General features: G+C 59.7%; 91 protein-coding genes, 1 other RNA gene, 1 pseudogene and 1 riboswitch (2 of these 94 running past the window's edge). Of the genes and pseudogenes, 30 read left to right on the top strand and 63 right to left on the bottom strand.

What is annotated here, in order from left to right; all coding sequences use genetic code 11:
• From H3V09_RS01210 to H3V09_RS01180, 7 genes are all read right to left on the bottom strand, one after another.
• Positions 1-169, bottom strand: the 5' portion of a protein-coding gene (locus H3V09_RS01210) for a hypothetical protein (protein WP_198190675.1). It extends 128 nt beyond the left edge of the window; 169 of the gene's 297 nt are visible here — the first part of the coding sequence; the start codon lies at positions 167-169; the stop codon falls past the left edge of the window.
• A gap of 275 nt (positions 170-444) precedes the next feature.
• A complete protein-coding gene (recA, locus tag H3V09_RS01205) occupies positions 445-1,599 on the bottom strand; it encodes a recombinase RecA (RefSeq protein WP_198190674.1) in 1,155 nt (384 codons plus the stop codon).
• Positions 1,600-1,827: 228 nt separating this feature from the next.
• Entirely contained in the window at positions 1,828-2,061 is a 234-nt protein-coding gene (locus tag H3V09_RS01200) for a DUF3046 domain-containing protein (protein ID WP_024627845.1), read from the bottom strand.
• A gap of 145 nt (positions 2,062-2,206) precedes the next feature.
• Positions 2,207-2,725: a helix-turn-helix domain-containing protein gene (locus H3V09_RS01195; protein WP_110425112.1), complete on the bottom strand. Its 519-nt coding sequence runs from the start codon at positions 2,723-2,725 to the stop codon at positions 2,207-2,209.
• 256 nt (positions 2,726-2,981) lie between these two features.
• Positions 2,982-3,536: a CinA family protein gene (locus H3V09_RS01190; protein WP_046323724.1), complete on the bottom strand. Its 555-nt coding sequence runs from the start codon at positions 3,534-3,536 to the stop codon at positions 2,982-2,984.
• An 11-nt stretch (positions 3,537-3,547) separates the two neighbouring features.
• Complete coding sequence (pgsA, locus tag H3V09_RS01185) at positions 3,548-4,153, bottom strand: CDP-diacylglycerol--glycerol-3-phosphate 3-phosphatidyltransferase (RefSeq protein WP_046322772.1); 606 nt, start codon at positions 4,151-4,153, stop codon at positions 3,548-3,550.
• A gap of 107 nt (positions 4,154-4,260) precedes the next feature.
• On the bottom strand, positions 4,261-6,984 hold the full coding sequence (locus tag H3V09_RS01180) for an FtsK/SpoIIIE family DNA translocase (RefSeq protein ID WP_198190673.1): 2,724 nt from the start codon (positions 6,982-6,984) through the stop codon (positions 4,261-4,263).
• Between the two features lie 101 nt (positions 6,985-7,085).
• On the opposite strand from H3V09_RS01180, the gene H3V09_RS01175 reads away from it, so the two are divergent.
• Positions 7,086-7,796 (top strand): Fic family protein, encoded by a 711-nt coding sequence (locus H3V09_RS01175; RefSeq protein ID WP_198190672.1) that lies wholly within the window; start codon positions 7,086-7,088, stop codon positions 7,794-7,796.
• Between the two features lie 10 nt (positions 7,797-7,806).
• Here the strand turns inward: H3V09_RS01175 and H3V09_RS01170 are convergent, their stop codons facing one another.
• Genes H3V09_RS01170 through miaB form a run of 3 tightly spaced genes read right to left on the bottom strand, consistent with a single transcriptional unit; the run spans position 7,807 to position 10,778 of the window.
• Positions 7,807-8,328 (bottom strand): MerR family transcriptional regulator, encoded by a 522-nt coding sequence (locus tag H3V09_RS01170; RefSeq protein WP_198190671.1) that lies wholly within the window; start codon positions 8,326-8,328, stop codon positions 7,807-7,809.
• A 34-nt stretch (positions 8,329-8,362) separates the two neighbouring features.
• Positions 8,363-9,391, bottom strand: a complete 1,029-nt coding sequence (gene miaA, locus H3V09_RS01165; RefSeq protein WP_198190670.1) for a tRNA (adenosine(37)-N6)-dimethylallyltransferase MiaA — start codon at positions 9,389-9,391, stop codon at positions 8,363-8,365.
• Complete coding sequence (miaB, locus tag H3V09_RS01160) at positions 9,378-10,778, bottom strand: tRNA (N6-isopentenyl adenosine(37)-C2)-methylthiotransferase MiaB (protein ID WP_232342043.1); 1,401 nt, start codon at positions 10,776-10,778, stop codon at positions 9,378-9,380. Before miaB ends, miaA begins: the two co-directional genes overlap by 14 nt.
• Before the next feature lie 151 nt (positions 10,779-10,929).
• Between miaB and H3V09_RS01155 the strand changes: the two genes are divergently transcribed.
• Complete coding sequence (locus H3V09_RS01155; protein WP_232339392.1) at positions 10,930-11,640, top strand: GTP pyrophosphokinase; 711 nt, start codon at positions 10,930-10,932, stop codon at positions 11,638-11,640.
• A 120-nt stretch (positions 11,641-11,760) separates the two neighbouring features.
• On the opposite strand, the gene H3V09_RS01150 is transcribed toward H3V09_RS01155, so the two are convergent.
• On the bottom strand, positions 11,761-12,600 hold the full coding sequence (locus H3V09_RS01150) for an aldo/keto reductase (RefSeq protein WP_198190668.1): 840 nt from the start codon (positions 12,598-12,600) through the stop codon (positions 11,761-11,763).
• Between the two features lie 663 nt (positions 12,601-13,263).
• Here H3V09_RS01150 and H3V09_RS01145 point away from each other — a divergent pair.
• Together H3V09_RS01145 and H3V09_RS01140 are read left to right on the top strand one after the other, a co-directional pair.
• Positions 13,264-15,624, top strand: a complete 2,361-nt coding sequence (locus tag H3V09_RS01145; RefSeq protein ID WP_198190667.1) for an InlB B-repeat-containing protein — start codon at positions 13,264-13,266, stop codon at positions 15,622-15,624.
• Positions 15,625-15,948: 324 nt separating this feature from the next.
• Positions 15,949-16,752 carry a Bax inhibitor-1/YccA family protein gene (locus H3V09_RS01140; protein WP_198190666.1) on the top strand — a complete coding sequence of 268 codons (804 nt, stop codon included), beginning with the start codon at positions 15,949-15,951 and terminating at the stop codon, positions 16,750-16,752.
• 51 nt (positions 16,753-16,803) lie between these two features.
• Here H3V09_RS01140 and acnA read toward each other — a convergent pair whose 3' ends face one another.
• From acnA to H3V09_RS01075, 13 genes are all read right to left on the bottom strand, one after another.
• Positions 16,804-19,533: an aconitate hydratase AcnA gene (gene acnA, locus H3V09_RS01135; protein ID WP_198190665.1), complete on the bottom strand. Its 2,730-nt coding sequence runs from the start codon at positions 19,531-19,533 to the stop codon at positions 16,804-16,806.
• Between the two features lie 111 nt (positions 19,534-19,644).
• Positions 19,645-22,131: an HAD-IC family P-type ATPase gene (locus H3V09_RS01130; RefSeq protein ID WP_198190664.1), complete on the bottom strand. Its 2,487-nt coding sequence runs from the start codon at positions 22,129-22,131 to the stop codon at positions 19,645-19,647.
• Positions 22,132-22,144: 13 nt separating this feature from the next.
• Positions 22,145-22,759 (bottom strand): hypothetical protein, encoded by a 615-nt coding sequence (locus tag H3V09_RS01125; RefSeq protein ID WP_198190663.1) that lies wholly within the window; start codon positions 22,757-22,759, stop codon positions 22,145-22,147.
• 1 nt (position 22,760) lies between these two features.
• Complete coding sequence (locus tag H3V09_RS01120; protein WP_198191101.1) at positions 22,761-24,047, bottom strand: class I SAM-dependent RNA methyltransferase; 1,287 nt, start codon at positions 24,045-24,047, stop codon at positions 22,761-22,763.
• Complete coding sequence (locus H3V09_RS01115; RefSeq protein ID WP_198190662.1) at positions 24,040-24,726, bottom strand: DUF3159 domain-containing protein; 687 nt, start codon at positions 24,724-24,726, stop codon at positions 24,040-24,042. The genes H3V09_RS01120 and H3V09_RS01115 overlap by 8 nt, the downstream gene beginning before the upstream one ends.
• Positions 24,727-24,730: 4 nt before the next feature.
• A complete protein-coding gene (locus H3V09_RS01110) occupies positions 24,731-25,579 on the bottom strand; it encodes a DUF3710 domain-containing protein (RefSeq protein ID WP_198190661.1) in 849 nt (282 codons plus the stop codon).
• A 37-nt stretch (positions 25,580-25,616) separates the two neighbouring features.
• The gene (locus H3V09_RS01105; RefSeq protein ID WP_198190660.1) at positions 25,617-27,614 is read right to left on the bottom strand and encodes a dipeptide ABC transporter ATP-binding protein; all 1,998 of its coding nucleotides are present in this window, start codon (positions 27,612-27,614) and stop codon (positions 25,617-25,619) included.
• Between the two features lie 11 nt (positions 27,615-27,625).
• Positions 27,626-28,615, bottom strand: coding sequence for an ABC transporter permease (locus H3V09_RS01100; RefSeq protein WP_198191100.1), 990 nt, complete (start codon positions 28,613-28,615; stop codon positions 27,626-27,628).
• 31 nt (positions 28,616-28,646) lie between these two features.
• The gene (locus H3V09_RS01095; RefSeq protein WP_110412669.1) at positions 28,647-29,573 is read right to left on the bottom strand and encodes an ABC transporter permease; all 927 of its coding nucleotides are present in this window, start codon (positions 29,571-29,573) and stop codon (positions 28,647-28,649) included.
• Positions 29,574-29,763: 190 nt separating this feature from the next.
• The gene (locus H3V09_RS01090; protein WP_198190659.1) at positions 29,764-31,425 is read right to left on the bottom strand and encodes a peptide ABC transporter substrate-binding protein; all 1,662 of its coding nucleotides are present in this window, start codon (positions 31,423-31,425) and stop codon (positions 29,764-29,766) included.
• A 129-nt stretch (positions 31,426-31,554) separates the two neighbouring features.
• Positions 31,555-33,225 (bottom strand): peptide ABC transporter substrate-binding protein, encoded by a 1,671-nt coding sequence (locus tag H3V09_RS01085; protein ID WP_198190658.1) that lies wholly within the window; start codon positions 33,223-33,225, stop codon positions 31,555-31,557.
• 227 nt (positions 33,226-33,452) lie between these two features.
• On the bottom strand, positions 33,453-35,132 hold the full coding sequence (locus tag H3V09_RS01080; protein ID WP_198190657.1) for a peptide ABC transporter substrate-binding protein: 1,680 nt from the start codon (positions 35,130-35,132) through the stop codon (positions 33,453-33,455).
• A gap of 137 nt (positions 35,133-35,269) precedes the next feature.
• Complete coding sequence (locus H3V09_RS01075) at positions 35,270-36,235, bottom strand: tyrosine recombinase XerC (RefSeq protein WP_232342041.1); 966 nt, start codon at positions 36,233-36,235, stop codon at positions 35,270-35,272.
• An 84-nt stretch (positions 36,236-36,319) separates the two neighbouring features.
• Between H3V09_RS01075 and H3V09_RS01070 the strand changes: the two genes are divergently transcribed.
• Positions 36,320-36,592, top strand: coding sequence for a DUF6725 family protein (locus tag H3V09_RS01070; protein ID WP_198190656.1), 273 nt, complete (start codon positions 36,320-36,322; stop codon positions 36,590-36,592).
• Here H3V09_RS01070 and H3V09_RS01065 read toward each other — a convergent pair.
• The 13 genes from H3V09_RS01065 to msrB form a co-directional block, all read right to left on the bottom strand.
• The gene (locus H3V09_RS01065; protein ID WP_198191098.1) at positions 36,582-37,619 is read right to left on the bottom strand and encodes a prephenate dehydrogenase; all 1,038 of its coding nucleotides are present in this window, start codon (positions 37,617-37,619) and stop codon (positions 36,582-36,584) included. The two genes, H3V09_RS01070 and H3V09_RS01065, sit on opposite strands and share 11 nt — an antisense overlap.
• 65 nt (positions 37,620-37,684) lie before the next feature.
• Positions 37,685-38,671 (bottom strand): prephenate dehydratase domain-containing protein, encoded by a 987-nt coding sequence (locus H3V09_RS01060; protein ID WP_198190655.1) that lies wholly within the window; start codon positions 38,669-38,671, stop codon positions 37,685-37,687.
• A complete protein-coding gene (locus H3V09_RS01055; RefSeq protein WP_121913676.1) occupies positions 38,668-39,132 on the bottom strand; it encodes an alcohol dehydrogenase in 465 nt (154 codons plus the stop codon). The genes H3V09_RS01060 and H3V09_RS01055 overlap by 4 nt, the downstream gene beginning before the upstream one ends.
• A 71-nt stretch (positions 39,133-39,203) precedes the next feature.
• On the bottom strand, positions 39,204-41,123 hold the full coding sequence (gene typA, locus H3V09_RS01050; RefSeq protein ID WP_198191097.1) for a translational GTPase TypA: 1,920 nt from the start codon (positions 41,121-41,123) through the stop codon (positions 39,204-39,206).
• A gap of 114 nt (positions 41,124-41,237) precedes the next feature.
• Positions 41,238-41,900 (bottom strand): SMC-Scp complex subunit ScpB, encoded by a 663-nt coding sequence (gene scpB / locus H3V09_RS01045; RefSeq protein WP_198190654.1) that lies wholly within the window; start codon positions 41,898-41,900, stop codon positions 41,238-41,240.
• Complete coding sequence (locus H3V09_RS01040) at positions 41,897-42,700, bottom strand: segregation and condensation protein A (RefSeq protein ID WP_198190653.1); 804 nt, start codon at positions 42,698-42,700, stop codon at positions 41,897-41,899. Before H3V09_RS01040 ends, scpB begins: the two co-directional genes overlap by 4 nt.
• The gene (locus H3V09_RS01035; protein WP_046322744.1) at positions 42,697-43,536 is read right to left on the bottom strand and encodes a ParA family protein; all 840 of its coding nucleotides are present in this window, start codon (positions 43,534-43,536) and stop codon (positions 42,697-42,699) included. Before H3V09_RS01035 ends, H3V09_RS01040 begins: the two co-directional genes overlap by 4 nt.
• Before the next feature lie 45 nt (positions 43,537-43,581).
• Positions 43,582-44,511, bottom strand: coding sequence for a site-specific tyrosine recombinase XerD (gene xerD, locus H3V09_RS01030; RefSeq protein WP_198190652.1), 930 nt, complete (start codon positions 44,509-44,511; stop codon positions 43,582-43,584).
• A gap of 109 nt (positions 44,512-44,620) precedes the next feature.
• On the bottom strand, positions 44,621-46,216 hold the full coding sequence (locus tag H3V09_RS01025) for a spermidine synthase (protein ID WP_232339323.1): 1,596 nt from the start codon (positions 46,214-46,216) through the stop codon (positions 44,621-44,623).
• Positions 46,217-46,498: 282 nt separating this feature from the next.
• The gene (rplT, locus tag H3V09_RS01020) at positions 46,499-46,882 is read right to left on the bottom strand and encodes a 50S ribosomal protein L20 (RefSeq protein ID WP_110425086.1); all 384 of its coding nucleotides are present in this window, start codon (positions 46,880-46,882) and stop codon (positions 46,499-46,501) included.
• Between the two features lie 48 nt (positions 46,883-46,930).
• A complete protein-coding gene (gene rpmI, locus H3V09_RS01015; RefSeq protein WP_015021617.1) occupies positions 46,931-47,125 on the bottom strand; it encodes a 50S ribosomal protein L35 in 195 nt (64 codons plus the stop codon).
• Complete coding sequence (infC, locus tag H3V09_RS01010) at positions 47,106-47,798, bottom strand: translation initiation factor IF-3 (protein WP_110417009.1); 693 nt, start codon at positions 47,796-47,798, stop codon at positions 47,106-47,108. The genes rpmI and infC overlap by 20 nt, the downstream gene beginning before the upstream one ends.
• Before the next feature lie 238 nt (positions 47,799-48,036).
• Positions 48,037-49,014, bottom strand: coding sequence for a peptide-methionine (R)-S-oxide reductase MsrB (gene msrB / locus H3V09_RS01005; protein ID WP_198190651.1), 978 nt, complete (start codon positions 49,012-49,014; stop codon positions 48,037-48,039).
• A gap of 171 nt (positions 49,015-49,185) precedes the next feature.
• On the opposite strand from msrB, the gene H3V09_RS01000 reads away from it, so the two are divergent.
• From H3V09_RS01000 to gap, 5 genes are all read left to right on the top strand, one after another.
• Positions 49,186-49,923: an AzlC family ABC transporter permease gene (locus H3V09_RS01000; protein ID WP_198190650.1), complete on the top strand. Its 738-nt coding sequence runs from the start codon at positions 49,186-49,188 to the stop codon at positions 49,921-49,923.
• Positions 49,920-50,276 carry a branched-chain amino acid transporter permease gene (locus tag H3V09_RS00995; RefSeq protein ID WP_110425083.1) on the top strand — a complete coding sequence of 119 codons (357 nt, stop codon included), beginning with the start codon at positions 49,920-49,922 and terminating at the stop codon, positions 50,274-50,276. The genes H3V09_RS01000 and H3V09_RS00995 overlap by 4 nt, the downstream gene beginning before the upstream one ends.
• A 14-nt stretch (positions 50,277-50,290) precedes the next feature.
• Entirely contained in the window at positions 50,291-51,076 is a 786-nt protein-coding gene (locus H3V09_RS00990) for a thiamine diphosphokinase (protein ID WP_198190649.1), read from the top strand.
• Positions 51,077-51,118: 42 nt separating this feature from the next.
• Entirely contained in the window at positions 51,119-51,544 is a 426-nt protein-coding gene (locus tag H3V09_RS00985; RefSeq protein ID WP_121913685.1) for an arsenate reductase family protein, read from the top strand.
• Positions 51,545-51,733: 189 nt separating this feature from the next.
• Positions 51,734-52,789, top strand: coding sequence for a type I glyceraldehyde-3-phosphate dehydrogenase (gene gap, locus H3V09_RS00980; protein WP_029677985.1), 1,056 nt, complete (start codon positions 51,734-51,736; stop codon positions 52,787-52,789).
• A 73-nt stretch (positions 52,790-52,862) separates the two neighbouring features.
• Here gap and H3V09_RS00975 read toward each other — a convergent pair whose 3' ends face one another.
• Positions 52,863-53,459, bottom strand: a complete 597-nt coding sequence (locus tag H3V09_RS00975) for a DedA family protein (RefSeq protein WP_198190648.1) — start codon at positions 53,457-53,459, stop codon at positions 52,863-52,865.
• A 76-nt stretch (positions 53,460-53,535) separates the two neighbouring features.
• Between H3V09_RS00975 and ybaK the strand changes: the two genes are divergently transcribed.
• The gene (gene ybaK, locus H3V09_RS00970; protein WP_198190647.1) at positions 53,536-54,042 is read left to right on the top strand and encodes a Cys-tRNA(Pro) deacylase; all 507 of its coding nucleotides are present in this window, start codon (positions 53,536-53,538) and stop codon (positions 54,040-54,042) included.
• Between the two features lie 19 nt (positions 54,043-54,061).
• Here the strand turns inward: ybaK and H3V09_RS00965 are convergent, their stop codons facing one another.
• A complete protein-coding gene (locus H3V09_RS00965; RefSeq protein WP_198190646.1) occupies positions 54,062-55,129 on the bottom strand; it encodes a 4-hydroxy-3-methylbut-2-enyl diphosphate reductase in 1,068 nt (355 codons plus the stop codon).
• Positions 55,130-55,301: 172 nt separating this feature from the next.
• On the opposite strand from H3V09_RS00965, the gene H3V09_RS00960 reads away from it, so the two are divergent.
• On the top strand, positions 55,302-56,270 hold the full coding sequence (locus H3V09_RS00960) for an aldose 1-epimerase family protein (protein ID WP_198190645.1): 969 nt from the start codon (positions 55,302-55,304) through the stop codon (positions 56,268-56,270).
• 85 nt (positions 56,271-56,355) lie between these two features.
• Complete coding sequence (locus H3V09_RS09135; protein WP_099327425.1) at positions 56,356-56,430, top strand: 50S ribosomal protein bL37; 75 nt, start codon at positions 56,356-56,358, stop codon at positions 56,428-56,430.
• Positions 56,431-56,588: 158 nt separating this feature from the next.
• Here the strand turns inward: H3V09_RS09135 and H3V09_RS00955 are convergent, their stop codons facing one another.
• Both H3V09_RS00955 and H3V09_RS00950 read right to left on the bottom strand, forming a co-directional pair.
• The gene (locus tag H3V09_RS00955) at positions 56,589-56,876 is read right to left on the bottom strand and encodes a hypothetical protein (RefSeq protein WP_232342039.1); all 288 of its coding nucleotides are present in this window, start codon (positions 56,874-56,876) and stop codon (positions 56,589-56,591) included.
• A gap of 39 nt (positions 56,877-56,915) precedes the next feature.
• Positions 56,916-57,536, bottom strand: a complete 621-nt coding sequence (locus tag H3V09_RS00950) for a sigma-70 family RNA polymerase sigma factor (protein ID WP_121913754.1) — start codon at positions 57,534-57,536, stop codon at positions 56,916-56,918.
• 154 nt (positions 57,537-57,690) lie between these two features.
• On the opposite strand from H3V09_RS00950, the gene H3V09_RS00945 reads away from it, so the two are divergent.
• Positions 57,691-58,449, top strand: coding sequence for an exonuclease domain-containing protein (locus H3V09_RS00945; protein WP_198190644.1), 759 nt, complete (start codon positions 57,691-57,693; stop codon positions 58,447-58,449).
• A 205-nt stretch (positions 58,450-58,654) separates the two neighbouring features.
• On the top strand, positions 58,655-60,223 hold the full coding sequence (locus H3V09_RS00940; RefSeq protein WP_198190643.1) for a Mur ligase family protein: 1,569 nt from the start codon (positions 58,655-58,657) through the stop codon (positions 60,221-60,223).
• A 176-nt stretch (positions 60,224-60,399) separates the two neighbouring features.
• On the opposite strand, the gene smc is transcribed toward H3V09_RS00940, so the two are convergent.
• Both smc and H3V09_RS00930 read right to left on the bottom strand, forming a co-directional pair.
• Entirely contained in the window at positions 60,400-64,038 is a 3,639-nt protein-coding gene (gene smc, locus H3V09_RS00935; RefSeq protein ID WP_198190642.1) for a chromosome segregation protein SMC, read from the bottom strand.
• On the bottom strand, positions 64,038-65,459 hold the full coding sequence (locus H3V09_RS00930) for a bifunctional folylpolyglutamate synthase/dihydrofolate synthase (RefSeq protein WP_121913693.1): 1,422 nt from the start codon (positions 65,457-65,459) through the stop codon (positions 64,038-64,040). Before H3V09_RS00930 ends, smc begins: the two co-directional genes overlap by 1 nt.
• A 155-nt stretch (positions 65,460-65,614) precedes the next feature.
• Between H3V09_RS00930 and H3V09_RS00925 the strand changes: the two genes are divergently transcribed.
• Together H3V09_RS00925 and H3V09_RS00920 are read left to right on the top strand one after the other, a co-directional pair.
• Positions 65,615-67,216: an aminopeptidase P family protein gene (locus tag H3V09_RS00925; RefSeq protein ID WP_198190641.1), complete on the top strand. Its 1,602-nt coding sequence runs from the start codon at positions 65,615-65,617 to the stop codon at positions 67,214-67,216.
• Positions 67,217-67,219: 3 nt separating this feature from the next.
• Positions 67,220-67,762, top strand: coding sequence for an NUDIX hydrolase (locus H3V09_RS00920; protein WP_198190640.1), 543 nt, complete (start codon positions 67,220-67,222; stop codon positions 67,760-67,762).
• 40 nt (positions 67,763-67,802) lie between these two features.
• Here H3V09_RS00920 and H3V09_RS00915 read toward each other — a convergent pair whose 3' ends face one another.
• Entirely contained in the window at positions 67,803-69,038 is a 1,236-nt protein-coding gene (locus tag H3V09_RS00915) for an ROK family protein (RefSeq protein WP_198190639.1), read from the bottom strand.
• A 192-nt stretch (positions 69,039-69,230) separates the two neighbouring features.
• Here H3V09_RS00915 and H3V09_RS00910 point away from each other — a divergent pair, with 192 nt between their 5' ends.
• Complete coding sequence (locus tag H3V09_RS00910) at positions 69,231-70,772, top strand: xylulokinase (RefSeq protein WP_198190638.1); 1,542 nt, start codon at positions 69,231-69,233, stop codon at positions 70,770-70,772.
• A 19-nt stretch (positions 70,773-70,791) separates the two neighbouring features.
• Here the strand turns inward: H3V09_RS00910 and H3V09_RS00905 are convergent, their stop codons facing one another.
• The 15 genes from H3V09_RS00905 to H3V09_RS00835 form a co-directional block, all read right to left on the bottom strand.
• Entirely contained in the window at positions 70,792-74,115 is a 3,324-nt protein-coding gene (locus tag H3V09_RS00905; protein ID WP_415873490.1) for a glycoside hydrolase family 2 TIM barrel-domain containing protein, read from the bottom strand.
• Positions 74,116-74,170: 55 nt separating this feature from the next.
• Positions 74,171-75,265 carry a LacI family DNA-binding transcriptional regulator gene (locus tag H3V09_RS00900; protein ID WP_442859365.1) on the bottom strand — a complete coding sequence of 365 codons (1,095 nt, stop codon included), beginning with the start codon at positions 75,263-75,265 and terminating at the stop codon, positions 74,171-74,173.
• Positions 75,266-75,323: 58 nt separating this feature from the next.
• Entirely contained in the window at positions 75,324-77,879 is a 2,556-nt protein-coding gene (locus H3V09_RS00895) for a glycoside hydrolase family 31 protein (protein WP_198190636.1), read from the bottom strand.
• A gap of 87 nt (positions 77,880-77,966) precedes the next feature.
• A complete protein-coding gene (locus H3V09_RS00890; protein WP_198190635.1) occupies positions 77,967-79,235 on the bottom strand; it encodes a glycoside hydrolase 5 family protein in 1,269 nt (422 codons plus the stop codon).
• A 16-nt stretch (positions 79,236-79,251) separates the two neighbouring features.
• Positions 79,252-80,085 carry a carbohydrate ABC transporter permease gene (locus H3V09_RS00885; RefSeq protein WP_110425066.1) on the bottom strand — a complete coding sequence of 278 codons (834 nt, stop codon included), beginning with the start codon at positions 80,083-80,085 and terminating at the stop codon, positions 79,252-79,254.
• Positions 80,075-81,049: a carbohydrate ABC transporter permease gene (locus H3V09_RS00880; protein WP_198190634.1), complete on the bottom strand. Its 975-nt coding sequence runs from the start codon at positions 81,047-81,049 to the stop codon at positions 80,075-80,077. The genes H3V09_RS00885 and H3V09_RS00880 overlap by 11 nt, the downstream gene beginning before the upstream one ends.
• Entirely contained in the window at positions 81,049-82,323 is a 1,275-nt protein-coding gene (locus H3V09_RS00875; RefSeq protein ID WP_198190633.1) for an ABC transporter substrate-binding protein, read from the bottom strand. The genes H3V09_RS00880 and H3V09_RS00875 overlap by 1 nt, the downstream gene beginning before the upstream one ends.
• Positions 82,324-82,344: 21 nt before the next feature.
• Positions 82,345-85,491: an alpha-mannosidase gene (locus H3V09_RS00870; protein ID WP_198190632.1), complete on the bottom strand. Its 3,147-nt coding sequence runs from the start codon at positions 85,489-85,491 to the stop codon at positions 82,345-82,347.
• A gap of 30 nt (positions 85,492-85,521) precedes the next feature.
• The gene (locus H3V09_RS00865) at positions 85,522-88,680 is read right to left on the bottom strand and encodes an alpha-mannosidase (RefSeq protein WP_198190631.1); all 3,159 of its coding nucleotides are present in this window, start codon (positions 88,678-88,680) and stop codon (positions 85,522-85,524) included.
• A gap of 398 nt (positions 88,681-89,078) precedes the next feature.
• Positions 89,079-90,419: an ABC transporter substrate-binding protein gene (locus tag H3V09_RS00860; RefSeq protein WP_198190630.1), complete on the bottom strand. Its 1,341-nt coding sequence runs from the start codon at positions 90,417-90,419 to the stop codon at positions 89,079-89,081.
• A gap of 116 nt (positions 90,420-90,535) precedes the next feature.
• Complete coding sequence (locus H3V09_RS00855; protein WP_198190629.1) at positions 90,536-91,432, bottom strand: carbohydrate ABC transporter permease; 897 nt, start codon at positions 91,430-91,432, stop codon at positions 90,536-90,538.
• Entirely contained in the window at positions 91,429-92,427 is a 999-nt protein-coding gene (locus H3V09_RS00850; protein ID WP_198191094.1) for a carbohydrate ABC transporter permease, read from the bottom strand. Before H3V09_RS00850 ends, H3V09_RS00855 begins: the two co-directional genes overlap by 4 nt.
• A gap of 82 nt (positions 92,428-92,509) precedes the next feature.
• Entirely contained in the window at positions 92,510-95,398 is a 2,889-nt protein-coding gene (locus H3V09_RS00845) for an alpha-mannosidase (RefSeq protein WP_198190628.1), read from the bottom strand.
• A 407-nt stretch (positions 95,399-95,805) separates the two neighbouring features.
• Positions 95,806-97,167: a 6-phospho-beta-glucosidase gene (locus tag H3V09_RS00840; protein WP_121913706.1), complete on the bottom strand. Its 1,362-nt coding sequence runs from the start codon at positions 97,165-97,167 to the stop codon at positions 95,806-95,808.
• On the bottom strand, positions 97,164-97,937 hold the full coding sequence (locus H3V09_RS00835) for a DeoR/GlpR family DNA-binding transcription regulator (RefSeq protein WP_198190627.1): 774 nt from the start codon (positions 97,935-97,937) through the stop codon (positions 97,164-97,166). Before H3V09_RS00835 ends, H3V09_RS00840 begins: the two co-directional genes overlap by 4 nt.
• 76 nt (positions 97,938-98,013) lie before the next feature.
• On the opposite strand from H3V09_RS00835, the gene H3V09_RS00830 reads away from it, so the two are divergent.
• Positions 98,014-99,003 (top strand): carbohydrate kinase family protein, encoded by a 990-nt coding sequence (locus H3V09_RS00830; protein WP_198190626.1) that lies wholly within the window; start codon positions 98,014-98,016, stop codon positions 99,001-99,003.
• Between the two features lie 59 nt (positions 99,004-99,062).
• Here H3V09_RS00830 and xylA read toward each other — a convergent pair whose 3' ends face one another.
• Positions 99,063-100,406 carry a xylose isomerase gene (xylA, locus tag H3V09_RS00825; protein ID WP_198190625.1) on the bottom strand — a complete coding sequence of 448 codons (1,344 nt, stop codon included), beginning with the start codon at positions 100,404-100,406 and terminating at the stop codon, positions 99,063-99,065.
• A 450-nt stretch (positions 100,407-100,856) separates the two neighbouring features.
• Positions 100,857-102,863 carry a glycoside hydrolase family 20 zincin-like fold domain-containing protein gene (locus H3V09_RS00820; protein ID WP_198190624.1) on the bottom strand — a complete coding sequence of 669 codons (2,007 nt, stop codon included), beginning with the start codon at positions 102,861-102,863 and terminating at the stop codon, positions 100,857-100,859.
• 409 nt (positions 102,864-103,272) lie between these two features.
• Here H3V09_RS00820 and H3V09_RS00815 point away from each other — a divergent pair, with 409 nt between their 5' ends.
• The 5 genes from H3V09_RS00815 to H3V09_RS00795 all read left to right on the top strand — a co-directional run bounded on the left by H3V09_RS00815 (position 103,273) and on the right by H3V09_RS00795 (position 106,869).
• Positions 103,273-104,550, top strand: a complete 1,278-nt coding sequence (locus H3V09_RS00815) for an ROK family transcriptional regulator (RefSeq protein ID WP_198190623.1) — start codon at positions 103,273-103,275, stop codon at positions 104,548-104,550.
• Positions 104,540-105,439, top strand: a complete 900-nt coding sequence (locus tag H3V09_RS00810) for a carbohydrate kinase family protein (protein WP_198190622.1) — start codon at positions 104,540-104,542, stop codon at positions 105,437-105,439. The genes H3V09_RS00815 and H3V09_RS00810 overlap by 11 nt, the downstream gene beginning before the upstream one ends.
• A 265-nt stretch (positions 105,440-105,704) precedes the next feature.
• Positions 105,705-106,103, top strand: a transfer-messenger RNA (tmRNA) gene (gene ssrA, locus H3V09_RS00805).
• 240 nt (positions 106,104-106,343) lie between these two features.
• On the top strand, positions 106,344-106,598 hold the full coding sequence (locus H3V09_RS00800; protein WP_198190621.1) for a type II toxin-antitoxin system RelB/DinJ family antitoxin: 255 nt from the start codon (positions 106,344-106,346) through the stop codon (positions 106,596-106,598).
• On the top strand, positions 106,591-106,869 hold the full coding sequence (locus H3V09_RS00795) for a type II toxin-antitoxin system RelE/ParE family toxin (RefSeq protein ID WP_198190620.1): 279 nt from the start codon (positions 106,591-106,593) through the stop codon (positions 106,867-106,869). Before H3V09_RS00800 ends, H3V09_RS00795 begins: the two co-directional genes overlap by 8 nt.
• A gap of 323 nt (positions 106,870-107,192) precedes the next feature.
• Here the strand turns inward: H3V09_RS00795 and H3V09_RS00790 are convergent, their stop codons facing one another.
• A complete protein-coding gene (locus tag H3V09_RS00790) occupies positions 107,193-108,527 on the bottom strand; it encodes an FtsX-like permease family protein (RefSeq protein WP_198199019.1) in 1,335 nt (444 codons plus the stop codon).
• Positions 108,528-108,835: 308 nt separating this feature from the next.
• Positions 108,836-108,899: riboswitch (guanidine-III (ykkC-III) riboswitch) on the top strand.
• Between the two features lie 8 nt (positions 108,900-108,907).
• Here H3V09_RS00790 and H3V09_RS00785 point away from each other — a divergent pair.
• Complete coding sequence (locus H3V09_RS00785; RefSeq protein WP_198190618.1) at positions 108,908-109,225, top strand: DMT family transporter; 318 nt, start codon at positions 108,908-108,910, stop codon at positions 109,223-109,225.
• Between the two features lie 68 nt (positions 109,226-109,293).
• Complete coding sequence (locus tag H3V09_RS00780; RefSeq protein WP_198190617.1) at positions 109,294-109,812, top strand: GNAT family N-acetyltransferase; 519 nt, start codon at positions 109,294-109,296, stop codon at positions 109,810-109,812.
• A gap of 216 nt (positions 109,813-110,028) precedes the next feature.
• On the opposite strand, the gene H3V09_RS00775 is transcribed toward H3V09_RS00780, so the two are convergent.
• Entirely contained in the window at positions 110,029-111,594 is a 1,566-nt protein-coding gene (locus H3V09_RS00775) for an oligopeptide:H+ symporter (protein ID WP_198190616.1), read from the bottom strand.
• A 458-nt stretch (positions 111,595-112,052) separates the two neighbouring features.
• Between H3V09_RS00775 and H3V09_RS00770 the strand changes: the two genes are divergently transcribed.
• From H3V09_RS00770 to dtd, 4 genes and pseudogenes are all read left to right on the top strand, one after another.
• On the top strand, positions 112,053-114,371 hold the full coding sequence (locus H3V09_RS00770) for a beta-L-arabinofuranosidase domain-containing protein (protein ID WP_198199018.1): 2,319 nt from the start codon (positions 112,053-112,055) through the stop codon (positions 114,369-114,371).
• Between the two features lie 57 nt (positions 114,372-114,428).
• Positions 114,429-114,782: pseudogene (locus H3V09_RS09130) on the top strand (AraC family ligand binding domain-containing protein); the annotation flags it as partial.
• Positions 114,783-114,788: 6 nt separating this feature from the next.
• Positions 114,789-115,295: a helix-turn-helix domain-containing protein gene (locus H3V09_RS00760; RefSeq protein ID WP_198190613.1), complete on the top strand. Its 507-nt coding sequence runs from the start codon at positions 114,789-114,791 to the stop codon at positions 115,293-115,295.
• Positions 115,296-115,313: 18 nt separating this feature from the next.
• On the top strand, positions 115,314-115,343 hold the start of the coding sequence (gene dtd, locus H3V09_RS00755) for a D-aminoacyl-tRNA deacylase (RefSeq protein ID WP_198190612.1). Its footprint extends 471 nt past the window's final position; 30 of the gene's 501 nt are visible here — the first part of the coding sequence; its start codon is at positions 115,314-115,316; the stop codon falls past the right edge of the window.

The following is a 115,343-nucleotide window of genomic DNA, read 5'->3' as shown; positions in this document are numbered from 1 at the left end:
CGGCAAGAACGGTGCCCCCGGGAAGTATGGTGACCTGCCAGTGATTCGTCAGACATATCAGTATTGGCAGCACTGTCAATATCTTCCAGACTCCCTCCAAATCGAGCGCCATGCTCCAGCCCCAGGGCAGCGGCTTGCACTGGGCTGCTGTCTTCCTTGTAGCTGTCATTCTTCTGGCTAGCAAGGGGGCGAACATCCGCAGTGGGCAGGGAATTTACGGCATGCGGAAAGCCTGAGTCAGACCGCGAATCAGTAGCGAAATCTGGGACTGTTCCCATACCCGCCACACCTACTGAACCTGCCGAGCCAGGCGCACCTGCGGAGTCTGCTTGGAACCGGTCCGGTCGAGAATCCCGCGGCTCTGTGCTGGAGTCGGCAGAATCCTCGGCCTGAACCAGTCGGACAGGATTTTCCTTGAGGAAGTCCTCAGCCGAGATCATCGGGTCATGCAGCCTGGGCAGTAGGCACAGTGCCGTTGACGTCGACAGGAGCTGAGTCGTCTTCCTTGCTGCCTTGGTCGGCATCAGCCTGATCGTCGTTGTTATCCTCGGGGGGAGCAGGGATAAGGCCGAAGGCAACCTTGACCTTATCCTCAATCTCCTCAGTCAGGCCAGGGTTGTCCTTGAGGAACTGACGGACGTTCTCCCTGCCCTGACCAAGCTGATCGCCCTCATAAGTGAACCAGGACCCCGACTTCTTGACAATATTGGTCTGCAAGGCCATATCCAGAACCGAACCCTCCTTGGAGATGCCCTCTCCGTAGAGGATGTCGAATTCGGCCACCTTGAAAGGCGGAGCCATCTTGTTCTTGACCACCTTGACCTTGGTGCGGTTGCCCACCGCCTCGTCGCCGTTCTTCAGAGTCTGGATACGGCGGATGTCCAGGCGGACCGAGGCATAGAACTTCAGGGCCTTGCCGCCAGTGGTAGTCTCCGGGCTGCCGAAGAAGACGCCGATCTTCTCCCTGAGCTGGTTGATGAAAATGGCCGTAGTGTTGGCCTGAGACAGGGCGCCGGTCATCTTGCGCAGGGCCTGGCTCATCAGCCTGGCCTGCAAACCCACATGGCTGTCGCCCATGTCGCCCTCAATCTCGGCCTTGGGCACCAGGGCGGCTACCGAGTCAATGACGATAACGTCCAAGGCGCCCGAACGAATCAACATGTCGGCAATCTCCAGCGCCTGCTCGCCGTTGTCTGGCTGGGAGACGATCAAAGAGTCCGTGTCCACACCCAGCTTCTTGGCGTACTCGGGATCCAAAGCGTGCTCGGCATCGATGAAGGCAGCCACTCCACCGCCAGCCTGCGCATTGGCCACCGCATGCAGGGCCAGGGTGGTCTTGCCCGAGGACTCAGGACCGTAGATCTCGACGATGCGGCCGCGGGGCAGTCCACCGATGCCCAGGGCCATGTCCAAAGCCAGGGACCCTGTGGGGATGACCTCCACGTCCTGGGCAGGCTTATCACCCAGGCGCATGGCCGAACCCTTGCCGAAGCTCTTTTCCACCTGCGCGAGGGCCGTGTTCAAGGCTGCCTGGCGACGGGGGTCGATCCCGCTCTCCTCTTCCTTCTTCGCCTTGCCACTGTTGCTCTGACGTGCCATATGGCTCTCCTTCTTCGTAACCGACCTCACGATGACGACATCCTGATTGACAACCTCACGATTGACAGCCTATCCGTCGTCGGAACCCGTCTGCAGTCCCGGCGCCCGATGTGGTCGAACGTGCCGATGGTCACCGGACCATGGGTATCAGTATACCCGACCATGCGAACAAATGTTCGAAAATCGCCTGGGGCAGGAAATAAATTCGCGGAGGATAAAACCCGCTGATCAGGCTGCCGGCAAGGGCGGCGCATTGTGGTCCTTCCCCCAGCGGCGGGAGTCTGGGATCTCCATCTGATCGCAGAGCACGTTCCAAACTACGCGCGGCTCCACGCCTGCATCCAGGGCCTCTATAACGGTCATGGCATCCAAGGCGGTCAGCCTTTGGTCGCGGGCCAGACTGCGTCCGTAGACCCGGCCAAAGACCTCCTCCAGCAGTTGCCAGAATTCCCGTTCACGCACCCGACATCACCTTTCGTCCAAGGCCCACCTTGTCACACCCCTTCTACGGTAGCAACCGACAGTCAGCAGAAGAGGGCGCCTGGTTCATAAGAACCGGACGCCCTCAAGAACGGTCCGCCGGATCAACCAGCCGGATCGGACGTGCTTACTCCTGAGTGGACTCCAGATAGTCCGCCACCATCCGCAGTGTCTGAGGCACACCCAGGCCCAGCGCGTCGGCGATGGAGCTCAACAGTTCAGAGCTGGCCTCCTTCTGGCCACGTTCCACCTCGGACAGGTAGCCCAGAGAGACGCCTGCCTTCTCGCTGACCTCACGCAGGGTCTTGTGATCATTAGTTCTCAGCTCGCGCAGCACGTGGCCCAGGGCCTCGCGCAGAGAGACGGTGTGGGTGACGGCACGGCCGTCGTTGGCGGAGGCTGCCCGCTGACGGCTGGCCTCCATGCCGTCCTCCTCCATCCACATCTTGTTCAGGTTGGCCTGGCGCTCCTCCTTGGCCTTCTTAGCGGCCTTGGCACGAATCACCTGCTGCTGGGCGAAGACAACGGCACGACGCTGGGCGGGTGTCAGATCACGAACCCGCGCATTACGCTCCACTCCGGGTGCGGCTGGCTTGACATCATAGGTATTGTTGGTTCGAGTCATCACGGTCTCGGTGCTGGCCATAGCAGCCCCTTTCGCCATTATCGCGTTCAACTTCTTACGCAATGACCAACAGACGAGCACATAGATTATTCCAGGGGAGGAACCCGGAAGGCCCATTTTGTGACCAACGTCACGTATGTGAAAGACCAGAGCCAGGAGGGATGGCTCAATACAGCTAGCCTCTTTCCCTAGGCCTGCCAGCTACAGCAAATACTGCAGGCGCAAGACCCGGCGTCGGCTTGCAGAAGCTGTAAAAGCAACTTACCACATCATGCCCTCAGCCCCGCGAATGCAGGGCCCGATCCAGCTGGTCCAGAATCCTCATGACCGTGCCCCTGCGCACCTGCTCCCGGTCGCCATCCAAGTGCAACTCATAAGCATAGGTCCGGTAGGCATGGGACTGAAGGCCAGTCTCCATACGGCCACCCATCACCCGGACTGGTAAGGCCAGACCGATGTAGACCAGTCCGGCAGGATCATCCCCATCAGGACCCGGACCAGCTACACCTGTAGTGGCCATACCGATGACCGTGTCCTCGTGCCCTGGCCGGGTGTAGAGCCTGGCCGTTCCCTCGGCCATCTCCTGGGCAACGCGTGGATGAACTGCGCCTTGGGTGGCCAGCAGGTCCTGATCCACCTTTAGGATGGCAGCCTTGGCGGCGATGTCGTAAGTGACGGCTGACCCAAGGAAGACGTCTGATGCACCGGGGATCCTGACGAAAGCATCGGCCAGCAGCCCCCCGGTCAGCGATTCGGCAGCGGCCAGCAACAGGCCCGAATCACGGCAGGTGTCGATAATCCTTCCAGCCAGGTCATCGCAGCGGCCCTGCATGCTCTTGCCAATCATCGCCGCATCCCTATCACGTATTCCGCTCCCGAATAGAGGCAGAGGGCCAGGGCCACCAGAATTACCACGCGGGTGGTCACCAGGTACCAGGGCCAGACCGGCGACAGGGGCACCATGAGCATGCCCAGACCGATGCATTCAAACAAGGTCTTGTATTTGCCAGCCTGGGAAGCGGCGATGACCCGTCCCTGCCTATTGATGACCAGGACCCGCAGCAGGGTAATGCCCAGCTCCCGCACCAGGAAGAGCAGGGTGACCCACCACCAGAGTTCGCCGAAGACGGATGCCACAACTAGCGCCGAGCAGATCAGCAACTTGTCGGCGATGGGATCCATGAGCTTACCCAGCTCGGTCACCTGGTTGTACCGGCGGGCCAGCCACCCGTCCAGCTTGTCGGTCGAGGCGGCGAGGATGAAGAGCACTGCTGCGGTCCACCGCATACCAGGCCTGCGCTCCCCCCAGGGACCGGCCATCAGATCCAGGGCGATGAAGACCAGGACCAGGAGGATACGGGTGTAGGTGACCAGATTTGGGGGTGAATTCCATCCTTCGAGAAGCCTGCGCCTCTCACGACCGGTCTCTGACTCGGCATGCTCCTGCATTGCCACTCCTTATACGCGATACTGGTGCGCTCGGGCCGTCCAACAATACTTGCCGGGCGGCAGTTTCATCATAACGGTAGACCAGGCCTAGCTTTTTGGACCAATGTTCAGCCCTGCGCTTGCTCATCCGGGGCGGGATCCATGGAGGTGGCGTCACCGCGGATGAAGGCCAGAGCCTGCTGCAGCTGCGGCGGCTGAATGAGCACCTCGCGGGCCTTGGAACCCTCCGATGGCCCTACGATTCCCCTCGACTCCAGCAGGTCCATCAGCCTCCCTGCCCTGGCGAAGCCCACACGCAGCTTGCGCTGGAGCATGGAGGTGGATCCGAACTGTGTCGTCACCACCAGCTCGGCCGCCTGGAGCAGTTCGTCCATGTCGTCGCCGATCTCCTCCTGGATCTCATTCTTGTGGTCGGCCTTATCGGCCATCTGCTCAATGTCCTCGCGGTAGTGGGGCTTGCGCTGGGTGCGCACATAATCCACCGCCTTGCGAATCTCGGACTCAGAAACCCAGGCTCCCTGGACACGGGTGGGCTTGGCCTGGCCCATGGGCAAGAAGAGGGCATCGCCCTGGCCGATCAGGGTTTCAGCGCCAGTGGCATCCAGAATGACTCGGGAATCCGTGGAGGAAGATGTGGCGAAAGCTAGCCTGGAGGGAATGTTGGCCTTGATCAGGCCGGTGACCACATCCACTGAAGGCCGCTGGGTGGCCAGGACCAGGTGGACGCCGGCGGCACGCGCCAGCTGGGTGATCCGCTGAATGGAGCTTTCCACGTCGTTCTTGGCCACCATCATCAGATCAGCCATCTCGTCGACGACCACGACCAGGTAGGGATAAGGGGCTACTTTGCGATTGGAACCAGCCGGGGCGTGGACCTTGCCCTCGCGCACGGCCTTGTTGAAGTCCTTGATGTGCCGGAATCCGAAGAACTGCAGGTCGTCGTAGCGGGCATCCATCTCCTTGACCACCCACTCCAGGGCCTGGGCGGCCTTCTTGGGCTCGGTGATGATGGGCGTGAGCAGGTGGGGAATGCCGGCGTAGGCGCTCAGCTCCACGCGCTTGGGGTCCACCATAATCAGGCGGACCTGCTCCGGCGTGGCCCGCATGATCAGCGAAACCAGCATGGAGTTGATGAAGCTTGACTTGCCCGAACCCGTAGCACCGGCCACCAGCAGGTGAGGCATCTTGGTCAAGTCGGCGGTCACATAGTGGCCCTCCACGTCCTTGCCCACGGCGGTCATCATGGGGTTGTCGTCCTGCTGGGCCTTGTCGGAGCGCAGCACATCACCAAGGTGGACGATCTCGCGGTCCACGTTGGGAATTTCGATGCCGATGGCCGACTTGCCAGGAATAGGCGAGAGGATGCGCACGTCCGAGCTGGCCACCGCGTAAGCGATGTTGCGCTGAAGGTTGGTGACCTTCTCCACCTTGACGCCCGGGCCCAACTCCACCTCGTACTGGGTGACCGAGGGACCGCGCAGGAAGCCCACCACCTTGGCGTCCACGTCGAACTGCTGGAAGGTTGATTGCAGGGCCTTGATGACCGCATCGTTGGCCGAAGTCCTGACCGCGTGTGGCTTGCCCTTGACCAGGAGGTCCGTGCTGGGCAGCACGTAGGGTCGACTCTCGTCCACCTGGCGGTCATCGGAGGAACTCGACACGCCGACAGCCTGGGCTCCTGCACCCTGGGCTCCGGCCGGCTGATTCCCCGCTCCCGGAGCAGGCTGGGCATCCATCTGCACAGTGTCGGCTGCGGCAGCGGCAGCGGCCCAGGGGTCCGAGGCCCCCACGCCGGACAAGGCAGCCGGATCCACCTTGGGATGCCCTTGCTCCCTGGCATCCAAGAGGGCGGCGGTGGCCGGTGCCTCCACCGCGGGCATGTTCTGCGTGGACACCTGGTCAGATTCAGCATCCTGCGCCGACTGATCACCCTGGTCAGCCCCCTCCAGCGAGGCCGCCTGGGAGAAAGGCTCGTCAGCCTCGTAACGCTCCAGATGGGTGTCCGTGTCCTTGCCGATACGGCCATGCAGCAGTCGATCGAACCAACCGGCCACCCCACCCTTGCGGGAATCCTGGTCATCCTCCTGATCCGACTCCTGGTGAGTGGGCACGCCAGACGCTAGTGGCAGGGTGTCGTCCCCCAGCCTGACCTCGTTGGGAGCGGTCTGAGCCGAAGCCGGGCTGGAGGCACGGGTCCTCTTCCCGCGCAGCCAGGCCATGAGGTCGCTCATATGGAATCTAAAGGTGATGAAGAGGCCGAAAATGGCCACGAGGACGAAGATGATGACGGCGAAGACCTTGGAAAGCCCCCAGGCCAGGGGCGAACCCAGGAAGAACCCCAGAAGGCCGCCTGAGTCGCTTATGGCCTTCATGTCGAAGCCGCGATAATCCGAGGCCATGAGCACGTCCAGAATGGAACAGACCGACCAGAGCACCACCATGAGGCCTCCCACCACAGGCAGGTTGCCGGCCTCGCGCCCGGTGTAGCAGACCAAACGGAAGGCCGCGAAAAGCAGGACCACCGGCAGGATGATGCTGCAGAGTCCCAGAACGCCCGCAGCCAGAGCATGCAGTCCCCGTCCCAGGAAGCCATTCACGCGGAACCATTCGCTGGCACAGAAGAGCACAGCCAGAATGACCAGCACGAAGCAGAGCCCATCCTTGCGGTAGGCAGAGTTGTCGCCGTTCTTGCCGGCCACGGCACGCACCAGGGATCCCAAGCCCCGGGGCAGGGCCAGCAAGGCCTTGTGCCAGAAGGGTTCAGGATCTTGGCTGTCCTTGGATGCGGTCCGGCCGCGACCGCTTGCGTCTGCTCGCTGCTTACGTGTCATAACCCTTTCAGCCTACCTAGAACCCCGGTCCGCATCGGGCCTGCCGGGTCAGTGTGCACAACTCTTTCAGACGGGGGACCGCCAGGGCTAGCATCGTTGGCATGACACCAGCCGAACGTCAGAGCGCCGTGGCCTTCGCCCTGCGCAACCTGCTTCTGGATGACCGTCAACCCAGTTCTTCGGCCCTACAGGCGGCCAGCGACTTTATGGCGGGCAGGAAGCAGGCCGAAGCGCTGGTCGACCAGGCCCGGCGCTTGGAGGCCAAGGTGAACGCCAAGGCGGATGCCCTCTTTCTGCGGACCATCCTGGTCTGTCAGCGGCCTTGGGCGACTGAGGGCGACCTTCAAGAGCTGCGAGCCATCCACCGCCGGCTGCTGCCCAGCCTGCCGGAAGAGCGAGCGCTGCGCCGACCTCAACCAGACGACAACGCCAGCCTGTATCCAGCGACCATGCTGGAGCAGGGAGCCGCTGCCATCGGCCAGGAGCTGGCCGCCGAACGCAATCTGGCCAGCCTGGACCGTCCGGTCTTCGTGGAGCGCCTGGGCCACTACTACGACGAGCTCTCCTACCTGCATCCCTTCGCCGACTGCGACGGCATGACCCTGCGCATCTTCCTCTCGCGCCTGTCCCACGATGCCGGCTGGGACCTGGACTGGGGACGGGCCGATCCGACCGCCCACCGCCGGGCCATCCAGCGAGCGCTCCGGGGCAACACCGACGACCTGCAGACCCTGATTGCAGGCATGGTTCGCCCGGTCAACCCAACCAGAATATTTCTGATAGCCGGATGGGACCAGGGCCCAGCCCACTGAGCCGACAGCCTCAGCCTGCCAGCCGCTCGTTGCCGCTGCGCTTGGCGGCCTCGATAATCTGGGCACTCTGATTGATCAGTTCCGTCGCCCCGGCCTGGTCGTGGTCGCGCACGTGCCCCCAGTATTGTATTTTGAGCTCCACATACCGCTTCCGTGCGCGCAAATCGGCCATCCGCTGATCTAGCCGCCGCTCCTGCTCGGCCAGGAGCTCGATCTGCCGTCCGGCGGCCTCGGCTCCCGCCGCGCGGTTGCCCAGATACTCCCGCATGTGCTCCAGGGACATACCGGTGGCGCTCAGGCAGGAAATGGTTTCCAGCAGATCCAGATCCTCCTGGCTATAGCAGCGGTGGCCGCTCGAGGGATCCCTGGCGATGGGCGGAATGATGCCGATGGTCTCGTAATAGCGCAGGGTGGTCTCCGGCATCCCCGACATGAGCGAGGCCTGGCGGATGGTGTACCAGGGCCCTGATTCATGGTCGGGCTGGGTTTGGACGGTCTGGGTTTCAGCCTGGGGCTGCGTGATGGTGGTCATACCCGTCCAGCCTAGGAACTTCAAGTACTTGAAGTCAAAGCGCGCCCAGATGGTGTCTGGTCACCCTCCCCTGGTCCGATTGGTCGGCTTGGGCGTCCGCCTGGTCGAAGCAGCCTTGGTCGGCCTGGTCCACCAGGTCCAGGGCCTGCTGGGCCAGGTCCGGGGCCAGGGCATTCAGCCAGTGGATGCGCGGATCGCGGCCGAACCAGCCCATCTGCTTGCGGGCCAGGCGCTTGGTCTTCTGCGCTATCAGCTCGAAGGCGGCATCCAGGTCAGTGCGGCCGTCCAAATAGTCCAGAATCTGCTGATAGCCCAGGGCGCGTGAGGCCGTGGCCCCCAGACGGTTCCGAAGCTCGCCCACCTCATCGACCAGCCCCTGGTCGCGCATGGCCTGGGTGCGCTGGTCGATTCTGCGATCCAGCTCCTCCCGGGGCAGGTCCAGCCCCAGCTGCAGGGCGGGCAAGAGGTAGCGGTACCGGGGAAGGCTGGCCGAATAGGGCCGTCCGGTGATCTCCATGACCTCCAGAGCCCGCACAGTCCTCCGTACATTCCTAGGGTCCATCCGGGCCGCAGCCTCCGGGTCCCGGTCCTGCAGCTCGCGGAAGAGCAGACCGGGGCCCTCCTCCTGGGCCCGCTCCTCCAGCCTGGCCCTGACCGCCGGATCGGTGCCGGGGAAGGACAGATCGTCGATGACAGCCCGGGTATAGAGCCCGGATCCGCCCACCAAGATTGGCCTGATTCCCTGCGCCCGCAGGTCAGCTATCAGGGACCGGGCCATGGTCTGGAAGCGGGCCACGCTCATGGCCTCCTCCGGCTCGATGATGTCGATCAGGTGGTGGACCACCGCCTGCCGCTCCTGGGCCGAAGGTTTGGCCGTGCCCACATCCATTCCCCGGTACATCTGGTAAGCATCGGCATTGACGATCTGAGCCTCCTGCCCGCACTTTTGGAGAGCTTGTGCCAGGGCCACGCCCAGGGCGGTTTTGCCCGAGGCCGTGGGACCCACGATAGAGACGATACGTGGCCCCTCCCCGGCAAGCTGCTCCGTTTCAGCGGATGTCATAAACCTGACCTGCCTGCGGATCCGGATCAGCAATCAGATAGTGGGGTCCGGCCTGGGTGACGGTGCAGGTCACGAGGTCCCCGGGCTTTGGCGCAGGCATCCCCTTGGGCACGCCGACGTGGACCAGCACGCCGGTGCGCTCATGCCCGGTCACCCGATGGGTGCTACCGTCATGCCGGCCGTGCCCGTCGCCGATCAGTACCTCCACCTGCCTGCCCAGGAAGGCCTGCATGTGCTCCATGGTGATGGACTCCTGCAGGGCCTGCAACCGCTCGAACCTATCCTGGACCACGGCCTTGGGCAACTGGGGCATGCGCGCGGCCGGCGTGCCCGGACGGGGCGAATACTCAAAGATGTAGGCCGATGAGAAGCGCGCCCGGCGCACCACATCCATGGTGGCCTGGAAGTCCTCCTCGGTCTCTCCGGGGAAACCTACGATGATGTCGGTGGTGATCAGGGCATCGGGCATAGCGGCCCGCACCTTGTCAAGTATGTCCAGAAAACGCTGGGACCGGTAGGAGCGCCGCATGGCCCGCAGAATCCGGTCGGAGCCCGACTGCAGGGGCATGTGCAGCTGGTGCATGACCGTGGGCGTCTCGGCCATAGCCGCGATCACATCGTCGGTGAAGGCCGCAGGGTGGGGCGAGGTGAAGCGGATCCGTTCCAGCCCGGGCACCCGGCCGCAGGCGCGCAGGAGCCGGGCGAAGGCGTAGCGGTCCCCGGTGGACCAGCCATAGGAGTTGACGTTCTGCCCCAGCAGGGTCACCTGGCGGGCCCCGGAACGGACGCAATCCTTAACCTCCTGGAGGATGTCGTCCATGGACCGGTCCCGCTCCCGTCCGCGCACCGAGGGCACGATGCAGAAGGTGCAGGTGTTGTTGCAGCCGACCGATATGGACACCCAGGCCTGCGAGCGCGAGGCCCTGACCGCCGGCAGCCGCCCAGGCAGATCCCGCAGCTCCTGCGAAACACCGACCTGGGGCCGCCCGTCCTTGCGGGCCTTGTCCAGCAGGCCGGGCAGCGAGCCGATATCCCTGGTGCCGAAGACCGCATCCACCCAGGGCGCCGCCTTTATGATCCGCTCCCGGTCCTTCTGGGCCATGCAGCCGCCCACGGCGATGCGCGTGTCGGGCTTGTGCTGCTTGAACCTGTGCCAGCGTCCGATGGTCCCGTACATGCGCTGGGTGGCGTTGTCGCGCACGGCGCAGGTGTTGAGTACCATCACGTCCACCTCGCGCGCGCGAACCTGCTCGGGCGTAGCCTGCTGGTAGCCCTGGTCCCGGAGCACCCCAGCGATCCGCTCGGAATCGTGCTCGTTCATCTGGCAGCCCAGGGTCCGTACATAGTAGACGCCCCTGCTGTCCTTACGCTGAGCGGTCACGCTCATGCCCTCGCCTGCTTCCATAAGCCATGATTGTATGCGCAGGTCGGGTCCCGCGGCCATCGGGGCCTGTGCGTACCATGAGTCATGGTTACGAACGGCGGCATGGGAGGTTCATGTGATACTTGACCGTAACAGTGCCATGAGCGCATCCGAAATGAAGCAGCGACTGTCAGACTTGGACGAAAAGGACCGTCCCAAGCTGGACATCGACGAGATAACGGAATTCGTCAATCTCATGCAGACCTACGAGGGGGCCATGTACGAGATTTCGACCAAGCTGGACGTGCTGGACACCGAGTTCCAGGTCCGGTTCAGTCACAACCCCATCCACCACATGGAGCGTCGGCTCAAGAGCGTGGACTCCCTGATCGGCAAGCTGCACCGCAAGAACCTGCCCGTCACCATCCCCTCGGTTCGCGATCACATCTTCGACGTGGCCGGCGTGCGCGTCATCTGCAACTACCGGGACGACGTCTACTCGGTCTCCCGCTACCTCTCCGACCAGTCGGACATCCAGGTGTTGAGGGTCAAGGACTACATCCGCAACCCCAAGATGAACGGCTACCGCAGCCTGCACGTCATCTACGCCGTGCCGGTCTTCCTGACCTCTGGCCCCCATTACACGCCGGTCGAGGTGCAGTTCCGCACCATCGCCATGGACTATTGGGCTTCCCTGGAGCACCAGCTGCGCTACAAATCCGACCTGCCCGACGCCCGCCTGGCTGAGCACTCGCAGACCCTGCTGGACTGCGCCCGCTCCCTACAGAACATCGAGGTGCAGATGCAGTCCATCCACCGAGACATCTCGGGTTCGCCCCAGGAGCAGGAGTCCGACGACGAAGCCATCAGTGGCAGTAACGATTAGCTGAATCCTCACAAATCCTTTACCATAGGAACTAGGCCAGGTGGAAGGGTTGGGGCTTCTGCCGGGTCCCGGGAGGAGGCCCCGCCTTCAAGGTCGGGTCTCCTCCTGTACCACTATCCGTCAGAAGTCGAAGTTGTCGGGATCCGCGCCTGTGCGCTCGTCCCTGTTCATGGCGGTGATGGCCTTCATATCCTCATCGCTCAGCACGAAGTCGAAGACCTGCGCGTTCTGCTCAATCCGCTCCTTGTGGGTGGACTTGGGGATGACGATGACCCCACGCTGCAGGTGCCAGCGCAGCACGATCTGCGCCGGGGAGCGGTCATAGCGCTCGGCCATGGCCTTGAGCCTGGGGTCGGCCAGCAGGTTGCCGCCGGTGCCTCCCAATGGGCTGTAGGCCTCCACATCCACTCGTAGGGTGCCATGGCAGTAGTCGATCAGGTCGCCGTTGACGAACTGGGGCGAGGACTCGATCTGGTCGACCGCCGGCTTGGTGCCGCTGATGGTGTGCAGTTCGTCAAGGTGGTGTTTTTGAAAATTGCAGACCCCTATGGCCCGCACCCGCCGCTGGGTGTAGAGCTCCTCCATGTCCTCCCAGGCCTGCTGCCAGCCCTTGGCGGGCCAGTGGATCAGGTAGAGGTCCAGGTAGTCTACACCCAGCCGGTCCAGGCTCTCTTTGAAAGCCTCCTTGGTTCGTCCCGCACGGATGTCGTCATTCCAAAGCTTGGTGGTCAGAAAGACATCCCGCCGGTCAACTCCAGAGCGGCGCAGACCCTCCCCCACTGACTGCTCGTTGCCGTAGATCATGGCGGTGTCGATGTGGCGATAGCCCGCCTGCAGGGCCCAGGTGACGGCCTGGCTGGTGGCCTCGCCGTCGGGTGTCTGGAAGACCCCAAGCCCCAGCTGGGGAATGCTGACCCCATTGTTGAGGGTGATGGCGGTATCGGTGACGTTTCCTGTCATATAGGCATACTCCTTGTCGGCCAATCGAAGGCCGTGACATGTTGTCTGTTCATTCTATCTGTCAGGCAAGATGGGAGGAGTTGTTGCTTGAGGCCTGCCGCCATGCATTTGCATCTCGTGTGTTGTCTGGTGGCTGGGCGGTAAGGTGAAAAGCGGGGGATATCGAGGAGACGACTGGCTTGTGCACTGCTCCTGCGTTTTGATGTAGGACTGGCACTGTCAGGGAGAACTTTAATAGATAAGCGGCGTTGATACCGCTTGGTGTTTGGTGAAGGGGTTTTGGTTTCATGCATCTGGTTTCCTGCCTGCGTCGCATTACGGCGATTATGACCGACCTGCTAGGCCTATTGGCAGGCTTGGGTGTCGCATCCGCCCAAGCGGACGCTCCTGTACTCACCAGGGGGGGGGGGTCGTCAGACCCCTCGCGTAGCTGAGCAAACCCCCGGCACTCTCCCCAGCAACGCAACAAACACCCCACTACCCTCGCCATCACCAATACAAACCACCTCGCCATTAAGCCCTGAAACAGTAAGCCCAAGCAACACTGTTACGACAATCCCAACAGGTTCGAATGGTCCGTCATCGTCGACAGACATCCAGGACAGCACTACTTCGACTTCAGCCAAACCATCTGAAAAGGCGAACGATCAAGCCGTCCACGTAGTGCAGTTCAACACCACCGACAGCAGCAAACACACACAGGCGACTGTGAAGACCGGCACGCTCACCTTACATCCGGAAAAGAACCCCGTGCGTGAGGGCTTCCGCTTCGACGGGTGGACGCTTGACGGCCAGCCTTTCGACTTCCAGACCCCTATTCTCCAAGACATAACTCTGACTGCAAAATGGGCCAAAACTACGGATTGGACACTGAGCCCGGATCACGGGCCCGCCACCGGTGCCCAGCTGACCATCAGCCCACCCGACAGGCAGAAGCCCTACTACGTCAGCGTGCAAGCTGCCGGGCAGCAACTAGTCGGTCTGACCGGCGACGGCTACATCTACACATGGACGCAGGACAGCACGCCCAAGCAGGTTCCCGCCCCCGCCCAGGCTGCCGAAGGGTTCCGCTACCTGCAGGCCGCAGCCGGCAACCATTGGCAGGCGGCCCTCGGATCCGACCAGCGGATCTACACCCGGACCAGCCAGCAGTCGATGCCCACGATCCTCGACACCGGCCAGGACACCAGGTTCACCAGCATCAGCATCAACGACGACCGGCTCCTGACCGTGGACCGGCAGGGACAGGCCCACACTTTCCAAGCCATACAGGCCGGCAGCCAGAATCAGAATCCACAACTTATACAGCAGGCCGCAACCAGCCTGCCTGGAAATGCGCAGGCCGTCACCGCTGTCGCCTCCGGCAGCCGGATCCTCATCGTGGACGCTGACAGGCAGGCCTGGACCTGGGACACGGCCGATACCGGAAACGCCAAGCCTGCACGCGTCAAGCAGGACCCGGACATGCGCATCGTCCAAGCCCAAGCCCTCAGCCGAGGGTTCCTCCTCCTGGACACGGACGGGCAGGCCTGGTACCTGTCCAACAGCACAGCCAGCATGACCTCAGTCGGCCTACCGGACGGCGCCAAGGCTAGCCAGATCACAGCCAACAAGGACCAGGCCATGATCACCGACAAGGACGGCCGTATATGGGCTTGGAAGCCCGGCGAAACACCCATCCGGGCGGACAACGGGAGCCAGCAGTACATGCAGGCCGCCAAGGTCGGCAACAGGATCACCGCCATCAGCAGGCAGGGCAACATGTTCACGTGGAGCCCGGACTCTCAAGGCAAGCCAGGCAAGCCAGCAAGACTCGACACCGGCACCGCGCCCACACTGGAATCAGCCAGCATGGATGGCCAACCGCTCAAACTCACCAGGAGCAACGACTCATGGCAGGCGGACATACCCGCACGCAATCCCGGGCCAGCCGCCATCCTCATCACCGGCAGGCAGGACGGCCAGCCCTTCACCAGGAGCATTACGTACACGGTCGACCAGACCTTGACACGAGACGCCGAACCACGATCCACGCTTACGGTCCGATTCGACACGTGCGGGGGAAACCCCGAACCAGCAGACCAGAATTTCTCCACTATGTATGGGAGGGTGAAGCGGCCCTCCCCCAATCCGGCGCGCGAAGGCTTCCTGTTCGACGGATGGTTCACCGGACAGGTCGCCTACGACTTCAGCAGGCCCGTCACCAAGGATCTCACCCTAACCGCCAGGTGGTCGCCCGCTAACCGGAACACCAAGTGGAGCATCAGCCCCGACAAAGGCAGCCAGCTGGGCGGCGAATCCACCACCATCACCCCGCCGCCGGACAGCACCAAACGGGGCATCAGGTTCAGCCAGGTCAGCGGAGGAGAAGATGACGACCATGGTTTTTCCTTGGCAGTGGGCAGCGACGGCAACGCCTACGCCTGGGGAGACAACACGTATGGCCGGCTCGGCGACGGGACAACCACCGACCGGTATACGCCGGTCATTGTAAAGCAGCCTGATCGCCAGACGTATCCGGACCTGCCCAAGGATTTCACCTACGTACAGGTCAGCGCTGGATACGATTTTTCGCTGGCCCTGGGCAGCGACGGCAACGCCTACGCCTGGGGAAACAACAACGACGGCCGGCTCGGCGACGGGACAACCACCAGCGGATCCAAGGCGAATCCTGTTCCTGTGCCGGTGGTGTTTCCTCTGACGCCGGTGATCACCGGCGTCAGATTCGACCAGACTGCAGCATCAGGATTGACGCGTGGCGATGGCAACAGCGTCAGCGTGCTCACACCTGCACACCAGCCGGGCACGGTCACAGTCAGCGTGGACTACACGATAGGCGGCTCAGCCCAACAGCCGGACACCTCCCTCAAATACACGTACCTGTCCGCAGGCATGCTCCCCCAGGCCGGCGGGGAAGGCATCCTGCTCGCCCTCGCCACCGGGACCATAAGTATGGGCGGGGTCCTCGCATCCCGCCGCCACCGTAGAGAAACACACCGACTGCTTTACGCTTCGCACGAGTAAGACCGGCCGGGCGGCGTATCAATCCCCCGCCCCCGGCCCATATAGGGGGAGCAGGGGGAACGTGCCACTTAAGGCTCAAACCCCAAGAGAGCCGACACTTCCTCCCGCGCCCCCACCACACTCCGTCCACCCTTGCAAGGGCTGAACGGCACATCAGAAAAGGGGCAACCGCCATGGCGGGAAGTGGGCATGCAACCATCCCGCCATGGCAGCCATCCTCGCCTGATTCCAACCTGAGCAAATACCTTTTATATGGCCAAACCGGCTATGTAGAATTGAACAAGACGATCATCCGCCACAGGCGGGAACTACAAGGAGGAGCAGATGACTTTCAACGGGGATTCGCGGCCGCAGGCCCCATACAGTCAGTACGCACAGCAACCGATGCCTACCACACAGGGTGGTGAGCCCTACGGCATGGACTCGCCCATCGACACCAACGCAGCATACAGCTTCGAAAAAGCGGAGCGGGTCTCCATGTCCCGCGCCTATGCGGAGATGGCCGTCGGCCTGCTGGTCACCGCCCTTACGGCCTACCTGACTGCCCGGACCGGTCTGCTCCTGGCCTTCATGCAGGCCACGGGCACCTTGGGCTGGATCGGCATGGCCGTGGTCCAGGTGGCCTTCGCCATGGTCCTGAGCGTCCGGGTTATGCGCATGCGCACCTCCACCGCCCGGGTCATGTTCTACATCTATGCGGCCCTGATGGGCTTCACCCTGAGCACCATCTTCATGACCTACTCACTGCCGTCCATCATGCTGACCCTGGTTATCAGCGCAGGCTTCTTCTTCGTCCTGAGCATGCTGGGGCTGACCACGCGGCGCAACATGCTGGGCATGGGGTCCATCTTCATGGCCGGCCTGCTCATGCTGATCCTGGTCCAGGTGGTCATGCTTTTCGTGGCCCCCTCCAACACGGCCCTGCGCGTGGTCTCGGCCATCGGCATCATCCTCTTCGCCGGGCTCACCATGTACGACGCCCAACAGACCAGGGTTATCTTCGCCACCTACCGCAGCCAGGGGCCGGAAGCCATCAAGCGAGTCTCCATCCTCTGCGCACTCAACCTCTACCTGGACTTCGTCAACCTCTTCCTCTACATCCTGGATCTGGTCGGCGATCGCAACTGACAAGGAAATCCCCGCCCCTGGCATTGGTGGCGGGGATTTTTTATATCTTCTTCAGGCTTCCTGATTAGCTCTGGACAGCAGACCACGCAGCACGTACTGCAGGATGCCGCCGTTGCGGTAATACTCGGCCTCGCCAGGTGTGTCGATACGCACCTTGGCCGCAAACTCCACCTTGCTACCGTCGGGCCGCTGAGCCCGTACCTGGACCTGCTCGGGCAGGGAGCTGTTCAGGGCATCGACACCAATCAGGTCATAGGTCTCCTGACCGTCCAGCCCCAGGCTTTGGGCCGACTGACCCGCTGGGAACTCCAGAGGCAGCACGCCCATGCCAATCAGGTTGCTGCGGTGGATGCGCTCGAAGGATCTGGCGATGACGGCTCGCACGCCCAGCATCGTTGTGCCCTTGGCCGCCCAGTCCCTGGAGGAGCCCGTGCCGTACTCGCTGCCGGCCAGTATCACCAGGGGCGTGCCCTGCCTGGCATAGTCCTGCGCCGCCTCGAAGATGGTCGTCTCCTGACCGTCCAGGAAGTCGTAGGTGAACCCTCCCGGGCGCACATCCAGCCCCACCGAGGCCAGCAGCTGATTGCGCAGACGGATGTTGCCGAAGGTGCCCCTGACCATGACCTCGTGGTTGCCGCGCCGGGAGCCGTAGGAGTTGAAGTCCCTGGGGGCTATGCCATGTTCCTGCAGATAGCGGCCGGCCGGAGCGTCAGCCTTGATGGCCCCTGCAGGCGAGATGTGGTCGGTGGTGACCGAATCCCCCAGCAGGGCCAACACCCGGGCCCCATGGATGTCTTCCAGGCGGTCGGGCTGGGCCTTCATGCCGTCGAAGAAGGTTTGGCGGCGGATGTAGGTGGAATCCTGGTCCCAGTGGAAGAGCTCGCCCTCCGGCACCTCCAGCTTCCGCCAGCGCTCATCCCCGCCGAAGACATCCGCATAGTCGCGCAGGTACATGTCCCGGTCCAGGGCGGTGCCCACCACGGACTCGATGGCCTCCTGGGAGGGCCAGATGTCCGCCAGCATGACTGGTTTGCCCTGGCTGTCCTGGCCCAGGGGGTCGCGCCAGGGGTCGAAGTCCATGGTGCCGGCCAGGGCGTAGGCCACCACCAGGGGCGGCGAGGCCAGGTAGTTCATCTTCACATCCGGGCTGATGCGCCCTTCGAAGTTCCTGTTGCCCGAGAGCACAGCCGTCACCGTCAGGTCATGATCGGCGATGGCCTGGTGGATGGCCGGGTCCAGGGGGCCGGAGTTGCCGATGCAGGTGGTGCAGCCGTAGCCGACCAGCTCGAAACCCAGGGCGTCCAGGTCCTCGCTCAAGCCGGTCCGGGTCAGATAGTCCGTCACCACCTGGGAGCCAGGAGCCAATGAGGTCTTGACCCAGGGCTTGGGCTTGAGGCCCCGGGCGCGTGCCAGGCGGGCCAGAAGACCAGCAGCCACCATGACCGAGGGGTTGGAGGTGTTGGTGCATGAGGTGATAGCCGCAATGACCACATCTCCGTCCCGCAGGCTGAACTCGCTGCCGTCGGCCTTCTTGACCGGCACAGCCTCGCCCTTGTCCTTGCTCTGGTCACTGTAATCCTTGAGATCCCGCTGGAAGGTCTTCTGGGCTTGGTCCAGCAGGATGCGGTCCTGTGGCCTCCGGGGACCGGCGATGGACGGACGCACCGTAGACAGGTTCAGCTCCAGCACCTGCGAATACTCGGGCTCGGGGCAGTCGTGATCCTCCGGGTCCATCCACAGCCCGTTGGCCTTGGCGTAGGCCTCCACCAGGCGCACATGGTCGTCGCTGCGGCCGGTCAGACGCAGGTAGTCCAGGGTGATTTGGTCGATGGGGAAGATGGCGCAGGTGGAGCCGAACTCAGGGCTCATGTTGCCCAGGGTGGCCCGGTTGGCCAGGGGGACTTGGGCCAGACCCTTGCCGTGGAACTCCACGAACCGGCCCACCACGCCCACCTCGCGCAGCATCTGGGTCACGGTCAGCACCACGTCGGTGGCGGTGACCCCCTCGGGAATCGATCCAGTCAGTTTGAAGCCCAAGACCTGGGGCACCAACATGGAAATGGGCTGGCCCAGCATGGCCGCCTCGGCCTCGATGCCGCCCACGCCCCAGCCCAGCACGCCCAGGCCGTTGACCATGGTGGTGTGGGAGTCGGTGCCCACGCAGGAGTCCGGGTAGACCAGAGCCGGCCCATCCCCCTGGGTCCTGTCCCTGCGCATTACCACTTGGGCCAGATACTCCAGGTTGACCTGGTGGATAATGCCGGTGCCCGGGGGCACCACGCGGAAGTTTCGGAAGGCCTGCTGGCTCCAGCGCAGGAAGCGGTAGCGCTCACTGTTGCGCTGGTATTCCATGTCCATGTTGTGTTCCAGGGCGCCGGGCACGCCCGAGCTGTCCACCTGGACGGAGTGGTCGATGACCATCTGCGCAGGGATGAGCGGGTTGACCAGGGAGGGATCGTCGCCCAGGGCCTTGACGGCATCACGCATAGTGGCCAGGTCGACCATGCAGGGCACGCCTGTGAAGTCCTGCATGAGCACCCGAGCGGGGCTGAACTGGATCTCCCTGTCGGGCTGGGCCTTGGGATCCCAGTCCAGAAGTTGATCCAGCTGGTCCCGGGTCACCTTGGTTCCGTTCTGGTGCCGCAGCAAATTCTCGGCCAGGATGCGCAGGCTGTAGGGCAGATGGTCGATTCCCGGCAGGTCGCTGATCCGGTAGTATTCGAACTCCTCGGAGCCCACCTTGAGCTTGGAACGACCGGCATCTTGTGCTGATTCTGACATGCACCACCCCTTCCTTGGACGCTCAGGCACTAGTCCTTGCGCCCATGTGGACCGGCGGCGGGAGAACCCCAAGCCGTCAGCGACGCTTATCTGTGCTTTTGAGGTTCATTCTTAGCGCCCATGTGTTACCTGACGGATGTAACGTGCGCATGCTGGATAGCCCAGGACGGCCAGGACCATGAGCAGAGCACCAACTAGGGCGAAGGCCACGGTGGCGGCCAGGGCAGGACCGGTGGGCAGACTGATGGCGAAGAACTGCGCCACTATGGGAATCAGGGCTCCGATCACTCCGACTGCGGCGAAGAAGAGGACCAGCAGGCCCCTCCAGGAGCGCAGGGGTCGGGCCACCTGGGTCAGGACCAGCACGCCCATGCAGAAGAGCACGATGGCGCAGACCGACCGCCAGCGTCCCAGATCCCCGGGCCGAGCCAGGTTCAGGCCCAGCAGACCGGGCAGGCTCCAGGCCGCCGCCAGCACAATGAAAGCCGTGGCGATGCCCGAGGGCAGGGCGAATGTAACCACCCGCTTGAGGAAGCCGGGCCGGTAGCGCCTGGTGTTGTGGGCCAGCGCAAGGAAGAAGGCCGGCGTTCCGATGGTCAGGGCGCCGATGTAGGTGATGTGCCGTGGCAGGTAGGGGAAGGGGATGCCGGTCAGGACCACGCCCAGTGAGATCAGGGCCGAGTAGACGGTCTTGACCAGGAAGAGGCCGGCCACACGCTCCATGTTGGCCATGACTTGCCGACCCCGGGCCACCACGTCAGGCAGATGGGAGAAGCGCGAATCCACCAGGACCAGCTGGGCCACGGCCTTGGTGGCGGCGGCTGCATTGCCCATGGCGATGCCCAGGTCCGCCTCCTTGAGGGCCAGGGAGTCGTTGACCCCGTCGCCGGTCATAGCCACTGTGTGACCTTTCAGGTGCAGAGCCTGGACGATGGCCTTCTTCTGGTCGGGCAGGACCCGGCCCAGCACGTCCACATCCTCCAGGACCTCGGCCAGAGCTGCCGTGTCTTCAGGCAGCTGACGGGCATCCATGGCCCGGGGTGCCTGGTCGCCGGTCAGACCCACCTTGCTGGCGATGGCCGCCACCGTGGCCGGGTTGTCGCCCGAGATGACCCGGCAGCGCACGCCCTGTTGGCGGAACCATGCCAGGGTCTCGGCAGCGTCGTCGCGGATGTGCTCCGAGCAGGTAATCAGGGCCAGGGGCTTCAGGTTCCCGGGCAGGTCGGGGCTGCAGGTGAAGTAGTCAGGCTGGTCGGTGCTCGGGTACCCGTCGGGAGCGGCCAGCATCAGCACCCGGTAGCCGCGGTCTGCCAGGTCGGCCACCTGCTTGTCCACCTCGGGCCACCTGCCCGCCTGGGATGCCAGGAGCACCTCCGGGGCGCCGAAGTACCAGATCCGCCCGGACTGGTCGGCCACAGCACTCCACTTTCGGGCTGAGGAGAAGGGCAGGCGGCTGACGGCTCTGCCAGGATGCAGGTCGTCTATCCCCTTGAGAATGGCCCGGCCGGTGGCGTTGGGGCTCTCCTCTGCGCAGACGTCCACCAGGGCCTGCCGGAGCTGCTGTTCCGGCAGATCCTCGGCCAGAGGGTGCAGGTCGTCATAGACGATGCCCCCGTCGGTGATGGTGCCGGTCTTGTCCAGATTCAGGGCATCCACCCGAGCCAGGGTCTCCACGGACTCCATCTGCTGGACCAACGTTTGATGCCGGGCCAGGCGGATGGCGGCCAGAGCAAAGTTCAGGGAAGTCAGCAGGACCAGACCCTCGGGGATCATGCCCACAACACCGGCCACTGCAGACACCACAGCCTGCCGCCAGGCTCCCGTGGCCAGCGCCGTCTGGAAGCCGCCCACGGTCCGCATCTGGGTGAAGATGAGCAGCAGACAGAGGGGAATGACCACTACCGTCATGACCTTGAGGATGGTGTTGATGCCCTCGTTCAGGTCGGAGCGAACCTTCTTGTAGACCTTGGCCTTGGCCGTCAGCGTGGCGGCGTAGGAGTCGGCGCCCACGGCGGTCACCTGGGCCAGGGCCATGCCCGAGACGGCTGTGGAACCCGAGTAGACCTGGTCGCCCGGCTTGTGCCTGACTGTGCGCGACTCACCGGTCAGCATGGACTCGTCCAGCTCCAGACCGTAGGTGTCGATGATCTGCGCGTCGGCGGGCACCTGGTCCCCGGAGCGGATCCAGAGCAGGTCCCCCTTGACGATGGCATCGTGGGGCACGGTCAGGTTGCGCCCATCCCTGCGCACCGTGTAATCGGAGGCCACCAGGATGGACAGCCCGTCCAGGGTGTGCTTGGCCCTGAGCTCGGTGGCCACGCCAATGCCGGTGTTGATGATGATGATCAGGCCAAAGACCGCGTCCTTCCACTGGCCGGTCAGCAGGACCACCACCATGGCGGTCAGGATGATCCCGTTGAAGAGGGTAAAGACGTTGTCGCGGATGATCTGACCCAGGCTGCGGGAGGTTTGGTCCTGGGAAACGTTAACCAGACCCTGGGCCTTCAGCTGCTCCACCTCCTGGGAGCTCAGCCCCGGCCGGTCAGTGTCAGGAAAGCCTGTGCCCACTGTCGGCTCTTGCTCACTGCCTGTGCTCATCCTCGGCCCCCTCTCAGTCGGCGCTCAGGCGCACGGCCATGATCCTTGCATGCGGTCCGTCATCCACAATGGTCTGCAGGGCGTCGGCCAGCAGGGGCACGTGCGGATGCCCGGCAGGATCCACCGGGTGGACCGTAGCCGCATAGTAGAGCCTACCTGGGTCAGGGGTCCAAGCCTTGGCGCTTTGAGCGAACTCTACCACAGGGATGCCCGCCTTCCTGGCCGCCTTCAGGGCGTGAGTCCAGTCGCCGGCTCCAGGTTGACGGATCAGAATCAGACTGACCCCGCGGTTTACTGCATCCTGCACCCCATCCTGCTGATCGCTGGTGGACTGCGCTGAGGAGAAATAGCCCTTCATGCGCTCCGCATTCAACGATGTCAGGATGCGGCTGTCAAGACCGGCATCCGGGTCCTTCTCGCCTTTCTGTGGGCATCCAATCAAAGCCACGAGCGTATCGGAGCGATCCACGCCGTCGTGGGGCACGGTGCCCTCGTGCCAGGAGTCGCCCACGGCCCTGTCCTTGGGGGCGCATCCGGTCAGCGTGGGCAGGCCTGCCAGCAGGGCGACCGCCAGCAGCAGACCCGCCAGCCGCCTGACCACTGCCAGGACCCGCCCGGCGCGGCTCATGTCAGCGCCGCCTTCCCACCGTGCGGGTGAAGACCGCCACAGTCTCCACGTGGTGGGTCATCGGGTAGATGTCAAAGGCCTCAAGATTCTTGGGACTGTAGCCCAGGGAGATCAGAGTGGCTGTATCCCTGGCCAGGCTGGTCGGATCGCAGGCCACATAGATGATGGTCCCAGCCCCGCTGGCGGCCAGCAGTCGGCAGACTTGAGCCTTGGCGCCGGCCCTGGGCGGATCCAGCAGGATCAGATTGGGATGGCCCAGTCCCTTGGGAGCACCGGCAGCCAGGACCTTGGCCACATCTCCTCGACGCAGGACCACCCGGTCCGCCCCGGCCCGCTTCACGTTGTTTTTCGCACTGGCAATGGCTCCGGCGGAACCCTCCACAGCCAGGAGCCGGACCCGACCGTCGGCCAGAGCAGCCAGGGGCAGGGTAAAAAGCCCTGATCCGCTGTAGAGATCCCAGATGACCGGCTCAGTGACCCCATCCAAGGCCCGCTGAGCCTGGTCCAGAACCGCCTTGGTCAGCACGACCGGTGCCTGACGGTGAACCTGCCAGAATCCGTCAGCCCTGACCTGGTACTCAGGTCCTTCCCCGGCCTCCAGCCGCTCTGTCAGCAGGCGGCTCCCTTTATTCAGGCGGCCATCCACCAGCAGGGCGTAGTTATCACCGACCGGTCCCCCATCACGTGACTGTGGCACGGCCAGGCGTATGCGTGCACCGGCGGGCAGGCCGCCTTCCCAGATACCCAGGTCCTCGGCCAGCTTCAGCAACTCCTGTGTGGCAAGGGGCATGGTCTGAATCGGTAGACGGTCATGCGATCCCCGCCGACGCATGGAGGGACGGCCCTGGTCGTCGGCCACCAGCTCGATTCGGGTCCTCCAGTGCAGGCCGCCCAGCTCCTCATCGCCCGGAACCCGGGCCACAGGCACCTGAACATCCACCCCGCCCAGGCGAGCCATCTGCTGGCCGATCAGGTCGGCCTTCCAGGCCAGTTGACCGGGAAGGCTCACATGAATCAGATCGGCGCCGCCCAGGCCTCCTCCCCAGGCCAGCGGTCCAGCCAGGGGCCAGACTGGCTCACGACGGTCAGCGTTGGCCTCCAGCACCTGGGTGACCTCGCCCGTAGCGAATCTACCGGCCCGACCGTGAGGCTCGTCCAAAAGAACCTCCACCAGCTCCCCAGGCAGGGCGAAGCGGACGAAGACCACCCGGCCGTCCTCCAAGTGACTCACGCAACGGCCCTGGTCGGCGTAACGTTCGATGCGCAGACGAACCCTGGTTTCAGTCATGATCGGCATGGACCTCCTGGTCGACCTGGCGACGATGATAAGGGCCTCCGATCAACAGCCAGCTGACCCAGATGCCCAGAGCAAACAGGGGCAGGCCCAGGATCAAACGCGCTGCACCGAGAAACCCAACAGAGCCGGCCATGTAAAGTGGCACCTGTACCAGCAAACGAAGCGCGAAGACGGCGATCCAGACCAGGGTGGCCTGGGTGTAGGCCCGTACCAGTTCTGGCTCACTTCGCCAGGATGCCAGCCATTGCTTCCAGCCTGAAACGACAGGTCGGCGCAGATACTCCACCAGCAGGCCGATGCCGGGCATCCGTGCCAGCAGTGAGGCACCCAAAACGATAATCCAGAATCCATTGGTCAGGAATCCTGGCAGGTAATAGTTGCGGGCATCCCGGGTCAGCCACGCGGCCACCAGGCAGATGCCCACCGAGATCAGACCGGTCAGCGCTCCCAGAAAGGACTGCCGCTGGACCAGGCGAATCATCAGCTGCACCAGGGCAAGAACCGCCGAAACCACCACAGTCAGCCCCAGACGGCCGGCCACCAGGAAGAAAACCAGAAATACCAGCCCCGGCAACAGGGACTCGACGATCCCCCTCCATCCGCCGATGGCCTCCATGACGGAGAAATCGTCGTCAGCCAGCGCCGCCAGCCCGGAATGCTTCTGCTCCACAGCCTTAGCGAACCTCCGAGAACATGGGTCCGCGCGACAGTGTGGTCTTCACCTCGGTCTGCTGGTCTGAGTTGAAGGGGCCCTTCGGCTTATCAGGAATCTGGGCTTCCTCATCATCCGTGGACTTAGAATCCTCGGCTTCTCCGCGGCGCTGATTGGGGGTGATGGGCGCATGCATGGGAACCAGGTCTCGGGGGGCCAGGGGCTCATCGCCACGGACTACCACCAGGTCGGCCAGATAGCCGTCAAGAACATCCTTCTCCTTGCCGCCCTTGGCCGCCGGGCCGGAGAAGATGCCTCGAAGCATCCAACGGGGTCCGTCGATACCCACCACACGGGTCAGCAGGTTCTTGCCTTTGACTTTGACAGGCAGGGTCAGCTCCTTGCCGAAGACACCGTCCACTTCCTCGCAGGAGGGGTTGGCCTTGAGCAAGTCGGCCCGAACCTCGTCCCACAGGCCTAGGGACTTGGGGGCAGCGAAGGGCTCCAACTCCAGACTGGAAGACTTATAGGTGATGGTGGCTCCCAGCACGTCGCCGGTCTGCGAGTTGGCCTTGAGCCTCAGCTCGCTGCCCTGCAGGAAGGGAAGCATCAGGGCGCCGATGTCCAGATACTCATCGGTGTCGGGCGCCTCGGGATCCATGCTGTCCCAAGGGCCTTGGCCGCTCTGCTCGGCTTCGTCCTGCTCCGTAGCCGTCTCGTCACGATCCGTCTCTGACGTCAGATCAGATTGCTCAGTGGATTCCTCAGCGTCCTTGGACTTGTCGAGCTCCTTAGACTTGTCCTCCTGATCCTTGACGTCCTCCTCGGCCTGCCTCTTGGCGCGTTTCCTGCCGAAACCGAACAATCCCATGATGCCTCATTTCCTTGTGAGTCTGTGCAAAGGATACCTAGTCGAGACCCAAGCGCAGCTTGCCGCCTGGAATGGCGTCCAGCAGATCCTTGGTGTACTGGCGCTGCGGATGGTCGAAGACCTCGTCGGTGGTGGCGTGCTCCACCAGCCGACCGTGCTGCATGACCACCACCTCGTCGGCGATCTGCCTGACCACGGCCAGATCGTGGGTGATGAACAGGTAACTCAGACCTTGCTCGGCCTGAAGGTCGTTGAGCAGCCGCAGCACCTGGTCCTGGACCAGCACGTCCAAGGCGGAGACGGCCTCGTCGCAAATGATCACATCCGGATTCAGGGCCATGGCCCGAGCGATGGCTATGCGCTGACGCTGACCGCCGGAAAGCTCGTTGGGATAGCGCCCCATGACCGACTCAGGCATCTCCACCATGTTCAGCAGCTCCTTGACCCGCTTCTGCCTGGACTTGGCGTTGCCGATCTTGTGGATGCGCAGGGGCTCCTCAATGGAGCGGTAGATGGAGTACATGGGGTCCAGGGAGCCGTAAGGGTTCTGGAAGACCGGCTGCACGTGTCGCCGAAACTCCATGAGCTGACGGCTGCCGAAACCGGCGATGTCCTGGCCCTCGTAGGTCACCCGACCCGAGGTGGGCTTGAGCAGGTGCAGAACCATGTTGGCCACGGTGGACTTGCCCGAGCCGGACTCCCCCACGATGGCCAGGGTGGTTCCCCGCTTGACCGAGAAGGAGACGTCGTCCACTGCCTTGAACATCTCCTTACGACGCGGCAGCCTGAACTCGCGTGTCAAGTGCTCCACAGTGATGACGTGCTCGCTACGCTCCAAGGTGCTCTCGCCCTTGACGTGGTGCTCCAGCAGCCCTTCGGCATCCTGACCACGCTGCTTGGCGGATATGATGCGCTGGGAGGCCAGCGAGGGCGCAGCTTGGACCAGCCGCTTGGTGTAGGGGTGCTGGGGGTGTTGCAGGACCTCCAGGCTGGGCCCGGACTCCACCACCTGGCCCCGGTACATGACCACGATATGCTGGGCGCGCTCGGCCGCCAGACCCAGGTCGTGTGTGATGAAGAGCACAGCGGTGCCCAGGGATTCGGTCAGGCTGCGCAGGTGGTCCAGAATCCGCTTCTGGACGGTCACATCCAGTGCGCTGGTGGGTTCGTCCGCAATCAACAGGTCGGGCCGGGAGGCCAGGCCGATGGCGATCAGGGCGCGCTGGCGCATGCCTCCGGAGAACTCATGGGGATACTGCCGGGCCCTGGTGGCGGCCTCGGGCAACCCCGCCTCCGACAGCAGACCGGCGATACGGTCATCCATATCCGAACCGGTCACATGCTCCTTGGCCAGCGTCCAGGCTTTGTCGTCACTCACACCGGCGTCAATCAGGGACTTGGCCACACCCCATCGGGTCTCAGAACCCACATCCCACTCGGCCTTCATGGCCTCCATGGTCTTGTCCACGTCGGCAACCCCGGCGTCGCTCAGGGCCTGGCGAGCGGCCTCGAGCAGACCAGGCAGGTCCTTGGAGGAGATGAAGAGCTCGTCGTCAGACTTCTTTACCTTCACCTCTTCGTCGCTAGCCAGAGCCTTGGCCAGCCGGGAGCGCTTCTCCCGGGAGACATCCATGTGGTTGGCGGTCAGCGCCTCCTTGACCTGGGAACCGATGCGCCAGACCGGGTTCAGATTGCTCATGGGGTCCTGCGGGACCAGGCCCACCTGGGAGCCGCGTAGTGCCTCGTAGTCCTTGCGGTCCAAGCCCACCAGCTCGCGACCCTTGAGTCGGATACTGCCGCCGGTCACTTTGCCGGTGCCAGGCAGAAGACCAAGCACAGCCATGGCCGAGGTGGACTTGCCCGAGCCGGACTCCCCCACGATGGCCACCCACTGGCCGGGATAGACGTTGAAAGAGGCATTGCGAACTGCGTGGACGGTGCGCCCATCGGCGGTGAAGTCCACCTGCAGATCCCGTACATCGAGCAGGGGCTGATTCTCCTGATTGGTGGTCATGTTCTTGTCTGCTTCAGTCATGCTTCCTCCACTCAGGCCGTTCTGCTCTTGGGATCCAATGCATCCTTGACCGCGTCACCCATCATGATGAAGGCCAACACAGTGATGGCCAGGGCTGCGGAGGGATAGAAGAGGACCGAGGGATTGGTGGTCAGAAGGCTCTGGGCCGTCGAGATATCCCCTCCCCAGGAGACCACTGTGGAGGGTAGGCCGATGCCCAGGAAGCTCAGAGTGGCCTCAGAGACGATGTAGCTGCCCAGCGACATGGTAGCCATGACAATGACCGGGGCCAATGAGTTGGGCAGGATATGCCGGAAGAGGTTGCGAAGAGGCGTGGAGCCCAGGGCCGTGGAAGCAGTGTTGAACTCCAGGTTCTTGGCTTCCAGGACGGCGCTTCGGGTGATACGTGCCATGTTGACCCAGCCGAAGAGGGTCAGAGTCAGTATGATCTTCCACAGTGAGGTGGAGGTACGGAACATCTGCAGGAGCACGATGGCACCCAAGATCATAGGGATGGCGAAGAAGATGTCGGTGATGCGGCTGAGTACTGCGTCGACCCAGCCCCCGAAGAATCCAGCGATTGCGCCGATGAGTCCGCCGAAGACGGTGACCAGGATGGTGGTCATGACGCCGATGGCCACCGAGGTCCGAGCCCCATGGATGACGCGGCTGTAGACATCGCAGCCCTGCAGGTCGAAGCCGAAGGGGTGTCCCGGCCGACCTGGCTCCACAGAGTTGGACAGGTTGCAGGCCATGGGGTCCTGCTTGGCGAAGAGGTTGGGGAAGAGGGCCACCAGGATGACCACAATCGCCAGGATTGCAGAGATGATGAAGAGCGGGTTGCGCCTCAGGGTCTTCCAGGCGTCGGCCCACATACTGGTGGGTGGCACATCCTCATCCACCGAGTCCACCTCGCGCAGGGGTGTCTCGTCGACTGGGGCCACGAACCGCTCCTGCCCCGGCAGGGGGTCCGGGAAGTATACGTGGACCTGGCTTTCGTTCTGTTCGCTTGACTCGTTCATTGCCGTTTCACTCATAGTCGGTCCCTCTCCCTCACGCATACCGGATTCGCGGATCGAGCACTGCGTAGAGCAGGTCGACCAGGAGGCTGGTGATGACGAAGATCAGGACCAGAATGGTCACGATGGAAACCACCAGGGTGCCTTCGCCCCTCAGGATGGCCTGGTAGAGGGTGTTGCCCACGCCCTGGATGTTGAAGATGCGCTCGGTGATCATGGCCCCGCCCATGAGTCCACCGATGTCAGCACCCAAGTAGGTGACTACGGGAATCAGGGAGTTGCGCAATACATGCCGGACGATGACGGATCGGTTGCTCATGCCCTTGGCCCGGGCCGTGCGTACATAATCCTCAGAGATGTTGGAAGTGATCTCCGTTCTGGTCAGACGGATGATGGAGGCCATGGATACCGAACCCAGCACGATGGCCGGCATGAGCAGATCAATAAAGCCCGGATTGGCTCCCGCCGTGGCTGGCAGCAGATGCCATTTGACACCAAACAGGTACTGCAGGATGAAGCCGGTGACGAAGGTAGGCACCGAAATCAGCAGCAGGGAGAGGACCAGGATGATGTTGTCCGACCACTTGCCCTTGGTTAGGCCGCCGATGATGCCGAAGATCACACCGAAGATGCCCTCGAAGACGAAGGCCATCAAGGCCAGCTTGATGGTTACCGGGAAGGCCCTGCCGATCACACTGATCACGGGCTGACCGGCGAAGGTGTTGCCGAAGTTCAGGGTCAGCGCGTTCTTCAGGAAGAGCACATACTGCACGATGAAGGGCTTGTCGAGATTATATTCCGAACGTATCTGTGCGGCAACGGCCTGATTGACCGGCTTGTCCCCGAACATGGCGGCCACAGGGTCACCAGGAAGCGCGAAGACCAGCGCGTATATCAGCAGTGTCGTGCCGAGAACGACGGGGATCATCTGCAGAATACGTCGCAGAAGATATTTTCCCATCGGCTATTCTCCTTTGTCATCCGCGACCGGGATCGGCATGGGGATCGGGGCCGCCGCAAAAATTCTTGTTTGAGTCTACCAGCACACCTCAACAGGGGTGTAAGAACACCAGGGCCGGCGCGGAGTAAATCCTTCCGCGCCGGCCCGGGCGGTGTCAGTTTTAAGGTGCGGGATTCAGGCTCCCGCCACCTCACTTGCTGATGTTGTAGTAAGCGGGGACACCCTTCCAATTGAAGGAGAATCCCTTGATGTTCTTGGCGGCCACGCCGTTGGAATTCTGGTAGTAGAGCGGGACTGCGGGCAGGTCACGGAAGAGCAGCTCCTCGGACTGCTGATAGATCTTGTTGGCCTCGTCAATACCCTTGGCGGAGGCTGCCTTGTCCATCAGGTCGTCGAACTCGGGGTTCTTGTAGTCGCCGTCGTTGGACCCGTTGCCGTTGGCGGCCGAGCTGGCGAAGTTGCTGGACAGATAGCTCTCAGGCGAGGGGTAATCAGGCTGCCAACCGGAGCGGAAGGCCGAGTCGGTGAACTTGCGGTTCTGCACGTTGGAGCGGAACTCGCTAAAGGTGGGCAGAGGGTTGCCCGAAGACTGGATTCCCAGGGCGTTCTTGATGGAGTTGGTGACGGCGTCGTAGATCTCCTTGTGGGCACCATCGGCGTTGTAAGCGATCTTGAAGGTGTCGCCCTCACTCCATGGGGAGATCTTGTTGGCCTCGGCCCAGAGCTCCTTGGCCTTGGACGGATTGTACTTGAGCACGTCGGATCCCTTGATGCTGGTTGAATAGCCGGGGATGACGGGGGCAGTGAAGTCGTGGACCTCCTTGGCGGTTCCGGACAGCACTTTTTTGATGATGGTTGGCCGGTCGATGGACATGGAGATGGCCTGGCGACGGAGCTTGCCCTCCTGATCCTGGCCGAAGTGCTTCATGTAGGTAGGAATGGTGAACATCTGGATGACCGAGCCCGGGTCGTTGATGGCCTGGACCGTGTTGTCAGTCTGGAAGATCTTGCGAGCCGAGGCAGGCAGGGTATCCAGCACGTCCAAGTTGCCGGCCTGAACGTCGCGGTAGGCTGCTGTGGCATCGGTGTAAGCGCGGAACTCAACGCCGCCGTTCTTGACCTTGACGCCGCCCTTGTATGAAGGATCCTTGACCAGCTTAATGGACTTGTTATGCTCCCAGGACTTGAACTTGTAGGGTCCAACGGTCACCGGCTTCTCGCCGAAGGCCTTGGTGTCCTTGTAAAAGGATTCAGGTAGCGGCGCGAAGGCGGTGTAGCCCACCTGGATGGGGAAGGTGGACGAGGGCGAGGTCAGGTCCACGGTGAAGGTCTTGTCGTCGATGACCTTAAGGCCAGACAACTGGGCATCACTAGGGGTGCCATCCTTCTGTAGATCGTCATAGCCCTTGATGTTGGCGAAGAAGCTGGAACCCAGCTGCTTATTGGCGATGCTGGATGCCCAGGACCAGGCCTTGGTGAAGGACTGTGCGGTGACCGGGGTGCCGTCCGAGAACTTCCAGCCGTCGTTGATGGTCACCGTGTACTGGGTGTTGTCCTCGTTGGCCTTGATCTGCTTGGCGATCTCGTTGGCTGGCTTGCCCTTGTCGTCGAAGCGGACCAGCTTGGAGAACATGACGTCGATGGGGTTGCCGCCGCCCACCTCGTTGGTCATGCTGGGGATGAGTGGATTGGCCGGCTCCGGGTTGAAGACCGAGATGATGGCATCCGAGCTACCACCGTTGGTCCCCTTGGCTGAGGAGTCGGATCCGCCGGAACCGCCGCAGGCGCCCAGCGTGAGCGCCATGACGCACAGTCCAGCGCCAGCAATGGTCAGGGCCGATTGCTTCTTCATATATACTGCTCTTTCCTTTAGTTGGTTTCCCGAATCCGCTGCCAGTACATAAGACCCGGGCGCGAATCCGCTTTGGTGTGGATCCGGCCGGGTCAGCGACGACGGATTATGCCGTTTCCGGCACGATCATCACTTCTTCTTGGTTAACTCCGCGAAGTTTGGATAGCTGTTCCAGCCCAGAGTCAATCCCTGCACATTCTTGGCAGACGCTCCCTTGTTATTGGCGTAGTAGAGCGGCACCGCAGGCATGTCCTGCAGAAGGATCTCCTCAGCCTGCTGGAAAAGCTTGTTGGCCTCACTGGTGTCCTTAGCCTTGGCTGCCTGCTTTAGCAGATCATCGAACTTGGGGTTCTTGTAATCGCCATCATTGGACCCGTTACCATCGGCCGCAGAACTGGCAAAGTTGCTCAACAGATAGCTCTCAGGAGAAGGATAGTCGGGTGACCAGGCCGACCGGAAGGCCGCATCCTTGTAGGCGCGCTTGTTGACGTTGCCACGGAACTCGCTGAAAGTGGGTACGGGAGTGGCCTCGGCCTTGATCCCAAGCGTGTTCTTGATGGAGTTGGCCATGCCGTCATAGAAGTCCTTGGCACCGCCGTCGGCATTGTAGACCATTTGGAAACTCTTGTCAGCAGGCCACTTGCTGATGGCATCGGCCTTGGCCCAAGCATCCTTGGCCTTCTTGGCGTTGTACTTCAAATTATCGGAGCCCTTGAGATTCTTGGAGTAGCCAGGGATGGTCGGCGCGGTGAAATCGGTGGGCTGCACCCCCAGGCCGCCCAGAACCTTGTCAATCAGCATCTTGCGGTCCAGAGCCATGGAGATGGCCTGACGACGCAAGTGGCCCTCCTCATCCTGTCCAAAGTGTTCCATGGCGGTGGGGATGGTAAACATCTGCAGAACGGAACCAGGCTTGTTGTAGCCCTGAACCAAGTTGTCAGTCATGAAGGTTTTTTGGGCCGAGGTGGGGACGGTATCGATCGCGTCCAGGTTGCCTGCCTGCACATCGGAGTATGCCGAACCGACATCGGTGTAGACCTTGTAGTCGATGCCGCCATTCTGGACCTTGACATCGCCCTTGTAGGCGGTGTTCTTGCGGAGCTTTACCATGGCGTTGTGCTGCCAGGACTCAAACTTGTAGGGACCCGAGCTGACCGGGTTCTCCCCATAGGCCTTGGTGTCCTTATAGAAGGACTCAGGCAGCGGCGCGAAGGCGGTGTAACCCACCTGGATGGGGAAGGTGGACGAGGGCGAGCTCAGATCCACGGTAAAGGTCTTGTCATCCACAACTTTCAGGCCGGACAGCTGCCCGTCCGCGGGCGCGCCCTGCTTCTGCAGATCGTCATAACCCTTGATGTTGGCGAAGAAGCTGGAGCCCAGCTGGCCGTTGCTCACATTGGCTGCCCAGGACCAGGCCTTGGTGAAGGACTTGGCTGTGATGGGAGTGCCATCCGAGAACTTGCGCCCATCGACCAGTGTGACCTTGTACTGGGACATGTCATCGTTGCCCTTGATCTCCGAAGCCAGATCATTGTGGGCCTTGCCCTGGTCGTCGAAGCGGACAAGCTTGGCGTTAATGGCGTCCACGACCTGCCCGCCGCAGCTCTCAACTGTGTTGCTGGGAATGAGCGGCTTGGCAGGCTCGCACCCATGGATCGAAACGACGGTATTGTTGCCTGACTGGCTGCTGGACGATTGCTGTGCGCCCTTGGTGTCTGAACCACCACCGCAGCCGCTTGCCAAAAGCGCCAAAGCACAGATGGTCGCGGACACGAGCGTAAGCTGTGAACCTTTCTTCATTGCTGCTGCTCCCTATATTTATATAATTTGCTGAGTGTCAACATAACGTCTCCAACCAAGGACACTAGGATGACCGAACCTCAAAGATCCCTGACAGACGTGTAAGCCACAATACGCCATATTCTGGTACGAAGATGTTTCGTAAGGCAAGTCTCATCTCATTAGCCGGTCTCAGGCCCGTAGCTGCTCGACAGAAACTCTCGCGCACATAGGGCTGTTCGCAATCATCACTGGTCCTTGGAAAGCTCCGCGAAGATCGGATAACCGTCCCAGCCCAGACGCATCCCATGGACCTTCTTGGCGGACGCACCATTGTTGGTGGGGTTGTAGAGCGGCACCGCAGGCATGTCCTGCAGAAGAATCTCCTCGGCCTGCTGGAAGAACTTGTTGGCTTCATTGGTGTCCTTGGCCATGGCAGCCTGCTTCAGCAACGAGTCGAACTTCGGATTCTTGTAGTCACCGTCGTTGGATCCGTTGCCATCGGCCGCAGAGCTGGCAAAGTTACTCATCAGGTAGCTCTCAGGCGAGGGATAGTCAGGCGACCAGGAGGATCTGAAGGCCGCATCATTGTAAAGGCGCTTTTTGATGTTGCCACGGAACTCACTGAAGGTGGGTACAGGGGTGGCCTCGGCCTTGATGCCCAGCGTGTTCTTGATGGAGTTGGCCATGCCGTCATAGAAGTCCTTGGAACCGCCATCGGCGTTGTAGAGCATCCGGAAGCTCCTGTCAGCAGGCCACTTGCTGATGGCATCAGCTTTTGCCCAGTACTCCTTGGCCTTCTTGGCGTTGTACTTCAAATTATCGGAACCCTTGAGGTGCTTGGCATAGCCTGGGATAGTCGGTGCGGTGAAGTCGGTGGGCTGCACACCCAGACCGCCCAGAACCTTGTCAATCAGCATCTTGCGGTCAATTGCCATGGAGATGGCCTGACGGCGCAGATGACCCTCCTGATCCTGTCCAAAGTGTTCCATGGCGGTGGGGATGGTGAACATCTGCAGGCCGGAACCGGGTTCGTTATAGCTCTGCACCATGCTATCGGTCATGAAAGTCTTGACAGCAGAGGTGGGAATCCTGTCGATCACATCCAGGTTGCCTGCCTGCACATCGGAATATGCCGAACCCATATCAGTGTAGACCTTGTAGTCGATGCCGCCGTTCTGAACCTTGACCTCCCCTCCGTAATCGCTGTTCTTGCGAAGCTTGACCATGGCGTTGTGCTGCCAGGACTCAAACTTGTAGGGACCCGAGCTGACCGGGTTCTCCCCGTAGGCCTTGGGATCCTTATAGAAGGACTCAGGCAGCGGCGCAAAAGCGCCGTAGCCCACCTGAATGGGAAAAGTGGACGAGGGCGAGATGAGGTCCACGGTGAAAGTCTTGTCGTCGATGACCTTCAATCCGGAGAACTGGGCATCCGCAGGCACACCCTGCTTCTGCAGATCTTCAAAGCCTTTGATGTTGGCAAAGAAGCTGGCATTCAGCTGGCCATTGTTCACATTGGCAGCCCAGGACCAGGCCCTGGTGAAGGACTTGGCGTTGATAGGAGTGCCGTCCGAGAACTTGCGTCCGTTAGCAAGGGTGATCTTGTACTGGGACATGTCATCGTTGCCCTTGATCTCCGAGGCCAGATCATTGTGGGCCTTGCCCTGGTCGTCGAAGCGGACCAGTCTGGAGTTGATGGCATCAACGACCTGCCCGCCGCAGCTCTCCGCCGTGCCGCTGGGAATGAGCGGCTGGGCCGGTTCGCATCCGTGGACCGAGACCACGGCGTTGTTGCTGGACTGGGTGCTGGACGACTGCTCGGCACCCTCGGTGTTGGTACCGCTGCTGCCACTGCCACAGCCGTTGGCCAAGAGTGCCAAGGCACAGACGGTTGCGGATACGAGCGTTAGCTTTGAGCCCTTTTTCATTGCTACTGCTCCCCTTTTGCCGGTTCTCAATGTCGCGCGTACACTTCGAAGGTTCCTGACTGACGTGTAGGCTGCGATACGCCACATTCTGATACCAGGATGTTTCCCAAGACAAGTCTTGTCTCACTTGCCGAATCTCAAGCCCGTGGAAAAGCCTGCCTGTACCGGGCCCGCAGCTGCTCGATGGAGACGTGGGTGTAACGCTGGGTGGTCCGCAGGGAGGAGTGACCCAGCATCTCCTGAACCTCGCGCAGGTCGGCTCCCCCATCAAGCATATGCGTGGCTGCCGAGTGACGAAGGGCATGGGGGGCTATGTCGGGAACCCCGGCCTTACCAGCCGCCTGATGAACCACCTTGCGGACCTGCCGCTGGCCAACCCTGCCGCCCAGCTGACCCAGAAAGAGGGCTTGACCTGCTTTGCGGGCCGATTTGGCCGTTGCACCCGCCAGGACCGGCCGCCCCTCCCCCAGCCAGCGATCCAGCGCACGATCGGCGGGAAGACCATATGGCAGAACCCGCTCCTTGGAACCCTTGCCCAGGACCTTTACAGTGCGGCTGTGTTGGTGCACATCATCCAAGTCCAGTCCGCAGAGCTCGGCAACACGCATACCCGTGGCGTACAGCAGTTCCAGCATGGCGGCATCACGCACCTGTAGGGCCGCCTGAACTTTCTCATTCTCCTGGGGTTCAACCGAACTATGGTCGACCGTATCCATCAGGGTGCGAGCCTGATCGTGTGTCAGGATCCGTGGAAGGTGCTCGGACTGCTTGGGACTGCTCAGGGCCAGGGTGGGGTCGGCCTGGATCCGGCCGTGCCGGCTCAGCCAGCCAAAAAAGGACCTCAGTGCGGCCGTCTTTCGGGCCATGGTCGAGCGGGCGTGGGTCGATGCCTCGTGGGCCAGCCAGGACCTGATAGTGGCCAGATCGATCTGCGAGGGGTCATCAATGCCATGCAGATGCATCAGGTGCAGAAAGCCCGCCAAGTCGGCCCGGTAGGAGCGCACGGTGTTGGGACTCTTGCCTGCCACCCGGGAAAGATAGTCGGTGAAGTCCTGCAAATCCTGGTCCACTGCGGGCACTCCCTTCGCTTGGCTGCCTTTCATCTCCATGCAGTATGTGCAATACAGTCTAGGCGCTTTCGCCCTCGTCGCAGCCGCAGGTGATACTGATTCAGGAGGTGGATGGCCATGCGTTTGCCAGCAACCATACCGGCCGGAACGCGGCTGGTGGTCAGGATTGCCCTGGGGCCAGACCCGGAAGACGGAAGGCCCAAGTTCCGCGACTACATAGGGCATGTGGTTGACTGGAACGGACGGCGGCTGATCCTGGACAGGGATCCAGCGGCCAACGGATCGCGTCCCGGGGAGCGCGTGACCCTCCAAGCAGAAGACATGGTGGCACTGAAGCCGGTCCCGGAACGCCGTTCACCTCGCCCGGACCCTCAGAATTTCAGTCGATGACCGGCGGGTGCAGCACCCGGGCCCGGCTGGTCGTCAGGAAGGCCGAGACCTGCTCGCCGCGCAAGGCCGAATCCAGCAGCTCCTGCCGCCAGTTGCCTTCCTGCGGATCCAATTCCAAATCGGTTGCGGACATCTGCTCCTGGTCGACCATGGCTGCCCTGTAGCGCCGGAAGGGATCGGCCTGAAGGAAGAAGTCCTGACGCTTTCCATCGGCCTCTGGCTCCTGGTCCCTCAAAAGAGAAGCTATGCCCTGCAGATTCTCGACCAGAACATCCAGAAGATCGGCCACTTGGTCGGCGTTCTCCTCCACCATGGCCCGGGTCCGTTCCGGGTCGGTCAGGGCTACACGGGTCATGTCCCGCCAGGATCCGGCCGCCAGAGCCGAGGCCACACGACGGTCAGACGATCTCGTCAGCATGTTGGCCAGGGCGGTGGCCACCACATGAGGCATATGCGAGATCAGTGCCGCAGCCCGGTCATGAGTGGCATCGTCCAGAGCAATCAGTCTGTTCCCCAGCCCCTGGGTGACCATATCGGCTACGGTCAGGAAGCGGCTGTAGTCCGTACGCTCATCGACGCAGAGGGCCCAGAGGGCATCTTCCAGCAGGGCAGGGTCCGAGTCTTCATAGCCGGAGCCCTCGCTGCCGGCCATGGGATGGGCGCCTACATAACGATCGGCCAGACCTGCCTGCTCGACCTGCCTGCGGACCGGACCCTTGACGCTGCCCACGTCGGTCAAGGTGGTGCCACAGGTCAGCACCGGCGCCAAGGCCTTGAGCACGTCGGGCATGGCACGCAAGGGTGTGGCCAGTACCAGCACGTCTGCTTTGCCCTTGGCCAGCTCCTCCAAGGTGTCCACGCAATGGATCCCTTGGCTGCGGGCCTGCTCGTAGGGACGGTCGTTATGGTTCCAGGCAATCACGAATCGACCCCGAGCGGCCAGGCGTCGAGCCAGCGATCCGCCGATCAGACCCAGGCCCGCAACGGCAATCTTGTGGGCCGATGTCAGCACTGGTGAGGCGGCCATGCCCGCTATCGGGTGCATGTGCTCGGGCCCAGACAGGTCCATATGTGGGAAAGACGCGGATTCATCTACCATAACAACTCCTTGCTGATCGTCTCGGAATCGGGGTCCTCACTCCGGAAGGCCCCCGCCCTGGGCAGCATCCATTCACGTATGGGTGGGGCTGGATGCGGGGTGCGCGGATGAACCGCCAGTGTCTTGAGCCAGTCCCCCCTTTCCAGCAGGTCGTCCAACACCTGATGCAGACCCTTCTGCCATGGTGCGGCGTCGATGCTGGCTACGAAGCTGTAGGTCCCGTCGTGCCCCTTGATGGGCCGGGACATGAATGAGGTCATGTTCAAGCCTGCATCGCGCAGACGGTCCAACAGGTTCGCCAGCACGCCCGGCCCCGTATTCAGGGGAATAAAGGTGATGATGGACTCGAAATCCCCGCCCGGCGCCAGGCGGCGTGCCAGCCCGGCGGCCTGATTCCGGGGAGCCAACAGAAGAAAATCGGTTCGGGCCCCCTGATAGTCCTGCACCTCACGCCGATAGGTCTCCAGCCCGTAGAGGCTCCCACAGATGCGCGGACCCAGAGCCACCTGATCAGGGCCCAGATCACGGCAGGCCGCAGCGTTGGAGTTGGCTGTCACCGGTTTCAGGCCGGTCTCTTTGATGAAGCCCTTGCACTGGGCCAGTCCGTGAGGGTGGGCGCCGACCTGGCTCAGGGGGCCATGGTCGGACCGGACGAAGGCGTCGAAAACGATGGGCAGACGGACCATGCCGAAGCCCGCTACCGCTTGAGCATCAATCAAGGCGTCCATGTTGGGCACCACATGGCCCTCCACGTTGTTCTCCCAGGCCAGCACTCCCCAGCCTCGGCCCTCCTCCACGGCGGCCACAATGGCAGCTGCATCCGTACAGGGCCTCAGATCAGCCTGGCAGCCCAACCTTGTCTCCATAAGGTTGGTGACCTCAAGGGCGGCCTGATGGGTGAAGGTCCCCTCGGGTCCCAGGAAGTGCAAAGGAATACGATCGGGCAGAGTCGCCCGTGATTCTGACAGAGCCTGACTCATGCGGATCGCCCCTGACGACGCAGGGGGCCGTCAGAAAACCAGGAGGCCGGCAGGCAGATGGCCAAGGTCTGGATCAGGACCAGCCCGCCCATCCAGAGGAAGACCGCATACTTGGCAAAGAATGTAGGGAAGTTGGCATAGGGCATGAGCACATCGCCGCCCGGCCCCCGCATGGAGAGCAGCCAGACCGTGACCGTGGAGGCCACCAGATGCAGGGCCAGGCCCATGGTGCCGCTATCGCAACGAACCCACCAGGCGGCCAGGGCCACCAGCAGATAGGCCAGGACCATCCCCCAAGGCAGACCCTGAGCGGCTCCGGAACGCTGGACCAGAGTACCCAGCACGCCCACCGCCAGCCCGATGGGCAGGCCCAGCAAACAACGGAATGGACTTGCCTTGTCAGACTCCCCCGTCGAATGGGAGACGGTCTGGTCCTTGGATTTGGAAACCTGAGACTTCATGGATTCAAGACTAGTCCGACCCGGTCACCGTGGGGCCGCCGGGTCGCACTGATCCGATTGTGAGAAAAGGTTTACTTGTTGTTGGCCCTGCGCTGACGGGCGTTCCACTTATACCAGGCATCCCTGTCCAGGATGATCTTGCGCACGCGGATGGACTCGGGTGTCACCTCCACGCACTCGTCATCGTTGGCGAAGTCCAAAGACTCCTCCAGGCTCATGTCGATGGGCGGAGTCAGGGTCTCCAGCACGTCGGCGGTGGAGGAACGCATGTTGGTCATGTGCTTCTCCAAGGTGATGTTGATGTCCAGGTCGCCAGGCTTGTTGTTGATCCCCACGATCTGCCCCTCGTAGACGGGCGACTGGGGCTTGACGAAGAACTCACCGCGGGCCTGGAGCTTCTGCATGGCATAGGGGCTGGCCTTGCCGGAGCGGTCGGAAACCATGGATCCGTTCTGCCGTGTCTTGATATCACCTGCCCAAGGGGCGTAGCCAGCGGAGATCGACGAGGAGATGCCGGTGCCGCGGGTGGCGGTCAGCAGGGCGGTGCGGAAGCCCAGGAGGCCACGGGAGGGCACAGTGAACTGCATCCTGACCCAGCCGGAGCCGTGGTTGGTCATGGTCTCCATGCGACCCTTGCGATCGGCCATGAGCTGGGTGACTGCGCCCATGTATTCCTCGGGCACATCGATAGTGTCGGACTCCATGGGCTCCTGAAGTTTGCCGTCCACGGTCTTGGTGACCACCTGGGGACGACCTACGGTCAGCTCGTAGCCCTCGCGGCGCATCTGCTCAGCCAGAATGGCCAGGGCCAGCTCGCCACGGCCCTGAACCTCCCAGGCGTCGGGCCGATCGGTGGGCAGCACCTTGATGGAGACGTTGCCGATCAGCTCGCGGTCCAGACGGTCCTTGAGCATGCGGGCGGTCAGCTTATGGTCCTTGCCCTCAGTGCCGGCCAGCGGCGAGTCGTTGGTGCCGAAGGTCATGGAGACAGCCGGGTCGTCAACGTGAATCAGAGGCAGGGGGCGCGGATCGTCCTGGTCGACGATGGTCTCGCCGATCATGATGTCCTCAACACCGGCCACAGCCACGATGTCGCCAGGGCCGGCCTCGTCCACTGGGGAGCGCTGCAGGCCCTTGGTACGCAGGATCTCAGTCAGCTTGAAGTTCTCAATGGATCCGTCCACACGTGACAGGCCGTACTGGCGGCCCTTGGTCAGGGTGCCGTTGTAGATGCGTACCAGACCCAGACGGCCCAAATAATCGGACGCGTCAATGTTGGTCACATGGGCCTGCAGGGGGGCGCCCTCCTCATACTCCGGGGCGGGGATGTTATTCAGGATGGCCTCGAAGAGAGGCTCCAGATCGTCGTTGTCTGGCACAGCGCCGTCGGCGGGCTGGTTGACGGAGGCCTTACCAGCCTTGGCAGCGCAGTAGATGACCGGCAGGTCCAGGAGGGAATCCAGATCCAGGTCCACTCCCTCCTCGCTCACGTCCTGGGCCAGGCCCAGGAGCAAATCGGTGGATTCTGAGACCACTTCGGAGATGCGGGCATCAGGACGGTCGGTCTTGTTGATGACCAGGATGACGGGCAGCTTGGCCTCCAGGGCCTTACGCAGGACGAAGCGGGTCTGGGGCAGAGGCCCCTCGGAGGCGTCCACCAGCAGGACTACGCCGTCGACCATGGAGATGCCACGCTCCACCTCGCCGCCGAAGTCAGCGTGGCCAGGGGTGTCCACCACGTTGATGGTGATGCCGTCGGGCTCGCCCAGCTTGGCTGCCAGGGGGCCTGTGTACTTGACGGCGGTGTTCTTGGCCAGGATGGTGATGCCCTTCTCCTTCTCCAGGTCGTTGGAGTCCATGACTCGGTCGGGCACCTCCTCCCGCTCGGAGAAGACGTGCGACTGCTGCAACATGGCGTTGACCAGGGTGGTCTTGCCGTGGTCAACGTGTGCCACAATCGCCACATTTCGTATATCGCCGCGTACCGCCATCAAAACCTCATTCTCGTGAATGCTATCCATGCCCCCACCGGCCTAGCTGCCGGCTGGCGTGGTCCAGGAATTGGACAAACAGAGACAAGTGTAACCGCTTTGCGTGACAGGTGTTCACTCCCCCTCGCCCTGGGGAGAACCCAGGGCAGGATCCGAGGATCCGGGCTGCCCAGACAGCTCCTGGCGTGCTTGGGCCAGAGCTGAGTCCTCGTCGGGCAAAAAGGGGGCCAGAGAGGGCAGATCCTCCAAGGATTGTAGACCCATTCGTTCAAGGAAGAGGTCGGTGGTAACCAGCAGCGCGGCGTGGGTCTGCTCGTCCAGGCCCTCCTCGCGAACCAGGCCACGCACCAGCAGGGCCCGGATGACCCCGTCTGAGTTGACCCCGCGAATCTGGCCCACCTGGGCACGGGTCATGGGCTGGCGATAGGCCACGATGGCCAGGGCCTCCAGGGCCGCCTGGGAAAGTCTGGCCGTCTGACCGTCCTTGACGAAAGCCGCCACCACGGGCTGGTAGGCGGCCCTGCTGGTCAGCTGCCAGCCTCGGGCGGTCCGACGCAGTTCGAATCCTCGGTCGCTATAGGATTCGGCCAGCGATTCCAGGGCGGCATTGACTGGACCCGGATCCACGGCCAACACCCGGGAAAAGTCCTCTGCGGTCAGCGGCCGGTCCGTGGCCACCAAAATGGCCTCCAGGCAGGCAGTCAGTCCACCGGGAAAGTCCTGCACGTCGAAGTCCACGTATTCAGGACGGGTGTCGGGCGCCGAGGATTGGCTCATGCGAAGTCCCCCTCACTAATCAAGGCAGTTTTCGGCTCCTGGGTCGGCCCAACCCAGCGCAGGTAGAGCGGCTGATAGGGGCCATCCTGACGGTACTGGATCAGCTCCTGCCTGAAGAAAATCAACACAGCCAGGAATCGGGCCACCACCTGCGCCCGGCCCTTGGAGGAGGCGACAAGATCGGCGAAAGCCAACGGCTGCCCGGGCTGCGCCAGCAGGGCTTGGCGAACCTGGTCGGCCTCCTTGTTCAGGTCGACCAGGGGCACGTGCAACTGGTCCAGACGGACCTGGGAGGCCGGAGCGTTGACCAGGGCATTGGCACAGAGCAGGGCCAGATCCTCTGGCTCCAGGGTCCAGACCAGATCAGGCAGCAGATGGGCCAGCTGGGGCTCCAGATGGCCGGGATGCGGGTAGCGGCCCGAGTTGGCGGCCAGCCTGGCTCGAAAGTCCTGTCCAGCCTGCTTGAAGGCCCTGTACTGCAGAAGTCTGGCGAAGAGCAGGTCACGCTCACGAAGGGCATCCATGGAGGCCTGGTCACGCATGGATTCGTCCTCCACAGGCAGGAGGGCAGCGCTCTTGGCCTCTACCAGAACAGAGGCCACGTCCAGGAAGGCGCTGGCCTGATCCAGACCCTGACTGAAGTCCAGTGTGCGTACGTAGTCCAGAAACTCCCCAGTGATGGAGGCCAGCGAAACCTCCGTCAGGGAGAGCTTTCGGTTGGCCAGCATGCCCAGCAGCAGGTCGAAGGGCCCCTGGTAGACATCCAGGTCGACGGCGAAGCCGTCCGCTGATCCGCTCACGCCACGATGCCGCGGGCGATCAACTCCCGGGCAACCTCCCGATACTCCTTGGCGGTCTTGTGCTCGGGTGCGAACATAGTGATGGGCTCACCGGCCACCGTGGCGTCGGGCAGCTTGATGGACCGGCTGATGATGGAGTGCAGGACCTTGCCCCTGAAGGCCTCGTAGATACGCTGAAGCACCTCGTCCGAATGCAGGGTCTTGGTGTACATGGTGACCAGAACCCCGTAAACCTGCAGGTCAGGGTTGATGCGGCTACGGACCTTCTCAATGGATTGCATGAGCAGGGCCACGCCGCGCAGGGCGAAGAACTCGGCCGCCACGGGAATGATGACCCCGTCCGCGGCAGTCAACGCATTGACGGTCAGCAGTCCAAGCGAGGGCTGGCAGTCGATGATGATGGCATCATATTCCTGCCGCAGGGGCCGGATGGTGGCTGCCAGAGCCTGTTCCCTACCGACCTCGGTAACCAGCTGAATCTCGGCGGCCGACAGATCAATATTGGCCGGGATGATGTCCAGCCCGTCAAAACGGGTGTGCCTGACTACCTCGTGAACATCCAGTGACGGGTCGAACATGGCAGTGTAAATGGTGTTGTCCACGCTGTTGGCATTGATGCCCAGACCCACAGTGGCCGCACCCTGGGGGTCGAAGTCCACGATCAGCACCCGTCGCCCATACTGGCACATGGCCCCAGCGATGTTGATTGATGAGGTGGTCTTGCCCACACCGCCCTTCTGGTTGCACATGGCGAGGACACGGGCCGGGCCGTGCTGTTTCAAAGGCTCCGGGGCAGCGAACGTCTCATACTCGCGCCCTAACAAATCCGTAGGCATGCCTCTACCCTATCAAGTTTCCACCCGCATTCGCGGGTTGGCGGGTCAGCGGGCGCGGGGATGGGCCGTCTGGTAGGTCTCCATAAGGGCCTGGGGACTGACGTGTGTGTAAATCTGCGTCGTGGTCACCGAGGCATGGCCCAGCAGCTCCTGGACCGAACGCACATCGGCGCCTCCCTCCAGCAGATGAGTGGCGAAAGAGTGCCGCAGGGTGTGGGGATGCAGAGGTCTGTTCAGGCCCGCCCGGCGACCGGCGTCCCTGACCACCTGCCAGACGGTCTGCCTGGTCAGCCGCTTGCCCCGCTTGTTAAGGAAGACTGCCCTCAGCTCCCTGCTCTTGGTGGCTCGATCACACAGGCTGGCCCGTCCCAGATTCAGGTAGGCCTCCATGGCCTGGCAAGCGTAGGAACCTATCGGCACTAGACGCTGCTTGTCGCCCTTGCCGGTCAGACGGACCACCCGCTCGTCCAGGTCCATGTCCTCCAGGTCGGTGCCAACGGCCTCCGAGACCCGGCAGCCGGTTGCGTACATGAACTCAAGCAGGGCCTTGTCCCGCAGGACCACTGGATCCTTGGACCCGCCCATCGCAGCCGCATCCAGCAGCCGGGTCACCTGGTCCACGTCCAACACATCCGGCAGGGCCGAGGTGCCCTTGGGAGCCTTGACCGTACGAGAAACATCCTGGTCGGTCACTCCCTGCTTGAGAGCGAACCGGTGCCACTCATGAACAGCGGCCATCCTCCGTGAGCGGCTGGCTGGACTCTCGTCGGCCAGGTGGGCCAGAAAACCCTCCACATCGGCGGTTTGGATCTGCCCCATGCTGGTGATGCCGTGGCCGGACAACCAGTTGATGTACATAATAAGATCGGACTTATAAGCCTTGACCGTGGCGGGGGCAAGACCCCGCTCCAGACCGGTGTAAGCCAGGAACTGATCCAGCAATGCAGTCAGCCCCTCCTGATGATCACCGTCCACTACTGCTTAACCTCCGGTTCTCTTCATCAGTGCTGGTCTTTAGGGCATATTCTAACGCTCCACTCCCCTGTTCCCGTACTTCCAACGTGCTTGGGATTGCGGCGGCATCTCAGGAAACATCCCGGATCAGTCCTTGAATCCCCTCTTGCTGAAGGATCCGTCGATAGGGGCCGGCCTCCCTGCTGATGATTCCGTCAATGGCGTGCATGCCAAGCAGCTCCACTGGCGCATTGTCATCAGTCAATACCCTCCCATTTACTTCCCCAACCGTGTTCAGGCGGGAGCTGACCTGCTTCATCATCTCGGACAGGTCTGGATCAGGGCTGACCCTGGCAGCGGCCTGCGCCAGTAGGTCGGAACCCGGATAGTCCCTCATGGCCTCCCTCTTATCCCCTCCTGCTCCCGAAAAATCCTCGGAAGCGGGGCGACGTGCAAAGAGCTCGCGGTTGGTGGTCTGAGGCACATCGGCCGTCAGGATGGCATCGGAGCCGAAGACCCTGGTAATGGTATTGGTCAGGGCTGCATTGATGGACCTCTGACCGTCGTCAATCATATTCATGTTGACCACCATGACCCCGCCAGGATTCAGGTGGTTCCTGACCAGGCTAAAGAACTCGGTGGAGCTCATCTGAAAGGGTATGGTGATGTCCTGATAGGCGTCGACCATGATCAGGTCGTAGCACTGGCGACTGGCCGCCAGCCAGGCTCGGCCGTCATAGGTGGAAACCGGAACATCAGCTGGCTGGTCGAAATACTTGATGGCCAGGTTGCTGATGGACTGGTCGATCTCCACCCCCTGGATGGCCATCCGCGGATAGTACCGCTTCAGCTGCCGGGCGTAGGTCCCGGTCCCCATGCCCAGGATCAGGGCCGAGCGGGCCTGATTGGCCATGAGCGGCGCTGCCAAAGCCGTGTCGTAGTACATGCCGGTCATCCCGGGGTGCTTCATGGTCACCGACTGGACGCCGAAGAGGACGTTGGTGGAAAGGATGGTTCTATCCGCTAGGGTTTTGACCTGCAGGTAGTTGTAGATGGACTCGCCCTCATATGCCAGACCCTTCTCCCAGAAGGCGAACCCCGTCATCGGCGACAGGGCGGCCGAGATGACAAAGGCCACCGTGGCCATGAAGCAGGCCAGGCGATGCACGTGGGAGGAAAGAAAGTAGATCAAGGCCACTAGGAGCAGTATTCCGGAGAAGATCAGGAAGGTGACGAAGGTCCCCACGGCCGGGATGGTCACAAAGGTGGGCAGAAAGGTGCCCAGGATGGATCCCACGGTATTGCAGGCGCTGAGCCGGCCGACCACCGAGGCGTTGTCGTCCAGGGAATCGGTGGCGCTCTTGACCAGGCCCGGGGTGATGGTGCCCAGGAGGAAGAGGGGCGGAACAAAGATGATCAGGCAGGAGATAAAGGCCGCCAGGACCAGGAAGTTGGTGGAAACAGCCACGATCAGCAGTCCCGAAACCAGAATGATCAGATACTTGCCGACCAAAGGAATCAGGGCGATCCAGACGGCCGCAGCCATAATGCACAGGTAGAGCCTGTCCGGGTCTGGATTCCTGTCGGCCCAGCGGCCGCCGACGACGGCACCCAGGGCCAAGGCGATCATGATGGTCCCGATGATGATGGTCCATACAATCTGAGAAGACGAGAAGTAAGGAGCCAGCAGACGAGAGGCCCCCAGCTCGGCAGCCATGACGGCCATGCCAGAAAAGAACTCCGTCACATAGAGAAAGATCCGCGACCGAAGGATGGGGCGCGACTGATTAATTCTAACCAGCTTGGATGTACCGCTGCGAGATGATGGACTGGCTTGACCTGCTGATTCTGCCGAGACAGCCGACGCGTCTAGGCTGTGATCATCGTTCATGGCGGCTCCCGGCATCATTGTCGTCAATCAACTTACCGTTCCCCCGAGGAATGGTCAAATATGCAAAGAACCCCGCGAAAGGCGAGGTTCTTGCAATACAGTATTCAGGTCCGCTGATCAGGCAGCGACCGGAGCATTTACGTCGGCAGGAAGGGCCTTCTTGGCCTCATCCACAATGGCGTTGAAGGTATCGATGTCGTTGACGACCAGATCGGCCAAGGCGCGGCGGTCCAGCTCGATCCCGGCCAGGCGCAGACCCTGGATGAAGCGGTTGTAGGTGATTCCCTGGGCGCGGCATCCGGCGTTGATGCGCTGGATCCACAGCTTGCGGAAGTCGCCCTTACGGGCCTTGCGGTCCCGGAAGTTGTATGTATATGAATGGAGCAGTTGCTCCTTGGCCTTGCGGTAGAGACGTGAGCGCTGGCCACGGTAGCCTGACGCCCGCTCCAGGACGACCCGACGCTTCTTATGCGCGTTGACTGCCCGCTTGACTCGTGCCATAGATATTCCTCAGCTTTCTAAAATCTCACTCGACGCGACAGCACCCGCTCAGCGGGCCAGCATCCTCTTCATGTTCTTGGACTGGGTCGGAGCGAGCACCTCGTCAGTGGACAGGTGGCGACGCTTCTTGGCCGACTTGTGCTCCAGATTGTGGCGCATACCGGTCCCGGCGTGCATGAGCTTGCCCGAACCCGTGGTCCGGACGCGCTTGGATGCGGCGGAGTTACTTTTCATCTTCGGCATTGCTGCCCTCCTTGGATTTCATCTGCTTGGGAGAAGTATTGTTGGAGCCCGCAGTCTCTTTTTCATCGGCCTTGGCAGCCAGATGGGCCGCCTGACGGGCCTTGCGCTCGGCACGGGCCTGTCCGCCCCGCCGACGCTGCTCGGACTGGGTATGGACCTTCTTGCCCTTGGGTGACAGGGTCATAATGATGTTGCGCCCCTCCTGCTTGGGGGCAAACTCGATGGAGCCCAGATCCGCGACGTCGTCAGCCAGCTTGCGCAGGAGCTCCACGCCGCCGATGGGCCGTGACTGCTCGCGTCCACGCAGCATGATGGTGACCTTGACTTTGTCTCCGGCGGACAGGAAGCGACGCACATGCCCTTCCTTGACCTCGAAGTCGTGGTCGTCGATCTTCAATCTGAAGCGGATCTCCTTGATCTCCGACATGCTCTGGTTGCGGCGCGCTTCACGAGCCTTGATCTTCTCGTTGTATTTGAACTTGCCGTAATCAATGAGCTTGGCGACCGGAGGCTTGGCCTTGGGCGCAACCTCGACCAGGTCAAGGTTGGCCTCCTTGGCCAGGTTGAGGGCGACGGAGGTCGCAATGATTCCCACCTGCTCGCCGTTGGGCCCGATCAGGCGTACCTGAGACACTCGTATATCGTCGTTAATCCTTGGTTCGTCGCTAATGATGACTCCTTCTCAAATACCACAACATCCACTGCCCGGCGAAGAACCCATAGGTTTCGAACATGACCGTCGCAGCCGTATAGCAACGAAACCGTCAATGCCTGCACCGTAATACTGACGGTCAACCGTCACCGGCGCGGGTCGAACCCGAAGCCATGGAAGGCTCCCAGGTGGGATCATCCGCTTTCTTGATTTCTCAAGCCGAGTAGCAGTATAACACAACCCTTAGGACCGGGCCTAGTCAGGCGGTTGCTCCGTCCACCAGCGGCAGGTAATCCCCGTAACCCTCCTCCTCCATCCGGTCCCGCGGAACGAACCGCAGGGCGGCGGAGTTCATGCAATAGCGCTGCCCGCCACGGTCAGCCGGGCCGTCGTCGAAGACGTGTCCCAGATGGATTCCGGTCTGTGCCGTCCGCACCTCGATCCGAGGACGACCCAGCAGCTTGTAGTCCTTGCGGTTGACCAGCAGGTCGGGATCTATGGGCTTGGTGAATGCCGGCCAGCCACAACCCGAGTCGTACTTGTCCGCCGAGGAGAAGAGTGGCTGCCCGCTGACCACGTCCACATAGATGCCCGGGCGGAATTCCCCATCGTAGGCGTTGGCGAAGGGCCGTTCGGTGGCCGAGTGCTGGGTGACCTCGTAGCTTTCAGGGTCCAGGGACCAGATGCGCTCGATGTAGCGCTGGCGGGAGGCGGCGTTGGCGATGGCCTCCAGGGGAATGTGGCAGTATCCGCCGGGGTTCTTGAGCAGGTAGTCCTGGTGGGACTCCTCCGCCGGATAGAAGTTGATCAAGGCCTCCACCTGCACAGCGGGCTGACGGCCGGTCCTGCGCTCCAGCTCCTCCAGAGCGCGACGGAAGACAGGCTCTTCCTGCTCGCGATGCTCGGAATCCCAGTAGAGGCCGCTGCGGTACTGCCTGCCCCGGTCATTGCCCTGCCGATCCACCGAGAAGGGGTCGATCAGATCCAGGAGAAGCAGGGTCAGGGTCCGCAGGCTGACCGCCTGGGGATCATAGGTCAGCCGCACGCCCTCCACAGCGTCGGTGACACCACTGCAGACCTCCTCATAGCTGGGGTTGGGCACTGTGGACTGGGCGTATCCCACCTGGGTGTCGATGATCCCGTTCACCTCCTGGAAGAACCGCTCGATGCCCCAGAAGCAACCACCCGCCAGGACGACGGTGGCCGGGTTGTTGGTCGAAATCTTGTTCTTGTCCATGATTCCTCCTGCATGCTGGTGCCTATCGCTAGGTTCAACCAGATCCGCAGAGCCCCTATTCCGTCCTTCCAGCCTCTTGACAGCCTTCTCACATTGTCGACCAGTCTGTCCTTGCGGCGCAAGAGGCGATTATCATATGACCATCTCCAAATCGAAGTCAGGAGGCGGGTCATGCAGCGAGCGCAGGAAGACGCTGACGAAGACACGAGGTCCTCCGGGACCATCCTGGGCTCCCTGGCTGCGGCCTTCCCACGGACCCTGCCCATCATGGCCGGATTCTTGGTGCTGGGGATCTCCTATGGCTTCCTGATGACCAGCCGCGGATTCCCGGTGATTTACCCGCTGGCCATGAGCGCCCTGATCTACGCCGGGTCCATGGAGTTCGTGACCGTGGACCTGCTCATGTCCACCTTCAATCCCTGGGGCGCGCTGATGCTGACCCTGATGGTCAATGCACGGCACCTTTTCTACGGCCTGGCCATGCTGCCGATCTTCCGAGGGACGGGCCGGAAGAAACCCTACTTGATTTTCGGCATGTGCGATGAGACCTTCGCCCTGGAGTCCGCCGATCCTCACCCGGCCGGAACCGACAAGGGCTGGTACCTCTTTTTCGTCACTCTGCTCAATCAAATCTACTGGGTGGGCGGCGCCACCCTGGGCGCTGTGCTGGGCAACCTGGCGAACTTCGACACCCGGGGACTGGATTTCGTACTGACCGCCATGTTCCTGGTGCTCTTCCTGGAACAGTGGCGGCAGGCCGAGGCCCGTGTGCCGGCCCTGATCGGTCTTCTGGCCTCCTTGGCCTGTCTGCTGGTCTTTGGACCCGACCGGTTCATCATTCCGTCCATGGCTGTCATCCTGGCCGTCTTCATCCTCTTGGACTTCCGGAGCCAAAGGGAGGCCTCATGACCACTGCACAGCAACTGATCACCATAGGCATTGTGGTCCTGGGAACTATGGCCACCAGATTCCTGCCCTTCATAATCTGGCCGGAGGGACGTCGGCCACCGGCCCTAGTGACCAGGCTGGGACGTCTGCTGCCAGCCGCCGTCATGGGACTGCTGGTGGTCTATTCGTTGAGGCACACCAACCTGGTCGGAGGCGACCACGGGCTCTACGAAGCCCTGGCTCTGCTGGTCACAGCCCTGGTCCACCTGCGCTGGCGAAACATGATGGTCAGCATCGCCTGCGGAACCCTGACCTACATGGCCCTGGTGCAAGGGTGGCTGCTCTTCCTGATCCGTCTGGTTGGTCTGGGATGATGGGGGCGCGTCCAATGGACGAGCGCAGAAAGAAGAATCTTATGCAGGATGACGGTCAGTCGGACCGTACAGGTCAGGCATCGCTCTGCCGAATCTGGGGTGCCGGACAGTACTTCGGTGAAGAGACGGCACGCGGCGAACAAGCCCTGGTCATAGCTGCGGATGGAGGACTGGAGCCGGCTCTGGAGCACGGTGACGAACCCGACCTGGTCGTAGGCGACTTCGACTCCCTGCCCGCTGGCAGCCGAAAGCTGCGCACAGACATCCCACGCCGTGTCCTGCCTGCTGAAAAGGACGACACCGACCTGCTGGCCGCAGTCAAAATAGGCTGGCAGCGGGGTTACCGACGATTCCTTATATATGGCGGTCTGGGCGGGCGTATGGACCACACGCTGGCCAATCTGAACCTGATCCATCTGATTGCTGCCAGCGGTGGCCGCGCCGAACTCTGGGGCCAGGGAATGCTGGTCACGGCTCTTGGACCCGGAAGCCTGGACTTTCCGGCCTGGGACTGCCCGCCCAGGTCCATGGTCTCCGTGCTGGCGGCCGACGACCAGGCTCTGGGTGTGGTCGAGCAGGGCCTCAAATACCAGACGGATGGCATGACCATGACCAACCAGCAGGTCACCGGTGTCAGCAACGAGTTCCTGCCCAGCAGACCGGCCTACATAGCACTGAAGCAGGGAACAGTGTTCGTCACCTACCCCACATCAGCGCCCGAGCCGGTTTGGAGCACCAGTCTGGAACCCAAGGCCGACCTGGGCCCCTTGGAGACCCGACCCTCCCGTCGTCTGGCCTGAGACCTCTTTTGGCCTGAAACCCCACTTGGAAAGGAACAATCTATGACAGCATCATCAACGAAGCAGCCAACGACCCCGACAGCCGAGCACCCGCTCTTCATCTGCTACAGCCGCTGCTCCACCTGCGCCAAGGCCCGCACCTGGCTGCGTGACCACAATGTGGACTTCACCGAGCGCGACATCAAGGAGGACCGCCCCACTCAGGATGAACTGACCGCTTGGTTGGACATGAGCGGCCTGCCCGTCCGGCGATTCTTCAACACCTCAGGTCAGGCTTATCGCAGTCAGGGGCTGAGCAAACGCCTGCCGCAGATGGACACGGAGCAGGCTCTGCAGCTGCTGTCCACCGACGGCATGCTGGTCAAGCGTCCCATTCTGCTGGATGGACGGCATGTCCTGGTCGGGTTCCGTCAGCAGCAGTGGGAGGATTGGCTGGCCGATACGAACGAAAATTCTCACAATTCCTGATCGTTTTGTTGCGCAAACGAACAACAAAACCTACCAATTTTTTTGTTCGTTTTTTCCTCGGCACAACCCGCGTAATCGCTTGCTTTAAGTACATAGGGTTCTATAAACTATGAGATGTTATCAGTAATCGGCCATATACGGTCCGCTAATTTTTGTGCTGTATACGGCCAATCTCCAAGGGAGAATTGAATGACAGTAAAGATTGGCATCAACGGATTCGGACGTATCGGTCGTCTGGCCTTCCGGCGCATCTTTGAGCTCCAGGCCCGTGGCGGCGACGCCTCCAACATCGAGGTTGCCGCCATCAACGATCTGACCACCCCGGCCATTCTGGCCTATCTGCTCAAGTACGACAGCACCCAGGGCACCTTCCGTCACGACGACGGCACCAATGTCTCGGTCACCTCCACCGACACCGCCATCGTGGTGGACGGCAAGGAGATTCCGGTCTATGCCGAGAAGGATGCCAACAACATCCCCTGGGTCAAGAACGACGGCGTGGACTACGTGCTGGAGTGCACCGGCTTCTACACCTCCTCTGAAAAGTCCCAGGCCCACCTGAACGCCGGAGCCAAGAAGGTTCTGATCTCCGCTCCTGCCAAGGACGACACCACGCCCACCGTGGTCTACGGCGTCAACGAGGAGACCCTGAAGCCTTCCGACAAGATCATCTCCGCCGGCTCCTGCACCACCGGATCCCTGGCCGCCATGGTCAAGATGCTGGATGACAACTTCGGCATCCGCATCGGCTACATGACCACCATCCACGCCTACACCGGCTCCCAGATGCTGCTGGACGGCCCCAAGGGCAACAAGCCGCGCAACACCCGCGCCGCTGCCCTCAACACCATCGAGCACTCCACCGGTGCCGCCAAGGCCATTGGCAAGGTCGTTCCCTCCGTCGACGGCAAGCTGCAGGGACATGCACAGCGTGTGGCCGTTCCCTCCGGCTCCGTCACCGAACTGTTCTGCATCCTGAACAAGAAGGTCACCGTCGACGAGATCAACGACACCGCCAAGAAGGCCTTCGAGGGCAAGGACTATTTCGGCTACAACGACGAGGGCATCGTCTCCTCCGATGTGATCGGCGACACCCACGGTGGCATCTTCGATCCCACGCAGACCGATGTCAACACCTACGGTGACGATCAGATGGTCCGCACCGTTGCCTTCTATGACAACGAGTACGGATTCACCAGCAACATGATCCGCACCCTGCTCTACTTCGCCAAGCTGGGCGACTGAGCATCCGGCCGGTTCTTCCGGCCATAGCGATTTCGGGGTCCGTTCCCTTCGGGGGCGGACCTCTTGCTTATAATCAGCGCCTCCGGGTGAGCGCACGCATGGCCAGGTCGCAGACCAGGCCGACGACCATGCCCACCAGAAACCCGATGGCCATGACGGCCAGAGGGTTGTTTTCCAGCCAAGAGGCGGCCAGATACCCCAGGGTCCACATATAGATGGACCAGAGCAGACCAGCCAGTGCAGCCAGGGGCAGATAACGGGTCAACGGATATCGCGCCGCACCGGCAGTCAGATTTACCACGGTCCGGCCCGAGGGCACGAACCGCGAGGCCAGTGTGAAGAAGCCGCCTCCCTGCAGTAGCGCCCGGTGGGCCCATGATGTCACAGCCTTGCCTGCGGCACCCCGAAAGACGGCTAGACGATTCAACGGGACAAGTCGCCCCAGCCCATAAGTGCAGGCATCGCCGCCCGCAAAGGCCAGGGCACAAACCAGAAAGACCAGGATGGGAAGGGGTCGCCCCGAGGCTCGAAAGGCCGAAGCCGTGGCCAGGACCATAAGCTCTGTAGGTATGGGAATGATCAGCGCATCCAGAAAAGCTGCCAGGAAAAGCACGGCCAGCCCCCATCCGCCCGTCACCGCATCGAGCAGCCAGACATTGACAGCGGTCATGGACTACCCTTTCCGCGAGATCGCACCAAAGACACCCCTAAGCCTACGCAAACGGTCAGTACCTTAGCATGGAGCCATGAGCAAGAAGAAGCGGGTGGACTCGGATGCCGCGACTCCGGCCATGGCCCAGCTGGAGCGTCTGGGGGTTCCCTTCACCGTCCACGAGTATCATCACAGTACCGACCACATGGACCAGGGGTACGGCATCGAAGCAGCCAAAAAACTGGGCCTGGATCCGCGCACGGTCTACAAGACCCTGATGGCCGACACAGGTAAGGAGCGGGTCATCGGCATTGTACCGGTGACCGGCCATCTGAACCTCAAGCACCTGGCCGCTGCCGTGGGTGCCAAAAAGGCGCGCATGGCCGACAAGGCCCAGGCCGAGCGGGAGAGCGGATATGTCTTGGGCGGCATCTCGCCCTTCGGCCAACGCACCCAACACCTGACCGTGCTGGACCAAGGTGCCCTTGAGTTCGACACCATTATGGTTTCCGGCGGCAAGCGCGGGATCAGCCTGGGTCTGGACCCGAGGGATTTGATACGGGTTCTCAAGGCCAAGACCGCACCTCTAGCCACCGACTGAGAGATTTTAGCGCTGGGGCTCAGCCCTGCGGCTGTGGAATCTTCTTGGACGCGTGTGTTGAGCGCAGGGCAGCAGGCAGGACGAAGTGCATGTGCTCGTCGACTGCTCGTTCTCGGGTTACCCGGGTGAATCCTCGGGATGCCAGGGTTTCCAGCACCCCCTGAACCAGGTTTTCTGGAACCGAAGCACCCGAGGTAAGCCCTACCGAGTCCATGCCCTGCAGCCAGGTCGGGTCCAGCTCTCCCGCATCGTCGACCCGGTGGGCCCTCTGCTCACCCTGACCAGGAAAGCGCGCATCCAAGGCCTGACGGGCCACCTCGACCAGACGAACCGAATTGGAGGAGTTGGCCGACCCCACTACAATCATGCAGTCCGCCTGACCGGCCACCAGCTTGACCGCCTGTTGCCTGTTCTGGGTGGCGTAGCAGATGTCGGAACCCGGCGGCTCCTCTATCCAGGGGAAGCGTCGACGCAGGGCCGCAGCCAGATCGGCGGTCTCATCCAGGCTCAGTGTGGTCTGGGTCAGCATGACCAGCGGCGTGTCCGGACCGAAGTCCAAAGCCTCGATATCGGCCTCATGCTCCACCAGATGAACCCGGTCAGGTGCCTCCCCCATGACTCCAATAGCCTCGTCGTGCCCCCGGTGGCCTATGTAAATGATCGAGTAGCCGTCCCGGACGAAACGCTGGACCTCCCGGTGGACCTTGCTGACCAGGGGGCATGAGGCATCGACCACGCGCATCCCCCGCCGCTGGGCCTCCTTGACGACCGAGGGGGCGATTCCATGGGCCGAAAAGACCACGGGAACCCCGGCACGGACAGCCTGATCGGGAATCTGGTCCAGCTCGTCCACGAACACAGCCCCTCTCCGGGACAGGTCCTCAACCACATGCCGGTTGTGGACTATCTGCCGGCGCACATAGACCGGGGGCAGACCCTGGTGGGGGTTGTCCGCATCCAGGATGGTCTGCACAGTCTGAATAGCACGGTCCACCCCCGCGCAGAACCCGCGCGGATCAGCAAGGATGACCCGGCCATGCCCCTGCGGGATCGGCTGTTCGCACACGGTGGTCCGAAATCCTGCCACTGCCGCTCCTTATCGATGTCAATCCGGACGGTTCCGGACGCTGCAAATCCATGGTAGAAAGCCAAAGCGGACCCCGATAGTCCATTCGCCACTCTTTCACCAAGAAGCCAAGACCGCCCAGGCGCTAGGATGGTGGCGTACCAAGCATCAACGGCACTATGGAAGTGGGAGCATGCATACGAACGAGATGATGGGCGGGGCCGTGCCCCGGACAGGACAGCAGTACAGCATCCGTCATGGGGACTACGAGGCGGTGGTGACCGAGCTGGGAGCCATCCTGCGTGTCCTGAAATACCGGGGAAAAGACCTGCTGGCCTCATTTGCCCCGAATGGAACCGTACCCTGCAGCAACGGGAACGTGCTGGTACCCTTCCCCAACCGGATCGAGGATGGCACCTACGAATTCCAGGGCCACACCTACACCCTGCCCATCGACGAGCATGACCGGAACACCGCCATTCACGGCTACGGATACCGGGCCTACTGGCGGCTGCAAGCCCTGACCGAGGACTCCGTCAGCCTCTCCTGGCGGGTGCCAGACATGGGCGGATACCCCTTCGACGTGGTTGTCACCGTCACCTACACCCTGGACGACCAGGGGCTGACCATGACCACCCGGGCTCTGAACCTGGGCGATGATGCTGCACCCTGGGCCTTCGGCATCCACCCCTGGCTAGCCAACGGCAAAAAGGGCGTCGGTGACCAGATTCAGAAAGACAACGCTCCCTGCACCCTGTCTATTCCCTGCCGCACCCACGTGGTGGTCGATCCCGACAGGCTGCTGCCCACCGGTACCGAACCCGTCCAAGGGCGAACAGATCTGCGCCAGGGCCCTGCGCTGGGTGAGGATGCGGACTTCGACGATGCCTGGACTGATGTGGAGCGGGACGACGACGGCACTTGCTCGGCCTGGTTCACTAGGCCGGACGGCATCCGAATTCAGCTCTGGGGCGATGAGACCATCACCTCATGGCAGGTCTGCACTGGAACCGGCTTTGACGCAGGCATGCGCCCGGCCGGTGTTGCCGTGGAGCCCATGACCGCCTATGCCAACGCCTTCAGAACTGGTCGGAATCTGGTCATTCTGCAGCCTGCAGCCGTCTACACCACCCAGGTGGGTTACCGGGCACAAGAGGTCTGAACAGCCTGGTTGGTCGACAAAGGTCAGCCCGGTGTGCGATAATCGGCAAGGCTTATAGGTACATCAGTAGCAAAGGAGTCCAATCATGGGCATGCGCGGACGCAAGCGCAGGGATCGCCGCAAGAAGGCCGCCAATCACGGCAAGAGGCCGAACACCTGATCGTCTGCCCCGGCACCAACGGTGCCGGGGTTTTGCATATATACATAAAAAAAAAAAACCATGGCTGCATAAGCATGACCATGATCCCTGCAATAGCCTGAACAGTCGGATAGAACCGTCGTACCGCCAAGGAATCGACGGGATCTACCTAACTGAATCTACTTGTCCGTAGTGCGTTCCGTGGTCCCCTGCTCCAGTTCATCCATCTGATCGAACATGTGCCTGAGCCGGTCCAGCAGGCAGTCCGGAGCGCATTCGGGACGCAGATACCGACGCAACTCCTCGATGACCATGCGCTCCCGCTCGTCGCAGCAGGAATCCGGATCGAAGCAGTCGCTAGGATCAACGCAGGAGGCATCCTGGTAGATGCGAAGGCTGGTGTGGGTCACCCTGACAGAGCCGCCGTCATCGTATGCGTAGTGACTCATCTCCACGCGTCCGTCCATGCTCCTGCCCACTTCCTGATACCCGATCTTCGGGGGCCCTCAATGCCCCTTGCTGCTGATCTCTTTTTTTATACTAGGCCTGACCTCAACAGGTCCATGGTGTTCCGCTGAGGGCTTGCCTGCAGCCCCGCGCTCCTGCTGGTAGCCACGCTCCTTGGCATACCGCTCCAACTCCTGGCGTAACTGCGAGCGCGCACGATTCAGTCGGCTCATGACTGTGCCGATCTTGATGCCCTCCTCGTCGGCGACCTGTTGGTAGCTCTTGCCATCGATGGCAGCGTCGATGAAGACCCGCCGGCGTTCCGGACTGAGCCGATTCAGCGCGGCCATGATCTCCTCGGGGGCGAAGGTCTCCATGTATTCCTGCTCAGCGGATTTGAGCCCCTCGGACCCGTGCTCCGATGCCGAATAAATATCCCAGTCGTTGTACTCACCAGTCGAGTCGTTGGCCCTTTGCGGACGCCGCTTGGCCTTGTGATACTGATTGAAGTAGGCGTTGCGCTCGATGGTGGTCATCCAGGCCTCGAAATTGCTGCCGGGTTGGAAGCGGTCGAAGGCCTTGAATCCGCGCTCGAAAGTATCCTGAACCAGATCCTGGGCATCGTCGGGGTTGTTGGTTAGGCGCATGGCCTGTCGGTAAAGCACATCGACCGCAGGCATGGCCAGGGCCTCGAATTGACGTTTTCTGCTTTCGAGTTTGCTGGTATCTGCCACATCCCCTATTGTGCCATCCCCCCTCGCCCGTCGCGGCTCCGACCCGGTCGCGGGCCGGTCGCTCCTCGGTTACCATAAAGACTGAGGAGAAATCACGCTTATGGAAAACACCGAGTACACAAGCATGGAGCAGGCGCTTCAGTCAGCCCCGCAACAGGAGGGGTCGACACGCCTAGGGGACTCCTGGCTTCTGGGGTTCGACACCGAGACCACGGGCACCAAACCAGGCAAGGACGGCATTGTTTCGGCCAGTCTGGTTCTGCGTGACCCGACCAAGGGCTACGCAGGGGATGTAGTAGCCACCTGGATAGTCAATCCGCATCGGCATATCAGCAAGGGGGCCAGCAGGGTCAACGGGTTCACCGATGATCAGCTGGCCACTGAGGGCATGGAACCTGAGCTGGCCACCGAGCAGATGGCCGCATTCATCGCCCGCGCCCAGAACAAGCGCATCCCCCTGCTGGCCTACAACGCCCCCTTCGACGTGCAGATGCTGGACGGGGACATCGCCCACTGGTGCGCAGGGTCAGTCAAGCCCCTGAGCGAGGGGGATCTGCTGGTGGTGGACCCTCTGGTCCTGGACAGGGAGATCTCACACCGGTCGGGCCGCCGCACCCTGGGAATGACCAGCGAGTACTACGGCGTCATCCCCCATGGCAACTTCCACAATGCCACGGCGGATACGGTGGCGGCAGTGGATTTGATTAAACCAATGACCACCCTCTTCCCCCAGGTGGCCCGAATCACCATGGACTCCCTTATGGACTGGCAGCGGCAGGCACAGGCCAAGTGGCGGGACCAGTTCAACCAGCACCTGATCTCACAAGGGCGCCGACCGGTCACTGACACCTGGCTCTGACCCCGGCCCTGACGTCCACTGGCCTCTGCCTGGAAATGCAGAGCAAGGGGCGGTCATGATGAGCGGCTACCCGCATTTGACCATTCAGTCAAAGGGTCGCCGGACCCGCCTTCTTCGGCCTCAACGGGGTTATAGACTTGGGTCTGGTCTCGGTCAGATCTCCTATCGGGACAGGCACAACCCAACGGACAAGGGGGAAAACGGCATGGCGCTGACGATGGCTTCGACCTTGGAGCTACTGCACGAACACGATCAGCTGCGCGAGGTGATCCAAGGCGACCGGTGGACCTTGGATTCGCCCAAGGATATCCAGCCATCCAGGCCTTTCACCGATGTCACCTACGACACCCGTCAGGCGGGACCTGGCAGCCTGCTCTTCTGCAAGGGACACTTCCTGCCTGAATATCTGGATTCCTGCGGCCCTGAAGGACCGGCGGCCTACGTGGCCCAGCAGGACCTGTCCGCACACACCAAAGCTCCGGGTATCATCGTCAACGACGTGCGCAAATCCATGAGCCTGCTGGCCTCAGCCTTCTATGGCCGTCCCCAGGACCGGCTGACCCTGGTGGGAATCACCGGCACCAAGGGCAAGACCACCACTGCCTACTTCCTGCAGGCCATGCTCTCCAGGCTCTCCGGAGGCCGCGCCGCCCTGCTCTCCTCGGTGGACAACTGCCTGGACGGCCGACACTATCAGGAATCCCAGTTGACCACCCCCGAGTCGCTGGACCTCTTCCGCATGATGCGCCATGCGGTGGATGCGGGCATGCGCTACATGGTCATGGAGGTCTCCTCCCAGGCATACAAGGTGGACCGGGTCTATGGGCTGACCTTCGATCTGGGGGCATTCCTGAACATCTCCCCAGACCACATCAGCCCCATCGAGCATCCCAGTTTTGAGGACTATTTCTACTGCAAGCGCCGCATAACCTACAACAGCCGGCAGCTGGTCCTGGGAGCCGATGCGCGCGGAGCCGACCTGATCCGTCAGGATGCCCGCGCCGCCGGAGTTCCAGTGACCACCTTCGGCGATGGAACCCGACAGGCCGACTTCCTGGTCCGCAAGGCTCCCGGTGAGGGCGACGACTACCTGATAGGGCCCTCCGACGGAGCCCTGCGACCGGTCAGTCTGTCTATGGACGGGGATTTCAACGCCTTGAACGCGGCCGCCGCCCTGGCCATGCTGACCCGTCTGGGTCTGGAGCCTGATTCCGGAGCCATCCAGGCCATGGGGAACGTCAGAATCGCCGGCAGGATGGAACGCTTCAAGGCCGATAACCGGGTGGTTTACGTCGACTACGCCCACAACAAGGCCTCGGTCACAGCTCTTCTGAATTTTGTAGATGAGCGCTACGGCGAGCGTAAACCCCTGATTACTCTGGTTTCCGGTTCCGCTGGCGGCAAGGCCATCGATCGCAGGGAGGGCATCGTCAGCGCCGCCCAGGACCGTGTCGATCGCCTGATCCTGACCGCCGACGATGAGGACGGAGAGAGCTCGGACCAGGTGGACCAGCAGATGCTGGGCTTCGTGACCAATCCGAACCTGGATGTCAGCATCGAGCCGGACAGGACCCAGGCCATCAAGCAGGCCGTAGGTGAGCCAGGCCAGCCAAGGGACCGTTTACGCGTCACCCTGGTCATCGGCAAAGGCGAGGAACGCTGGATCAAGAAGGACGGCAGCCACGTGCCCTATGAGGGCGACGACCATGTGGTAGCTCGCCTACTGGGTACGAAAAGCTACAATCTGGGAGCCACCGGAACAGCCCAAGGATGACTATCCCGACAAGCCCCGAGATAAAAATCCGATGCCCCGTGGCAGAACGGGACGCACAGCCACCTGGCAGGTGGTTTCAAATAAATCAAAGAATTCCAGCCGGTCATACAGGGCAGAGAAGGATCCCGCCATGCCGCAGCGGCCTATCGTGGACTCTCAGGCGGTCCTGACACAGGTCAACCTTGATCGGGTTCGGACTCTTCGCGACCTGAACGATCCGGATCCTTCAGCCGCTGGGAGATGACGGCCGTCACCCCGTCCCCCCGCATGGTGACCCCATAGAGAGCGTCAGCGATGCCCATGGTCCGTTGCTGGTGGGTGATGATGATCAGCTGGGCATGCTCCCGCAACTGTTCAAAGGCCTTGAGCAGCCTGGTCAGGTTCACGTCGTCCAGGGCGGCCTCAACCTCGTCCATGACATAGAAGGGGCTGGGCCGGGCCGTGAAGATGGCCAAAAGCAGAGCCAAGGCTGTCAGCGACCGCTCTCCACCCGAAAGCAGGGATAACCTGCGGACCTTCTTGCCGGCCGGGCTGGCCTCGACCAGAACGCCGGTGGTCAGCAGGTCGTCCGGATCCTCCAGCCGCAGTCGCCCACGCCCGCCTGGGAAGAGGGTAGCGAAGATACGCTCGAAAGCCTGGGCGGTGTCGTCGAAGGCCTCCTTGAAGACTGTGACCATGGTCGAATCCAGATTCTTGACCAAGGCCATCAAATCGTCTCGGGACCCTATCACATCCTGACGCTGCTCATGCAGGTAGCGGTTGCGCGACTCCAAGGCCTCGTATTCCTCGGTGGCCAGCGGGTTGACCTTGCCCAGGGCCGCCAGGTCCCGCTTGGCCTTGGCCAGACGTTTCTCCTGCTCACCGCGCCGGTAGGGCACTGTTTTGAAAGCTGGCGAATCCCCATCTTCGCCCATCCCCTCCTGGCCCAGGGGCACCGGGTTGCCTTCGTCATCCAGGACGGGAACCGGATGATCTGGGCCGTATTCGCGGATCAGTTCCTCCGGCTCCATGCCCAGGTCATCCTGGATGCGCTGACGCAGACGACCATCTTCACCTGCCAGACGCTCCCGCTCCAGGTCCAGACCGTGCTCATCCTGGCGCAGACCGGCCACCTTGGGTTCCAGAGCGTCCCTGCTGGCACGCAGATCTGTCAATTCCTTGTCATGGGCCGAGGCCTTGGCCCTGAGCTGATCCCGGCGGCGGGCAGCACGCTCCATCCTCTCCTTGATCAGCTGGGCCAGCAGGTCTGCCCTGAGAGCGATCAGCCCCAGGGAAGCCATGCCAGCCTTGCGCCGACGATTCTCCTCACCTATTCGCTGACGATGGCGTTCGGCCTGCTCGGCCTGATCCCGCAGCAGATCGATCTGACGCAGCAGGGAGGCATGCCGCCGATCGCTCTCGGTCCAGGTCAGCTTGGCTTCCATCTCGGCGGTGCGGGCCTGGTCCAGATCCATCTCCAATTCATGCTGCCGGTCTTCCATGCCCTCCGAGTCGTCAGAGTCAGACTCCCCGTCCTCCTGGGCACGGGCCAGGCCGGCCTTGAGATCTTCCAGTTTGAGTTCGTGGGTGCGCACCTGGTCGCGCACCTGGGCCAGCCGGTCATCCAGATCCTTGACTCCGGCCTGGGCTCGATCAGATTCCTTGCGGGCTGCCGCCAGCTCCCTGGCGGCCTGCTCGGCCTTGACCCGGGCCTCAGTGCACTGGTTGCGCGCCTCCTGAAGCTTCTGCTCTGCCTGCTCAAGGACGGCACGTGCCGCTTCCATCTGAGGCTGCAGTGTTTTGGATTCCTCCTGGAGGGCCTCCACCTGCGCCAGGGCCTTATCCCTACGCGCGGTCAGCGCCAAGTCGCTGGTAGCTGGAGCGGATCCGCCTACGGCGCCTACCCGGTCGTAGAGGTCGCCTAGGCGAGTCAGCGCCTGTTGCCACCCGTCCTCCAGGGCATGATGGGCCTGATCAACGTCATCGACGGCAGCTGTAGCAGCCAGCAGACTGCGGACAGCATCCAGCACCCCCTGGGCCCGGTCAGGATCGGCAGGATGTTCCCGCAGGGTTACCAGATCAGCGGCCGACCGCCATGGGCCGTCACCAGGCCTTACGCCTGCGCCCTTGATCGGGCCTGATGCCGAGATCAGCGCGGCGCGTCCCAAGCGATCCTGACGGGCCCGCTCCAGGATCTGGTCGACCGTCTGCTCATCCTTGGCCACCAGGGCCGAGGCATAGTCATGCAGGGCCTGGGCCAGAGGCTCCTCCCAGCCGTCCTGTACTCGGACGAAGTCGGTCAGCAGGCCCAGCAGGGCCGGATCCCCGGCCTGGGACAGGGCCTCGCCGGCGCCGCGATGGTCCAGCGTGTCCGCCAAGGCATCAGCCTTGGCCTGAGCAGAGATGGCATCGGACTGAATTCGACGTTCCCGCTCCTGAAGATCGTTGAGTCTGCTGCGGGCCTGGTCCCTGACCTGACCCGCCTGATCCAGGGCCTGTCTGCCGTCCTGCTCAGGGTTTTCCTCCTGATTATCCAGGTCCCGCACCCGGTTTCTAGCACGCTCCATGCCTTCCCTGACCTGACCCTGCTGGCGGGTCAGGTCGCGCTCACGCTGCCTGGAAAGTTCCAGAGCCGATTCCTCCTTGGCTACCAGCTGCGCCAGATCACCAAGCCGAGCCTGTCGCTTCCTGGCAGCCTGCCGCAGCTCGGTCATGGTCTGCCGGTGAGCGGCCAGCCGCCGCTCCAGATCCGCACGGGCTTGAACGCAGCCATCCAGGGCGATCCGGTCGGCTCCGACCTGGCCCTCCTCCTGGTCGGCCTGGCCCTTGAGCTCGTCGGCCCGCCGCCTGAGCACCCCGGGATCCTGACCCTGATCGGCCACCATGCCCGCCTCCAGCGAACGGCTGCGCTCCCTGGCCAGGGATGCCAGGGATCCGGCACGCTCACCGAGCTTGGTCAGGTCATTCCACTGCTGGTTGACCGCATCCAGGGCCGGACTGGACTGCCTATCCAGCCCCTCCAGCTGTTCGATGCGCAGCTTGACCCTGGTCAGGTCCTCCTGTCCTCTGGCCAGCCGCCGCCGGGTCTCAACCATCTGCGAGCGCAGATCCTCCAGCTTTTTCTGCGAAGTCAGAGCATCATCGGCATGGATACGGGCCTGGGCGTCCCGCAGACTGACCTGGATCATGTCTGCCCGGCGGGAGACCTTGGCCTGGCGACCCAGCGGTCCCAACTGCCGATGAATCTCGCCAATCAGATCATCCAGACGGGAAAGGTTGGCCTCGGTGTTGGCCAGCTTGTGCAGGGCCCGTTCCTTGCGCTTGCGGTGCTTGAGGATGCCGGCCGCCTCCTCGATGAAAGCCCGATGGCCGGCGGGATCAGCCCGCAGGATGGCATCCAGCCGCCCCTGGCCGACGATCACGTGCATCTGCTGGCCCAGCCCGGTGTCGCTGAGCAGCTCCTGGATGTCAAGCAGGCGGCAGTCGGAACCGTTGATGGCGTATTCGGACCCGCCGTTGCGGTAGATGGTCCGGCTGATGGTGACCTCGGTGTAGTCGATGTCCAAGGTCCGGTCGGTGTTGTCGATGGTCAGGGTGACCTGCGCCCGGCCCAGCGGCGGCCTGGAGGAGGTGCCTGCGAAGATGACGTCCTCCATGGATCCGCCGCGCAGGCTTTTGGCCCCCTGCTCGCCCATGACCCAAGCCAAAGCGTCGACTATGTTGGATTTGCCTGATCCGTTGGGGCCCACCACAGCGGTGATGCCCGGCTCGAAGCGCAGGGTAGTAGCCGAGGCGAAGGACTTGAAGCCCTTGAGGGTCAGCTCCTTGAGATACATCAGGCGCGCTCCGCCTTAGGCTTGGCCAGATCGGGGTTGGGACGCTCGGCCAGCAGGGTGCGGGCATCGCCGGCGGTGACGAAGCTGCCACAGATCAGCACCCCACGGCCATAGCCCACGCCGGTCTGATCCTCGCTGTCGACCATGTCGACGGCCGTCTGGATGGCATCGGGCATCCGGTCGCGCCGGACCACCCTGTCGGTTCCGAAGACCCGTATGGCGACCCGCTCCAAATCCTCAGCCGGCATGACCCGGCCCTTCCAAGAGTTCTCGGTTACCACGACGCTGTCCAGCACGGGCTCCAGTATGCCCAGATAGTCCTCCACCTGTTTGTCGGCCATCATGGAGATCACGCCCACCAGCTGCTTGAAGTCGTAGTTCTCCTCGATGGCCGCACGCAGGGACTGGGCTGCGTTCAAGTTGTGTCCGCCATCGATGATGATGGTGGGCGAGGTGCGCACCTGTTCGATCCGTCCAGGAATGCGTACCTGGCTTAAGGCCTCGGCCACCAGATCCTGATCCAGGGCCCCATTGACGGGGATGACCGTCTCGGCTGCCGCCAGGGCCGCCAAGGCGTTGTGGGCCTGGTGCTCCCCGAACTTGTCGATGGGCACATCCTTGTAGAGCCCCTGGGGTGTGCGCAAGGTGGCCACTTGACCACCCACTGCGGGCATGCGGGAGACCACCTCCAGCTCGTTGCCGTCCCTCAGCAGGGTGGGGGCACCCTGCTCGCGCACAGCCTGCTCGATGATGGGCATGACGGCATCCTCATGAGGCTGTGCGCCGACGATGACCGTGGACTTGGGCTTGATGATCCCGGCTTTCTCCCCCGCTATCTGCTCGACCGTATCTCCGAGCCACTGCATGTGGTCCATGTCCACCGGCCCGATGATGGAGGCATCGCCATCGAGGACGTTGGTGGCATCCCAGCGGCCGCCCATCCCCACCTCGACAATGGCCACATCCACAGGGGCATCAGCGAAGGCCCAGACAGCCATGGCGGTCAGAACCTCGAAGAAGCTCATGGGAGCCCTGCCCTTCTGAGCGAAGCGGTCGTCCACCATGGCGATGAAATCCTCGATCTGCTGGTAAAGGTCTACGAAGTCCTCGTCTGAGAGCTCCTTGCCGTCGATGGCGATCCGCTCATTGATCCGCTCCAGGTGGGGCGATGTATAGAGCCCGGTGCGCAGACCGTAGGCCCTCACCAGAGCCTCGGCCATCCGCGCGGTGGATCCCTTGCCATTGGTCCCGGTGACATGGATGACCCGGAAGCTGTGCTCAGGGTGGCCCAGCAGGTCCAGCATCATCCCCATCCTGTCCAAGTCCAGATTGGGGCTGTCATGCTCAGCGGGACGCGCCATGATGGCCCGTTCGACATCGCGAATATTCTGACCCTTGCTATTGGGGTGTTCGAATGACATATTCTGCCTGCGCCTCCTGCTGGCTGTGGATGCTTCCCGCCTATTCTATGCGCGACCGACCCCGATTGAAGGCCGAAACAGCCGACTGTCACATCGGCCAAACGCACTACCATGGAACCAACATAGTAAGAACCGAAATTTCAAGGAGGCCGGACGTGACCGCATCCGCACAGGAGCATCTACAAGGAGACACCGATCCCAAGAACGTGGACCTGGATGAGCAGAACATGGACGATCGGGTGAACAACCGAACCCTGCGACCCAACTCCCCCGCCTTCCAGAAGTTCATGACCACCGGCTGGCAGGCCCAGGAGCCCCAGATCGAGCCATTGGAATCCAGCAAATACACCGAGCGCCGCCTGCGTGAGCTGGGCCGGCGTTTCCCCGGTGAGCGCCTGGTCATCCCCGCCGGTTCCTACAAGACCCGAAACAACGACAACGACTACGCCTTCCGCCCAGACACCACCTTCGCCTACTACACGGGCCTGGGCGAGGACTATGAACCCGGAGCCATCCTGGTCCTGGACCCGGTGGACCCTGACAGTCCTGAGGCCGCCAAGGGCCTGACCCATACCCCTGAGCTCTTCGTCCACCCCCGGGCCGATCAGTCCACCCGCGACTACTATCGGTCCGCTCAGTACGGAGAGTACTGGGTGGGTCCCCGGGCAGGTCTGCGGGAGCTGGCCGTCATGACCGGCATCCCCACCAAGGACATTTCCTCCTTCCCTGATGCCATCGCCAAGGATCTGGGCCCGGACCAGGGAGCGGTCAAGCTGCGTGTGATCCGTACTGCAGACCAGGAGGTCCTGAACCAGGTGGAGGCCGCCCGCAAGGCCAACGGCATCGGCGGTCCGGACCGCAATGAGGAAGCCGACGACAAGCTCGAAGAGTTCACCTCAGAGGCCCGTATGATCAAGGACGACTATGAGGTAAACGAGCTGCGCAAGGCCATAGCGGCCACCAAGGACGGGTTCGACCGGATCCTGACCCATCTGCCTCAAGTGGTAGGCAAGCCCCGTTCCGAGCGGATGCTGGAGGGTGTCTTCAACGCAAACGCCCGTGAGAAGGGCAACGACGTGGGCTACGGTTCCATCATCGCCTCGGGCAAGCACGCCCCGATCCTGCACTGGATGCGCAACGATGGGACAGTCCAGAAGGGCGACCTGCTCCTGATCGATGCGGGCGTGGAGGTCAACAGCCTCTACACGGCTGACATCACCCGCACCTTCCCTGTAAGCGGCACCTTCAGCCCCCTGCAGAAGCGGATCTACCAGACCGTGCTCAAGGCCCAGCAGGCCGGCTTCGAAGCCGCTAAGCCCGGCGCCACCTACTCGGACATCCACCATGCCATCATGCGGGTGCTGGCCGAAACGCTGCACGAGTGGGGCATCCTCAAGGTCAGTGTGGAGGAGTCGCTCTCCCCGCAAGGCCAGCAGCACCGCCGCTGGCACGCCTGCGGATGCGCACACCACCTGGGCCTGGACGTGCACGACTGCGCGGAGGCCAGGTACGAGTCCTACCAGGGTGCCCCCATCGCCCCTGGGATGATCTTCACCATCGAGCCCGGACTTTACTTCAAGGAGAACGACCTGCTGGTGCCTCCGGAGTTCCGTGGCATCGGCGTGCGCGTAGAGGACGACGTGCTCATGACCGAAGAAGGGCCCCAGTGGATGTCTGCAGGCATCCCTAAGACCGTCGAAGAGGTGGAGGCCTGGATGGCGCAGCGGGCCGCTCTGGCCGACCCGGACCGGGACTGATACATGCCCACTCCTGACTTCGTGCTCAGACTGCGCAGGTCCATAGGTCATGACCTGCTCTGGCTGAACGGCGTGACAGCCTTCGTCACTGACGGCCAGGGCCGCGTCCTGCTGGGCCGGCGCTCTGATACCGGCCAGTGGGCCCTGGTCTACGGGATCAACGAACCCGGAGAGGACCCGGCCGACACCGTGGTCCGCGAGGTCAAGGAGGAAACCGGGGTGGATGTGATCGTCTCTGACCTGGCGGCGGTCACATCCTCCCGGCAGGTGGTCACCTATGCCAACGGTGACCGGACCATGTACATGGATCATCTATTCATCTGCCGGCCCGACCCCAACGGCAATGCCGACCCCTATGTCGGTGACGAGGAAAGCCTGTCAGTCGGCTGGTTCGACTCCGACCAACTCCCAGCCCCGCTGGCCCAGACCACAGTGGAACGCATGGCTCGGGCCCGAACCTATCTGAAACGCCTGCATGGCGGAGATGCCCATGCCCTCTTCAAGGTCGGTGGCAGACAGCTGCCCGCCAGTTCCGACCAGTCGTAGGCCGGCCGTTGAACCCTTGGACGGCTCAGTCCTTGGCAACTCAGTCCTCAAAGAAATCCAGCGGATTGTCGATGAAGCGGCGCAGACCTACCAGCGCTGCTCCCTTGAGGGCCGGGTAATCGGCCTGGGTGGGGATGAGCACACGGATGTCCACGGCATCCCGACCTAGCGTCAGCTGATTGAGACGATCCTGCAGACGTTGGGCCAGATTTCCCCCGAAGTGCGACCAGAATCCCCCCAGGATGACTGTATCCACATCCACAATGTTGATGGCAGAGGCGATGACTGAGATCATGGCATCGAGCCCACGGTCAATGGCATCAACGGCTTTGGCGTCTCCCTGCTGCCAGCGCTGGTAGAGTTCCTCCATGGCCTGAGGCGTGACCGCCTCGGCTCCGGTGGCGATGCCGGCTGCCTCAACCAGAGCCCTGCGCCCGGCATAGGTTTCCAGGCACCCACGGCGACCGCAACGGCAGGTAGGCCCGTTCAGATCCACCGAGGCATGTCCCAATTCGCCAGCGAACCCGTGATCCCCTGACTCCACGGCTCCGCGGCGCACCACAGCTCCGCCTATGCCTATGTCAGTTGAGATGTAGATAAAAGAGTCTGTAGGTGAAAGCGGTCCCTCATGCCCGCCAGCGGGACGCTGGGCAGCGTAGCCGGGAATCTGTGCGAGGGCTGCCAGACGCGCCTCGTTGCCCACTCGGGGGGCCAGACGGCGAACCAGGGGGAAGTCCTGCAAATCCAGACGTTCCCATCCCAGATTGCGGGCCATAAGCAGGGTGGTGTCGCCACCAACCAGACCGGGCAGGGCCAGGCCCGAACCCACTGTACGGTAATGGCGACGTGACAACTTACGTTCGATGGGCTTGGCCAGCTTTTCCAAGTTGGTGAAGACCTGATCGGGCTCCGCCTCGTGCATATCGTCCTTGACCCAGACCGAATCGATTAGGGTCCCATCCAGATCCATGGCCAGACAGCCGTAGCCGTCGGTATTGATCTGCAAGCCCAGGCCGGCCCAGCGCCCGTGTGCGATGGACAGCGGAGTGCTGGGTCGCCCGTGGTTGCTCTGCGAGGTCTCAGGCTCCTGCTCGCGCACCACCCGATTCCTGAGCAGGAGCCCCGCCAGGAGCGACATGGTGGCCTTGGTCAACCCGGTGGCCTTGGCCAGATCCGCCCTGCTGAGCGAGGTAGGCGACCGCAGAATGGTGTCGATGATGACCGAGAGGTTGTGGTTCCTCAGATCATCCTGATTGATAGAGCGCAGGGCAGTCACGGTTCAACAACCTTTCATGAACGAACACAGACCCGCTAAATTCTAGGCCTCTTCAATATCTTACGTTCCACTCTGACGGCAGGTCAGCAATTGAGAGGCCCACACCAAGGACATTTAGTTTATCGATTTAATAATTGAGATACTATGATGGAGTACTCCAATGACCGGAGCCTGGAAAGCAAGGAGGCTGACATGAATGAGATCCTGGTGGCGGGAGTGGACACATCGACCCAGTCCTGCAAGGTGAGGGTCACCGAGGCCCGGACCGGTCGGCTGGTCCGCTTCGGTAAGGCTCAACACCCGGCAGGCACCAGCGTCAATCCTATGGCCTGGTGGAAGGCCTTTCAGGAGGCTTCAGCCCAGGCAGGAGGTCTGAGCGATGTCTCAGCCATCAGCGTGGGAGGCCAGCAGCACGGTATGGTATTGCTGGACCGTCAGGGGCAGGTAATCAGGGATGCCCTGCTCTGGAACGATACGCGTTCGGCTCCTGATGCCGACGATCTCATCATCCGGCTAGCCAAGTCCAAGACCGGAGAAGCTGAAAGCACCGAAACGGAAAACGACGGGCCAAACAAGGACCCGAATTCGGATCAGGACCTGGCCATGCGCGGCAAACAAGCCTGGGTGCGGGCTGTAGGCTCCTCCCCCGTTGCCTCGCTGACCATCACCAAAGTGGCCTGGGTCAGCAGAGTGGAGCCGGATAATGCCAGGGCTATCGCGGCCATATGCCTCCCCCACGATTGGCTGAGCTGGGTCATCGCCGGTCATGGCCCCGCAGCCGACCCGGAGACCGAACCAGGGCTGGAGGATCTCTTCACCGATCGCTCGGATGCCTCCGGCACGGGCTACTACGACCCTGCCGCTGACTGCTACCGGCGTGACCTGCTGGACATGGCCCTGCCCGAGGGCATGGCCGAGCGTGTGATTCTGCCTAAGGTCCTTGGCCCCAACCAGGTCGGAGCCAAGGCAGACTCCCGCATCGCCGGCAGAGATGTACCAGGCGGCTGCATCATCGCACCGGGCGGCGGCGACAACGCCATGACGGCGCTGGGCCTGGCAATGCAGGTGGGCGACGTCTCAATCTCCTTGGGAACCTCGGGTGTCGCCGCAGCGGTCAGCCCTGTCCCCGCCTATGACATGAGCGCCTCGGTGACCGGATTCGCGGATGCCACCGGCCACTGGCTGCCCCTGGCCTGCACCATCAACGCGTCACGCATCCTGGACGCGGGTCTGGCCGCTCTCGGGACGGATTATGACGGTCTGGCCGAGCTGGCGAAGAAGTCCTCGCCGGGGGCCGAAGGAATCACTCTGATCCCCTACTTCGACGGCGAGCGCACCCCCAACCGCCCTGATGCCCACGCCAGACTGGAGGGGCTGACCCTGGCCAACACCACGCGCACCAACCTGGCCAGAGCATTCGTGGAAGGACTGCTCTGCTCCCAACGCGACTGTCTGGAACTGCTGAAACGGCTGGGCACCACGGTCTCCAGAATTCTCCTGGTCGGCGGCGGCGCCAAGTCTCCAGCAGTCAGAGCCTATGCCCCAGGAATCCTAGGCATGGATGTGCAGTTGCCGCAGCCGGACGAGTATGTGGCCATCGGTGCGGCTCGCCAGGCGGCCTGGGCTCTGACTGGAGAAGAGGAGCCCCCCGTCTGGTTGGTGAACATCGACACCACGCTGACGGGAGCCCCCTGTGAGCAGGTCTACCAGCAGTATCTGCGCTGGCGGGGTTGAAAGGCCCCGCCAGCCTTGGTTACTTGGAACGGACCCGCAGGTGCAGTCCGAAGACCAGATCGGTTTCATCCAAGCGGTAAGCGGGATCCAGCTCGGGTCCGCAGCTGTTGGAGCCTACGCCGCTTGTTGCATAGTCCAGGCAGAGCACGGTTGAGCCGCACTCCTCCAGCTCGTGGTCGTGCCCCTTGGCGGTCAGCTCCTCCTGGGTGTAGGGGGAACAGTTGAAGCTGATGGGCCCATCCCCCGCTGCCTGCAACAGGGAACGGTCATCCTCCACCAGGACGTAGTCGCAGCCATAATGGGAGCCGTTCTCCTGGGGACGCAGGTAGTGCTCTACCATGCCTGACGCAGTGTCGCGGAAAACGCCGTAGTGGCTGGCACGGTGCATGTCCCGGTAGCTTTCATAGGGCCCATAGCCGCAGTAGGTAACCCGCTGCAGGCTCTTGGGCAGGAAGAGCCGCAGGCCGAACCGGGGCAGATAGGGGAACTCAGGATCCCGGTGCAGTTCCATCTTCAAATCCAGCCCACCCTGGTCGCTCAGTGTCCAGGTGGCAAGGATGCTGCCCATGGGCTGAATGAAAGGTGCCACCAAGGACAGTTCAGCTTTAATTGTGGTCAACCCCCGTTCCTGATCAGTCTGCAGCTGGCAGGATAGGGCCCTGGTACTAGCACGGTCGTATTCGGCCTTGCGCCATTCCTGCTTGATGGTGGCGTCATTGTCGGTGGGCGCCCGCCAGAGGTTGATCTCCATAGGGGCGGTCAAGAGCGAACGGTTGTCGACGCTCATTGATTCCACCATGCCGGTACGGCGGTTGAAGATGTAGCGCCAATCAGCCCCCTCCACATCGAAGCGGGCATCAGTCTGCCTGCCCACCGGCCGGTGGGCGCCCCGGGCTCCGCTGCCGGGATCGGAGCTGATGACCCTGGCCACGCCATTGGGACGTTCAGGCATTCCCATATCGGCAGCTTCAAGCTGATCGAAGCCGAGCAGATGCCCTTGTGGACGCACTGGATCGGCCTTGGCCAGGGCGTACTCCACCAGCAGGGTCAGACGGCCCTTCTCGGGCGGATCCATCGTCGGCAGACCCACGGTGCCCTCGGCATGGGGGGCGATGTGCAGGCCGGTCCCCCGACCAAGCTCCGGCGTTCCGGAGGCCACCGGCTCCCCATCGCACAGAAGGGTCCACTTCAGGCTCAGGTACTCATCCAAGAAGGTGAAGTCCAGATAGTTGTGCAGGGTGAGCAGCCGGGTCTGGGGATCGTAGCCGACCAGACGGGCCGGGCGGAAAACGTTCTTGAACTCCCTGAGGCCAGTGTGGGGCCGCCGGTCGGGGTAGACCAAGCCGTCCATGCAGAAGTTGTCATCATGGGGGTACTCACCGTGGTCGCCACCATAGGCATAGATCCGACGGTCCTTGCGGTCCCTGCCCTGATCGATGGCATGGTCGGCCCACTCCCAGATGCAGCCGCCCAGAAGCCCTGGATAGGCCTGAATGACCCGGAAGTAGTCCTCCAGATCCCCTGGGCCCAGTCCCATGGCATGGCAGTATTCACAGAGGAAGTAAGGCCGACGGCCTCCGTCCCCGTCATCCCCGTGGCTGCTGATGCCGTGAGGACCCTCCGGCGTGAAGTAATCCTTGATTTGCTTGATGCTGGGATACATCCTTGAAGTGATGTCCAGATTGCTGTAGTCCAGATCCTTCCGGGGTGAACCGTGGATGGCCGACTCGTAGTGAGTCAGACGGGAGGGGTCCCGAGACTTGGTCCAGGCCAGAGCCGCCTCGATGCCGCAGCCGTATCCGCTTTCGTTGCCCATGGACCAGATCAGAATCGAAGGATGGTTCTTGTCCCGCTCTACGCTGCGCTGGACCCGATCGACGATGGCCTTGGTGAAGCGCGGCTCGTCAGCGATGCGGCCATTCCAGTAATCGGGTTCCTTCCAGTCCGGACTATGGTAGAGGGTCTCGATGCCGTGGGTCTCCAGGTCGGCCTCGGCGATCAGGTAGAAGCCCAGCTGGTCGTAGAGGGCGTAATACTGGGGGCTGTTGGGATAATGGGAGGTGCGGATGGCGTTGACGTTGTGCTCTTTCATCAGAGTCAGGTCGCGCATGATCTGCTCCTGATTGATGGCAAAGCCGGTGCGTGGATCCCCGTCATGGCGGTTGACCCCATGAATCTTGATGGGGCTGCCGTTGACCTTGACCACCTGGCCGTCCACACTGATGGTGCGAAGACCGATGTACTCGGTGATGACCTCGTCGGGATGCTCCCCCGGCATGGACTCAGCAGAATCGCCGGTGTCAGATGCGCTGGACCTAGCCGACAGCGTCAGCCGGTAGAGTTCAGGATCCTCAGCATTCCAGAGGCGAGGATGGCTGACTTTCAGGGCAAATTGCGCAGGCTCCTTGCAACCTGTCAGCTCGGCCCGGGCCACCTCCACCCCATCGGGGTCGGCCAGCAGGGCCTGGACATCAATAGCAGCATCGTTCCGGCCCGACACGCCGGTCGGATCCAGGTCCAGGGTCACCTTGGCATGACTCATGTCCTCATCCAGGTCGGTGTGGACGAACCAGTCACGCAGACGTGCCTTGGGCCGACGCAGGATGTAGACATCGCGGAAGATGCCACTCATCCGGAACTTGTCCTGGTCCTCCAGATAGCTGCCATCGCACCACTTGAGCACCAGAACAGCCAGCCGGTTGCGGCCCGGCCGCAGGTGGTCGGTCACATCGAACTCGCTGGTGGCGTGGGAGACCTGGCTGTAGCCAATCAGATCACCATTGACCCAGAGATAGAAGCAGGAGTCCACTCCCTCAAAATTGAGCAAGGCCTGGGGCGCCGAGGAATCAGGCTCGTAGTCGAAAGCGCGCAGGTAGATGCCACAGGGATTGTCGGCAGGCACCCTGGGCGGATCGTATGGGAACGGATAACGCACGTTGGTGTACTGGGGGTTGTCATAGCCCTGGGTCTGCCAGACTCCTGGCACATGGATGGGCTGATATACCCCTTGGCCCGCATCCCGAGAAGGGCTGTAGTCGGCTTCGAAAAAGACCGGATCCTTGGCCTCGTTGGCGGACTGAACCTCGGCGTCCAGCTGGTCGATGCTGGCGTAATAGCGAAAGTCCCAGTCTCCATCCAGATCCAGGTACCGATCAGAGCGCCTTCGCAGGTCCCCACGCGTGTCCATGGAGGCGCTGGCCGGCACGAAGTAGACACGGTTGGGCTCGGTTCCCACATGCAGTGTGGCTGGATCCTCGTAATAACGTGGTATGAACATGACGACTCCATCCTCCTCGGTGGCCTTGGCAGCAGACGTTTCACAGGTATGACTGTTTACGCTCACATGCGACCATGATACCGGTGCCATAGCACAGACTTACCGGCGGTTGTCACGGATTTCATCGCACTGGACGTGCCGTGCTCTCACGGATGACCAGCTTGGGGGTCAGAATTCGGCGGTTGCTACTAACTGCACCGCCGTCGAAGACCTTTAGCAGCAGATTGGCGACCTTTGTACCGTAAAGCCCTGCATCACGATGTACTGCGGTTATCGATGGACTGGTGGACTGACAGATGAAGCTGTCCTCGAAACTGACGATACCCGGAAGCGCATCAGTCCTAGCTGGAAGATCCACGACAGCGTCATCCGAACGACGCATATTTAGGGATCGCAGGCTTGCAGCCGCCAGAATTTCATTCTCATAGATAAACGCTGTATAAGGGTGTTCGCCCGAAAACAACGATAAGGTCTGGTTCACGGCTTCATCCGGATCGAAATCCGTGAATTTGACTATAGCTGAATCCAGGCCATTACCTTGCGCAAAATGATGGAATGCTGAGGCCCTAGCCCTGCTGTAATCCAATTTTGGATCTCCGGAAAGGTAAGCAATACGCCTATGGCCTTGAGATCTCAGATGTTTGAGAATAGTGGTCATGGTTTTGGAATCATCAATCGAGAGTGAAGGCAGTTCATGATGGGTATCGGGACCACCCGCCAAGACGGCCGGCATTCCCAGAGCCTTGAGCCTGCCCGGTCTCGGATCGTCAATCAACGAATCCACGAGGATGACCCCGTCAACTCTTTTGCGTCGAGCCCAATCCTCGTATGTTGTTAATTCCTCCTCCAAGGAACGACAGGGCCGAAACAAAAGGCCATACCCGTGATCGCTGAGGGATGCATGAATTCCAGCCATGAAATGCAACATGAAAGTTTCTGTCTGGAAAGCATCTATCGATCGCGCTGGAGCAAACCCAATGGTCATGGTACGAGAGGAGCCCAGGGCCTGGGCCGCATACACAGGACTCCAACCAAGCCTGGCCGCCGCGTCCTTGACCCGTTGCTTGGTGCGCCTGGATACGCCAGGCTTGTCATTGATTGCAAACGAAACAGCCGTCTGTGATATGCCAAGCTCTTTAGCGATATCCTTCAGACTGACACGCTGCGGCTCCGAAGACGAATCCTGTCGCTCCATATCTGTTCGGACTCGACTCATACCCTTCCCCCGCTCCATCGCCAACTGACCGTCACCTTACCCTGAACGTTCAGATAACTTACTGATCCCTAAGGAAAATTTCCTCCAGACCTCGTATTACCTCCTGCGGCATGTGAGATTGGAACCAGGAAGGTTCACCATAATCTCCAGGAGGCATTTCGAGAGTATGAAGGGCTGACACTGCTTTGACGCCAAGATTCCTGACTTGATCCCAGGCCTGCTCCTTAGTGAAGTAGAACATTTGTGCACCTTGCAACAATTGCAGAGCATCATGATTCATAGGGTTGTGCGCAACTTGTGGTCGATCATTGAAGACCAGATCAATTTGCGAAGTACACGACAGACTACGTAAGGATACAATCAAGCTGAGTCGTTCCTCATCGTAGGTGCAGGAAAAAGGAACCGCCTGACCGTCTGACAGTACAGTGATCCTCGATGCGTCCACTGGGGCTAGGCCACGGAAAGTCAGTGTCCAATCCCTGCGCTTTGGCACTACGAGCCCCGGGTCATTTGACACCCCCGCTGCCCCCTCTTCCGGACATACTTGAGCCGGACTGATAGTGAACTTTCCCTCTTTCCAGTTCAAGTCCAGATCAGTCCGCACCCATGTAATCCTGCCTTGGGGTGCACCGTCATCCTCCCAAAGGGTGAAATGCCCGTCATCACCAGGGAAAATACGCAAGTCCAGACCTTGTGGGTTTTCTACAGTGTTCAACGAATAATCGTAATCGTTATCATTTTGTCCCTTGTGGCCATTGTGACTCTGAAGCGGAACAATACCTCCTGCCTTGGCAAAAACCGGCATCCGGTCCAGCCCACGCCAGACTTCCATGTTGCGCCCATTCTTCTGTTCTGCGTCATAATGGCGGCCATCAAACCAGTCGAACCAAAGACCATGTGGGAACCAAACTTGTGCTTTGGCTTTCTGCAAGGCACGATCAGCCGGTTCCAGGATGGGAGAGACAATTAACTCGGTGCCGAACATGAACTGAGTGGGCACATTGCCGCCGGAATAATGCCAGTACATCGGTTCCACCAATGGCAGATCCTCATATGCCGCACGTCTATTCATGGAATACAAATATGGGATCAACGCATGCCGCAGTCTGAGGGCCCCGACCATACTCTGAGCAACATCCACGCGGAAGTTCCAAGGTTCCTTGCCATTGAAAGGCGACGAACTCGAGTGCAATCGGTTGATGGGGCTGAAGGTCCCCAACTGATACCACCGAGCCTCCAACTCTTCATCACGGTAACCAAACATATGACCGCCAATGTCATGACTCCACCACCCATAACCGATATTGCTGGCCATGGCAGTGAAGTATGGCTGGAATCTGAGTGATTTCCAACTAACAACAGTATCGCCAGAGAATCCTACCGGATAACGGTGCGAGCCGGGACCGGCATATCTGGAGAAAGTCAGTGGTCTACGCCCCGGCATATGAGCCGAATCCAAATAATGCAGATGATTCAGCAGCCACAACGGATCCAAATCCTTCTGCTTGGCAACTGATCCCTGTTGCCAATCAATCCACCAAAAATCAACACCCTGTTCTTCCATCGGGTGCAAAAGGGCATCAAAATAAGCGTTCATACTTACGGGCGAAGTCACATCAAATTCGACTGTTTTCTTCGATGCAGGATCGATTCCGGCGGCTCTGGCTACACGCTCATATGGTTCTTCAAACGACCTAACCCCATCACGCGGATGTAGGCTGAGCGTGGTTCGCATGCCATGATCGTGCAACCAATGCAGAAAGTCTTTTGGATTGGGGAATAGCTCCTTGTTCCAGGTATAGCCCGTCCAACCTGAGCCTAAGTTGGGATCAATGTCGACAAGATGCCAGTCCATATCGATGACGGCTACGGTGAATGGAATGCCTTCATGGTTGAACCGTTCCATAAGCTGTTCATACTCATCCTGCGAGTACCGATGGTATCGGCTCCACCAGTTACCCAGGACGTATCTAGGCAAGAGCGGAGTGTGCCCGCTCAAATGGTAAAAATCTTTTACAGCCTCGGTTATCTTCTGATTGTAGCCAAAGAAATACCAATCCTGGCTCGGCCCTTCCTTGGGAAATACCCAGGTACCGAAAGGATTGGGCTTCCCGCCTACCTTATCCGCCTTGCGTATCAGGCTTGTTCGACTATCATCAATCACTGCCCAGCCATATTTGGATATCAGGCCTGGATCCAATGCAGTGGAGCCTTCGATTTGATCGAGAGTTCTAGTGGTTCCTCCCAGATTGCCTTTCTGCTCATCTCCATAATGCCAGGTACTCTCTTGAGCGCCTGAATGCTTCATATAGATGTATAGTCCCTCAGGACTGAAGGGCTGCCCGTCGTAGAATATTCTTAACTCTGAAGTTTCAATTTCCAACGAACCATCGTCATTGTGCGTGACTGTGTAGTCCGAAACTGGCTCGAATCGCCGATTAATGGCCATAGTCGTGGCATCGTCGACAAACACCCCAGTATCTGACCACTCGAAACGTATGAGCGCATCCGTAAGAATGCCTATTCTCCATCGGTCGCCCTGCACAACCGAACCTTCGCACATCCGTGGATGCGCCCCCATGCTCTCCAACGAGAACAAGCGAGAATCAACCATCCGTGTATCTCCCTTTGTTTACTTGCTTCAAGTGGGGATCCTTCGTTCGTTCTCGAAGGATCCCCACTGTCGCGCTCCGAGTTAGATTCAATCCGATCGGGCTACATTGCTGTACACATTCCCTGTACGAAGCTCAACTGGCAGGCATTCACGTATGCCCCTTGCATTCAGGCTCTGCTCGTCATGCACACAGGCAGATGTGACCACTGCAGGATGCTCTCCTGAGCGCGACAACTGCATCCAAGCTTCGAACACAGAGCCTCCAGGAGCCAAGGAGCCCCGCGACAGCGGCAATCCCTGCTCGTCCACATCGACTATTACAGCGACCTGTCTATCGACAACCATGGGCAAGGGCTCAGCCACTATCTGAGAAAAGGCTTTGCCGACCTCCGTTAGATTCCCATTTAGATCAAACAGACCCAGGTGATGCTCCAATTCCGGGAAGTCAACAAAACGCCCATCGACATCGTGGGAACACCACCAGGTAATACCGTAGAGATCGCTGCAACGCAACATCCTCTGGATTGAGCGACTGCAGAAAACCCCAGATTCACTACTGGTTATGACATTATTCGGAGCCCCAATCTCTTGGACCCATACCGGCCGATGATCATGACGTGCGAATGCTTTGGACAATTCGACAAGGTATTCAGCATGACCAACACTTTCGACGCTCAGAGCACCGTAATGCTGGGCAGTTCCGTTGAAGACCCACGAATGGATAGCTGTCACATCTCCCAGATTCGCTGCCTGGCCGGGAGTAAATGGATGACCGTCGGCATACCAGACCTCATCATTTTCACTGTGCAGAAGCACTCTCCCATCGTGGTGGGCACGTTCCTGCAAGGGCAGCAGCAAGGCGCGAAGCCAGGCATCGGCCTGCGCCTTTGTCAGTGGCATTGGCGAAGGATGCGTCATACTCGCGAACTGGTTGCATTCATTGCCTAGAGTCAATCCGGCAAAGCCTTGAACATCAGCCATAGCGTCATAGATGGCCATAACCAGCTGGCTCTGAGCCCGTACAGCTTCAGCATCGACAAACATATTGCGAGAATGCCAAGAGCGCAGCCACGATGGAAGAAAATCAAAACTGGACAAGTGCCCCTGAAGCACATCTACATAACAGTCCAAACCTGCTTCCGCTGCCAGTTCCCCCATATGCCGTAAGTCATCCAGCGCTTGAGGATTGATATAGTTTCTGTTCGGTTGCAGGATAGGCCATAGAGGGAAGATCCTTACATGGTCCACCCTAATCGAGGCTATCTGTTCCAGATCTTCTCTGATACGTCCCCAATCAGGATGAAGCCATGTATAGAACCAACCGGCGGATGGTGTGTAATTAACGCCGTATTTCATGAGTATCTGTATTCCGTTATTCCTTAACTCCGCCGACTTCCAGTCCGTGGAAAATATAGCGCTGGAAGACGAAGAAGAAGATGAGAATAGGCACCAAGGCAATGACAGTCCCTGCGGCTACCAATCTGGGATCCGAGACAAATGTTCCCTGCAAACGAGACATCCCCAGTGTCAAAGTGTAGTGACTGTCGTCTGTCAGAACAATCAGAGGCCAGAGGAAGTCATTCCACGAACCCATGAATGAGAAGATAGCCACTAGAGCCATGGTCCCCTTGACCTGCGGCGCACAAATCATGGTGAATCTTTGCCAAACGCTAGCGCCATCCATTTCCGCGGCCTCAATCAAATCTCGAGGTATCGCACGAAATGCATTAACGAACAGCAGGATGTTCATCGCGCTTACAATGCCGGGCAAGGCGACACCTATCAAGTTGTTCTGTAAGTTCAAAGAACGGATGATCAGGAACTGCGTAATCATAACTGTTTCTCCAGGAATCAGCATGGAGAGGAACAGAATTCCTACTACGATCCGCTTGCCTTTGAACTTGAGCAAAGCAATGGCATAGCCGGCCATAGTACCGCTGATGACATTGCCGACAATATTGATAGCAGCCACGACCAGTGTGTTTAAGGCATAGCCAACTATAGGCAGACGCTTGAAGACTCCGCTGAAGTTACTGACCGTAGGGTCACGAGGCCAGAAGTATGGCGGAACGGCATACATATCATCCTTAGGCCCCTTGAAAGCCAAGGATATCTGCCATAGCAGCGGGCAGGCAAGGAAAAGGAAGAGCAGGACCAAGACGGCATACTTCACAACTTTGCCCACTGTTATATGCTTACTCGTCATCAGAGGACCTCGATTCCAGGAACCATTCGAAGAGAATCAGAGCACCGAGCACAAAGAACATAACCAGACCCAATGCCCCGGCATATCCGGTTCGGGCATTGATGCCAGTGCCTTCGTTCTTGATTAGCATTGTCATCGTTATGTCGGCCCCGCCGACTCCACCGCTGCCATTAGTCAACATGTAAATTTCACCAAAGACTCTGAAAGCTGACATAGAAGACAGCAGGGAAATCAGAATCATAGTCCAGGTGCATCCAGGTAGGGTTACATGGATGAATTGACGAACTGCGCCTGCTCCGTCAATTTGTGCAGCCTCATACAAGACCGGATCAATATTGGCGATAGTCGTCAAATAGATAATCATGTAGTAGCCCAGGCCGGTCCAAATGGTAATAGTCATGGCGCTGAACAAAAGCAACCAGCGATCAGTGAGAAATGGAATGGGCTTGCTTATCCAGTGCAAGGCACGGAACAGACCGTTGACCAGACCCTTGGAATCCAGCAGGTTGGTCCAAATCAATCCGACCACCACACTGGACATGATTACCGGGACATAGAACGATGTTCTAAAGAATCCCATTATTCTGGTTTTTTCGGCCACCAACGCCGCAAGAATCAACGGCAGGATAATCATGAAAGGCACAACGCAGACGACATACAGCGATGAGTTTGTCATTGCCGTTCTGAAATGCGGATCATGGAACATATCGATGAAATTCTGGAATCCGATGAATTTTCCAGGACGCAACAAGGTCGAATCCGTGAAGGACAAGCGGATTGTGTTCAGGAACGGCAACAAGGAAAAGACCAAAATCCACAAAATCGGGATAGTCACGAAGAGCCATGGAGCGACACGACCGCTCCTGTTGGCCCCCAAAGGATGCACATATGTGCCGTCAGGGTTAAGGCGCCGGGCGCCGGCGGAACCGGCGCCCTTATGCTGTCTATGAGACGACTGGACCATTACTTCAACCTGCCGTTGGCGTATTCAACAACATTGTCCAATGCCTGCTTAGGAGTCACCTTGCCCTGCAGGGCCTGGGCGATTTGTTCTTGAAGTCTGGTGCCGTCTACTGCAGTAAACTGCGGAGGACCCCATATACGTCCTTCACGCACCTGCTTGGCGACCATTCTCATGCCTACAGCATTCATATCGTCACCAGATGGGTTGAAGAATGGATCATCAATGGTGCCCTTAGAGGATGGGAAGACATTGGCTTTCTTATCGAAGGCCAGCTGGTTCTTGGAGTTGGTCACGAATTTGGCCAGCTTCAGCGCCATATCCTTGTGCTTGGAATTGGCATTGACAGTCATCATTTCCATCATCATGTTCGGATGGGTATTGGCGACCATGCTGGTAATGCCCATATGCTCATAAACCTTGGGGGCATTCTTTTTCATATCGTCAATGCTGTACAGGCTGCCATTGAGGAAAACCTGTGAGCCTGAGTTGAAGCTCTTTGACTCGCCGCTATTGGAGGTGTTCAGCATCTCGTCAGTAAAGGCCTTGGCCTTATACATGTCCACATAGTGCTGGACAAAGGCCACTCCCTTAGGGTCATTAAAGGTGAACTTGGTGTGATCCTTGTTCATCAGTGGGACGCCGTACATACCGAAATCCTGGATGCTGGGAAGGCCAGTGGTCATAGCATACTTGCCACCACACTTCGGCCCGAAGATTTCAGCATTGGCAAACATCTCATCCTGAGTCTTCGGCACTTTGCTTGAGTCAAGCCCGCACTCATCGAGCAAGGCCTTGTTATAGAGGGTAGGGCCTGTGTTCAGGTACCAAGGCAACCCATAGGTGCCCTCCTCCAGATGGGGGCCTTTGAAAGTGGCTGATTGCCATGCAGCATCGAGATATTGATCCTTGGCTTTCGGCTCCTCCTTGGCAATGTTGAGCAACGCTCCAGCACCAGCCAAGGTATACGCAGCCTCAGGCCCCATATCAATTACATCGGGCAGGGAATTTGCAGCGGCGTCGGTTGAGAGCTTGTCCTCATAGTTGTCAGCCGGCTGATCAACCCACTTAATATGGACGCCTTTGTTCTCCTTTTCAAACTGCTTGATCAGATCCTGGAAGTATCCTGTGAACTTGTCGTTTTTGAGGTTCCATGTCTGGAACTTCAGTTCGGTAGTACCAGACCCGGAGGATGCGCTTCCCCCGCATCCTCCGAAGCTCACGACTGCCGCTGCTGAGCACAGCAACGACAGCGCCGTTTTTATGGTTTTGTTCATTGTGATTTCTCCTTTACTAATTCATCCTTGAATTCCGGCTTTAGAAAGCCGAAGAGTAGCAATCTGGAAAGGTCCCAGATCAAGTCGAGCCCCCTCAGCAGCCCCCGGCTGTTTGAGGGCATCAGGCTCACCTTGATAGTGGCGGTCCCGCTCCAGCAAGTCGGTCTCATAGACCTGTGCCCCCACCATGGGCCCATTCACTGCAAGCGATGCAGATGCCGGTTGGCCGTTGGCCTCGTAGATACGCACTATCAAATCACCTGAGCCATCGTCAGCCATCTTGATCCAATCGACGACAGGCAAGCCCTGCACATTTTGCAGACCAATCAAGGGCTCCATATCAGGCACATCCTTCAACACTGGTGCATTGATTTCCGCAGCTGCAGCCAAGGTCGAATCCAGATCAGGACCAGGCACCAGAGCCCAATCAAACTCATGGTGGCCCAGATCTGCATGCGGGTCTGGTGCTTTAGGAGCACCTACCAAGGTCAGGCGTACCTGAGTGCCGACTTCCGGACCATTCTCTGGTCCATATATGGCGGACACATCGGATCCATAAGTCGACCCATTGACGATGCCAACGCCAAATTCTTCATTAGCTATGCGGACGAAACGATGCGTGCAACTCTCGAAACGTGCCTCATCACCCTCGGTATTCTTCACGATAGGACGTTCGATAAGGCCGAATTGTGTTTCATACTGGGCACGGTCTGCTCTGACAGCAAGCGGAAGAGCAACCTTGAGCAGCTTTTCCGGAACGAGCCAATCAACGTCAGCATGAAAATCAAGCTGTCTCAAACCTGGACGTAAACTGATGCTGGTTCGAATAGTGCTGGCGCGGTATTTGTTGATCACACGGACGTGAACAGTACCGTCCTCGTCAGTCTTCACATCTTCGATTTGGCCTTGATCCAAATCAGAAACAGCCAAGAATGCATCGCGCTCTACATCCCAAGCATCAAAGACGCCAGGCTCATCTTTGAGTACCTGATAAAGCCCACAGGATTGGCCAGGTGCCACTATTTCTCTGCCGGTTGCCAGATCGCATATGGATGTCACTGCTCCAGATTGAGCAATGACAACGCGCAAAAGGCTGTTGTCCAGAATCAACTCGCTGTTTGCATTATGAGATACAGCGACGGCTGAAGCATTCCTGACTATTCCCTTTGCATTAACCGGACTCCAAGATGCCTGTCCCGATTCAGCTCGTCCGACCTGCATGATTCGCGCCTCAGGCCAAATTCTGGTCTTAGTAGATGTTTCGACCGCACGCAAAGCTTCGGCGGTCAACTCCCGCAGCCGGGCTATATCTTCTGCATACTCCTTGCGAGCCACGCGGTATATCCATGCGATACCGGATCCAGGCAAAATGTCATGGAACTGATTGAGCAGCAAGGTCTTCCAAATTCTGTCAAGCTCTTCTCGCGGATAAACATATTCCTCATTGACCAATTCGGCATAGGCACAACAATATTCCGCCATGCGCAGCCATGATTCCTCTTTGCGACAACCACGTTTCATGTCCTGCTGGGAGGTCAACGTCTTGCGATGGAGCTCGAGATACAATTCGCCTTTCCAAGTGGGCATCTCACTGCCAGCCTGGTCAGCCATATCGTGATAAGCCACGTCAAAGAAATGATCTGGATTGTCATATTCCACTCGAGGAAGACCTTCGAAGCTACGAAGACGCTCAGCCCTCATGGTCATCTCTCTCGTTGGTCCACCACCGCCGTCTCCATAGCCGAACAGCAGAATCCCGTGATCCGACAGATCCTTATCCTTAAAATTCTGTTCCGCATAGTGCAGGTCCTTGGGGGACATGTCGGAATCGTACTTATCTGCCGGAGGGAAATGGGTGAAGATCCTGGAACCGTCAATCCCTTCCCACATAAACGAATGATGCGGCAATCGGGTCGTATCGTTCCAACAGAGTTTTTGCGTCAGGAACCAACGTGCTCCCGACCGGCGAGCAATTTGGGGCCATGAACCTGAGTATCCAAAACTGTCCGGCAGCCAAACCCCATGGGTTTCAACACCAAACTTTTGCTTAAAATACCGTTGCCCATAAGAAAGCTGACGAATCAGCGACTCGCCTGAGGGAACCATTCCATCCGACTCGACCCACATGCCTCCTACAGGTATAAACCTTCCTTCCTGTACGTAGCGCTGCACACGTTTGAACAAATCCGGGTGCCGTTCCTCGAGCCAGGCATACTGCTGGGCAGAACTCATGACGTAGCAGAACTTTGGATCGTTATCCAGGAGGGTCAGCACATTGGCGATTGTCCGTCCTACCTTGCGTTTGGTCTCACGCACAGGCCAAAGCCAAGCTGAATCGATGTGAGCATGCCCCATGGCGGATAGCTGCAAAGCAGAAGGTGCGGAGGGTTTATTCATCACCGCTTCCAGCGTTTCACGCGCAGCAGGCAGGGTGGCTCTCACAGTCTCTTCATCAGCTCCATCAAAGATGTTCATGGAACGCTGTAGCGCCTTGGCCAGCTTCCAATACCGTGGCGAACCGGCATCCAACTGTTCTACAGCGCCGCTGACGATGTCGAGGTCTATCCAGTATTCATGGACTTCGTGATCATATTCGGCGATTTGCACCGATTCAAAGACGTAACGCTCATCCGCCTTGCCCGTGGGGGCATCGCCAAGACTCGTAACCGTGAAAGACGGGACGTTAGGATTGTATGCCGCTTCAACGTAGACAGTGAAGGCTCCGTCATGATCAACGACTTGGTCCGCCTTGCCTTGATCATCAACTAATGGAATCCAGTAGTTACGTGGATGGATGGCCTTGATCACCGAGCCATCAGGCCGATACACCATTCCTTCGACGTGTCCGCCAACTGGCCAATCCAGCCAACCCAGGTTAAAAAGCAGTTCGATCGGGTGTCCATTGCCCGAGCTCCGAGGCAATTGGCCAGTCACTTTCATCCACGTCGTCCCCCATGTGGTGCCCCATGGCTCACCGACGGCAAGAGGGGTGAATGCCACACCGCCATGCCGTGCTTCATCAAGGAACGTTGACGGATTCACCGGTTCCCCCGTATAACGAACAGCCTGTACATCGCACTGGGCGAGCACATGGTGGACATGAGGGCGTACCCGCTCATTCATGACCCGCTTGCAGCGATCAACCTCACGCTGTACTTTAAGCAACATAATCAATGACCCTTCATTGTTCTTTCGATCTTATTTGCCGGTAATTTGTGGTTGGTGCAGTCTGAGGGTGGTGAATTGGAAGGGCATAAACTCCAGAGAGGCACCTTCAGCATTCACCTCACCTTTATCTACCAATCCATGACGCAAATCGTCAGGCAAGGGCGACTCCTCCAAGGAATCGGTCTCTCGTACCGTAGCTCCCTTCAGCAACGGCCCTAGCCTCAGACGACCATGGGCAGGAGAGGAATCAGGGTCATACACACGAATCACCAGATCACCGCTGCCATCGTCAGCCATCTTCATCCAGTCAATGACTAGCCTTCCAGAGGTGGTGTCCAAACTCACCAGAGGCTCTGCGTCAGGCAGACCGTCTAGGAAGACAGGAGCATTAAGCCGATAAGCTTGGGCTAGAACAGCGTTTTGGTCTTCGTTAGGAACCACGGACCAGGCAAACTCATGATGACCTCGGTCAGTATCCGGATCGGGGAAAACAGGTGCAGAAAGCAGTGTCAGGCGAACTAAAGTTCCTGCCTCCTTACCATGGGCCGGATCAGCTGGAATAGGTGTGGTATCGCCGCCATAGGTAGAGGCATTTACCACACCCACGGCTAGATCGTCATCCCTAACCCGCACAAACCGGTGGGTGCAACTTTCGAATTGCGCCTCTTCGGCCGCATTGTTCTTCTGTATAGGCCGGTCAATGAATCCGTATTGACATTCAAACTGGGCATAACGTGCTTGGATAGCCAAGGGAAGATCCACTTTCAGCAACTGCTCATCCTGATGCCAGTCCACGGAAGCGGTGAAGTCCAGCCTCCTGGCCCCAGGCGACAGGCTGATGCCAGTAGTGATCCGCGTGTCACCGTGGTTTCGAACCACGTCCACCCCGGACTTCTTTGCAGTGATCTGAACAGGGTCATCCACCGGCATGGCGGTAAGAAGGGCGTCACGTTCCAAATCCCACGCATCCCACATAGTGGGCTCATCCTTGAGCAGTTCGTAGCCACCCATTGTTGAACCCCTGGGAATCAGCTCCCGTCCGGAAACGACATCCAGCAAGGAGTGGACTGTGCCATCAGTCCCCACAACTGCCTTGATAAGGCCATTGTCCAAAATATATCCCTGGTCGTTGGCAGAAACTTGGACCTTAGCCGTTGGACCGCCTGCCTTGGGCACTGACGGTACAGCCCGCCAGGCGTTGTCCCCATCAACATCCATGGGGTTAATCAGAGCAGAAGGCACACGTTCAATCCCCTTCTGCACTCTGGCAATGACACCGGCGGCCTCCTGACCGATTTCTCGCAGGCGACCAATGTCACGCTGATAATCCTCGCGAGCGAGTCGATGAACCCAAGAGATGGCTGAACCGGGCAGGATGTCGTGGAATTGATTCAGCAGCAAAGTTCGCCAGATTTGATCCAGCTCAGCGTGAGGATAGTTATAATTTGCATCAGCCAGGGAAGCATAAGCGCACAAGTACTCCACAGTACGCAACATGGCTTCTTCCTGCCGGCAGCCACGCTTCATATCCTGCTGGGAAGTCAGTGTCTTACGATGGAGCTCCAGGTAGAGTTCGCCTTTCCAGACCGGCATCTCTCGACCAGCGCGTTGGTGAATCTGTTTACAGGACTCACGGAAGAAATCATCCGGAGTCTCATAACGTGCCTTTGCAACACCTTCCACATCACGCAGACGGTCAAACCGACCCAGCATTTCGCGTGTAGTGCCGCCACCTCCATCACCATAGCCGCACAGGACTATGGCTCTATCGGAGAAGTCTTTGTCCTGGTAGTTTTCTTCAGAATGGTTGAGCTCCCGGGCAGTCATGCTTGAGGCGTAGGTATCCATCGGTGGAAAGTGAGTGAATATAGGCGTGCCATCGATGCCCTGCCAGTCAAAAGTATGATGAGGAAACTTTGTAGTGTCGTTCCATGAGATCTTTTGCGAAAGGAAGTAACGCATGCCAGCACGCCGGGCAATTTGAGGGAACTGACCTGTATAGCCGAAACTGTCAGGCTCCCAGACTACATCGGTATCTACGCCTAGATGCTCACGATAGTAGCGTTTTCCATAGCTGAACTGGCGTGTCAATGATTCGCCCGCTGGCAACATCCCATCAGATTCCACCCACATTCCGCCCACAGGAATGAAGCGTCCCTCTTTGACGCGACGCAAAAGGCGAGCAAACAGATCCGGATGATCAGCCTCAAGCCAGGCATACTGTTGTGGGGAACTCATTACATAGATAAAATCGGGATCTCGCTCCATCAGCGCCAGCATATTAGAGACTGTACGGGCTACCTTTCGGCGAGTTTCACGCTTGGGCCAAAGCCAGGCCGAATCAATGTGTGAATGACCTACTACTGCATGATCCAAACTGCTTGACACAGCCGGCAGGCTGAGTTCTTCGGCCAGGGCCGTACGGGCCTGCTGCAGACTAGCTGCATCACCCTCCCGATAGCTGTTCAAGGAAGTCTGCAGGGCCTTACCCAGCCTCCAATAGCGTGGCTGCTTGGGGTCGCACTCCCGGATGATCTGGCTGACCGCTTCCAGATCCATGGCATAGTTCCACATCTCATAATCGAAATGACAGACATCCAGCTGATTCAGAGCGTTAGGCTCGTCGGCTCGGCCCGTGGTGCCTTCACCCAAACGAGTCTTAACGAATGGAGGAACCCCGAGAATGAGCGGGTTACAGGCTGCCTCCAGATAGAGGGTAAAAGTGCCATCGGACCTGATAAGCGAAGGTTCTTCATCAATGGCTGACCCTTTCCAGTCTCTGCCATCCAGAGGAATCCACTGATTCTTCGGGTTGACCGCCTTGATAATGGAGCCGTCGGGGCGGTAGGCCTCTGCCTCGTAATGGCCCCCGGGAGAGTCTGGCTGCCACCCAAGGTCCACGATTAGTTCAAGCGGAGCCTCATCTCGATGGCTCTGATCAATGCTTCCCTTGATCTCCATCCAGGTTGTTCCCCAAGTAGTCCCCCAGGATTCGCCAAGATTCAAAGGCTCAAAAGGAATGCCCCCATTGTTCAGGCGGCGGAAGAAGTCCTGGGAGGAAATGGGCTCGCCAGGAATCCGGTAGACCCTGACTGCACAATGGCCGACCGTTCTATCGACATAGGGCAGCACCCGTTGCCTTATGACTCGATCGCACCTGTCGAGTTCACGCTCCACCTTCAGCTGCATCCCGTAAACCTCCTTGTTTGTGCAGATTCCGTTTCAAAACTAAAGCGGTTTAGTTATATTATATCTCTTTTTTATCCAATGACCAACATCAGTTGTAAAGATGTTCTGGTCATCATGAGTCAGTGTGCCCAAACGCGTCGTCATCAAACGGCAGACCTGGCAGAAAATCCGGCATCAGCTGCTATACGCCTCTCGTAGCCCCATGGCCGTGCGCAAAATCAGATAACACAGATTGGCAAAGGAACCGCAAATGCAAAAGAAAACAGACAATCGGGAAAGCATCTTCCCAATGACAGCTTCGCTAAAATTAAATACCCCCATCTTGACTCCGACCACGCTGTCATTGCGCGACGTCTTCAAGATGGGGGTATGGGGGGGGGTCAATCACATGAATCGATCTACAGACCTTTTACCGTGTAACCCTGTTCATTGCCATACTTAACCAGGTCCTTCTGGAAGGTTTTCAACGCATCCTCGAAACGGACCGAGCCCTCATAGGCCTTACCAATCGAATCATTCACGATTGAATTGGCGTAGACCTGATAGGGCAGGAACTGCCAGCCAGACCGAATATCCTTGGAGCTCTGATTAAAGACCTTGTTGACCTGTTGGCCGCCGAAGTAGTCGGCTTTCTCCTCCAGGAAGTCCTGAGCATTCAAATCCTTGACTGTGCTGGGGAAGACTCCTGAAGCCTTGGCCAGCTCAATGGATTCTCGCGAGTTGTTCAACCACTTGACGAAACCAGCAGCCAATGCGGGATTCTTCGTCTTGGCATATACGGCCTGCGACGAACCGCCATAATTGGCCGAGGCCGGTTTCCCGTCATATGTAGGCATGGGAGCCACTCTCCAGTCCCCGGCACTTTCCTTTACCGAGGTCTGCAGGGTGTTGCGAAGCCACGAGGCTGAAATGATGGATGCCATCTTCCCCTTGTTTGCAGCCTGGTACCATTCCGTGCCCTGATTGGCCACTGTGGTGATCAGATGCTCTCCAATCAGCTTGTTCCAGACGGCAGCCCACCGCTGGGCGCCGGGGTCACTCAAATTGATGGTTACATTCGATCCAGAGACCTTGAAGGCATGGCTGCCGGCCTGCCAAAGCAGAGAGGCCACCAAATTGCCTTGACCCGAGTCGCTCGTGATATGGACGCTTGGATCCTTCTGTTGCATGATCTCGCCGTCCTTGACGAACTCATCCCAGGTTTTTGGCGGCTCACTGATGCCGAACGAGTCAAAGACCTTCTTGTTGTAATAGAGAACCATCGGACCGGTATCCTGAGGAAGTCCGTAGACCTTGCCTCCAACGCTCACCGAGCTCCATGCGGACGCCGCGTATTGATTCTTGAGCGAGGCAAAGCCATAAGGTGCCAGATCCAACAGGTTACCCGGAGTATAGAACTGAGACAGGGCCTGATACTCGATCTGCATGATGTCGGGTACATTGGACCCCGACTTTATGGCGTTCATCATCTTGGTATATGCCGCTGCCCCGCTGCCAGGGTTGACGACCTTGACATGAACCTTGGGGTAATGCTTCTCGAAGGCCTTGACCTGGGTATCAGCAGACGATGTCCAGGTCCAATAGACCAGATCGCCTCCTTTCTCAAGCGCCTGTTCCACGTCATTTGCATGACCGCTCTGGGTTGTTGAAGAGCTACCTCCGCAAGCGCTCAACAAAGTTGTCGCAAAAGCCGCCACCGTGGCGACAGTGGCGAATTTCGTCATTCTGCTGTGTTTCATCACCAATCTCCTTTGATTTGCATGCCGACGAATCGACGATGCCTACTTATCCCCGTCTCTTCTGCAACCTCCAAGACGAGGGACTTTCTCCATGACCTCCTTGTCACATCGATGGATCACTGCTTGACGCTTCCAGCCGTCAGGCCGGATTCCCAGTAGCGTTGCAACATTAGGAAAATGACAATAATCGGTATGACCGTAAGCAAGGAACCAGTGATCACCAGGTTGTAAATGGGGTCTGGCGTCGACGAACCCGTAGCTTGGTCATTCCATTCATTCAGACCTACGGTCAGCGGATACCACCGCGGATCGTTGAGCATGATCAACGGCAGGAAATAGTTATTCCAGGTCTGCACGATAGCGAACAAAAGCACCGTAATGATGCTGGGCGACAGAAGAGGCACCACAATCTGTGCAAAGATTCTGAATTCCCCCGCGCCATCCATGCGTGCCGACTCAATGACGCTGACTGGCAGGCCGGTCCTCGAATAACTCATGACCAGATAAAGGCCGAAGGGACTCACCAGCGAAGGAAGAATGACAGCCCATGGTGTGTTGGTCAATCCCAGCTTGGCAAAAAGCAGGAATGTAGGAACGACCAGCGCTGTTCCCGGGATGGCTATGCCTCCGATAACCGTGGCAAGGATGCCTTTCTTGCCCGGAAAGTCAAAGATCGCCAGTGCATATCCCGCCATGGTCGCCAAAAAAGTCGCACCGCCGGCTCCGATCAGCACGTATAAGAAGGTATTGAGAAGCCATTTGGCGAAAATCCCATCCTTATAAGAAAAGGTCTCCTTGATGTTGTCTATCAGGTTGAAACCGTGTCCGAACCACAGACCGAACGTTGACATAACGTCAGCCTGGGTCTTGGTGGCATTGATCAGCAGCCACAACAATGGAATCAAGGAATACGACGCCAGCAGCAGCATAAAGATGAGCATGGCCGGCGAGTGCCGGACCAGACTGTGGGCGCCGGTAGACCTGTTTGATCCGAAATGTTTGACGATACTCATCGATCAGCCCTCCTTTTTATAGCTCGGGATGCCTTGGGCTTCTTCTTATCGCCGCTTCGCGATCCCCTCTCCTGCGTGATATAGGTGATCACCCCTGTGATCAGTCCCATAAGAATTGCCAGAGCAGCTGCATTGTTGTACTGGCTTCCGTTAAGAGACAGGTTGTATGCCCAAAGGTTGGGCGTGTAGTTGCTTGATATTGCATTGGGCGCGGGCGTCTTCAGCAGCTGTGGCTCACTGAAAAGCTGGAAGGTACCGATAATGGAGAACATCCATGTGATCAGCAACTGCCCCTTTATTGCCGGCACCTTGATGTAACGAGCGATTTTCCATTCGCTGGCTCCGTCCAAACGGGCGGCTTCATACAGCTCGGTAGGAATTGTTTTCAGCCCGGAGTACAGAATCAGCATGTTGTATCCCAGGAACGACCAGGTCATGATGTTGCCTATGGACCACAGGATGACGTTTTTGGACAATGGATGCATGGCTATGTTGAACCAGCTGTTGATGCTGGCAGTCAACCCGAATTGATCGCCGTACAGGAATTCCCATATCAGCACTGCGACAACGCCTGGAACTGCATACGGCAGGAAAAGGATGATTCGGAAGAGCCCGTGCCCTCTGAGTCGCCCGGAGTCGATGCACAGGGCCGCCAGGAGAGCCAGGCCCAACATGATCGGCACCTGGATCAGGAACACCCGGATCACACGCCATACCCCGTCCCAGAAAGTACCGCTTTTGAGCAGCGATATGTAGTTGGCCAATCCAACGAAATGGCTGCCGCCTATGAGCTGATCCCGGAAGAGGCTCAGGTACAGAGCATAAATGATAGGTAGTATGGTAGCTACAAAAAAGACCAGCAGGAACGGCAGGACAAATCCTAAGCCGGCCCACCTGCTTTTGCTTCGTATCCCTTTTTTCCATCGATTGGATGGATTTACACCCCTGGGTTTTGGTGATGACAGGGATGTGGGAGATTCTGACATCGTAGTCATATCGCCCTGCTTTCTTTTGATGTTGTTGTGTACATAAGCGCCCCGGCAGTCCTCATTGGCCATGGCCTGGGCGCCGAGCCCATCATGGTCGAATCCGTAACGTCGCTAATTGGTACGGGCGCAGTTTAAGGTGCGCACCTTGTAGAGGAATCCAATCGCCTTCCAGGGCGGATGGCATGCCGTGGGTCGCCCCGGCTACTTCCAGCAGATCCGTTTCGCATACGGTTGCCTCGGCGATCAGATCATCCGCAAGAATGTCCGCAGTTGCGGATTCCCCGACAGGTTCATACAAACGAACAATGATGTCCTTCGATCCATCATCGGCCGGCTTGACCCAATCCAGAATCACCGTGCCTTTCCCTTGACGCAATTGAATCAGCGGCCTGACCTGCGGCAGATGGGCGATTGTCGGTGCGTTGATAACACCCGCCTCCTTGACCGTATCCGCCACATTGGCACCCGGAAGGACCTCCCAGGTGAATTCGTGGCTCCGGCCGACATCCGTATTGGGGTCAGGGAATGTGGGCGCGGAAAGCAGTGACAACTCCAAAAGGGTCCCTGTTCTGCCACCGTTATTCCCGTCGGACTCCACCGGGAAGACACTGGAGCCATATGTGGATTCGTTGACCAGCCCAACTCCATATCCACCCTCATGAAGGTGTACGAATCTATGGGTGCAGCACTCAAAGGCCGCCTCCGTGTCTGCATCATCCCTACAGACTGGACGATCGACTGTACCGTATTGACACTCGTAAGTAGCCATGGATGTCTGGACACTCAAAGGGAAATCCACCTTGAGAAAGCGATCCCGCTCCTGCCAGTCAACGTAGGCATGGAACCTGAGACTTCTGTTTTGACCATCCAGAAGAACCTGGGTCCTGATAGTTGTTCCGGCGCCTATGGCCGTGGTGATCTCCACGCCGGCCGAAACGGATGAGCAAACAGGTTCAACCTTGACGACCCTGCCTTCATCGATGGGACCCAGGAAGGCATCTCGGTCCAATTCCCATGCATCACGTTCGCATGGCTTGTCGATCAACAGGCGATAGGAGCCTAGAGCGTGATCCGAAGCCACCAGTTCGCGTCCAGCCTTGAGGTCACGTAAGGATACGATCAGTCCTTCGTTGTTGATGACAACCCTTATCGAAGCATTCTCCATGACGAATCCATCTTTTTCAGCATGGATCTGAGGAGCGGAATCATTGCAGGAAAGACAACCGTCATCCAGAGTGCAGTCGTCTGGGAGACTTGGATGCACCAGCCAATCCTTTTGCGCAATATACCCCTTTTGAAGCACGGGAAGATCGGGATCAGCCTCGGCCACAGCATCAGCAGCCGACTGAATCAACCCGCTCAGCTCGGAAATATCCTGCTCATACTCCTGACGAGCTTCACGGTGCACCCAAGAAATCGAAGAACCTGGGAGAATGTCGTGGAACTGGTTGAGCAGAAGACGGTGCCAGATGAATTGAAGCCGATCGCCGGGGTAACGATATTCCGCATGGCACAAGCTGGCTAGGCAACCCAGATATTCTATGGTTCTGAGCATCCCCTCCTCGCGACGGCAGTCAGCCTTCATGTCCTGCTGCGCCGTGAGCGTGGCTCGATGCAGCTGCAGATATAGCTCACCGTGCCAACGTGGCCTCTCAAAGCCATCACAACGATTCATCTGATCAGCCAGCGTCTGGAAGAAATCGTCAGGCGACGCGGAAGTACAGGTGGGCACGCCCTCAAGATCGCGCAACCTGGAGAGCCTGCCCAGCATCTCCCTGGTGGGACCGCCGCCACCGTCACCGTATCCATAAAGCAGTAGACCCTGGTCGATCCATTCCTTGTCGGCTGCATTCATCTCCGAGTAACGCAATTCACCGGGAGTGATTTCAGCGGCATAAGTATCAGTAGGCGGAAAATGAGTCAGTATCGGGCTGCCGTCGATTCCCTCCCAGATGAAGGAATGATGGGGAAACTTGGTTGTGTCATTCCAGGACAATTTCTGTGAGAGGAACCAGCTGTATCCAGCCCTTCTGGCAATCTGCGGGAAAGCACCTGTATACCCGAAGCTATCGGGCAACCAGATGCCTTTTGGACTGATGCCAAGATGGTCTTTGAAATACCGACGGCCGTTGGTAATCTGCCTGACAAGAGACTCGCCTGAAGGCATCATGGCATCTGCTTCCACCCACATTCCGCCCACAGGAATGAATCGACCCTGGTCTATCCGTTCCTTTACCCGTCTGAAGAGATCAGGATAATCCTCCTCCAGCCATGCAAACTGCTGAGCCGAGCTCATTGCAAAAACAAATTCGTCGTCCTGATCCATCAGGGCCAGTACATTGGCAACAGTCCTGCCGATTTTTCGCCTTGTCTCGCGCTTCGGCCACAGATAGGCGGTGTCTATATGTGCGTGACCGACCGCATAATCATGGAAAATCGTCGGGCCGTTGGTTTTGCTCAGCACCCCAGCCAATGCATGTCGGGCCTGGCCAAGTGTTTCAGCACGGTGATCATCATCATAATGATTGAGCGAGGTCTGCAGGGCCTTCATCACCTGCCAATATCGCACCGAGTTCTTGTCAATGACATCAAGCAGGCCCGTAACGACCTCCAGATCCCTGGCATACTCCCAAAGTTCACGATCAAACCGGCACAGACTGATGCCATGGAAGGCATACTTTGCACACACACGCCCATCGGCCTCTTCGCCCAAATCCGTGGAACGCTGTGGAATATTCAACAGCATGGGATTGCACCCGGCCTCAACATACAGGCGGAAGGCGCCATTGTCGTCACACAGACCCGCCATAGCACCCTTGCCTTGCAAGCGGACCCAAGCATTCATTGGCTGAACGCCCTTGATCGCTCTTCCATCCTTGGCGAAGACCAATCCCTCGCACTGCCCCCCGGAAACGCTGGAATTCCAGCCCAGGTCAACAATCAGATCAATCTCCGTCCCGTGACCGGACTCCGACATAGGCAGCCTGCCATCAACGCGAAACCAGGTCGTGCCCCAGTTCGTCCCCCACGCATCTCCACGATCAACAGGGTGGAATCGAATCAAACCGGCCTCGGCACGCGCAATAAAGTCCTTGGGAGGTTCAGGTTCCCCTGAGTTGACATAAGCGGCGACAGTGCATGATGAAAGTTCCTCTTCGATAAAAGGACGTATGCGATCTCTGAGGAAGCGCCTACACTTGTTCAGCTCTCGATCAACCTTGATTTGCATAAACCGAGCACCTTTCCATTACATTACAATCCGCTTTGATTGCTTTACCTGGCACTGTGAACTCTTGCGATATGTCACATGAGGGATGCAAAAATCCCTGTCCGCGTACCGACCCGTTTAGCCCCGGGCCGAAGACTGGTTGGTCATTTTTATCCTCATTTCTCGAAAAGGGCATTGATCTCAGGAATTTCACGACGATATCCGGCCAGCAGCTTTCTGGCCAACGGAACGGACTGCACGAGAGGATGCAAGGCGAAAGCCAGCAAAGCCTCATGGGAGGATCCCTCGATCCCAGCCCGAACCGCATGCCTTTCCGACTGACGCACCTGTTGCATAAGGCCGATCTGGTCCATTGTGGGCTGCTCTCCCACATTCAGAGGATGGATTCCGTGAGAGTCCACAAGCGAGGGAACCTCGACAACGGCATCATTGGGTAGGCTAGCTATTGTTCCCCTGTTGCGCACATTGAGAATCATGACCCGACGCTCATGTCGACTGATTGCATTCATAACGCCCAGAGCCACTCCTGCATAACCCAAATGGGCAGGATCGAACTCCTCCTTGCGGTTGCTGGTGGGGGCACCTTGTACACCTCCCAGAGCCTCAGCCATATAACTGGCTCCACGTTCCTGCAAGGCATCAGTCCAGATACGGTCGGCTTCGTTCCCGGCCGTGGCTGCTTGTTTGTAGAAACGCGTCTGGGTCTTGAGTAGAAAGTCGCCGCGGGTCATGGGAGACTCCATGATACGACGGACGGCATCTCTATCGCAGTAGTAGTAGAAGAGATATTCATTGGGTATCATCCCCATCTGCCGCAACCAGTCCGGATCGAAGACCTTGGCCTCCTCCAGCCCCGACAGCTTCTCCTCATCGGCAAGCAGGTCCGGCAGCAGATCATGATCGCCGACCAGCACTCTTCGCATCCAACCCAGATGGTTGAGGCCGACATAATCCATGCTGACATCCTCTGGATCATGGCCCAAAGCCGCAGCTATTCTTCTGCCCAATCCGGATGGCGTGTCACATATGCCGACCACACGATCACCCAATACGCTTTGCAATGCCTCGGTAATGATGCCAGCTGGGTTGGTGAAGTTCAAAAAGTATGCGTCAGGGCAGACCCTGGCAGCCATACGGGCCATCCGCAGCATAACCGGCACAGTGCGCATGGCGTATGCGAGCCCGCCGGGCCCAGTGGTTTCCTGACCAAGCAGGCCCAGATCCAAAGCCACATGTTCATCGCAGCATCTGGCCTGGAGACCTCCCTCACGAATCGCAGCAAAAATAAAATCGGCACCGCTCAGGGCCGGCTCAAGCTCCGTGTATGTGCGGATTCTAGGCTTGTGACCGAAGCCCTGGGCCTGGACACGCATAATGTTCACCATTGTATCCATACGCGACTGGCTTGTGTCATACAGAGCCAGCTCATCCACGCGCGGTTCGCCTTGATCCCTGATCAATGCCTGCCAGATGAACGGCGTACGGAAGCCTCCGCCACCAAGAATCGTTAATTTCATACGACCACCACCTTCTTGCCTTCCTTGGCAAAGCTGTCTTGTATTCCCTTCCCGGTCCCCGAAGTCGTGACGAGAGCATCCAAATCAGCCAATGAGCACAGTTTGAAACTTCCGGTTCCAGGGAATTTGGATTCATCCGCAAGCAGGACTGTTTGCTGGGACGCCTTTATGAAACCCTGACGTATCGGGGCTTCGACGGCCATGTTGTCCACCACGGCATTCCCCCGCACACCGGTACAACAAAGAAACATCAAGTCAGCTGCAACATCGGCGATCATCCGTTCAGCCAGCGGGCCAACCAAACTGTTATGATGATGCCGCAACGCACCGCCTATGAGCACCAGATCAACTGCTTCATCATTACGAACCTGATCAAGTACGGCCAGATTCGATGTGATGATGGTCACCTTGTGTCCGCGCAGATTGCGTGCAATCAAAGCCGCTTCAGGGGCTACATCCAAGATGATGACCGAGCCGTCCTGAACCATGTCAGCAGCAGCCTTGGCCATGCGTTCCCAAAGTTGCATCTGCGCATCAGTCGCCTCGACGACGCGGTCCTGCTTGCCAGAGTCAGTGATGTCGGCCCTATTGCCCTGGGTCAGCATCGCACCACCATATTTGCGCTTGAGGCGGCCATCCTGCTCCAGGAATGTGAGGTCCCTTCTGATAGTGGATTCACTGACCCCAAGACCATGTGACAAGTCCTTGACTGACTGTCCATGCTCGGCCAGCTGATCGAGAATCCGTTGACGGCGTTCATCCAAAAGCATGACTTCACCATACATGAAATGACAGGATTTGACAAAGTTTGCTCATTTTGAGTGTTTCTATCTAGAATGAGCAAACATGAGCAGAATCAACAATCAAACGATGATCGATAAGGCCAGTCCGAAAATCTTCGACGTAGTGATTGCCGGGAAAACTTACCTGGATCTGGTTTTTTCGGATGTTGATTTCCCACAGCCTGGGACCGAAGTAATGGCCGGCAACCTGACCATCTCCCCGGGAGGTGCAGCCAACAGGGCCGTGGCTGCCGCAAGACTTGGATCCGAATCCGGTCTGCTCACCAACCGCGGACACGATCAATTGTCGACTTTATTGTTCAAAACTCTCCAAAAGGTTGACCATCTCAATCTTGATCTGTGCACCACCAGCGCGGCATACCGCAATCCGGTCTCAGTGGCTATCAGCACTGGCAATGATCGCGCATTTGTCACCTATGACCATTCAGCACTTGCCCTGGATTGGCCTACCGGCAAACTGACCAGAACGCTCTTCGTCAGCCTCTCTGAAGGATTGCCCACCTGGTCACAGCCCCTACGAGACCAGGGCACGATCATATTCGGCGGCGTCGGCTGGGATTCCTCCGGCCGCTGGCCTAGACAGATCCTCGAATCCGCCAGAGGAGTCGATGTCCTGCTGATGAATGAAACCGAAGCAAGACACTTCACTGGTCAGAAAACGACAGCAGGTGCTCTGAAAATGCTACGTGAATTTGTATCAACGGCTGTCATCACGCGCGGCGGCCTGGGATCTTCTGCCTCTGACCCGACCGGCTTCATCGAAGTCCCGGCCCCTTCCGTGGAAGCAAAGGATCCCACCGGTGCCGGCGACATTTTTGCAGCCGCTTTAATGACAGCCTTTACATGGTCATGGCCATTGCGCCATTGCATGGAGTTGGCAACCGCGGCATCCGCCTACTCAGTGCAGACCCCGGGAGGCGCCCTTAGCGCACCCGACATTCCCACTATTCTCGAATTTATCCAACGTTGTGAAGGCCCTTACGACTGGTCCTGGCTCATCGAGAACCTGCAAGCGCACGGTCTCAATAAATGATTCGTCCCCGTGCGGTGCCAGCAGCACCGCACGGGGACGAAAACAGAATGTTCTTATGCTCAGGCCTGGGCCAGAGCCTCGACGATGTAGTTGTTGATGGTGGCCTTGACCACTTCAAGATGGTCGGACTTGTCGGCGGCGATCAGTTCGGCCTGTGGCTTGTCAAGGCTGTACTCCTCCAGGGAGGCCAGCGTGGCCGTGCCGTCGTCAACAGTGGCGCCGATGCCGGATTCGAAGGAGGAGTAGCGCTCCTGCTGCAGTTGCTCGATGTAGCCGTCCTCATGCATCTTGGCAGCGACCAGCAGACCGGCGGCATAGGTGTCCATGCCTACGATGTGGGTCCTGAAGAGGTCCTCAGGCAGGAAGGAGGAACGGCGCGGCTTGGCATCGAAGTTCAAACCGCCGCGGGGCCCGATGCTTCCATTGGCCAGGACCTCCCACATGACGGCGGTGGCATCGTAGAGGTCTGAGGGGAACTCGTCCATGTCCCAGCCGATCAGCTTGTCGCCCTGGTTGGCATCCAGGGATCCCAGGAAGCCGCCCTCTCGGGCCACGCGGACCTCATGCTGATAGGTGTGCATGGCCAGGTTTGCGTGGTTGCCCTCGATGTTGAGCTTGAAGTTATCCTGCAAGTCATAGGTACGCAGAAAGTTGATCGTAGTGGCCGCGTCGTAATCGTACTGGTGGAGTGTAGGCTCCTTGGGCTTGGGTTCGATCAGGAACTGCGCGTCGAAGCCGATCTCCTTGGCGTAGTCCACGCACATGTGGAAGAGGGCGGCCATATGGTCCTGTTCTTCCTTCATCCGGGTGTTCCAAAGGGATTCGTAGCCCTCACGACCGCCCCAGAAGACGTAGTTCTCGGCACCGAGCCGCTTGCCGATCTCCAGGCTGTGCTTGAGCTGGCCTGCCGAATATGCATAGATATCAGCGAAAGGCGAGGTACCGGCACCGGCCTCGAAACGAGGGTTGGTGAAGAGCGACGAGGTGTTCCATAGTAGCTTGACGCCCGTGTCCTTCATGGCGGCCTCGATGCGGTCGATCACCTTGTCAAGATTGGCATCGGTCTCGCGCAGAGTGTCGCCCTCGGGAGCCAGGTCACGGTCGTGGAAGCAGAAGAACTCAACTCCCAGTTTGGTGAAGAGCTCGAAGGCGTAATCCACCTTGGCCAGCGCCTGATCCATGGGATCGGTATAGCGGTAGTAGGGCCTCTGAGCGGTGGGATCACCGAAGGGATCCACCAGACCCTGGTTGAAGGTGTGCCACCAGGCCACGGCGAAACGCAGCCAGTCCTTCATGGGCTTGCCGGCCACCACCTTGTTCTTGTCGTAGTAACGGAAGCCCAGGCCTTCCTTGACGCCCTGGCGACCCACATATTCGATTTTGTCAACATCCCACAAACCCATCCGAAATGCTCCTTTGCCTATTGCATTTGCCTTTACAGCGTTCACAGGGGAGGAAACAAATTCCTGCCTCCTGAGCAACAAGAGTAGAGGGATGAATCGATTTTGTCAATTCGTTGAATTATATAGAAGCGGTATCACTACCCCTGGTACCACTCAGCTGATTTCGGGAAGCTCCTTCGCCGTATAAGACCCAGTGCTCAACAAGTACCCGACGACGAGACCGAACGCGTCTTGATAGGACAACTATCCTGTCGGTTTCAAGCTTGGCATAAAACCGGCCAAAGCTTGAAACCGTCAGGCGGGGCACAGACCATTTTCCTGGCTCGAGATTTATGCAATCCTAAGACTCCGTGCAAGAAACGTCCAAAATGCCGCAGAGCCATGCTCTACTCATTGATGATCATTCTCGCGCTCTTCCTGCCTTTCGATATGAACTCGCAATCGATCCGATCAGGAGTTCGGCCCCTTCCGAAGAATGTCGGCGAAGCCCCAAATCACAGAGGCAATCCGTCCCAACTCCGATTCCCGACTGACCTGACGCCAGACCGTAGCGTAAGACTCAAACCAGATCTCAAAAGCATCAGCCAGGCCCCGATCACCTTCTGCATCCGGAGCTCCAGGCAGAACGCCATAGCGAACGGCCAGACTACGACCCAGTGCGTTAAATAGGCGTTGACCATGGACAGCCATCAACTGAGCCTGCAAAGTTCTGCGCGCATCAGCCCGGCATCCGGCGGCCGCCCTGCCCATGCGTACAGCCGCGTCGACCAGCAGAGCGTCACGCTGATCCACCTGCTCAAGACGAATGCGCAAAGCCTTAAGCAGGCTCCGGCGAGCTTCGTCGAGATCGGCAGACGAATCCAGTGCAGGCACGCCTGCGCCCGGCAATGTAGAGGCCACATCCTGGTTGAGGCCCCCATGTCCGTCATCAAGCTCCCAGTAACGCACCATGTCGTCCCAGCCGAAGACCGCACTGGAGCCAGCTTGGATCAGTGCCGGCAGATAGTCGCCCGTCGCATCCCCATAGACCAACAGGCCCAGATCCCTGTCCACCCGGTCTCGATCATCGTCATTGGGGTTCCAGAAGCACTGCGCGGCGTAGGCCATGCCAGGCAAGCTCATGCGCGGGTCGTTGATGTGCCCGTAATCACCCCAGTCGGTGACCATGGCTCCAACGGCACCGTACTGGATCCCATATTGACTCAGTCGGCTGATGTTCTTCCATGCATTGTCGATTCCGGGAAGGAGAAGATTCCAGGCGTGAACGGCCGAGCAGACTACCTGCCGGGCCCCCGTCGAAGCTACAAGGGCAACCTTGTCCGGCCCTACCTGCGGATCATAGAGCCAGTTGAGCAGCGTGCAGTCCTTGGGTAGCCTGTCCAAGATTCTGGGCATGGACACGGCGACATCGCCCCAGAACATGGGATGGCGGCCCTGCGCATGCAGGTGATCGCACAGGCTGATCAGATAATCGGCATACATGTCAGCAGGATCCTTGCTGGAACCATCCTGCCGCGAACGCCCCTTGCCCAGATCGAAGGTCTCGTCTCCGCCGATATTGAAGTTACGCGTACGCATAAGCGGCGCATAGGCGTCAATCAGCCCAGTGGAGAATGCCAGGGCCTGCGGATGGTTGACATTGATGGTGTGATGCTCCTGGCGCTCTATAAAAGAGTAGGGCCGGTCCGCCTGCTCGGGAAACTCGCCCAGATCCCTGAATCCGCGAGTGCGAAGGCTGGTGTAATGGTGGCCGAAGGTGGAAATCGAAGGCACCAACTCGATGCCCAGGCGGGCGCAATAATCATCGAAGTCGGTGATCTGCCCGGGTTCCAGAGGGCTTGTGCCCCTCCAGGCCTCGCTCATGCCCGGGAAAGCCATGGTGTGCTCAATGTAGAGCTGCAGCTGATTGAACTTATACAGGGCCAATATGTCCGCCCAGTGCCGCAGCCATTCCATGGTGGGCACCCGACCGCGGGTCACATCCAGACTGTAGATGCGCGTTGGATAGGCGGGGCGGTCCTGAATGTGCAAGGCGGGAAGCACCGAACCGCATTGCATGATGACCTGGCGGAGGGTCTGTACCCCCCATCGCAGTCCCTGACCGTCGCCGCCGCGGACATCCACAATCGGGCGGCGCTCCCCTTGATCGGCGATGCGCAGAAGATACTCTTGAGGACCAAGTTTTTGGTCCAGGTCCAGACTGATTGCTCCAGTCCAAGCCCCCCCTCGCGAATGATCCCAGACCATCCCCGTAGCCTGCTTGATGGTACCTGCCAACTGGTCGCTCAGGACGGAACCCAGCTCCTGGTCAACTGCTGAACCGCAGACAATTCTGCCCGCCACTGGCAACAGCAGCTGACCGCGATCCCTTTGCATGTGAAGCGGCCGAGGAATCAAGGCCAACGGTCGCTCCATCGACGGATCGGCGACGGCGTCGATACCATTATCAAGACTCATGATCCATACCTTTCCTGTAACAGGCTGATGCCACTGACGACCGCGTCCTTGACATGCTCCAGCCATGGCCAGCGATGGCCACTTCATCAGTCTACCCATACGCCGGAGACGAGAAGAGATTCCGGTGTTTAGGGCGAATGGGCACCGGCAGAGCCAGATATCCACCGCACAAGCAGCTCGCTTAGGACTGCGAACCTGCAAGAATCTACTATCCATCGCACTGGTGAAGAAATAGAGGCTGATGAACTTCTTTGCTGTGATGAAGCGGCCAACGACGGAATTGTCTTGCCAAGAAACCTTGAACAACTTTGAAAGTTTGTGCAAGGATAATAAACAGTGTTAATATATAAACGTTGTTCATAAAGTGCGAGAAGATCGTGAGACTGTACTACTCAAGGAGGAGGTCGACATGCGCGGCAGTCCATACGCCAGCACACCAAAGGCCCTCTCCGAACTCAATCAGTCACGCATCGTCCAATATCTGCATCAGCACGGCACCAGTTCACGAGCCCAGATGGCACGGGACCTCAACCTGACGCCGGCGGCCGTAGGCAAGCTGGTGGCCCGCCTAATCAGCTTGGGCCTAATCAGCGAGACCGGAAGCATGGACTCAGAGGGCGGCCGTCGATCCATCGGCCTGGCTCTGAACGCCGACCGCTACCAGGTCATCGGAGTCAAGTTCGCCCGCAGTTTGGTCAGCATCGGACTGTTCGACATCAGCGGCCATCTCCTGGACTCGGAGGTGCTGCCTCCCGTCGATCCCGATAACATCCCCGGCACAGTAACTGAAGTCAGAGCCCGAGTGAGAAGACGTCTGGAGACAAACCCCGCCATCGTGGCCGTGGGCATGGCCGTGCCGGGTCCCTACCTGCGCGAGACCGGCCGCATCGCCCTGGTCACCAGCATGCCCGGCTGGCGTGGCGTGGACTTTATTCACGAATTCGGCCAGGCCTTCCGTGTACCCACCTTCATCGAGCAGGATGCACGAGCTGGCGCGCTGGCCCAAAGCCTGTTCGACACCCGAGTGAGCGCATCCAGCATGGCCTACTTCTTGGTGGGTGAAGGCGTTGGACTGGGAGTCATCGACAGAGGTGCCCTGGTGGACGGCAACCAGGGAGCGGCCACCGAGATCGGACACGTCAGCATCGACCTGAATGGCCTGCCATGCGAGTGCGGCAACCGCGGCTGCCTGGAATGCTACTGCTCGGCGGTAGCCATCCACCGCCGCATGTGCCAGCCGGATATGCGGGATCACTTCCCTGGAGTCGAGGCCATGACCCATGCCAAGGCCTGCACAAGTCTGTTCGAACAGGCCCGCTCGGGCCAGCGAGTCGCCCAGACCTTAGTGGATCAAATAGCCGACTACGTAGGCTATGGCTGCGTGACCATCGTCAACGCCTACAACCCTGCTCAAATCATCATCGGAGACATGGTGGCCACCGCTGGTCCCCGCCTGCTGGAACGAGTTCGCACCATAGTATCCCAACGCGCCCTGCCCGGCTTGCGCGAGCACACGCAGATTCTGCTCTCCCGTCTTCCAGCCGATGCCACACTGACCGGAGCCGCTGCGGTGGCGGCCAGCCAATTTTTGGAGCACCCGGCCAGCATGAGCCGCACAACTGTGAAAACAGCAAACACAAGGCGGGCACATCGCCCGTCGTCAGGAAAGGAACACCATGACCAGTAAACCCGTGGTCCTCAGCATCGGCGAGATCCTCTGGGACGTCCTGCCAACAGGCAAGCGGGCCGGTGGAGCACCGGTCAACTTCAGTTACCATGCCGCAAAGAACGGGGCGGAAGGCTATGCCTTCAGCGCCGTAGGACGCGACGACCTGGGCCGGGAGCTTGAGGAGGCGGTCCAGAAGGCCGGTGTCGATGCCTTCCTACAGCACAACGACCACCCCACCAGCACCGTCGAGGTCCAGCTGACCGAGGGCATCCCCCAGTACGTCTTCAAGCCTGATGTGGCCTGGGATCATCTGGAATACACAGACGACCTGGCCGGGCTGGCCAGCAAGGCCGACGCCGTCTGCTATGGCACGTTGAGCATGCGCAGCAGTGGGTCCCGCGAAACCTGCCTGCAGGTCCTGCGCCACACTAAGAGCCATGCCATGCGCTTCTTCGACATCAACCTGCGCGGCACCTTCTACAGCAAGGATTTGATCCAGGAACTGCTGGACATGGCCACGGTTTTCAAGCTCAACGACGAGGAACTGGTCACCCTGCGCGACATGTTCCACATTCCTGGAGCCACCGACGACGAGCTCTGCAGCTGGTTCATGGACCAGTGGCATCTGGACACCATCGTGCTGACCGCCGGCAGCGACTACAGCACGATCTATCTGGCGGACGGCCAGTCCTCACACCTGCCCACGCCTAAAATCACCGTGGCTGACACGGTCGGGGCCGGCGATGCCTTCTCCGGCACCTTTGCCATCAACCGCTTGCTGGGTGCCTCCCTGACTCAGGCCCACCGGGCTGCGGTCAACACCGCCGCTTTCGTCTGCACCCAGCAGGGCGCCTGGCCCGAATATCCTGAGCATATCCCCGACTATCTGGGCCAGCAGGGCCAATGACTCCCCGTCCTTGAGCATGACTGTGGTCCCGCCAGGTCGAGCCGTCAATTCCGACAGGACGGGACCAAACTTATATCTACTTATATCTACGGAATTGGGAATTGACCAGATGCCAATGAGCCACGACGCGTCGACAGGGCTCTGCGGCTTGATCGGGATCCAAGACAATGCCCAGAGAGAAGCGGGAATATCCACAGCGTCCATCTGTTGTATACTGACGAGGCTGGTCCGCAATGGCACCAGCAGAGCTTGATAATTCAAGATTGGGGCTGATCGGTTTCGACGGTGACCTGTTCGTCGCAGGGAAGCGTGCCGAGAACGCGGGGGTCCGCTCGTTAATGTCCTCCCGCAAACAACAAGTGCTAAATCTAACCGCACTGAGTTCGCTCTCGCTGCCTGAGCTTCGCGCCAGGATTAACCAGTGAGCAGCTGCTCCGTTCACTCCCCTTCGCCTTCGGGGGGATGCTGAGCGTCATTAAGAAGACTTGCCTGGACTGCCGCGCCACAGGGCGGTTCGGGGACTTTTTCTGCGGCTATGCCCGCCACCGGTTGTCTGCGACACAGGTGGGGGCAGACAGATAGCCACAAAGGCCAGCAGACTACGCACGTAGAAGACTGAGGGTGCGGTCACCGGACCGGGGTTCAATTCCCCGCAGCTCCACAAGACAAGGGCCAGCCGAGGCAACTTGGCTGGCCCTTGTCATACCGTTTTACAGTTCAAGGATCCATCTTTCCGGATTACTTTGTGCATCACATTGTCAATAACCTTACTCATGAATCTCAGGCCATCCTCGTTTCTTTACTTGCAGTGTTTAAATGACTCCACGGTAACTCCATCCGGAGCAATAATGATATAATTTTGGAGCTAAGACAAATAATTGAGCAATTGAAGCAGGCGAAAGCAATGAAAGAGACAGCGAGAATTCAAATTCGCACCAGCGAGGATATGAAACGTCGGGCCTCACAGCTTTTCGAAGACCTAGGCCTTGATCTCGGCACGGCAATTAACATGTTCCTCTCTCAGTCGTTGCGCGAGGGAGGGCTTCCATTCCGCTCCCAACTTTCCAAATTTGACAGGGAAATGGAGGAAGCCGAGGCTTCACCGGTCACTCACGTGGGTGATGCAGAGAATATGAAAGACATCATCCATCATGTATGAGTTTGCATATACGCAAAAATTCCTGCGTGATGTCAAGAAAATCAAGAAGAAGCATTTCGACTTAAGCAGGCTCGATCAAGTGCTCGACGATTTGGCTAACTACAATTCAGCACTGCTTAAACGTAAATATCGAAAGCACCAGTTGAAAGGACGCTGGTCCGAATACGAGGAACTACATGTCGACGCAGACTGGCTCCTAGTGTACAAGCGCGATAAGAATCGAATGGTGCTTACCTTGATGACCACCAGCAACCACGACCAAACACTGTGACATAAGTGAAAGTCTCGGCAATCAAGCCTTGTTCCGACCCACACGACTCACTGTACTCGATAGACAAATTTGACCGCTAATTGTTTATCTACTCCTATGTTAAAGGTTAACCGTCCATAGGATCTCCTAAAGAATAACTTGCCATAATGGCGATACTCATCTTCGAGCGTCCAGCATGTATTTGTCGTATTGACCTGTGTTGGCCAATCCCACAGAAAACTGCCCGTTGATGAATATGCCACACACAGCCATGGCCGAAATCAATGCTTGGCAAGACCGCTCAATTACACATCGCGGATCCAACAATTAAAGCTCACTCCCGATCATTCGCCTATAACACCTTGCAAAATGGCTATGGGCGAGCGCTTCAAAGCAGGCCGCGCCGTCAGCATGGTCGCCAGTGACCCGACAATGATGATCGGCAACCCGCATATAAGGAAGAACCGCCAAGGAAAGACTATGGACAAAGTGTGGACAAGAGGCCAGTAGACCGTAGCTGTGCTTAGTCCGACCAGTCCGGTGCCGCCTGCTGCGATGATAATGCCTGTAGTCATCACGATGGTGCCGTCCAATGTGGATATAGCAGTAAGCTGCTGCGGGTTTGCCCCAGCGATTGACAGGAGCGCCAGATCGAGGTCACGATCCCGAGCGGCGATGGCGAACCCCGCGATCACGCCGACCAGGGCGACCAGCAGCGCTGCCCAAAAACCATAGAGCAACTCCAAAGTTCCGCCCGCTGTGGCACTCGGTATTCCCGGCACCTTGTTCATGGCGACGGTACTGGTGCCTCCGGCAGTCAGCAGACCGCCGACCAGAAACATACAGGCGGTCAACGCTATGACCGTTGAGCCGAATGTCGTGTCTTTGCTTCTGACCACAGCCTGTGAACGCGCTATCCGCCAGACGGCAGACGATGACGGCACCAGAGCAGTCCAGAGTTGAGTGGCCCTGCCTATAACCTGCCCACCAGCGCGAGCCAAGGCTATCAGAAGCAAGAGAATGGCGAAAAGCGGTCCACTTCCAACGGCACTTATGTCCGCCTGGACTTGCTTAGGATCCAAGGGCTCAGAGCCGCTGTGCGAAAGATAGGCAAAGACAGGCAACGGCAACAGCAGCAAGGCCAGCCCAAGAAAAAGGGATACAAGACCACGTCCATGTCTCGGCCGTTCAACCGATTCGCTCTCCTCAGCACGGTGCACCATGCGGACTGGTGTCATCTTCCCCAAATCCCGCAATGTCCGGCTGGTCGCCAAGACGGCCGTGGCCAATCCCACTGCAAGACCAGTCAGGGCAGACCTGGGAAACCTGTGCCAGGTAAAAGCGAAATGTACCGGCATTCGCATCCCGGTGGAATACCAATCGAGGATCCTTCCAGCCAGCGCAGGTGAAAGAGCCACGGCAACAAGGGAGGCCGGCAGAAGCAAAATCATCACCTGCAAAAGCGTAAGCACCAGGACCTGCCTAGGCGTAGCTCCCAGCAGCGAGAGAAGGGCCAGCCCCTGCCGACGTTGGCGAATTGATGCCTGCAGGGTCTGCTTGATCACCAGACAGCCGAGCACAATGACCGTGAGGAAGACCAGACTCAGAGCCGAAGCCAAGCTTTTAGCAGGATCCCTGGTCTTGACCGACAGACCTTGGTAATAGCTGTTGACTCCCATGCTCACACTCATGGCACAGAGCAAGGTTTGTGTGACCACAAGAACGATAAAGACGCCAGCCCAAATGCCGCTATTGGCTTTCAGATCACGTAAGGCCCAAGTCATGATTCATTCACCTGCCACATCCTCGTGCATACACTCTGCCAGATCCCTCTATTTATATGAATAGCCGATCGGCGCGGGAGACAGCATCCGGCAAACCCCTGAAACGACCCTGAACTAACCCTGATTCCTTCTTACAATGGACCGTTGGCCACTCCACCTGCTTATTCATGTATCAGAGTGTTACCCTCGTGCTATTTTGATGCTCAGAATCTGATTCAGGTTCCCGGACGATGGTCAAGTACCCGGACAGCGACAAGACTTGCCGAAAGGGAACCATGTCCTCGTGGATTGTACTCATACTCGCCGGCATCTGTGAATCGGTCTGGGCCACCGCCTTAAGCAAGTCCCAAGGCTTTACCAAAATCGTCCCTGACATCGTTTTTATCGTGGGATTGATTCTCAGCATGGTTGGTCTGGCCTTTGCCATGCACAGCATCCCTACCAGTACAGCCTACGCGGTCTGGGTCGGTATCGGAGCTGCCTTGACTGTCCTCTACGCCATGGCTACAGGATCAGAGCCAATTCCGCTTGCCCGAATTCTGCTCATCATCGGCTTGGTCTCCTGCGTGGTCGGGCTCAAGATCGTCAATTGAGCATAATGCCCCATCAACACAGATATATCCCAACAACAAACAAACTCAAGAGGAAAGGAGTCGCCATCATGACCGCAGTAATACGGCAATGCACCTCGGATGATGCCGGGCTGATACGTTCCATGGGCATGATCACCTTCCGTGACACCTTCGCCGCCGACAACAGCCGGGAGAACATGGACGATTACCTCCGGCACTCCTTCTCCCCCGAACTGGTCAAGTCGCAACTGTCTGAACCCGAATCCGTTTTTATGCTGGCCAGCGTGGGCGGCACTCCCGCAGCCTACATGCAGCTCAACATTGGGAAGGCCCAGACGGAGCAGTTCGGTGATACTTCCATGGAGATCGAGCGGCTATACGTTCTATCAGACTTCAAACGCCAGGGACTGGGCACCATGCTGGTCAATCAGGCCTTCGAACGAGTCAGGAACCGGGATCCGAGCACAATCTGGTTGGGCGTATGGGAGCGCAATGAACCCGCTCAACGTTTCTACCAAGCCATGGGCTTCAAACGGACCGGCGAGCACACATTCACCTTGGGCACAGACATTCAGACCGACTGGATTATGACCGCAGCGGTCAATTGATGGCTACCTCTGTGCAAACACGAGGCACCGGGTGCCGCTTTAGAAATCGGCGATACCCGGCATCACCAACCCCAAGCACAAACTTGCGCGTCTGACGCCCGAATCAGGGCAATCGGCCCTGACGCGAGCACCAGACGCGCAGGTCATTCATACACACAACTGTCATGTATCACGGTTCCCTGCAGAAGACCGATCCTCCGGCAGGGAACCAGTTGCTCAATCCGACATGACCGTCGCGTCGATCTTGCCTCGGAAGAGCATGACCGCCACAGCCACGACAATTTCAATGATGCCGATGATCAGCATCAACGGCAGCTGCTGGTCCAGGGTGGTCAGTTTGCCATAAACCAGCAGCATGATAGCCGTGCCGATGGCAGCTGACAGGGTGAAAGCGGTCTGCATCTGTGTCTCATAGGACTTGGGGGCTATGGCCGCTACAGTCGAGTTGGCTGCAACGCCGTAGGGGAAGCCGCCGAAGTTGGAGACCACATAGTAGAGCAGCAGCCAGAGCACGGAATATCTAGCCGTATGAGGATTGAGCACCACAGTGGGAACGATCAGCAGCAAATTAGAGATGCCGAAGAAAGCGAATCCGAACCAGAGACGGTTGGTGGACTTCCAACGCTTGCCCGTGTCGGTCAGCCAGAACCAGCTGAAGAAGATGCCGGCCAGCATGGCGATGATGCCCACGAGAGTGTTGAAGGAGCCCGGCGCGATTTCAATACTGCCGAACTTTCTGTTGATCCGCTGGTCCAGGAACATGAGCAGGGTGGTGCCCTGAATGGCGTAATCCACCCCTGCAACAATCTGCATGATCACGATGGGTACGAAGGCCTTGAGCCGACGACGCTCCACACCGACGATCCTCTTGGAACGCCAGATGACCAAGAAGAAGGCGATGGCCACCACGAAGGTGCAGGAGCTGACCGTATTGGCCAGCGCATTGACGCTGATCTTGTGGGTGACAAGAAGGACGGCGATGAACAGGCCGATTACCACCAGCACACCCAGGGCACCCCATCCGTAGCGTTTACGCTCCTGGCTGTTGAGCGGGCGTGAGGGCTTGGAGCCCAGCGAACCGAAGAAACGATTGCCCGGCACGCCGATGATGGCGGCGTAAATCAGCGCGGCTACTGCTCCGATGGCGAATCCGTAATGATAGTTGAGCAGACCGAGCTGAGCAGAGATGATTGGGGTGATGAACCCGGCGATGTTGTTGGCAATGGCGTGAATGGCGAAAGCGCCGTCACGACGGTTGTCCTTGCGGTGGAAGAGCATGCCGGTCAGCGAGGCGTTCGATGCCCCCATGATGGGCAGGTTCATGAGGATCATGCCCACGATGGCCATGGCTCGGCCCTGACCGATCGAGAATGCCGGAATGGCCAACAGCCCGCAGGACAGTCCCTTGACGATGTTGCCGATGACAAGGGCCTTGCGCGCACCGAACACCCTATCCGCCAGCCAGCTGCCCACGATGCCGAACATGGAATTGATGGCCGCAACGATGGCTATAAGCTGTGCTGCCTCCCCCTGGCTGAATCCCAGACCCTGGGTCCAAGGCTTATAAAGGTAGTAGATCGTCACGGCCCCATAAGAGGCCCAACAGATCGAATTGAAGAAATTGCCGGCTGCCAGGGCACCGATGCCCTTGGGGTAGCCGAAGAAGGAGCGGTCCGCTCTCAGCTGGTTCAGCTCCTCCTCCTGTCGTCGGTCAACCTTGAGGCCGGATTCATCGACCACAATGTCCGGTTGTTCGCCGCCGTTTTCCGTTGGTGTTGCCATACGTTTCTCCTCGCTTCTCACTGGTGCCTACCCTCGTTGTGCGGGCACCCCTTTGCTCTGCGTGGAACCACAGGCTGTTCCACTCTGAACCGTAAATCCTCATCCCGTCGGGCGTAGGTGCAAAGAGAGCGGAAAAAGGTGGATATTTCTCGGTAATGCCACCTGGCCGCTACCGGACAAGGCTTCCCGGGCAGGTCGTTCCTTGCTCAGAAAGCCCGCCATTGCAAGGATTGGGAAGAAATAGAAGCTAACCAGAACAACTCCAAGCCAAAGGCACAAGATTGTCCACCCATTCGACGATTTCCCCCACCTTCCTGGTCGGGCTTCCGTCCATAGACTGATGAGGTAAGGCGCACGAAGGCGTCGGGGCAGAGCGGCGCCGACGGATCGGAGACGACCCGACGGAAACCATGACCGGCCAGAATCCGCCTGGCAACGGAGGAAGTAGGTAATTCATCATGACATCATCCATGCACACTGATCAGGACTGCGTTGACGAGGCGGCCCGTCAGATCTACATCGGCAACACAGGCACCGTGGACTTCGACCTGAAACTACCGACCGAGGGGGTGGAGGGAACCACCATCGAATGGGCCAGCAGCGACGATCGATGGGTGAACCCTCAAGGCAAGGTCAATCAACCCGAATATGGTCGAGGCGACCGGAATGTAACCTTGACCGCGACCGTCACCAAGGGCGGCGCCAAGGCGCAGCGCAACTTCGATGTGACCGTGCTGCAGATGCCCAACAAGATCGAAGTGCGCAAGGTCTACCCCATCGAGATCAAGGCGCGCAAGGGCGCCACCTACTATCTGCCCATGTTCACGGCCGTGCTGACCAAAGACGGGCAGAAGGTCTCCCAGCGGGTCAACTGGGACGAAGGCGTTGAGCAGCGGGACGAACAGACCGGCGAGCACGATTTCCAAGGATCCATCGACGGCAGCGACATCCGTGTGCAATGCAAGGTTCTGGTGATCGATGAAGACCCCGAACAACCAGTAGATTCGAGCCCTAAGGTCCGCCGCGTGCCCATCTCCCGGGTGCGGCTGACCGGTGATGGCATGCTGGCAGGCAACCAGCGCCGACGGATAGCTTTCCTGAAGACTCTGGACGACGATCAGCTCCTGGTGGAGTTCCGCCGGGCCGCCCACCTGGACACCAAGGGAGCCAAGCCCATGATCGGCTGGGACGCTCCGGACTCCAACCTGCGCGGCCACACCACCGGGCATGTTCTGTCCGCATATGCCCTGGGATATGCCGCCACCGGCGACGAGGACATTCGGACCAAGCTGACCTATCTGGTCGACGGGCTGGCTGAGGTCCAGGCCGCCTTCGCAAAGAGCGGGACCACCAAGCCGGGCTTCCTGTCGGCCTACGACGAGAGTCAGTTCGACAAGCTGGAGCAGTATGCGCCCTACCCCACCATCTGGGCGCCCTACTACACCCTGCACAAGATCCTGGCCGGGCTGATCGACGCCTACCACTTCGCGGGCAATGAAACGGCTCTGCGTGTGGCCTCGGACCTGGGTGACTGGGTTTATGACCGCGTCCACCGGCTCCCCCATGAGCAGCTCCAGAACATGTGGAGCATGTACATCGCCGGCGAGTTTGGCGGCATGAACGAGTCTCTGGCCCATCTGTATGCCATCACCGGCCGTAAGGAGCACCTGGATGCCGCCCGGCTCTTCGACAACGACCGCCTCATGGTTCCCATGCGTCAGAAGGTGGATGCCTTGGGCGGACTGCATGGCAACCAGCACATCCCCCAGGTCATCGGCTCGGTGGAGCTCTTCCGCCAGACCGGTCTGCCCTACTACCTGCAGCAGGCGGAATTCTTCCTCAAGTCGGTCATGGGTCATCACATCTACGCCATGGGCGGCTCCGGGCAGGGCGAGATGTTCCAGCAGCCCGACGTGATTGGCGCCCTGCTCAAGGACAACACCGCCGAGTCCTGCGCCTCCTACAACCTGCTCAAGCTGTCAGCGCTCCTGTTCTCATTCGACCCGGATCAGGAGTATGCAGACTACACCGAGCTGACCACACTCAACCACATCGCCGCCAGCACCGACCATGTGCCCCAGGGCGGCAGTCTCTACTTCTTCCCCACCCAGCCGGGCGGTCGCAAGGAGTTTGATGAGGAGAACAGCTGCTGCCACGGCACCGGCCTGGAATCGCACTTCTACTACGCCGACGGAGCCTTCTACACAGATGAGAAGACCCTGTGGATCGAGCAGTATCTGCCCTGCAGCCTGAACGACATCGACCAGAAGATGGCGCTGAGCGTGGACGTGGACGACCGCCACCCCGAGAAGGTAACCATCACCATAGAAGCCCTGGACAGACCGCGCCTGGCCCTTCGCATTCCCGCCTGGACCCGCGGCAGGGTCCACATAGACATCGACGGAACCCCGGTGTCCCAGGCTCTCATGGGCACCGACCCAGCTGTAGCGGTCCTTGATGCGAGCGCCTGCGGTCTGAATTCCTGGTCAGGAACCACCATTACGCTGACATTCGACCCGACCATCCGGTTGATCGGCACCCCGGACAGACCCGCCTTGGCTGCCGTGGCCTGGGGACCCTACGTGCTTGCCGCCTTGAGCCCCAGCACCGATATGCAGAGCCTTAACATCGACCGGAAGGATCCTGGGTCCGCCTTCGAGCGCCAGGGCGAGAAGCTGGTCTTCCGTCACCGGGACAGCGGCCTGGAATTCGTCCCCCTCTGGACCATTGACGAAAACCAGCCATATCATGCCTACGTCGAAGTGGCCAGCCACTGACCGCGTCCCAAGGCCAAGGTTTCAGCTACAGGGAGGACGGTCAGCACGGATCAGGCAATCATCACCAGTTTCCCCAACGATGCGGCGGTCTTCAAATCCGCAGGGCGCTTCATCGGCACCCCCGGATGGATCCACGAGCGCCGCACCGTTGACAGCTTTGAGCTGATTCTGGTTGAAGAGGGCATCCTTCCGCTGACCGTAGCCGGACGGCATCATGATCTGAAGGCAGGCGGCCTGCTGCTGATCCCGCCCGGCACCCCTCATGAGGGCAGTCGACGGCTGGGACAGGAGCCTCTGACCTTCTACTGGGCCCACTTCACCTTGCCTGACTGGCATAGGGTTCAAGGCCTGCCTGACGAACAAAGGGATGGAAATGACCAGGGCGCGGCACGCGTGGTGCTGCCCCTGGATTTTCGTTTGGCAGACAACAATCGGCTGACCGTCATGTTCAACCAGCTGCTTGACATCTACCAGCGCACCTACCCGGATCCCAGCCCCTACTGCAGCTATTTCATGACCTGCCTGCTCATGGAGATCGCCATGGGAAGGCCCGCGCCCAAGGACCGTCAAGAAGCTGACGACGAGGACAGCACCCTCCAGAAGGTCCAAGATTGGATCCGTATCAACGCCTGCGACCGGATCAGTGTTGCCAGCGTAGCAGAAAACTTCAACTATTCGCCCTCGTACCTGTCGACCATCTATAAGCGGCGGTTCGGCATCGGTATCACCGGACAGATCAGGCGGATCCGCATCGAACGAGCTCAGGAGCTGCTCCTGTCGACCTCCATGGGCGTCAGACAGATAGCCGAAGCCTGCGGATATGACGACCCCAAATATTTCATGCGCGTCTTTAAACGGTTCTCCGGCCTGACCCCAACCAGATACCGATCCAGCTTTTCCCAGCGACACTACAACAACGCCTGAAGTCCTTAGACTGGAACCATGAGAATCGTCATACAGCGGGTCAGCCGT

The sequence above is a fragment of the Bifidobacterium sp. M0399 genome, from assembly GCF_016100595.1.
Classification (GTDB): domain Bacteria; phylum Actinomycetota; class Actinomycetes; order Actinomycetales; family Bifidobacteriaceae; genus Bombiscardovia; species Bombiscardovia polysaccharolytica.
The sequence above is the reverse complement of the archived record's forward strand: the minus strand, read 5'-3'. Positions and strand labels throughout refer to the sequence as shown.

What these genes read in the sequence shown, in the direction of transcription:
- recA (WP_198190674.1), bottom strand. Translation starts at nt 1,599, where the DNA reads ATGGCACGTCAGAGCAACAGTGGCAAGGCGAAGAAGGAAGAGGAGAGC.
- H3V09_RS01195 (WP_110425112.1), bottom strand. Translation starts at nt 2,725, where the DNA reads ATGGCCAGCACCGAGACCGTGATGACTCGAACCAACAATACCTATGAT.
- H3V09_RS01190 (WP_046323724.1), bottom strand. Translation starts at nt 3,536, where the DNA reads ATGCAGGGCCGCTGCGATGACCTGGCTGGAAGGATTATCGACACCTGC.
- pgsA (WP_046322772.1), bottom strand. Translation starts at nt 4,153, where the DNA reads ATGCAGGAGCATGCCGAGTCAGAGACCGGTCGTGAGAGGCGCAGGCTT.
- H3V09_RS01180 (WP_198190673.1), bottom strand. Translation starts at nt 6,984, where the DNA reads ATGACACGTAAGCAGCGAGCAGACGCAAGCGGTCGCGGCCGGACCGCA.
- H3V09_RS01175 (WP_198190672.1), top strand. Translation starts at nt 7,086, where the DNA reads ATGACACCAGCCGAACGTCAGAGCGCCGTGGCCTTCGCCCTGCGCAAC.
- H3V09_RS01170 (WP_198190671.1), bottom strand. Translation starts at nt 8,328, where the DNA reads ATGACCACCATCACGCAGCCCCAGGCTGAAACCCAGACCGTCCAAACC.
- miaA (WP_198190670.1), bottom strand. Translation starts at nt 9,391, where the DNA reads ATGACATCCGCTGAAACGGAGCAGCTTGCCGGGGAGGGGCCACGTATC.
- miaB (WP_232342043.1), bottom strand. Translation starts at nt 10,778, where the DNA reads ATGAGCGTGACCGCTCAGCGTAAGGACAGCAGGGGCGTCTACTATGTA.
- H3V09_RS01155 (WP_232339392.1), top strand. Translation starts at nt 10,930, where the DNA reads ATGAAGCAGCGACTGTCAGACTTGGACGAAAAGGACCGTCCCAAGCTG.
- H3V09_RS01150 (WP_198190668.1), bottom strand. Translation starts at nt 12,600, where the DNA reads ATGACAGGAAACGTCACCGATACCGCCATCACCCTCAACAATGGGGTC.
- H3V09_RS01140 (WP_198190666.1), top strand. Translation starts at nt 15,949, where the DNA reads ATGACTTTCAACGGGGATTCGCGGCCGCAGGCCCCATACAGTCAGTAC.
- acnA (WP_198190665.1), bottom strand. Translation starts at nt 19,533, where the DNA reads ATGTCAGAATCAGCACAAGATGCCGGTCGTTCCAAGCTCAAGGTGGGC.
- H3V09_RS01130 (WP_198190664.1), bottom strand. Translation starts at nt 22,131, where the DNA reads ATGAGCACAGGCAGTGAGCAAGAGCCGACAGTGGGCACAGGCTTTCCT.
- H3V09_RS01125 (WP_198190663.1), bottom strand. Translation starts at nt 22,759, where the DNA reads ATGAGCCGCGCCGGGCGGGTCCTGGCAGTGGTCAGGCGGCTGGCGGGT.
- H3V09_RS01120 (WP_198191101.1), bottom strand. Translation starts at nt 24,047, where the DNA reads ATGACTGAAACCAGGGTTCGTCTGCGCATCGAACGTTACGCCGACCAG.
- H3V09_RS01110 (WP_198190661.1), bottom strand. Translation starts at nt 25,579, where the DNA reads ATGGGATTGTTCGGTTTCGGCAGGAAACGCGCCAAGAGGCAGGCCGAG.
- H3V09_RS01105 (WP_198190660.1), bottom strand. Translation starts at nt 27,614, where the DNA reads ATGACTGAAGCAGACAAGAACATGACCACCAATCAGGAGAATCAGCCC.
- H3V09_RS01100 (WP_198191100.1), bottom strand. Translation starts at nt 28,615, where the DNA reads ATGAACGAGTCAAGCGAACAGAACGAAAGCCAGGTCCACGTATACTTC.
- H3V09_RS01095 (WP_110412669.1), bottom strand. Translation starts at nt 29,573, where the DNA reads ATGGGAAAATATCTTCTGCGACGTATTCTGCAGATGATCCCCGTCGTT.
- H3V09_RS01090 (WP_198190659.1), bottom strand. Translation starts at nt 31,425, where the DNA reads ATGAAGAAGCAATCGGCCCTGACCATTGCTGGCGCTGGACTGTGCGTC.
- H3V09_RS01085 (WP_198190658.1), bottom strand. Translation starts at nt 33,225, where the DNA reads ATGAAGAAAGGTTCACAGCTTACGCTCGTGTCCGCGACCATCTGTGCT.
- H3V09_RS01080 (WP_198190657.1), bottom strand. Translation starts at nt 35,132, where the DNA reads ATGAAAAAGGGCTCAAAGCTAACGCTCGTATCCGCAACCGTCTGTGCC.
- H3V09_RS01075 (WP_232342041.1), bottom strand. Translation starts at nt 36,235, where the DNA reads ATGAAAGGCAGCCAAGCGAAGGGAGTGCCCGCAGTGGACCAGGATTTG.
- H3V09_RS01070 (WP_198190656.1), top strand. Translation starts at nt 36,320, where the DNA reads ATGCGTTTGCCAGCAACCATACCGGCCGGAACGCGGCTGGTGGTCAGG.
- H3V09_RS01065 (WP_198191098.1), bottom strand. Translation starts at nt 37,619, where the DNA reads ATGGCCGCCTCACCAGTGCTGACATCGGCCCACAAGATTGCCGTTGCG.
- H3V09_RS01060 (WP_198190655.1), bottom strand. Translation starts at nt 38,671, where the DNA reads ATGAGTCAGGCTCTGTCAGAATCACGGGCGACTCTGCCCGATCGTATT.
- H3V09_RS01055 (WP_121913676.1), bottom strand. Translation starts at nt 39,132, where the DNA reads ATGAAGTCTCAGGTTTCCAAATCCAAGGACCAGACCGTCTCCCATTCG.
- typA (WP_198191097.1), bottom strand. Translation starts at nt 41,123, where the DNA reads ATGGCGGTACGCGGCGATATACGAAATGTGGCGATTGTGGCACACGTT.
- scpB (WP_198190654.1), bottom strand. Translation starts at nt 41,900, where the DNA reads ATGAGCCAATCCTCGGCGCCCGACACCCGTCCTGAATACGTGGACTTC.
- H3V09_RS01035 (WP_046322744.1), bottom strand. Translation starts at nt 43,536, where the DNA reads ATGCCTACGGATTTGTTAGGGCGCGAGTATGAGACGTTCGCTGCCCCG.
- H3V09_RS01025 (WP_232339323.1), bottom strand. Translation starts at nt 46,216, where the DNA reads ATGGCCGTCATGGCTGCCGAGCTGGGGGCCTCTCGTCTGCTGGCTCCT.
- rplT (WP_110425086.1), bottom strand. Translation starts at nt 46,882, where the DNA reads ATGGCACGAGTCAAGCGGGCAGTCAACGCGCATAAGAAGCGTCGGGTC.
- rpmI (WP_015021617.1), bottom strand. Translation starts at nt 47,125, where the DNA reads ATGCCGAAGATGAAAAGTAACTCCGCCGCATCCAAGCGCGTCCGGACC.
- msrB (WP_198190651.1), bottom strand. Translation starts at nt 49,014, where the DNA reads ATGGACAAGAACAAGATTTCGACCAACAACCCGGCCACCGTCGTCCTG.
- H3V09_RS01000 (WP_198190650.1), top strand. Translation starts at nt 49,186, where the DNA reads ATGCAGCGAGCGCAGGAAGACGCTGACGAAGACACGAGGTCCTCCGGG.
- H3V09_RS00995 (WP_110425083.1), top strand. Translation starts at nt 49,920, where the DNA reads ATGACCACTGCACAGCAACTGATCACCATAGGCATTGTGGTCCTGGGA.
- H3V09_RS00990 (WP_198190649.1), top strand. Translation starts at nt 50,291, where the DNA reads ATGGACGAGCGCAGAAAGAAGAATCTTATGCAGGATGACGGTCAGTCG.
- H3V09_RS00985 (WP_121913685.1), top strand. Translation starts at nt 51,119, where the DNA reads ATGACAGCATCATCAACGAAGCAGCCAACGACCCCGACAGCCGAGCAC.
- gap (WP_029677985.1), top strand. Translation starts at nt 51,734, where the DNA reads ATGACAGTAAAGATTGGCATCAACGGATTCGGACGTATCGGTCGTCTG.
- H3V09_RS00975 (WP_198190648.1), bottom strand. Translation starts at nt 53,459, where the DNA reads ATGACCGCTGTCAATGTCTGGCTGCTCGATGCGGTGACGGGCGGATGG.
- ybaK (WP_198190647.1), top strand. Translation starts at nt 53,536, where the DNA reads ATGAGCAAGAAGAAGCGGGTGGACTCGGATGCCGCGACTCCGGCCATG.
- H3V09_RS00960 (WP_198190645.1), top strand. Translation starts at nt 55,302, where the DNA reads ATGCATACGAACGAGATGATGGGCGGGGCCGTGCCCCGGACAGGACAG.
- H3V09_RS00955 (WP_232342039.1), bottom strand. Translation starts at nt 56,876, where the DNA reads ATGGACGGACGCGTGGAGATGAGTCACTACGCATACGATGACGGCGGC.
- H3V09_RS00950 (WP_121913754.1), bottom strand. Translation starts at nt 57,536, where the DNA reads ATGCCTGCGGTCGATGTGCTTTACCGACAGGCCATGCGCCTAACCAAC.
- H3V09_RS00945 (WP_198190644.1), top strand. Translation starts at nt 57,691, where the DNA reads ATGGAAAACACCGAGTACACAAGCATGGAGCAGGCGCTTCAGTCAGCC.
- H3V09_RS00940 (WP_198190643.1), top strand. Translation starts at nt 58,655, where the DNA reads ATGGCGCTGACGATGGCTTCGACCTTGGAGCTACTGCACGAACACGAT.
- smc (WP_198190642.1), bottom strand. Translation starts at nt 64,038, where the DNA reads ATGTATCTCAAGGAGCTGACCCTCAAGGGCTTCAAGTCCTTCGCCTCG.
- H3V09_RS00930 (WP_121913693.1), bottom strand. Translation starts at nt 65,459, where the DNA reads ATGTCATTCGAACACCCCAATAGCAAGGGTCAGAATATTCGCGATGTC.
- H3V09_RS00920 (WP_198190640.1), top strand. Translation starts at nt 67,220, where the DNA reads ATGCCCACTCCTGACTTCGTGCTCAGACTGCGCAGGTCCATAGGTCAT.
- H3V09_RS00910 (WP_198190638.1), top strand. Translation starts at nt 69,231, where the DNA reads ATGAATGAGATCCTGGTGGCGGGAGTGGACACATCGACCCAGTCCTGC.
- H3V09_RS00900 (WP_442859365.1), bottom strand. Translation starts at nt 75,265, where the DNA reads ATGAGTCGAGTCCGAACAGATATGGAGCGACAGGATTCGTCTTCGGAG.
- H3V09_RS00895 (WP_198190636.1), bottom strand. Translation starts at nt 77,879, where the DNA reads ATGGTTGATTCTCGCTTGTTCTCGTTGGAGAGCATGGGGGCGCATCCA.
- H3V09_RS00890 (WP_198190635.1), bottom strand. Translation starts at nt 79,235, where the DNA reads ATGAAATACGGCGTTAATTACACACCATCCGCCGGTTGGTTCTATACA.
- H3V09_RS00885 (WP_110425066.1), bottom strand. Translation starts at nt 80,085, where the DNA reads ATGACGAGTAAGCATATAACAGTGGGCAAAGTTGTGAAGTATGCCGTC.
- H3V09_RS00880 (WP_198190634.1), bottom strand. Translation starts at nt 81,049, where the DNA reads ATGGTCCAGTCGTCTCATAGACAGCATAAGGGCGCCGGTTCCGCCGGC.
- H3V09_RS00875 (WP_198190633.1), bottom strand. Translation starts at nt 82,323, where the DNA reads ATGAACAAAACCATAAAAACGGCGCTGTCGTTGCTGTGCTCAGCAGCG.
- H3V09_RS00870 (WP_198190632.1), bottom strand. Translation starts at nt 85,491, where the DNA reads ATGTTGCTTAAAGTACAGCGTGAGGTTGATCGCTGCAAGCGGGTCATG.
- H3V09_RS00865 (WP_198190631.1), bottom strand. Translation starts at nt 88,680, where the DNA reads ATGCAGCTGAAGGTGGAGCGTGAACTCGACAGGTGCGATCGAGTCATA.
- H3V09_RS00860 (WP_198190630.1), bottom strand. Translation starts at nt 90,419, where the DNA reads ATGAAACACAGCAGAATGACGAAATTCGCCACTGTCGCCACGGTGGCG.
- H3V09_RS00855 (WP_198190629.1), bottom strand. Translation starts at nt 91,432, where the DNA reads ATGAGTATCGTCAAACATTTCGGATCAAACAGGTCTACCGGCGCCCAC.
- H3V09_RS00850 (WP_198191094.1), bottom strand. Translation starts at nt 92,427, where the DNA reads ATGACTACGATGTCAGAATCTCCCACATCCCTGTCATCACCAAAACCC.
- H3V09_RS00845 (WP_198190628.1), bottom strand. Translation starts at nt 95,398, where the DNA reads ATGTCGGAGTCCGGTCACGGGACGGAGATTGATCTGATTGTTGACCTG.
- H3V09_RS00840 (WP_121913706.1), bottom strand. Translation starts at nt 97,167, where the DNA reads ATGAAATTAACGATTCTTGGTGGCGGAGGCTTCCGTACGCCGTTCATC.
- H3V09_RS00835 (WP_198190627.1), bottom strand. Translation starts at nt 97,937, where the DNA reads ATGCTTTTGGATGAACGCCGTCAACGGATTCTCGATCAGCTGGCCGAG.
- H3V09_RS00830 (WP_198190626.1), top strand. Translation starts at nt 98,014, where the DNA reads ATGAGCAGAATCAACAATCAAACGATGATCGATAAGGCCAGTCCGAAA.
- xylA (WP_198190625.1), bottom strand. Translation starts at nt 100,406, where the DNA reads ATGGGTTTGTGGGATGTTGACAAAATCGAATATGTGGGTCGCCAGGGC.
- H3V09_RS00820 (WP_198190624.1), bottom strand. Translation starts at nt 102,863, where the DNA reads ATGAGTCTTGATAATGGTATCGACGCCGTCGCCGATCCGTCGATGGAG.
- H3V09_RS00815 (WP_198190623.1), top strand. Translation starts at nt 103,273, where the DNA reads ATGCGCGGCAGTCCATACGCCAGCACACCAAAGGCCCTCTCCGAACTC.
- H3V09_RS00810 (WP_198190622.1), top strand. Translation starts at nt 104,540, where the DNA reads ATGACCAGTAAACCCGTGGTCCTCAGCATCGGCGAGATCCTCTGGGAC.
- H3V09_RS00800 (WP_198190621.1), top strand. Translation starts at nt 106,344, where the DNA reads ATGAAAGAGACAGCGAGAATTCAAATTCGCACCAGCGAGGATATGAAA.
- H3V09_RS00795 (WP_198190620.1), top strand. Translation starts at nt 106,591, where the DNA reads ATGTATGAGTTTGCATATACGCAAAAATTCCTGCGTGATGTCAAGAAA.
- H3V09_RS00790 (WP_198199019.1), bottom strand. Translation starts at nt 108,527, where the DNA reads ATGGGAGTCAACAGCTATTACCAAGGTCTGTCGGTCAAGACCAGGGAT.
- H3V09_RS00785 (WP_198190618.1), top strand. Translation starts at nt 108,908, where the DNA reads ATGTCCTCGTGGATTGTACTCATACTCGCCGGCATCTGTGAATCGGTC.
- H3V09_RS00780 (WP_198190617.1), top strand. Translation starts at nt 109,294, where the DNA reads ATGACCGCAGTAATACGGCAATGCACCTCGGATGATGCCGGGCTGATA.
- H3V09_RS00775 (WP_198190616.1), bottom strand. Translation starts at nt 111,594, where the DNA reads ATGGCAACACCAACGGAAAACGGCGGCGAACAACCGGACATTGTGGTC.
- H3V09_RS00770 (WP_198199018.1), top strand. Translation starts at nt 112,053, where the DNA reads ATGACATCATCCATGCACACTGATCAGGACTGCGTTGACGAGGCGGCC.